Origin of the sequence: Vibrio sp. WZ-1 (assembly GCF_052037695.1) — a bacterium.
Classification (GTDB): Bacteria; Pseudomonadota; Gammaproteobacteria; order Enterobacterales; family Vibrionaceae; genus Vibrio.
Map to the genome: position 1 here is coordinate 1 of NZ_JBQEQR010000064.1, position 115,343 is coordinate 115,343.

Here is a 115,343-nt window from a genome sequence, read left to right on the forward strand (position 1 = left end):
AGAATGACTTGGTTTGAAGGCAAGGCAACAATTTGGAAAGAGCCTGCTATTTCGCTTTGTTTTTTCCTTGCTTACTTTCGGTAAACAGGGAGCCAGTGATAGCGCTCTGAATCCTGCATCTTGAAGTTACTTGAGTATATAGGAAGGGGCTTTCTTGGCTCCTTCCTCTCCTATCTGTCCCGAGTTCCTTTACGGGCATCAAAATAATTCTATTTTAGATCTCCGAGTGAAAATCTAATTGTTTCGACAGAATATTTTCCTGAGATAGATATTAGCTATGTATCATAGTCTTACGTGAGAGTATGAAGATGGGCTTCTGTATGCCTGATAGAAATGTCAGTTGTGAGCGTCGCTTGTTAAATTGTGACACTGCCCATAAAAATGCTCCATCATATTCTTATTTTTTGAGTAACACGCTGATTTAATAGAATATATGAACTAAATTTGATAATGATTTTTGTCAGTTAAAGCGAGATATAGCTATGAAATGGAGCTTTTATCACGTCGTAGGAGCTGTATGCTTTAAACAACATTTGGTGCAAAGCCTTTGGGAAGTTAATTACTTTAATGCAGTTCAGATCTGTCGCAAAGCTGAATCAAAACTGACAGTTAAAGAGTTTTAACTGATTCCAAATAAAAAATGACAAAAAGGTGACAATGTGCAGTTTTCTCCTGTCAATATCTCAGCGTCAACTTGTTGACGTGGTGACTGGTTTTATTGACAGTCCCATGCATGAGTGATCAATATTATAAAATTCGGAAAAGTATTGTGCCAATTATTCAACGCTATCTCACTTTATTCTTACTGATGTTTTTAGTTTCTGCTCAAGCTATGGCTGCGGGGGAAGTTGAAATATCGTTTAGTCCTACATCTGGGGCAGCCTATGAAAATGGGGAAGTGATCAGTTACTCTATTGATGTAAAAAATACGACAGCGAATACTATTAGTAATGTTGCTGTGACGAATAAGATATGGGAAGTCATGTCTGGTTCGAATAAAGCATTTAGCCGCTTAACAATCTCTGATTCTCATACATTGGGCTCGAATCCTGGCACTTATACCAAAAGCAACAGCAACCTTGCTGTGAATGGAGCAAGCCTGCTACCTTTTGGACGTATTAGTTACCAAATTGAAGCCACCGTTGCGGATGATGCCGCTGAGGATATTGTCTTAGGCAATACCGAAGTAAAAGGTACCGTTTCCGGCACAGAAACGACGTTTACCAATACATCAACGATTACTTTTACTCCTGCAGATTACGATTACACGTTAGAAGCTTCTGTTCAGCCGACTCAATACCAAGTGGGGAGTAAGCTAACTTATAAGCTGATTGCGACCAACAGAGGCTCTGTTACTGTTAAAGGCTTAGATATCGAGCAAGCGTTCGAGACGCTGACGGCTCAAAAACAAGATGGCTCAACAGGTGCAGCTTTCAGTAATATTCAAATTAGCGCCACAGCTTCGTCGGGCAGCAAAACGGGGGCCTTCACTACTTCTGGAGATTTGTTGGTTAAAGGGGCGGAGCTTTCTGTTGGTGGTCACGCCATCTACACCATCAAAGCGACCGTCGTTGACGACCTTGTTGGCGACATTGTCACCAAAGCGACATCAACCACTCGAGCTGGTACCGTTAACAGTAGTGAGCTTACAACGCCTCCTGCAGATCCAGATATCGTATTGGCACATACTTTACAGTCGACATCTCCTTACCTAATTAATGGTAAAGTTGATTTCCAAATCAAAGTCACCAACAACGGCGGAGCGATTGCTCACAATTATCATGTAAAACAGAATATTAAAGACTTGGTTAGCCCAAATGGTCTAGCTAATGATCGTACTTCTTCCTATAACAATACGGATGTGGACGGAAATCCTTTTGATTCTTGGGACATCACGGTATCAAACATTGGTGGAAAGTCAGATTCATCCTATTCGGGCAGTACGCAAACGAACGTTGACTTCAATGATATCGTTTCGATTTATCCAGGAGAGTCGATTACCTACCAAGTTAAAGCAACGTTAACCCCTGTAACCATTGGTGCTCTGCAAGGTTTCACTGCGTCAGTGACGGATCAAGCTGACACCCTCGTTAAGAGTTCAAGTATTTCAGACTCGGTAAATGCAGAGAAAGTACTGAGCGTAGCGGATTCCGACATTTCAATTACCAAAACGACCTCGGCGTCAGAATACGTACCAGGAGAAGAGATTGAATACGAAATTACGGTAACCAATGGTTCTTCCAAGTACTTTGCCAATAACCTTTTGGTGCAAGATAACTTGACTTGTGTCGTGACAGAACAAGCGGGTGGTGCTGGTAATGGCCAAGCTTTTGAAAAGTGGAAAGTGGACGTTATTTCAGGCGAGGATTCCATTGGTTCGGACCCTGGTTCGTTTAGTTATGGAATTTGGACGTCAAATCCGTTTTCACTGACGCCGGATATCGCGCCGGGCAAAACGATTAAATATAAGCTAACCGCAAAAACCAGTGATACCAGTATAGGACTTATCTTGGATGACAGCACAAGCTGCGCCAATGATAACGTTACGGAAGAAGGGTCTGGTGTACAAACGCCAGATGATAATTTGCGTGCGAGCAAAGATGTAGATAGTCGTTTCTACTCTTCTGGTCAGGCTCTAACTTACACCATCACAGTAACCAATGATGGTGATGGTTTCGCTAACCAAGTCCAGGTTTTGGATGATCTTAAGTCAGTTAAAACTCAAGATATTCATGGTAGTGAGATTGCTGCGTACACGGGCTGGACCATCACCGGACAGGCTTTCAAAGACGACGGAAGTGCTGCAACCGCAAGTGACACCGGTATTGCTGGTGAGGTGAAGTACCCGGACAACTTAAATGTGATTGCGACGCTTCAGCCTCACTCTTACATCGAATATACCATTGTTGCCGAAACCGATCCGCTCGCAAATGGACATATCTCTAACCAAGTGACTGTGGATGGTTCGGTTTATGCGGACCGTGGCTCTGACCCACGTGACTTTGTGATTCAGTTAAACAAGCGAGTAAAAACAAACACAGACTCAAGCTTCCATGGGGATCAGACGGCTTACTCAAAATTAGACAACGAAGTGACGTACCAAATCAGCCTAAAGAACGCGAAAGAGAATGGCTACGCGACTGACGTTGAAGTAAGAGATCTGTTGTCGACGATTAAAGCTGGTGTCCTTGAGCCAGATGGCATGACGAAACCAGTGTTTAAGTCTTGGCAAATTAGCGCAGAGATTATTTCAGATGACCCTCGCCTAAATGGAAATGCTACATATACCGATGTTGGTACGTTCGCTGACAACACGGACTTAAATACCAAAGTGCAGATCCCACCAAACGTGGAAGTGCTATACACCATCGTGGCTCAAATCGACCGTGATACGCCTGATGAAATCCTCTTCACTCGCTTTGACAACACTGCGGATGTCAAAACGCCTGATTCAGGCATTCAATCTTCGGTGGCAGACACTGTTATTGTGTTCCCACATGATCCAAAAATCGTTGTAGCTAAGACAACCCCAGATGACGATTTTGTTCCAGGACAATGGGTAAACTTTAAAGTGACCATTGTTAATACAGGACCTGGTTATGCAAATGAAGTGAGAGTCACAGATGACATCATTGGCCTCAATGCCTTCTCAGAGTGGAAAATCACATCGAGTACAGACTCTAATAATTCACCATATAAAACAGGTAGTTATGCTGGTGAGAAAACGACTGGATACCCAGATAATGGAAACATCAATAGCCGTATTGATATCGACCCGAAGATCAATGGTGATGAAGGTTACGTTGTCTATGATATCGAAGGTAAAGTGAAAGATGATTATACGGAAGATGAAATCTCGAACACGGCAGAAACCTACGATCCATCGACTAACTTGAATCAATCCTCTTCTGCTGAAATCGGTCATGTATCGGGAGACTCTTTAAACGTTTCGATTCTTAAAACGGCTGATAAAGTTCGCTTTATTCCCGGGGAAGACGTGACTTATGAAATTCGCGTTTTGAATAACGGGGCGACAACCGAACATGGATTGAAAGTGTATGACTATCTGAATGATATCAAGTCGGTTCTAGCGAACGATAAAGACAATCAGTTCCAAGATTATCCTGATCAAAACCCGTTTGAATACTGGCAGTTTAATACTGGTTCAGGCTTTGAGCCTGCCACTAACGAAGACTTCATTTATCCTCCAGGTGGCAAAGGCGCGACAATGAGTTTGGATTCTGGAGAAATTCGAACTTTCCAGATCAGAGCGCGCGTCAAAGATAATGTTGTTGGCTCACTTGATGGAACCACCCTCAACAATAAGATCGAAAACGATGCCTATGTGTATCGCTATATCGACAACAAAGAAGATTCACACGTTTCTCACCACGAAATGGAGCGCGCATACAATGGCGGTGATGTGGTCAGAAAGTTGCTGGTTAACGGTAAAGAATCAAACTTCTACTCACCGGGCGATACTTTAACCTACCAAGTTACCGTTTCTTCACAAACGGGTTATGTGAATGATCATCCAGTTAAAGAAGATATTGATAGTGTTAAGACTCAACTACTTGATGGCAGCAAAGATACGCCATATGCGTCTGGCTATACCGTTGATGTAAGTAAGCAAGATAGCAACGGTGGAGACGGTACCACAGATGGTACGCTGGATGGCATTGTTGCAGATAACCAGAACATCAACACAACGATTGATGTGGCTGGTGGTGATTCGGTGACTTTTGAAGTTGAAGGTGTTGTTCGTGAGGATGCCGTCGGCACGATTACTATCGGTGGTATCACGGTTGTTCCAAATGGCTACCATCTTTCATTTAGTAAAACTGTTGATCAATCCAGTTATGAGCCAGGGAAGCCATTGGTTTACCGATTAACCATTGAAAACGATGGTAAAGGTAACGCCTACAACATCCCAGTGATTGATGAATTATCGGGTATCACGGTTGATCTCGTTGATGGTAAAAATGAAAAAGCCTTTGATTCTGGTTGGATGGTAGCGCCACGTATTGTGAGTGGCAGTGATAAAGCGATCCTCGATTTAGATAGCAGTATCGCGGATAACAAAGACATCAATACCCATGCCTCCATCCCGACAGGTACAAAGATTGAGTATGTAGTTACTGCAACCGTCAATAAAAATGCGGTGGGTAAGATCCTAAACCTATTGACCGTCGACGGTGATACCGTGAGTGCAGAGACTAAGGCATCTGCCGAGAAATACGATTTCTCTAAACACGTCGTAAAACTCTATGACCAAGATGGCACCACCGAATTGACGGGCGGATATACGCCTGGTGGTTACATCGAATACGAAATCTTATTGAAGAACTTAAACAACGTTCACATCAATCAGATGCCAATCAAAGATGAAATCAGCAAAATTCAAACGGATTACTTTGGTGGAGTGAAAGGGCGTGCATTTGACTCATGGACGATTACTCCGAGTGTGGACACGAGTACGATCAGTGATGCGGGTAAAGTCAGTAACAACACGGACATCAATACTAACTTCAACCTTGCGGCAAATGACTTTGTAACCGGCGGTACGTTTGTTAAGTACACCATTAAGGCGAAGATCAGTGAGCAAGCCGTAGGACAGATCCTCAACGTAGCCGTTGTTGATAACAGCCATAACTTGCCATCAGAGCCTGTGAATATGTTGCCAGCGAATATCTCTAAAACGCATAAAGCGTATACGGATACAACGTTTGCTACGCATAAAACCACATACAATCACACAACGAATAGCGAGAAAATCGTTTACCACTTGCGCATAGAGAACAAGGGTAAAGGTCTGGAGTACAATAAGTCTCTCGAAGAGTTTTTCTCGAAAGTCAAAGTTCGTACTGCACAGAATGCGGATGGTGAAGCAGACTCGCAGACGCTACCAGCATTCGATCAATATGGTTGGACTGTGAAGGCAACGACTTCTGGAGAGGCAACCACGCTGATCGATGGGTATGTAGGTGGTGCCAATGCCGATATTGATATCGCCAAGCTGTCTATTGCTCCAGGTGGTTGGATTGACTTTGTTATGGAGTCGCAAATCCGCCAAGACGCACTTGCTCAAATTGTAGTGAAGCCGAAATACAATGGTTCTAACTTCAGTACAGCGACGGTTACTCCAGAAGGCAGCAATCTTACCGTGAGCAAAGAAATTGTGTCTATCGCAGGTAAAGCTTACACATCGGGCGATACTTACAAGCCTAACGATGAGGTTATTTACAAGTTTACTGTTACCAATACAGAGCCAGTTTGGCGTGACCAGACGGTGATCCAAGACATCGTTTCTGGCGTTCGTGTTGAAGTCGTTGGTGGGGCCACGAAGTCGGCATTCTCAGAAACGTCAATTTCCCACGTGTTCACTTCTGTGGGCACTTCGGGAACGCAAGATACCTACATTGAACCTTATGATGCATCCGATAACTTAGACCTTCTAGTCGATATCGCTCCCGAAGAAGTCATTGAATTTACGGTGAAAGGAAAAGTCCGCCCTGATGCATTAGGTGATATTGATGGCAACACAGGAAAAGCAGGCAATCACAGTGATACCACAGATGTGATTCCGCCAGTGGCTCCTGTATTAAGCTTTGAAAAGTCGGTACTGAGTACGACGGCTGATAGCAGCTCTTGTACCTTCCCGTCGACCTCTGGTTCTGGGTGTCATTACAACCCGAATGGTCAAGTGCAATACCAAGTCAGTGTCACTAATATCGGTGAGAGTATTGCAAATGATGCCACAATCGTGGATGAACTGAACACAATAAACACTTCTGATGGTAGGCCTGCATTCCAAGATTACAGCGTTGCCATTATCAGTGCTCCAGATGCGGATAGATTCTCTATCACTGGTGCTTATCAAGGTACAGTACCTCTTAATGCGGTATTTGATTTGATGCCGGGAGATACCGTGGTATTCGAGGTTGACGGTACGGTAGCTGCAGACGCAACAGGCACCATCACTAATATCGCCAAGGTGAATGGTGACGATAGTAATCCCGTTGTTCTCGACCCAGGCACGTCGAGCCTAATCGCACAAAAATCAACCGATACACCGACCTACACGCCAGGTTCAGAAGTTCGTTATCAAATGCGCATTCGCAACCAAACATCGAATAACGAGCAGATCGATATTCGAGATACTATCAGCAGTTACAAAGTAAAAGTGGCTGATGGTTCAGAGCAGATAGCGTTAAAAGACTGGACAGTAAGCGCACGCGTGATTACGGATGGCAACCCATCATATACGGATATTAGCAACCTCAACGCTATTGCTGCGAATAGTGACATTGATGTCACAGTACAAATGGGCGGTAAAGCGGCTGACGATACATACACTGAGATCTTAATTGAGGTTGTAGGGCATGTTCGTGATGATGCAGTCGGCGAGTTTACCAACCAGCTACAAGGTAAGTTGAACTCGGGCTCGAATTATTTCACTTACAACCTAAAAGAGAAGGTGATTGTCCCAGAGCCGGGCAATTTGACAGTAACAAAAGTAACTTCGATCACACCGGCAATTTACCACCCTGGAGACACCATTGGTTATGACATCGAAGTCAAAAATACCGGTGATGGTTATGCTACGGATGTCCTGATCGCTGACCTTTGGAAAAACATTCGTGCTGATAAAGCCGGTTCTACATTACCAGTGCGTGCGTTTGATGCTTGGTCTGCTACCTCAATCAATGTTGTGGGCACTAACCCAAATCTGACGCAGCAAGTTACTGGCTCGGAGATTACTGGCGATAAAGGCGAAGGTTATCAAGTTCGTTATAACATTCACCCTGATCATACGGTTAAATTGCATGTGGAAGGTGTGGTAAAAGCAGATCTTGTTGGTGACATCACTAATGTGGTGGAAGTGAGTGATTCAACTGGTTCCCAAAAAGCCGAAGCAACCTACGTAGCTGCGACGGCAGATCTTTCTGTCGATAAAACGGTTGATAAGAACCAGTATGAATCTGGCGATACACTGACTTATACAATCAAAATTGAGAACACGACTGCGAACTGGGCGAATGACGTTCAAGTTAAAGACCTTGTAAACGACATCACCTCTACCACCATTACTGGTGCAACGGTGAAAGCGTTTGAGTCTGGCACCATCTTCTTTAATGCAGCTTCGCAAACTGGTGATACAAAGTTCCCATCAGCAACAGGGGAGTTCTTGGACGGTAGTTTGGATATTGGTCCAAATGACGTTGTGACTCTGACCGTAGAAGGGGAGCTAGATCCGGAAGTTGTCGGGGATGTCACTAACAAGGTCGAAGTGACCTATAACGGTACAAACAAGACTGCTGACGCGACCAGTACAGCAAAAATCCCAGATTTAACCTTCACAAAAGAACCGATGGTTGAGTTCTATAGCCCGAACCAAGCAGCTGGTTACATCTTGAAGATCGTTAACCAAGATAATAGCTATGCCAATGACATCAACCTGAAAGATGAGATTGGCGCATTGACAGTAACGACCGTAGATGGCTCGACCAATCAAGCCTTCTTGCAATGGGCGGTGCAATACGTAGCGGGCAGTTCATTAACGACGGTGGATGCTAACTCTCTAGTCGTGGATAAGGATATTGATTACAACATCGACCTTGCGCCAAGTGACACCATCACACTGTACGTGATTGGTCTCGTCAATACCGAAGCTACAGGGGATATCGTTAACCAAGCGACCTTGAACCATAACAGCAAAGACGTTACTGCGACTGCAACGCTGAAACCTCGTCCGGGTGATATTGTTCTGGAGAAAGCCACTGATGAACGTTACTACCAACCGGGTGAGTTCTCTACTTTCCGCGTCAAAGTGACCAATAACGGTTCAGGCTTTGCGTCAGATGTAAAAGTGGAAGACCTCATTTCTGCACTGGAAGTGGAGACATCGGGCGGCTCTATGGCGCCAGCATTCAAAGACTGGACAATCGTGACCACCAAGGGTGACCCTCGCACCAATATCGACAAAGTCCCAGGACCAAATGATGATATCTCTACCAATATTGATATCGCTCCAGGTGATACGGTGGAGTTTGCCATTACGGGTACGGTCAATGGCAGTGCGGTTGCGAACATCATAAACACCGCTACTACGGAGTTTGGTGGCGCAACGATTGATGCTACGGCAACTTTAGAAACCTTACCTGAGGAAGTGTGGATAGAGAAAACGGTGGAATCACCTTTCTACATTCCGGGTGAGGAAGCGGTATTCCACGTTCGCGTTTATAACGGTACCGATGGCTTTGATAACGACATCAAACTCGATGATATCCTGTCGGGTATCAGAACGACCAACGTGAATGGTGTCAGTGATCGCGCGTTTGTCAGTTGGACAATTAAAACTATTAGCAAAGACACACGTACGACGATTACGCCAACGCCAGTAGATGATCGAGATATTCGTTCGGTTATCGATATCGCGCCACATGACATCGTTGAATTTACGATTACCGCGAAAACGAATCCGTTGGCAGCAAGTGAAATTACCAACATTGCCACTGCGGATTTGAACGGTACCACGCAGCAATCGAGCGCGACTATTCAACCTCAGTCACAAGGTATTTCTATCGAGAAGACTACGGATAGTGAGTACTACATTCCGGGTAAAGAAGCGACTTTCCGTGTCAAAGTGAAGAACGAAGGTACGGTGCCAGCAACAGACGTTGAGGTGAAAGATGCCATAAGCGATCTTGACGTAGTGCGCCTTGATGGCACCACCGTTAAAGCCTTCGACTCTTGGCGTATTGATGTGAATAAGAGCAATCCAGAAACAGACATCACTAACATTCCGGGAGTGAACGCAGACATTGATTCGATGTTAACGATTGCTGCGAATGATGAAGTTGAGTTTGTGATTACAGGGCTTGTTAATCAATATGCGACGGGTGAGATTGAAAACACCGCAAGTGCGACATTCCGCGGTGATACTCAAGAAGCGAGTGCGATACTGCTATCGATGCCAGAATCCGTCAAGCTTGAGAAAACCGTTGACGAGGAATATTACCGTCCGGGTGAAAATGCGACTTACCATGTCGTACTGAGTAACGAATCTGGCTCATTCACCGAAGAGATTGTACTTAAAGACCTGATCTCTGAATTGAAAGTGAACACGATTTATGACACTGAAGCTACCGCATTCACCAGTTGGAGAATGACAAGTTCATACAGTGATGATCGAACCATCGTGTTGCCAAAAATCCAAGGTGATAACGTTGATATCAATAGTCGTGTAGTTCTTGCTCCAAACGACAAATTGGAAATTGAAATCACAGGCGTCGTGAACGCGGATGCAATGGGGGAAATAACCAACCATGCGTATGCGTACGATAAAACAGAGAGTGATGTGCTTGCTGACGATTTCGTGACGATTAAGCCACAGCCGATCATCCTAGCCGTTACTAAGGTAGCGGATAAAACCGAATACACCAATGACGACGATGAAATCACCTTTACCATGACAGCAACCAACCGTGGTTCTGCTGATGCTGACAACGTTAACTTGTTGGATGAAATCGATAAGTTGATTGGCAGCAACGGAAATGCGTTATTTACCTCGTGGACGGCGACCATCACTGAGCTTAAATCTGGTGCTGTGGTTTCGGTTGACTCAGATAATAACGTCGACTCAAACCACACCATGAAAGCCTACCAAGGTAATGAGTATCAAATTGTGGTGGCTGGCGAGATCAATCAGGGTATTGATGACAACTTCACTAACGTTTTCACTGCGACAGCGCCGACGGGTGAATTCGCGACCGCCAATGTCACTATCAAAGTGAAGAAACAAGCTTACAACGAGGGCATGCTGACCGTAACGAAGGTTGCGAGTAAGTCAGAAGCGAGTGTAGGTGAAGTGGTGGAGTACGAAGTAACCATCACCAATGAAGATAAAGAAAACCCATTCACGGGTGTGCGTTTGGTGGACCGTTACCCAGGTGGCTTTGCTTACATTCCAGACTCTACTGAGATGGTCAATAGTGGACCTGATGGCGTATTTGACACCTCGGATGACATTCAAATTACGGTAGAGCCAACAAAAACTAACCAACTGTTCTTTGATGTTGGTGACATGAATATTTACGGCAAAGGTGACTCGAAAACCGCTGATTCTGTTCGTATTCGTTACCTAATGCGCGTCAGTGTCGGTGCTACCTTTGGCGTCTACACCAACACCGCATGGGCAGAAGCACCACCAGCAGAGAGTTTCTCAGCTCAAAGCGCGACCACAAGTTATGTGGTGAAATCAAACCAAGCTAGCGCCACGGTAGAAGTGATGCCAGATAAGGTATTCGACACAGCTTCGATCATCGGCAAGGTGTTTGAAGATCATAATGGTGACGGTTTCCAAGCTGACGCAACAGCGGACGATATTTACATCGATGTCGATTTAGCCGCAGGTGAGTACATTCCGGGCTCAACTTTCATCACGCAAGATGGGGTTGAAACGCAGCTTAAAGATGTTCAAGTCACCCAACAAGGTCAAGGTGTGCTGATGTCTAGCATCGACAAAGGCTACGAAGTAGATGAGCTATACGGCTTATCACGTAACCGAACGCTTGAGCACAGCAACAAAGTGGTATTCCAATTCAAGACTCGAACTCGTCAAGGCTTCCCATTCAAGGTGACCACAGATAACGGCACATATATCGAGTTCGACAAGCAAGGTAACGCGATTACTAAGCACAAAGGAGACAAGAAGAAAGGTCTTTCGGCAGAGAACATTGATGTAGTGAGAAACCTCTACCGAGATGGTGATGCGTATTTATGGGAAATCATCGTAGAGAACAAAGGACTTTACGAAGACGGTATCCCGGGTGTTCGACTGTTAACGGTCGAAGGCATCATCATCGAAACAGACCAATATGGTCGATACCACGTTCCAGATCAGTGGGTGTTGAATAAGAAAGGTAAGCAGTTCTTGGTCAAAGTGGATACAGACTCGCTACCAACAGGTATGACGGTGATCAGTGAGAACCCGAAAGTACGCCGAATTACACCAAACAAACTGACGAAATTTAACTTCAGCATCAAAAGCAGTGGGGATGATTAACCGTTCGCAGTACAAACGCAGGCTGGGCAAGTCCCAGCCAACCACTCAAGCGGTTAAGCAGGATTATTATGATTAGATTTAGGCAATCAAAACTGACAATGTGTATCGTGGCTGCGTTACCGATGCTTTCGTACGCGAAAGACACCAGCCAATTGGAGAAAATTGACAGTGACTCACTGGGTATTGAAGTTAAAGCTCACGAACAAACAGATAACTCGCGCATCTACCTAGAGCAAGGTGCTATTTGGGTAAGCCGCGACATTATGCGTTTTGACCCAGTGCTCGACCTGAGCATCAGCAGTGATGTGGAAGTGAAAGATGGCAAACCATTGCAAGAGATGAGCTTCGCTATTACGACCAACTTTAGCTACTACGTTGATCATTACCAACTGGAAGTTTTCCGTGGTGGTGACCGTGGTTTGGTTAACCCTCTTGCAGTAGTTGAAGGTCAGCAATTTTCAAATGACTTCAACATCGTTTGGGATGGCTCCACTACTCAAGAGTACCAATTTGAATCGAACACTCAGCTGTTGTTCCGTTTAAAAGCTTTCGATAAAGACGGCAATATGGACGTGACCACGGTTGGTGTGATTGACCTTGTTGAGCCAGATTCTGAAGTCGATATTGATAAGAATGACGGTGAAGAAGAACAAAGCCGAAAACTTGGTAAAGCCCAGTTAATGCGTCATAACATCCCAACCTCTGCAGGCCTGGCAAGATTCATGGGGACGGGATTAAAAGGCGTCGATAAAGTTGTTATTGGTGAAGATGAATTTGATGTAGAAAAAGGCGAGCTATACGCAGAGCAGTATCTGCCAGCAGACGCCTATTTATTCCCAACTCGAGTGGTGTTCGACAACGGTGAAGAGCGTCGTTATCAGCTTTATGTGCGTATTCCTGATGAATATTGGGTACAAGCGGGTCTTGCTGACTTCTACATTGGTAAAAACAAAGTCACCGGTAACTCGGCAGCACTGGCCGTGGATGACCAATACCAAGATGACATTTACAACCAAGGTCGCTTAGCGTATTTCGGCCAAGGTAAGTTTGGCGATAAACTTCGAGTGACCACCCACTTTGATACTAAAGAAAGTGATGTGCGAGACATGTTTAAGCATCCGTTTGCTTCTGATTCATCAAGTGTGTTCGACATTCTAGAAGATGACGATGAGATGTATTACGGCAACTACGGCGACAGCTCAAACATTTACAAAGTGGTGAACACCAAAGGTAAGGTTTATCTCAACGTTGAGTATGATAAATCCAACATCTTGTGGGGCAACTACAACACAGGTATCACTGGTACTGACAACAACGACTACAACCGAAGCCTATATGGTTTCAAAGGCGACTACCGTACACGTTCAACCACCAAGTTTGGTGAAGACCGCCTAAACATCGTCGGCTTTGTGGCAGAATCCGATTCGCTCTTTGCTCACGATGAGTTTCTCGGCACTGGTGGCTCGCTTTACTTCCTCCGTCATGGTGAAGTAGTGCCAGGCAGTGACAAGGTGATGGTGAAAGTTGTTGATCCAGACAGTAGCATCACCATTCAAGAAATGCCGCTGCAATCGGGGCGTGACTATGAAATTGACCCGTATCAAGGCCGAATTATTCTAACCAGGCCACTAAACAACATCATTTCTGACAACTTTGGTTCGGTTATCAACGATCAACCCGCATCGGGTTACAACAACTATCTTGCAGTAGATTACGAATACGTTCCCCAAGGTAGTGATGCAATCGATGCGTTGACGGCTGGTGGCCGAGTGAAGGGGTGGGTAAATGACTACATCGGCGTTGGCGCGAACTACCAAACTGAAGAAAAAGACAATCAAGACTACGAAGCATACGGTACAGACTTAACCTTGCGTGCTTCTGAAGGCACGTATTTGAAAGCTGAATTCGGGCACAGTAAAGGTCGTCAAACCGACTCTAACTACGTTTCTTTCGATGGCGGTTTAACATTTACCCCAATTGGTAGCAATGTCGAGGATCGTGAAGGTGATATCTACCAAGTGAAAGGGGTAATGAACCTTTACGACTTAGCGCCAAATGTATTCTCTGCGGTAGGCAACGATGTTAAAGCTTGGTACAAATCCAAAGATGCAGGCTACAGCTTTGCTAGCCAAGATGACGATTTAGAACAAGAGTCTTACGGTACCGAAATTCGTTTCCAAGCCACTGATCGTGTTGCGGTGAAGACGCGCTTTACGTCGGTTGAAGAGCGAGAATCTAACGGTGACTTGCGAACCGATACTCAACAAGCAGAATTGGAAACGCAAGTTAAAGTCACCAAACACATAAAGATCTCGGCGGCAGGTAAACAAGTTGAAGAGTTAAATAATCAAGATGAAAAAGGCAAGGGTACCTTAGCGGGTCTTCGTGCCGATTATATCTGGGACAGTGACAACAACGTTTACATCAAAGGTCAGAAAACCGTAGGTCAGACCGACGAATATGATGAGAACGACAGCGTTACACTTGGTGGTGAGACCCGTATTCTGGAAGACTTCGTGGTTGGCGCGGAATACACCACCGGTGACCGTGGTGATGCCGCACAGGCGAGCGTGACGTATGACGTAACCGATGATTACAGCACCTACTTAACCTACGTAGACGACACGTACGAAGGTAAAAATAACGTCATTATCGGCCAACGTGCAGATCTGACTTCGACGATTGATTTTTACCAAGAAAACCAGTTTGTCGATGAGAATAACGGCAAAGGCCGTATCGACTCGTTTGGCTTCGGTTACGACATGAACGACGACATCGACATGGGCATTGGCTATCAAAAAGGTGAAATCGAAGACGACCAAAAGATCACAACTGAGCGTCAAGCGGTGAGTGTGAGTACGTCCATCGATATCGATGACGTGCTGTTCAAGAACAAAGTGGAGTACCGTGTCGACAAGACCGATGATTCTGCAGATCCAGACAAGAAACGTGTTGACCAGTGGGTGACCACCAACCGTTACACGCATCACCTAACGGAAGAGTACACCTTATTTGGCAAGTTCAACTACTCACGCTCAGAAAGTAAATCGAGCGATAAAGTGTGGGCTCGTTTTATTGAATCCACTGCAGGTTTAGCATATCGCCCAATCTACAACGACCGTTTGAACGTACTCTCTCGCTACACCTATTTGGTGGACTTCGACCAACTTAACCGTGATGTGGATTACAAAGATGAAGAAAGCCACATCATCGAAATCGAAGGTATCTACTCGTTGGATGCAAACTGGGATTTAGGCGCGAAATACGCTTATAAGGACAAGCATGAAATCTTCACTCGTCAGTCAGGTGAAGACATTCCAGTCGACAGTAAAGTTTCTCTTTATGGTTTGAGTGCCTCTTACCGTGTTATGAAAGATTGGGACGTTACTGGTGAGTACCACTGGAAGACGGACAGCACCTACGACGAGTTAGAGCAGGGTGCATTGGTTTCGGTTAACAAACATTTGAGCGACAACTTCAAAGTCGGCGTGGGTTACAACTTCTCGGGCTTTGATGGCAACCTAGCGAATGATGACGATTACGACGCATCAGGCGTATTCATTAACCTAGTTGGTAAGTTATAAGAGGGCGATATGAAAACGACGATTCGTTTGTTAAGCGGCATGATCGCAGGGGCAATATTGGCAGGTTGTTCGGCGGATGCGTATGTAAGCCAAGAGAACCGAGAAAAGTTTGCTGATGTCAATGTCTCCAAGTTTCTGATCAGTGAATGTTTAGCGCCGCAACGTGAAATCCATATTGCGGTTGCCGAGCATTTCGACTTCGATAAATCCATCATTCGTGAAGCCGATGCGGCAAGCCTAGATGCGTTCATCCGTGATATTCAAGGCTTGAGCGGGCGCATCACTATTGTTGGTCACACTGATTTTAAAGGCTCTGATGAATATAACGAGAAGCTGTCTATGCGCCGCGCTGAATCGGTAGAGGCGTATCTTCAGCAACAACTCAACCCAGAGCAATACGATTGGGAAGTGAAACACTTTGGTGAGTCGCAGCCGCTAGCGTTGGGTAAATCGGATCAAGCTCGCGCCGAAAACCGTCGCGCTTACGTGATGTTTGAAGAGGCGAAGAAATACGAAGAGATGCCTTTCTGTGAGCCGCCAAAACCAGAACGTAAGATCTACATGGCGATGACGCCGCACTTTGATTTCGATAAGTCGGAATTAAAACCGGAAGACCTTTCACAATTAGATGATTTCATCGCAAAACTGCAAGGTTTAGAGGGTAGCATTATGGTGGCTGGTCATACCGACCAAGTGGGCTCGCTCTCTTATAATGAACAACTGGCGGAGCAAAGAGCACAAACCGTGGTGGCGTATCTCAAGACGAAACTCGATCCATCGCAGTTTGTGTGGGAAGTAAAAGCCTTTGGTGAGCTTCAACCTGTGATCAACGAAGAATCTCCAGAAGCGAATGCTTTAAACCGCCGTGCGTTTATCGTCTTTAAAGAGAGTGAACTGAATCAATCGGTTGAATGATTCGATAGACTTGATATCTGATCAACAACAATATAATTGTTGATCAGATAGTAATGAGCTAAACGGACTCTAAAGAAAATGAATGGGTAGCAAAACTTACAGCATTGCGACCCTTCTCTTTTGCACGATATAGTTGCTTGTCAGCAATGGTAAACAGCTCTTCAAAACAGCAACTGTCTAGGCTATAGAAATTCACCGCACCCACAGATAAAGTCAATATTTCTGCGCATTGAGAAAGTGGGTTGCTTAGGTGTAGATCTTCTATTTGTTCTTGGAGCAAAGAGAGCTTTGACATAAGTTGAGCTTCATTGAGGTTTTCACATATGATGAGAAACTCGTCTCCACCATAACGGAAAATATGAGTATCAAACTGTTCAAAAACACTTTTTAGAACACTAGAAACTAGTTTTAATGCTAGATCACCTTTGTGATGTCCATGAAAGTCGTTGTAGCCTTTGTAGTAATCAATATCGATGATCACTAAGGCTAATGCGTGGTTATTAACTTGGGCATTAGAGATAAGTGAAGGCGTCATGGAATCGAGTTGGTATCGATTGTAGAGGCCCGTAAGGGGTTCGGTGCGAGACAACGTTTCCAGCAACAGGTTAGCTTGCTGTAGGTTTTGCCTTTGCTCAAAGTTTTCGAGCGAAATAGCAATAAAGCTCGCGAGCTGTTCAAAAAGATAAACATGGTGTTGCTGGTATTGCTCAGGTTCGTGATGCTGGATAGATAGAACCCCCAAGATACGTTCACCAAGTTTTATGGGCGTTAGGATGACAGAACGAGCTATTTTATCGTTATTGAACACCACCAAATCATGATCTTTTCTATCATCTAGCGGTACGAAACTACTGATCGATTCATCATTCACATTGTTTATGTGCACCGTCTGAGCTTTTCGAACCACATAACTCCCAATATTTTTATCTTGGTCACAGTTAATAACCAGTCGTTCTACTAGCCCATCGCTATCAAAAAAGTATCGATAATCTAGCTCGTGAGTATCTTGGTTGTACAACGCAATTCCGAATTCATCAGTTGGAAATACTAAGCCCACTTTTTGGTAGATAAATGCTAAACCTTTCTCTAAGTCATTAGATGTCGCAATGCTTTGACCTATATCCGTAAGCGTACCGATTTGCTCCTGGATATTCTTCATGACAAGGTGCGCTTGATCTTGGGTAAGATGAGTTATTTGTCCTCGCAACTGTTCGGCGTCATTTTGTTTATTATCGTCTAATTGATTCTCTAGATGCGCGATAAACATGCTTTGAAATTTTGCCAGCTCCTGCCAGTTATGACCATATTGATAGATGGCTATTTGTGCACGACAGTATTTGGAGTAGAAGCCAAAGTTATTCTTTAACTCTTCATCTTGTGCCAACTGATTACAAAGTACTTGAGCTTGTTCAAACTTCAAGTGCTGGACTAGGAAGTCTAGATGTGACGTTAAGTTTTCTTGTTGATTATGTTTATCTTTTACTTGGGCAAACAGCTTATGCGCAGTAATGAAATGTTGCTCGATATTATCGAAGGAAAACTCTTCGCTATGAATTTTTGTTTGGGCAAGATAACCGTGAGAAATAGCTTCAATTCTTTGCTCTTTTATTTCTAATGCAATACTCAATGCTCGCTCAATAGACACCAAGGCTTTGTCAATTTGTTGGAGCTTCCCCAGACCTAGGCCTATATTAAGTTGGCAGATGGCTTGATTAACTTGGTTGCAAACTTTTTCTGAGGCTTGTGCTCCCAACTTTGCCAGGTCGACAGCCTGGTGGTATTTCTCCAACGAAAGATACAAGTCACTAACATTTGTATATAGCAGAGAAAGAGCATTTGTATCTAATAGATGCGTGTGAAGTAGTACTTCTTGGTACAGAGCATAAGCTTCTCTATATTGTTCACGATCAGCGTAGATCGATGCTAATAAAATGTGAGCTTGGAAGCGTAAAGCGTTTTTACGCGCTGGACTAATTTCGATGCATCGTTGATAAAACAAAATTGCCTGCTCTAATTGATCGTTGCGATCACAGGTAAACCCCTTAACAAAGCTATCTGCTTGTTCACACAATTGATAATCATTTTGACAGCATATGATCTCGACGCGGTCCAGAATATAGTCGAGTCCAGATAAGCCAGGATAGTTTTGAATTCGTGTTAGCAACGCAACGATTTGCAAGTAAGCCGGATGGTCCATCTAGTCTCCTTATTATAGTTATACCCAAGCCCTTCGAGGTTACTTGGATATATGTTTGTTATGCGATGGACGCAGTGAAGTTCTATGTGTAATTTTAATATGTCGTTCTGTAAAGTGCGAGGTTGATACAATAAATATTGCTTACAATGGTGCGATTGGTTTGCTATTTGTGATCTAGATAAAAAAACATTTACGGTCTTTACGGTGGTTAATGATTGATTTATAAATTAAAGTTGGTAGCTAAAAACGGAGAGAGCAAGAATGAAGACAGTATTATCTTTTATTACGCATATTAGTTGTATAGCGCTTGGGTTTGCTCTAGGTGTCTATGCATTACCAATACTCATTCAACCAGAATCCCCAGAAATTCCGAAATTGTCTTCAGACATTCAACAATATGTTCTTCAAGGAAGGTTTGATAAAGCTCGAAAGGACAGTGATTTCTTCCATTGGGGAGAAGGCGTGATTACTGTGACAGGAACTCAAGTCTTTTTTGAAGGAGAGCTTGCTCCGGGGCCAGATTACAAACTCTACTTATCACCACAATATGTAGAAACTGAAGCAGACTTTGCTAAATGGAAATCAGAGATGGTAAAACTTGGGGATGTAAAAACGTTCGACCGCTTTATCATCCCTTTAAGTCAGCCGATAGATTCAGATAAATACAACTCTGTGATTGTATGGTGCGAAAGCTTTGGTGAGTTTATTACTTCTGCCAAATTGAGGTCGCTCAACTAGGGCAAAGACGGTTCCTAGAGTATCTTTTCCCTTAGTCCTCCCATTTAACTGCTCCAAACTAGGACAATTGGTTAGGAAATTGATAAGGTTACTTTCTTACAACTGGACCTCTAATCTAAGAGGTTAATTTATCTAGGCCATACAGGGAGCGAGGAATGGAGAAGGTACAGTTAGTCGTCGATTTTCTTCTCACTCACAAACTATTGTTCACGGCAATCATATTGCTGTTTGTTATTTTGCTACGTCGGTTTGTTCTTTCAAGAATACGTGGTGATGATGCTTTTATCACAGAGGAACAACGTAGTTGGATGTCGAGAACCAAGAACGGCACCTTTGCGATCACTCTGATAATTTTGTTTATCCTATGGCAGTCTGAAATTAGTGAATTTGCCCTCAGTGTGACAGCCATAGCTGTTGCTATTGTTGTTGCCTCTAAAGAGATCATTTTATGTTTCACTGGTTCAATTCAACGCGCAAGCTCGCGCTCGTTTCGTATAGGTGACTGGATTGAAGTTGGTAAGCTATGTGGTGAAGTGATTGAACACAATATGATGGCGACGGTGATTCAAGAAATCGATCTACATCATGGGCAATATCACTACACGGGTAAAACCGCTACGCTGCCTAACAGTATGTTTTTCACTTATCCAGTAAAAAACCTCAACTTTATGAAGCGCTACGTCTACCACAACTTTTCAGTAGTGGTAAAAGACTTTGTTAACTTATACCCGATTTTACCGCTACTAACCGATAAAATTGATGAACACTGTAGCTACTTCGCTGACGTTGCGCACCGCTATAATGCGATGATAGAAAAGCATGCAGGTGTCGACTTGCCGGGATCAGAGCCACATGTTCATATCGCCAGCAATATTAATGGTGAGCAAATCGTACATATCATGATTTTCTGCCCTACAGATAAAGCAAACCATCTAGAGCACCTGATTCGTAAAGACTTTATGGAGCTATATGAGCAGCACGTCCCAGTCCCGCTCTCTGGCTAAATGTTGATACGGAATAACAGCAACCCCGCTATAAATGCGGGGTTTCTTTTTATTTGTCGTTACGACAAATAATCTTAATGGATCAAGGCGCATATTATCGCTAAATTACGCACGAGATTCGCTTTACTTATTAAGTCAATAATTACTAATTGATATTTTGATCTTAATCTCACTTTGGCTTTAGGTGGGAGCGATGCTTATCAGCTTAAGTAAATGCGCTTCAATTGGTCGAATCTTATTTTGACTTGTCATTTGGTCCTATCAGTAAAAGAACTCGTTAATGCTAAAAAGTACAAAGATGTGTACGCGATTAATTCAACGTATGTCGGTTATCTCTACCTCTTGGAGTTCCGAATTTAAGTCCTACTTAACGGATTTAGCTTCGATTGCGCTACTGCTTCTCCCTTTGATTTTGTCTAATGCATTGGCGATATTTCTAGGACATGCTTTCCGTCTTAGCGGATGGGGAGAACTGTCTCAACTACTTTTCCATGTCTCCGATATTCTGATAAATCTATATCCTAGTGCTTTTTGTGTTGTTGCTGGCTACTACCTTTCGCATAAAACCAATGTCTCTAGTGCGGTATTCATCATCTATTCGTTGATCATGTTTTACTTGATTTCGCTAGAAAACGGCAGCTTATCAGCAACATATATGTTGCCTAACAACCCATTACTCGCTCTGCTGAGTGCAACGATTACTTATCTATACTGCATTGCTTTTAAGATACGTTTGCTGGAGCCGCAAGCGCTAGATTTTTCGTCTCGTTTGCTCAAGCACGTAGTACATTTCTTCCTATTTGTATTGATTGCGTTAGTTGTGTCCAACTTGACGGCAATCGTTATGTCAATGTTTGGTAGTGCTATTCGTGAGATTGGAGTCGATCCGCTGACGTTACAAGGCGGCCTGATTTATCAAACTGTTTTGGGGCTACTGGGTTCCATTGGCATTAATGGGCACAACCTATTGTTCGCCATTAAGCAGCAGATATTTGCAGCGACTGAAGCGAATATGATTGCTTGGAAAGGTGGAGAGGCGTCACTAAATGTGATTAGCCAAGGTTTCTACGATGCGTTTATGTCTATGGGTGGTTCGGGTAACAGCATTAGCCTACTTATATGTGTATTGATGTTTGCCAGAGAGCGCAATCATCTGATGCTCGCACTAGCTGCAACGCCTTTGGTTATATTTAATATCAACGAAGTGTTGCTATTTGGGTTACCTATTATTTTTAACCCGCTGCTGATCATCCCTTTTGTAACGGTTCCATTGGTGAGCTTTGTCATCACATACTCATGTATAGCCTCTGGCATTGTGCCTCCAGTTGAGAACATCGTAAACTGGATGACGCCTCCTCTGTTCAGCGGTTATATGGCGATGGGAAATCAACTTGAAGGGTCGATTCTGCAGGCGGTTGTCATTCTTGTTGGCGTTTTCATCTATCGGCCATTTTACTTGGCGTATGCAGGAAAGTATTCAGCTCAGTTTCGCGCAAATGCGACGTATACTGGTATTGAACGCTCGATTTTTAAAACGCTGCTAAACAATGTCAGGGATTCCAATAAGACAAGTATCAGTAAATCTACCGCTCAGAAGCGTTTAACAACCATTTTACGTGAAGGCGAACTGGTCATGTTTTACCAGAAACTGCAGTCTACAAAAGATGTGAACGTATTCTCTTATGAAGCGCTACTACGTTATATCGATAAAGATGGGAAGTTGTGTCCACCAACGTTTGTTAGTGATTTTCAAATGCTTAATTCTATGCCATTGCTCGACAAGTTAGTGATAGAGAGAGTACTGGCTGACATGCAGAAAATGTCATTATCAAAAGAACGTCGCATCGCGATTAATATCGCAGTGGCGACTATTGAACAAGAAGAGTTTGTACCACATCTACTCTCTCGCTTAACTCACTATGGAATCGAACCAGAATGGCTAGAAATTGAGATTACTGAAGAAGCGATTTTGAGTAATAAAGTATTCCTAATTAGAACGATGGAAGCGCTGCAGGCAAAAGGTATTAGGATTGCTATGGATGACTTTGGCACCGGTTACGCATCGTTTCCTCATTTGCTGAAGTATCCTTTCGACAAGATTAAACTTGATCGCTCATTATTGTTAGATGCAACTGACCAAAAAGGTCGGGATCTTTATGAGTTAGTAGCCAAGCTTGGACGAATTACCCATTGTGAGGTGGTTGCTGAGGGGGTAGAAACCCAGCAAGAGTACGATTTTGTCAAGGGATGTGGAGTGGACAAGGTCCAAGGTTACTTTTTTGCTCGCCCTGCGCCATTGAAAGATATTCTCCCGGAACAATCTATTTAAAATAAAAGGAAGCGTATTGCTTCCTTTTTGCATTTTGTACTGTTATTTGAACTCAAACTTACCCTGCATGATTGCCCAGTGACCAGGGAAAGAACAGAAGAATGAGTAATCACCTCCCGGAGTCATCTTCTCTGTGCTGAATGTGATAGAAGTGCTTTCGCCACCACCAATCACTTTGGTAAACGCGTAAACACGGTCATCGTTAGGTTTTACGTAGCTGTTCTCAAGACCTGCAGACATGCCTTCTGTACCCACTGCCTGAAGGTTTGCTGTATCAGCTATCACCACGTTATGACCCATTGATTGTGCTGGCATTTTACCAGTGTGGTTCAGCGTCAGTTTTACTTCTTTACACGTTGCTGGAACACTTAACGTTTTGGTCGAAAACTGCATCATATCGTTTGCATCGATAGACACTTCACACTCTGCGCTTGCTTGTGCGCCAAAGCTCATTCCTACTAGTGCAAAGGTTGCTGCTACTAAACGTAAAGACATATAACACTCTCCATATTTTATTTTGGGCTGACTTGGATTCAAACCGATCCAATGCATCTCATTATCATCGAATATTCAATCTGAAACCGTGCTTCAATCCGGATATTGACGTTTTGTTGCAAAGTTATACTTATCGTTTTTATGGTGTGATCATTCATGTGCCGTATTTTCCTCTCTTGATTTCATAAATGTGAAGGGGATCTTTTGGGCCAAGAACTACCAATCTTTTCGGGTATGATGTCAGCTTTTATTGGCGCTTTTTTCGCTAACATGTAACTAAGTATTTCAAGTGTTTTTATCTTGTAACTTATTGATTTTTTGATGCAAAAAAGAGAGTGAAATGCAAATCACTAACTTGATGGTGACAAGAAAATAGATTTGTTTTATCCGGCGCACACTTTCTTAATTTTGAACTAGAGTCCCAGTTTTTTGTTTGCTTACCGATTGCGTACGAAATGTCGTCAAATTGACGCGAAAAGACGCTTTATTTTTGGCACTTTTACACCTGTAAGTTGAGTTGCATTTAGTTACATCTGTCCGCTGCGGCGCGAAAAAAGTCCCACTCTATAATGCCTTTCCTTTTTATTGTTGTTTGTATAAGTCCTTAATTATGAGAAAGAATACGCTAGCGTTCATGCCAAGTGTTTTAGCATTGGCGATCGGCATGGGGTTACCTACTGCACAGGCAGGAGTGATCACAGACGCAACTATCGTCGGCTCAGAAAGCCAGTGGTGGAACACTTACAAAGTGATCCTAACGAACGACGGTTCAAAGCCGGTTGAACTACGTGATGCGAAAGTCACGTTTGATTCAAACCTATCAATGTCGGCACCATCTTGGTCTGCGACTGGCATCAGCTACCCGGGCATGAAGTTCACCAGCGACGTACAAGGCAACGTCTTCAAGAACACGCTCGCGTTGGCTTTTGATAGCGGTAGCTGGGTGAAATCACAACTTCCAGCAGGTGAGCGTATTGAGCTAACTCTGGGTGTGAGCGGCGTATTGGATCTGAATCTGCTTCAAAATACCATTCGTCTCATTGCTGATGACGAAGGTGAAGTAGGTGAACCAGAAATTTCTCTTCAATTAGCTTCGCCAGTGAACGGTGCTGAGTTTGAAGAAGGTCAAGCGGTTGCTATGCTAGCGAACGTTACGGCAACCAACACCAGCGTTAAAGCTGTGACTTTCTTTGTCGACAACGAACAAGTGGCTCGTGTAACACAAGCTCCATTCCAAGCGAGTTGGACTTCTGATGGCGCAGGCACTCACGCGATCAAAGCTGTAGTGGAAGACACCTCAGGTTTAACCCAGCAACAAACGGTCAGCATTTCGGTAAAAGAGAAGCCAGTTGAGCCACCAGTGGTACCTGAAGTACATGAGCTGACGTTTGTTGCACCTACACAAGGTCAAACATTGATGGTGGGTCAGGCAACGACTATTAAAGCGCGTGTTGATGGTGAATTGATCTCTAAATTAGAGTTCTGGGCAAATGACCGCAAGCTAGGTCAACGTAACATCGCTGCAGGTCAAACGACGTATTCTCAATCTTGGACACCAAATGAAGTGGGCAATGCGACACTTAAAGTGGTGGTTCTCGATCAGAACAATCAAATGGTCGAGCAACGCAGAATCGCAGTTGCAGTTGAAGCAGCCCCAAGCTTTGTTAAGCCAGAAGTGAGCTTCTCTTCGCCTTCGAACGGTTCTAAGTTTGAAAAAGGCGAGGCGGTGTCGATTTCTGTTCGTGCTACGGATGCTGATGACGATTTGTCTCGCGTTATCGTGAAAGCAAACAACAAGCAAATCTGTGATTTCAACGCATCAACAACAAACCAGTTCTCTTGTAACTGGACGGCGTCAGAAGTCGGTGCAGTTGAACTAGAAGCGGTCGCGACAGATGCTGAGAACCTAACGGCGACAGCACGTGTGAACATCACAGTTGAAAAAGTAGAAACACCGACACCTCCACCAACAGGTGGACTGTGTGCTGACTTTAATGTGTACCCAGATTGGACTCGTGGTGATCACGCAACAGGCGGCGACATTATGGTTCATAAGAACATTGCTTATTCAGCGGTGTACTGGACGCAATCTGTTCCTGGCAGCGATAGCTCATGGTCATTACATCTAAACTGTGATGGTACTGAGCCGGGTACAGCGCCAGCGCTATCATTGCGCAACCCAATGGACCCAGTGCGTCTAGAAGTGGCAGGTTGGCCAAACACTTTCGTAGTGGCGAGCCCATCCACTCAAGCACCAAGCACGCTCACTATCGCAGCAAGCAGCAGTGATGCGCTCACAGACCTAGAGCAGCTTACACGTTCGTTTGTGTCGGCTATCGAACAAGCAGAGAGCGCGGGTACAGCATCTATCGTGATTCAATCGGATGTTCTGGATCTTGCTACGCAAGACAAAGGTGCATCGTTTGGTGCCGTTGCAGTTAAACAAGCACTGACGAATGCCATTGATATCACGGGTAGCCGTATTGATATTGATGCGATCAACGCACTGAGCGATGACGTCAAAGGCTGGGCACATGCGTACAACTTAATCTTCACAACCCTTGCGCCACAAGCGTCATTCGGTTGGTCACTAAGCATTGGGGAGTTTGCTTACGATACCCACTCTGGTCGTCAGTCTGTATGGGATGAAGCGTCCGTTTTCACGGCCGATTTACTTGATAGCTTCGAGCTTTACAAAGCAGATGCTGCGAACAAAGCTGACTTTGTGGCGTTTACCAAATCAAACGCTACCGCTGCGCTAACTAGTGAGCAGTGGCACCACTCACTTGAGTACGTAAAACAGGTAACAGATTACGTTGAAGCGCCAGCAATGCTAGCGAGCATGCCGACAGAGCAAACCGCAAACTACTTCATGGGTAACACGCAAACCGATCAGCAAATCCGTAAAGCGGCGTACAGCAACGTGTTTGCATTGATGTTTGATCACGACTCTCAAACCCTAACCAGCAAAATTGAGCTTTACCAAACGGCGAAAGTGCCATTGTACTACGTAGGTGAAGAGTTAGAGAAAGGTTCATTGACTCGCATTGAAGCGCTAAACCAAGAGTTAGCAAATGCTGAAAGCGTGATGGATAACGAAGCCTTCCTATACGAAACGCCACAGTCTCAGTGGGTTCCGTCAACGGTTTACAAGTGGAACGACTTCCTCGATGGCTTGAATGCAATGCACAACATTGGTGTAGCGGGCAACAAGTTCTGGTTGATGAACGATGAAGTTGATGACGCAACCAATATTAAATACGCGAAAGTTGCGATTGCTGCGTTCCTTGCGCAAAGTATGCAAGAGACCATCCGCTACAACGCGTGTGATGAAAACAACTGGTCTGAAGTGAAGTACGGCGCGCCAGCAGATTACCCAATGACAGCAAGTTGTGGTCAATTGGGTCAGAAATACGCAGATTACGGTGTAAACCCAGTCTCTGGTTTGGACCATGCGTACTCTTGTCCTCGTGATGACAAAATGGAAGTCAGTGCGTTGACTCATGCGAAATGGTATGGCGCACCAGCTCCAGTCTTTGCAGCACCTGATGCAGTACTTGAAGAGCGCGGTCTATTGGTGAACGGAGCGGCAGGTCGCTGGACAAACAACGGTCACTGTAACGACGTTCCAGAAAGCGTTGATACGTCTAAGCAAGTGTGGGAACGCGACGAGTGTAAGACTTACGTGGGTCAGAAAGCAGGTAAGTTCATTTGGGACGGCAGCAGCCAAGAAAGCGTTGAAGGCTGTGGCTGGTGGGGGCGTGGTGTTATCCAAACTACAGGTCGTCAGAACTTCGGTACACTTAACCACTACCTAGGCCGCTCGCACGTTGATCCATCAACCATTGGTAAGACAATTGATGGCGTAACGGTAGAAGCGCCACCGGCGAACCCACTTTATGCTGAGTTAGACTTCTGTTCTAACCCAGGTCTGATTTGTAGCTCGGAAGAGAACAAAGAGATCAAGTGGATTGCAGGTCTGTTCTACTGGGTAACGTCAGTTCAGGCATACAACGATGAAGGCGGTCAGTACGCGGATTGGAACTACCACAACGAGCTGAAGAAGTACGTAGATAGTGGTCTGCAAGGCTCTCAATTTATCGATGACGTTTCAGGCATCGTTAACCGTGGCTGTCCGGATCTGACGTGTTCGACAGGTGATGTTCACAACGTGAAAGAGCGCCGCGAGAACTTCAAACTGGTGCTACAAAAGCTAGGTCTTGATCCTCGCTAATCAAGCTAAAGCAATATCCATGAAACAAAGCCATCACTGAAAAGTGGTGGCTTTTTGTTTTTCGCATTGGGTTTGGATTTTTACAAATTCGTAATAGTCATTTTCTTTTTCCGCTTATTATCATTTATTTTCAACCCAATATAATGCCCGCCATTCCAAACGTATTTGCTGCGTTTTTGATTTTTATCTTTCGATGGATGGTTTCCGGGAGGGGAGTATGTCGAACTTTGTTGTTGTCGGTGGTGGTGCTGCGGGTCTAGAAATGGTCACGCGCTTAGCGAGCAGTTTTGCAGGCAAATCTGATCATACCGTTACTTTGGTTGAGCCATCTTCTCATCACTTATGGAAACCAAGACTGCATGAGATTGCGGCGGGCACGTTTGATAATGAGCTTGATTCTGTTGCGTTTCGTCTTCATGCTGCTTGTCACGGCTACCAGTATGTTCAAGCTCGAATGTCTGGTTTAAACCGAGCAGAAAAAACCATTACGGTGAGTTCTGAACTGTCGCCTGAACAAACGTTGAAATACGATTACCTCGTGATTGCCGTTGGTGCGATCAGTAACGATTTCAAAATCCCGGGGGTAAGCGATCATTGCTTATTCTTAGATTCCGCTTCTCAAGCAGAAAAAGCGTGGGAACAGATGAAGCAGATGCTGGCAAGCGGTGGTTCGCATCGTGTTTCTATCGTGGGTGCTGGTGCGACCGGCGTTGAGCTGGCGGCCGAATGGGCGAAAGTCAGCAAGCAGTTAAACCGCTATCAAAATGATACTCAACTTTCCATTACGCTCATCGAAGCGGCAGATCGTGTGTTACCTGCAAGTGCTGAGTGCATGTCTGCCAAGGTACTTAAGAAGCTACAAAAGCAGGGCGTTAACGTTCGTTTAAACACAAAAGTTCAGCGTGCAGAAGCAGACCGTATCGTGACGGAAAATGAAATCATTCCTGCCGATCTGCAAATTTGGGCGGCAGGGATTCGATGCCCGGATTGGTTAGCGAACCTTGATGGTCTAGAAAGTAACCGCATTAACCAACTTAAAGTGCTGCCGACGCTGCGAACCACTCTGGATGAAAACGTGTTTGTTATTGGTGATAGTGCCGAATGCCCACAAGAAGATGGAAGCGTCGTGCCGCCACGAGCGCAAGCCGCCAACCAAGCTGCTGCACACCTAGCGAAGCAACTTAAACGCTTGGTGAAAGGCAAAGAGTTAAAACCGTTTGTATTCAAAGATGGTGGGATGGTCGTCGCGCTTGGGCATGACTACGCGGTTGGCGCATTGATGAATGACAAAGTCGTATTGCGTGGACGCTACGTTCGCCGTTTGTACGACACGATCTTTAGGCTGCATCAGCGCGTTATTTTCGGTTGGTTCCGCGTGTCAGCTTTGGTGGTGCTTAAACGGGTAAAAGGTTTATTGAACCCATACTACAAAGGCTCTTGGTCTTAATCCAAGTAGTTATTCTTCGCTTCCATTTTTTCATTTTTATCGAGCGCCAAAGTCATCAGGATTTGTGGCGCTAGGTGTTTTTTATGCGTCATTTGCAACTCTCTTTGCCCGTTCAACTTCTTATTTCTGCCGTACTTGCGTGGAGTGGGGCTCAAGCTGTCCTTCTTCTTGTTGAGCATGGGGTGGCAGACAAATCGCTTTTACTGTCGAGTGATTACTACCAAATTTTAATGTTGGGCAAAACGGTCTATCTCGGCTTACTGAAAATGGTGGTGGGTTTGATGGTGCTGTTTTCTCTTGTCGAAGGCATCACCAATATTGGTTCAACCGTTCGTCTTAAAGCTCTGGGTGGGCGAACACTGCTTTTCTACAGTTTCACCACCTTAATTGCCATTAGTTTAGGACTTGGTGCGTCGTTAGCATTGCCTGCTTGGGAGCCACTTAGCCAAGCTATTTCTGTGGGCAGTGATGTTCGTTTGATTGACGAGCAAGGGGCAGGTGGTGCCGCAATATTGACCAATCTCGTTAAGATGGCGATGGTGAATCCATTTGCTGCACTGGCGAATGGTAACTTACTGGCGATCGTGGTCTTCTCCTTTATGGCAGGCGTTGCGATTTTGCTTTCTGTTCCATCTGGTCATCCGTTGCTAGCGGTGATTTCAGGGCTAAACAAAAGCGTCAACACCATGATTCGAGGCATCGTTAAGCTGTCGCCAATAGCTATTTTCGCGATCGTGTTTGATATCACGCTGACCTCAAGTGGGAATCTGATTCAGCAACTCGCGTTGTTTGCGTTGCTGGTGTTTGTGCTTACGATGGTGCACGGGCTAGTGGTGCTACCGACGATTGCCAAGGTAATGACGGGGATCTCTCCAGTTGCGCTGTTCAAAGCGATTTCGGCACCATTAGCCATGGCGTTCGCAACGTCTTCAAGTGCGGCAGCTCTGCCTCTTGCAAAGCAAAGTGCGGAAGACAATTTGGATGTCTCACCAGAAGTCAGCAGCATGGTATTGCCACTCGGCTCTGTAATGAATATGGATGGCACCGCGCTATTTGAAGGTGTCGCTGCGATTTTCCTAGCACAGTTGTTTGGGGTGGATTTGAGCACTACAGGGTTGGTGATGATCTTCATTATGGCAATGGTTTCTTCCGTTGGTGCGCCAGGCATGCCTTCGGGCTCCATGTCGGGTATGCAGTTAGTACTACTAGCTGCGGGCATTCCATTGGAAGCGATAGCTATTTTATTAGTGATAGAAAGACCGTTGGATACGTTCCGCACCGCAGTCAACGTTGAGGGGGATTTGGTTGCGACATTGGTGATAGACCGTTGGCAGAAGAAGCAAGAGGGTGAAAGCAGTATCTATTACCAGAAACCAGAGCCTTTGGTCAGCTAAACTTCGAGGTAAATACGCACCCTGGTGGGTGCGTATTGGACGAAAAGAAGTGCGGCATTAGTTAAGATGAAAATAAGATCATCTCTTGTGCACTAAACGAAAATTCTCCCTTTCATATAAAGCACGCCATCGCCTGATACCTTCACTTGTTCGCCATGTATATCACAGTGCAAAATCCCTCCGCGCTGAGAAGCCTGATAAGCAACCAGTGATGTTTTGCCCAACTTTTCAGCCCAGAAAGGCACTAGTCCAGCGTGAATCGAGCCAGTCACCGGATCTTCATCGCCGCCATTCGCTGGCCAAAAGTAACGTGATACGAAGTCCTGCTGTTCGCCTTTCGCGGTGACGACCACAGCGTAAGGTGCGAGTGTCTTGAGATGTTCTGAACGGTATTGAACATCAAGTACCTCTTGTTTGCTGTCCACAATCACAAAGTATGCTTGAGGGCTTAGCAGAACATGCTCTACTTTGCAGCTTAAGCCTTCAACCAAAGCCAAAGGAATGTCAGAAACGGCTTTTGGTGGGCGAGAAGGGAAGGTCATCTCGATTTTTCCGTGCACATTCTTCTCTACGGTGAGTGTCCCTACTTCAAGGGTGTGGAATTCAATCGCACCTTCAATGCCCAATTCGTCAAATAGAACTAACGAAGAGGCTAACGTTGCATGCCCACAGAAATCGATTTCGGTAATAGGAGAGAACCAACGAATCTCATATCGGTTTGCGCCAATAGGTTTTAGAAAGGCCGTTTCCGATAAGTTGTTTTCTGTCGCGATATTTTGCATCAACTCTGGCGCAAGCCATTCCTCTAGCGGTACGACAGCGGCGGAGTTGCCTTTGAATTGCGTATCGGTGAAGGCGTCCACCACGTAGATATCCAGTTCCATTTGCGCTTCCTTGTTTGCTTTTAGGCTAATGAGCGTACACCAAATAAGTCGTCGATAAGCACAAATTTGAAAATGTTACGTAAAGTATCACTATTTAGCTTAAAATAGTTTTGATTGATACTTAATGAAAGGTTGCGGTTTCTTTTGGGGCATACACTTATCCCGAACTTAAGAAATAGGAGCATCATCATGAAAGCAATCACTACATCGGTTTTGGCATTAAGCTTATTGGCAGTGGGGTCAGCTCAAGCATTCGAGTTAACCAGTAATGATATTCAAGAAGGCCACCCAATGGCAAAAACGTTTGAGTACAACAGTTGGGGCTGTGATGGTGGTAACCAGTCTCCACAGCTGATGTGGAAAGATGTGCCGGCAGGCACAAAGAGCTTTGCAATTACCGCGTACGATCCGGATGCGCCAACAGGCAGTGGTTTCTGGCACTGGGTTGCGTTTAATATTCCTGCTAATGTGAATGAACTTCCACGCGGTGTGAACATTGAGAAATTGGGTGGTAAAGAGTCTCGTATTGATTACGGTACTGTAGGCTTTGGTGGTGTTTGTCCTCCAAAAGCGGACGGTATGCACCGTTACCAGTTCACAGTATGGGCGTTGCCTACCGATAAGTTAAACCTAGATGAAAATACGCCAGCGGCAGTGGTCGGTTTTACACTAAATAGCATGGCGTTAGACAAAGCAAAACTGACGGCGACGTACACACGCTAAACGTCATTTAGAGAAGAGAGGGAGTCGATGAGTCACCAATATCAAATTACGATATTTCGAGCTGAACAGTTGCAGAAACTACGCAATGTGAGGATTCACTCCCCAAGTATTATTCAGATCATCACCGGGAGTAAGCGCCTTTTCTGGAAGGAGTCGGCGTTAGATCTTTCTCATTCTAAGCTGCTGCTTTGTGAAGCTTCTGCATCGCTAAGTTTTGAGAATTTGCCCCAGAAAGGGAAGTTTCTCTCGAGAATGTTCAGCTTTCATTGTTTGCCGACAGAGGTGATGCTTGAATTGAGCGTAAGCGTTGGAGAGGAGCAAGAAGCGCCAACATTAGAAGCAGATAAAGCATTGGAAGAAACCCTCAATGCGTTGTTTTCGTTTGATCAACAAACTATGAGCAAAGAGACACAAACCTTCTGGGTAATGGGCTTATACCAGCAACTCGCCGAGCGTGGTGTGTTGCATCACTTATTTACGAGTGCGAACACAACATTCAGTCAGAAGCTAAGCCGCTATTTGTCGCATTCTCCAGGTGAAGAGCACTCATTAGAAGGAGTGGCAGAGCGCTTTGCTATGAGTCGCGCAACTATGATTCGTAAGCTCAAGCAAGAGGGGACTCAGTATCGAGAGGTGTTGGCAGAAGTGCGCTTAAATCACGCATTGTATTTAATGCAAAATGGTCACTACAACGTTGCGATGTTGGCTCACCTTTGTGGTTATCAATCTGAGGGGCGTTTTAGTCAACGGTTCAAAGGTAAATTTGGACTAACTCCGAGTGACTATATCAAAACTGTCTTGGTCAGTTAGCGCCCTTCGCGTTACCGATGGGCGCTTCTAAATCATTACAGCCTTTGGTTATCTATAGTATTTCTGCTTCATTTTGAGTGCTACGTTCACTAAAGCAATCAATACAGGTACTTCGATCAGTGGGCCAATGACACCAGCAAAAGCTTGGTCTGAGTTTAGGCCAAACACCGCGATGGAAACCGCAATTGCCAGTTCAAAGTTGTTGCCTGTTGCGGTAAAAGCAATCGACGCATTTTTGTCGTAGTCGATGCCCATTTTTTTACCAACGAAGAAGCTGACAAAGAACATCAATACGAAGTAGATAGCCAGTGGAATTGCTACACGGAATACATCCATTGGCAGTTCAAGAATCATTTCACCTTTCAAGCTGAACATCAGTACGATGGTCGCAAGTAGGGCGATAAGCGTAATTGGTGAAATGCGTGGGATGAACACTTCGTTGTACCATTGTTCACCTTTCGCAGCGACCAGCCATTTACGACTTAGGAAGCCCGCTAGGAATGGGATACCAAGGTAAATCAGAACGCTTTCCGCGATGTCCATCATCGAGATATCTACCACGAAACCTTTGTAACCAAAGACAGGTGGTAAGACAGTGATTAACAACCATGCCATCACACTGTAAGTCACGATTTGGAAAGCACTGTTTAGTGCAACTAGAGCAGCGCCGTATTCTTTGTTACCGCCACCGATATCGTTCCATACAAGCACCATAGCAATACAACGAGCAAGACCGATTAGAATGATACCAACCATGTAACCCGGATGATCACCTAGGAAAGTCAATGCAAGGATGAACATCAAAATAGGGCCGACAATCCAGTTCATGACCAAAGATAGTGTGATCGCTTTTTTATCTTTCGTCACTGTACCTAGCAGGTTGTAGTTCACCTTTGCTAGCGGCGGGTACATCATCAAAATCAAACCAATCGCGAGCGGTACGTTCGTGCTGCCGACTGACATTGACTCGTTCCACTCTGCAACTTGAGGGAATGCTGCGCCAATACCTACACCGATTGCCATTGCGATAAAAATCCACACCGTTAGGTAACGGTCTAAGAAGCTCATTTTGTCGCTGGCACTATTTAAAACTTGAGTAGTCATAGTGTTCTCTTATTCGTTTATCGTCGAAAGGCGATAATTAAAGGTATAGTTTATCTCTGCACGCCTTACCAGCGTGCAAAGGCAATTAATCAAATAACTTGGAAAATCCTAGATTGAACTGATCAAACGCATCGCGTTGAATGCGGTAACACACCTTAGGTGGATTTGGCTCAGCGCTGATAAAGCCTGCTTGCTTAAGAATACGCAAGTGTTCAGAAACAGTAGATTGTGCAAGACCCAGTTCAGAAACTAAATCACTGTTCAAACAACCGCCCATGGTATCGAGCGTGTGCAGGATATGTAGAATGCGCAAACGTGCTGGATGGGATAAAGCTTTCGCTTTTGCTGCTAGAGTTTGTTCTTTCTCTAGCTGTTGTTGCGTTGTTTGAAAAGCAACTTCGCACTTGTCGTTGCATTTATCACTCATTCGCTGGCCTTAATAGTTAATCGTCGAATTGCGATAAAGTGTACGCCTGCTCAGTTTAGGATGCAACTATAGAATCGACACTATGTAAAATCTGAGGGTAGGTATGGATAACTGCTGAATGGATTTACATTATTAGGACAATAAAGTGGAGACAAAAAAATGAAAAAGCAGAACTTAAAGATACAACGAAGTGGGGGTGTAGTATCAGGAGCTAAGTTCTGCTTGGAGTTGTAAGTTATGTTATGACCAATTCAATAACTCTTTCATGTTTAGTAGCGCGATCACTTCCAACTTGTTTTTTGATTGAGTGATACGCTGTTGGAAATAAGCTGCCATTTTAGGCCAGGCTTTTGCAGGTCTTTTATGGATTCGCATGATATTTCCTCCTTCGTGTTGACAGGGTCAGTATGCGAAGAAAAGGGGAGCTGAAAAAGAGAGTAGATTTCTGTGGTTTATTCCTAATAAGCTCGAAAGGGGAGCTAACTCTTCGATTTTTGGCTTTGCGTAGGCAAAAAGGGGAACAAAGTGAACGGAAGTTTTCTTATTTTCTCTTGGATAAGTTGAGTAAAATAAACCTATCTCCACTTTTGAGGGCGCGCAGTGTCTGATCTCAACTTGTTCCGCTACTACCAACGACTGACACCATTAGGTGTTGGTAGTGAAGTCAAAACCACGTTGCAGGAAGTGGCGGATTTGCTGTTCACTTCTCCTCGTCATGCGCGCAGCTTGTTGTCGCAAATGCAGGCGCTCATGTGGTTAAGTTGGCAGCCAAAAGCGGGCCGCAATCAGCGTTCGACATTGCTCCTAAACATAGAGTTAAGCGCGCTAAAAGAGAGCTTAGCTTTGGAGCGCATTAAGCTGGGTAAGTACGAAAAAGCGCTGGCGATTCTCGATGAAGACGAAACTGCATTTGGACGTTTGCTCAAAACCACTTCAGGTGCATCGGTTCAAGAAGGTCGACTCAATATCCAGCTGACTTATAAGCGTATGTTTGAACGTATCGTCCCTCACCAACTTCACCGCAGCAGTGAGCGCTTCTTTCTGCGTCAAATCTATTGTTGTTTGGTATCGAGTGACTACAACGGTGTGGTAAAGCCAGAGTTGGCCCACCATTGGCGCTACGATGAGAAGAACTTTGAGTGGACATTTTACCTTCGCCCCGGTCTAACGTTTCATAATGGGGCGCCGATTGATGCTGATACCGTGGTGAGTCTATTTGCCAAACTGAGTTCATTGGAGTATTACCAGAAAGAGCTGGCTCACGTTACCGACATCACCGCACCAAACCCTCTTAAAGTGGTGTTTACCCTGATCAAGCCAGATTTGAGTTTTGCAGGGCTTATCTCTGGGGTGAAATATGGTATTCAACCCGTTAGCCAAGTTAACGTGGCTAACAACAACTTGGTGATTGGTAGTGGTCCTTTCTCTGTGATTGAACACAGTGCTCATCGATTAAAACTGCAAGCTTTTGACGGCTATTACGCTTGTCGAGTGTTAACCGACATGGTGACGATCTGGATCGTCAATGATGAGAAAATGGAGAACCCATCCCTAGCCGCAAACACTCCACCCAAACAGGTAGAGAAAGCGGACGACGAGCCTGCCGACAGCATGTGCGGGCATTACATGTCGACACAAGATGCAGAGATAGCTCCCGCGAGTCAGCACAGTCGCACCGAGGACGGCTGTTTGTTCACCTTGTTCAATCAACATGCCAAGTATCCTCTGTCTCAAGCGCAGCGTCGTTATATTGCGGAATTGATTCAACCAGAGCGACTTGCTGATGTTATGCGCAAAGAGAAGATCGTGTTTGGCAGTGTGCCCGCATACAACATGTTACCAACGTGGAAGCCAGTATTAAGACCGTTTGGCGAAGAGAGCAAATTGCCCAAACATATCACCATCGCTGGTTACAACTACACAGCATTACGTCGATGTGCTCGCGCGATTGCCAAACTATTAGAGGGGACGGGTAGCAAAGTTGGCATTGTGATGTATTCCTACCGAGAGCTAAGCGAAAAGGCAAAAAACGGCACGCTAGATGAAACCTTGGTGGTGACGAACATTAACTTGGATGACAACCGCCATGCATCGGCATTTACCAATTTTTACAGCAATGCCGTACTGCACCACACTTTGGGTGAGGAGAATGCGACTTGGTTAGATGAGCAACTAGAAAAAGTGCGCGCTTATACTTCGTTAGAAGGCTATCTCAAAGCGCTTGAGCCTATTGCCTCAACACTGGTCAGTGAATACTGGATTGCACCAATGTTCCACCATACTCAGACACTGCGTTTCCAGGGTGTTTTAGAAGACGTCGCTCTCACTAACTGGGGTTGGCCGGATATTCGATCAGTGTGGTCAGCAGATTAATCAAAACCGTCAACCAGAGAGCGTTGTTTTCTTGTGTGACGAATAGAACGTTAGCCGATTAATGGTTAGAGTTTTTATGGACAAGGAAAATTAACTTCGTGAGCAACGTTTGAGCATCCGGGCTGAGCAAGCGAGCGGCAGTTAGGACATCCTCAGCGACCACATGACCAATATCTCGAATATCTAAAGCTACGTCTAGATCTGTCAGTTGCAGTGCACGCAAAATTGCTCTGTACTGGGAGAGCTTCATGTCAGACTCCCCCCTTTCAATGCGTTGATATGTCTTTAAGCTCATTCCTGCTGCTTGAGCCATTTTTTCTCTGGAAACGCCTTGTTCTTTCCTTCTTTGAATAAGAACTTCAACGATTGGGTCAATATGCATAAGCGCTCCATTTGGACAGATTTGACCTAAACGACGCAAATTGTGGACCAAGTTAACTAGCACGTATTTACCCGCAAATGAATTTTTTATAAAAATGCTGTTCTAATAAAAACGTAGATTATTCAGTCAGTTTGCGGCAAATGAAAATACATAACAGAAAATTATCAGACAAATGGCGATTAAAAGATCGCAAAATGCAACGCATTTTAGATGATCTAGTAGATGAGTTAAGAGTGCATTGCAAAGAAAGCAATCTAGATATGGGGTGGTTGGTAAAAGAATCCCAAAAAAGGTTGATGGTGTATAAAGAACTATATATGCATCGAGCACTTATTGATGAGCGTGAAATACAGGACGCTTTTGAAAGGCTTAGTGAGCAGGAAAAGCAAATTGTCGCTTTGGGTGAAGATAATTTGACGGCGGTAATCGACTCACTAAATCGAGAAATATAAAGTTCAAGTTGAGAAGGTTGCTAAAGGCAACCTTCTCAAAGTTATTACTTAATCAAGTGCTGACCCATCACACCATCGCCTTTTTCTAAGCGAGATGAAATATCACCAAATAGATTGGGTAAGTCGGCTTTTATAGTGTAGTTATAACCATCGTTTAACTTGTTAAAGTCCACTGAGTACTGCGTGTAGCTGTCGTCATACTGGTAACGCACGTTCATCACTTTTTGGTCTAGGTTGTATACCAAACCGTAAAGCGTAGCGTAGCCGCGCATTTCTCCGTTGACTGGGCGGTTTGCCGCATCCAATGGGATTTTATAGGTCACGCTGTCGAGTTTAGCAATGCCGTTAGTGTAGCTACTCGGTTCTTTAAGTTGATCCTTCATGTAGCTGTTCCAGATAAAACGCTGAGCAGAGTTGATGTTACCCGGAATTGGGAACTCGCCATTCACGTCACTCTTCGCTTTTGGCTGTGCCTCTTGCCAGTTTTTCAAGTGTTGCGCGTACTCTGGGCTGTTAGTCATCACGTCATATTGTTTGCCATGATGAACTTGCCAAGCGCCGTCGATGTATTCCAACACAGCAGAGTCACCACTTGCGTCTTCTAATGAGTAATGTCCCTTCATTTCGATGCCATTGTGGCTGAACTGTTGGATTTGAATTGAATCTAGATTCTTCAACGCTTCATCAACGGACGCGAAGCTATCAATCAAATAGGCGACAAAGCGCGAGTTTTCGATTTGTTGTTTGCCAGCTTGTGGTGCGCCTGGGTTTTCCTCGTCTAAAAACAATGCATTAGCCGCAAAGCCTTTCTCGTTGAAGCCATCAATAATGCCCACGCCGTAAATACTCACACCGATGGAAGCGTATTTCGATGTCCACGTAAGCGCATCGCCTTTATCGTAGCCACGGTAGGTTTGACCAGCGTGACGTACATCGATGGTTGGCTGGTTGGCTTCCATCCAGTCCATAGTACGAGAAACAAATACCCCGTGCTCTTGAGTCTCCCAAACCAAACGTGAACACGCATTGGCGGCGGTAGAGATGCTGCCGATTGCCATTGCGACAGATGCTGCTAGAAGTACCTTTTTGCTAAAACCTTTCATTGAATTGCCCTCGTAACGTTTCAATATGTGCTCATTATTACCTCTGCTATTCATCATGTAATCTCAGTTTTGTTGCAAATATTGCAACATTCAGAATCGGATTGAATTAAGATAAACGAGTTCATTGTTTGAGGAGCTTCTTATGCCTAGAGCCAGTTTCGACCAACTTACTGCATTTGTTGCTGTCGCTGAGCATGGTTCATTCAGCCAAGCCGCGAGGGTTGTTGGGAAAGACCGAGCGACGCTTCACCATCAAGTCAGCGATCTAGAAATTGATTGGGATGTAACCTTATTTGAACGCAAAGGAAGAACGCCAGTCTTGACGGAAGTAGGGGCGACGTTACTTACTCAAGCCAAGCACATTCTTTACCAAATGCAGTCTTTAGAGCTTTCTTGTGACAGCTACTCTCAAGGAGATATCCCGGAGATAACGATTTGCCATGATATGTCGGTGCCGTGTGATGCCATAGCGGATATCGACCTGTCTCTGCGCAAGCAATATAAGAACACTGCGATTCATTGGTTGCATCGAAGCCGTGATGAAGCGTTAGAGATGCTAATGGCGAAACAAGCGGACTTTGCAGTGGTACTTAACCGAGGACAAGCATTTCCAACCGAAGGAATGTCGTTTATTAACTTGGGCTATCCTAAGTTTACCTTTTACGCCCATAGGCAAAGCCTGATAGCTCAGAAAGCCGTTGTGACTTTGCAAGATCTTGCGTCACATCATCAATACATCGCTGAGAATTTCAGCACGAGTGCACTAGGCAACCAGCAGGTGATGTCGCCCAACATCTCTCGCATCAGCAACATCGATGTATTGATGCGATTATTGAAAAATGAGGGCTTTGCCTTGCTTCCACATCACTTAGTGCAAGCTCACGATGAAAAAGGTGAATTTGTGCCGTTAAACATTGATTTTATGGCGAATGAAGGTCGTGCAGGGTACGTGTTACTTAAACGAGGCAACACGCTAAGCCCTGTGCATCAAAAGCTGGTGGCATTGGTGACCGAGTGGTTTGATAAGCAAGCTTAACACTCGAAAGCTTATCTAGTGGGGCCGTATTAGATTAGTTCAGCCCCAACCTTAATGAAATATCACCATCATCAAGTACGCCATCTTCATGAAACCCAAACGCACGATAAAGCTTACCTGCCTGCTGATTGGTTGGCTTGTACATCGTAAGTAGGGTTTTACCGCCAAGTCGCTTCACCTCTTCAACAAGTAAGCTTAGTACTCGCTTGCCATAGCCTTTGTTCTGATGATCTTTGTCGATCATAAAACGAAATAGCCAGTAAATGGAGTAATCGAGTGGTTCATCTTCATGGCAAAAAGCAAGCAAACCGATCACCGTCTCTCGCTCATAAATCACTTTCAGCCGGTAGTCGGTTTCAAAGCGTGATTGAGCAATCGTAATCGCGTTGGAGGCAAGATTTTCTTCTTGTTCTGGATGCAGATTGAGACGAATACAGTCTAGGTAGTTTTCTTTGGTGAGTTCTCTTAGTGAGATCATAAATACGAGATTCCTTCTTCCTTAAAGCAAAAGAAGTAAAGCTTACTATTCAGTAAGATAGCAAATGAGATAACTAATGGTGGGGCAAAGCTGTGAGGGAGTTCATAGACCGGCGGCGGCAAAGAAGCCGCCAAGCTATTAGTATTTAATTCGAGATGGTGTATACCGCGAGGCTAGCACTTATCGCATGAAGAACCGTTTTGGTTGCAATCTGTCATACGACCTTGCTTGTCGAATGAGAAGCTACAACATTCTTCAAACAGCTTTTTCAATTCTACACGTCCTTTTTGTACGCGTGATTTGAGAGTCGAGTAACTGATGCCTTGTTGTTCTGCTAGCTTCTTCTGACTCATGCCTTCGAGCTCAATAGAAGCGAGCAGTTGCGATTGCTCTTCTGGTAGCGCCTGCACAAACGGCGCAATGCACTTCGAGAGTTCTTGTTTAAGGCTCGCTTCTTGTTCTTCAAACCAAAGATCGTCAGCGACGAGATCATTATCACGCTGATTTCGCGCACGTTTACGGTAGAAATCGATGATGGCGTTATTGGCGATTTGGAATAGCCATGATTTCACGCTTGATACGTCGCGAATGTCCCCAAGATTCTGATACGTCTTGAGTAAGATCTCTTGTTTTAAGTCGTCTATGTCGTCTTCATTACTGACTTTAGAGCGTAAGAAAGCATGAATAGCGTGTTCGTATTCGCTCCAAATCGATTCAAGGTTAGCAGTTTTCATTGATGCAACACTCGTCGCGTAGGAAGCCAATCACCGTATCTAAGCATTCATACTCAGCGACACAATACAAAGTGCGACCTTCACGGCGCTGACTGATTAAGCCTGCTGAGGCAAGGCTCGAGATGTGATGAGAAAGGGTAGAGGCTGGAATGCCGAGTTTATCTTGTACGCCACCAACTGCGATACCTTCGTAGCCCGCTTTAACCACCTCTTTATAGATACATAAACGAGTAGGGTGTCCTAGCTCTTTGAGCGCTTTTGCTACAGCTTCGAGTTCCATACTGACCTCTTGGAATGACAGATGATAAATACATTTCGATGATAGTGAAAGTGTGGATGAATAGCAAACAAGAAAATTTCAATAGTTAATTTGTTGATAAATAAGAATTAAAATTATATTTCGATATTTATCGAAATATAATGGTTGACGCATTGTTTTTTAATTCTATAATTCGAGAAAAATAGAAATGAAGAGTTCAGCTTCATTAGGAAATTTACAGTTACTGATGTGACATCAGTAGGAGAATCAATATGAATCCAGAAATCATGACTATGGCTAAGGAAGCGCTTGATATGTTTGCGTTTCTAGCAACCGAACTTATCATCCTATTCCTAGCGATTAGCTACATTGTGGGTGTGTTGCAAGATTTTCTAACGCCAGAAAAAATTCAATCGATCCTGAGCTCGAAAAAGGGTAAAGGCTACTTCATTGCTGCGCTATTAGGTTCGATTACGCCTTTCTGTTCGTGTTCGACGATTCCTTTCTTGAAAGGTCTATTGCGTGCAAGAGCAGGTTTCGGACCTATGATGGTGTTCTTATTTGCAAGTCCACTGCTTAACCCAGTGATCATTGGCTTGTTTGTGGTGACCTTTGGTTGGAAAGTCGCGGTATTCTACTTTGCTATCGCAATGACGGTGTCTGTGGTTGCGGGCTATGTACTAGAAAAGCTGGGCTTTGAACGTTACGTAAAACCAGAAGCGTACGAAGCAGCAGGCACCTCTTCATGTGGTACATCTTGCGGTGATTCAAGCAAGAAAAAAGAACAAGCGAAACCAGTATCAAGCTGCACTACCAGTGCCTGTGGCGAATCTGCACCAGTTGCAGCAAAAACATCTTGTTGTGGTGATAGCGAACCAAAAGCAGAGCCTAAAGTGGAAGTGTCTTGCTGTTCATCAGACGGTACTGCAACAGCAACAATCGTGGAAGAAAAAGAACCTAGCCGCTGGGTACGTATTTGGCACTCAACTTGGAAAGACTTTAAACAAGTGTTCCCTTACCTGATGATGGGTATTGCGATTGGTTCATTCATTTACGGCTTCATCCCAACGGATCTTATTGCGGAGTACGCAGGTGAAGCGAAGTGGTACGCGATTCCAGTAGCAGCAATTATTGGTATTCCATTGTACATCCGTGCAGAGGCCGTAATTCCACTAAGCGCAGCACTAGTACAAAAAGGTATGGCACTGGGTTCAGTAATGGCTCTTATCATTGGTAGCGCAGGTGCAAGTCTTACAGAAGTGATTTTGTTGAAATCAATCTTTAAGAACCAAATGATTGCAGCCTTCCTATTCGTTATCTTAACGATGGCAATGGGCGCAGGTTACCTATACACCTTCATCTTTGCTTAATGTAATTAAGTAAACTGAAAAACAAAAATCCCCAAGTTTCGGCTTGGGGGTTTTTATTCTGAAAGACTTAAAGCTTATCGCTCGCCAAGCACTTCAAATTCATCGTAAGTGAGGCGAGATAGGCCATCTTCTTGAATTTCCCACAACTCTTTGTGCACGACACCAAACGCCTTGTTCATCGTCCAATCTGACGTAAGAATGTAGCCATTTTCGCTGTCTTTTTCCCACTTAGTGTTGGTGTAGTCCACGCTGTTAAAACCTTGGTCCATGATGTTTTGCCAGAATGCTTGGATCGCTCCACGTCCCTCAAAGGTGCCAAATGGTTTTGCAATCATAACCGCATCTTCAGCGTATTGTGCTGCACAGCCCGCAGCATCTTGATTGTTGAAAGCGATTTGCCATGCTGAAATGCCTGCTTGAGCGCGTTCTAAAACTGATTGAGTCATCCTGAATATCCTTTAATTGGTGTTTGTTTATGTAGCAATCATAGGGTTAGAATTGAGATAGAAAAACAAAGTAATAAGAATTGAATGTTCTGTAAAAAAGAACAATAAGGAAGGCGATGAATAAGCTGCGTTTAATGTCTCTATTCGTTCATATTGTTGAATGTGGGTCGATCTCCAAAGCTGCAGAAAAGTTGGAGCTTTCTAAGTCGGTATTGAGCTCTGCATTGAAGCAGCTAGAGCAAGAGCTAGATACGTGTTTGCTCAAACGCACAACGAGAAAGCAAGCATTAACCTCCGCTGGTGAACGTTTTTATCAGCAGTGTGCGCAAATGACAAAGCAAGCTGAAGCGGCATGGTTAGAAGCGGCAGAGTTGAAGCAAGTGCCTACGGGAAAACTAACCGTCACTGCGCCACATGCATTAATGCGTCCGATAGTGCTCCCTGCTTTAACGAGCGTTTTTTCTGATTACCCAGATGTGCATTTAAATCTAGTCAGTGATGATAAGCATGTGGATATTGTTCAGCAGGATATCGACCTCGCGGTGCGCGTAGGGGCATCTGGTGATTCGAACATAAAACAGCGTAAAGTGGGGCAGTTTTGTGATGTATTATGTCGGGCTAAAGAGACTCATGCTGACATTGAAGCCACTTCCTATATCGCTCAACACTGGCAGGTGGAGCCCATTGTTCATGCCTTTTCTTTGGATGAGAAAGAGCACCAAGTTCAATACTTAGTAAAGCATCGTGCAAATACTGTGTTTGATGTAGAGAGCCTTTTAGAAATGGGATTAGGTTTTGGGATCTTGCCTGACTTTATGTTGGCCTCGAACTCGCTTCTTGAACCTGTACCTCAAGCTAAAGCGTCAAAGGTGAATCCGATTTATGTGTTGCACCCATATCAAGCTCACGTGCCGATGGCGGTAACATTAGCGATAAAAGCAATTGAAGAGCGTATCGAAGAAGTGATTTCATGTAGAAACTAAGGGGCAGAGCGGAACAATAGGAGGAGTCCGAAATTAAAGTTGCTGCATTTTTATTCAGGATCAATCTTCATCATTATTTCACCCCGCGTTCAAACTCCCTCGTCTACACTGTTTGATGAGTTGGCAGTTGGCACACCAAGGAGGCAGCCATGATTGCAGTTCATCGAGAGTATTGTTTATCGAATAGCCCAGATTTACACGCCCATATTGAAGTCAATCCTGTAGGCAAATTGGAAGTAGAAATTGTCGAGCTTCAAGAGCACCATAGCACCGAATTTGATGACCTTTCTTTTGAAAGCAGTGGTGCTCAAACACGCATTTGTGGGAAGGAAGACACAGTTCCATGGCAGTTTACTCTTGCCAAAACCGATGCATTGGAGCTTTCTCATCTTGTGGATGAAGCAAATGAGGAATACGAGATGCTCATGAGTGATCTTATGTAGTTTCCCATTTTCTTGGGTGATAAAAAACCTCCCAGAGGGAGGTTTCAGAGTTTATTTAGGCACTTCTTTGCAAGGTTGCAGCTCTTGGACGTTGTCTTCGTTGAAGTCGTCGGCGTATCCCTTCGGTGGCGGTGTCCAACCGCGTTCTGAACGGGACAGTTTATCGTGACGATCTTTCTGCATCTCTTCAGCCATCCTCTCCTCAAGGTGAATAAACAGTTGACGGAAGTTGTTATCGTAACGTTCGCCCTCAGAGTCATCGGCCCACGCTTCGTAAAGCATGTCTGATTTACGATCCTCTACCCGCTTGTACGTTGTTTTTTGCTGCTCAACATAAAATGGGTGAATTCCAAGAGATTTCATTACGTGTCCACCCATCTCTAATGCAGAGTGGTACGTCTCGGATTCGATAATATCGGCTCCGGCTTGGCGGAGCAGGTAGCCATGGCCACGGTCAAACGCACGAGCGATTACTTTCACTTTTGGATAGGTGTGCTTAACGTATTTGACCAGTTCGACACTGGCTTCTTGGTTATCAATGGCAACCACAAGTGCGGCAGCGTGTTCGATTCCTGCAGTGTGTAACATGTCTGGGCGCATGGCATCACCAAAGTAAGCACGTGTACCTATTTGACGCATGTTATCTACTTGACTGGCTTGGTGATCTAGCACAACCGTCTGAACGCCATTAGACACCAATAGGCGATTGACGATCTGACCAAATCGGCCAATACCTGCGATGATGACCGTACCTTGTTCTTCAATCGTGTCGCTTTCGCGCTCGTTAGATTCACTCTCAAAGCGAGGAAGAATGACTTTGTCGAACAGGATGAATAATCCTGGCGTCAAGAACATTGAGATCGCAACAACCAATGCCAGTGTTTGTGAAAGCTCGAATGGAATCACGTGGTTTTGCACTGAGAAGCTCAGAAGTACAAAGCCAAATTCCCCCGCTTGCGCTAAGCTCAACGTAAACAACCATCGGTTGCTGCCTTTGATGCGGAAAATGAAAGCAAGAATAAACAGAATCGCCGCTTTCAGGATCATCACACCTAGCGTAAGAGCGATGATCAAACCAAAATCGCTGAACAGTACTGAGAAGTCGATGCCTGCGCCAACCGTTATAAAGAACAGACCCAGCAGCAAACCTTTGAATGGTTCAATGTTTGACTCCAATTCATGGCGGAATTCACTGTTCGCTAATACTACGCCTGCTAAGAAAGTACCTAGAGCAGGAGATAAACCCACTAGGCTCATCAAAGCAGCAATGCCGATCACCAGCATCAGTGCCGTTGCGGTAAAGATTTCACGCAGGCCAGAGCTTGCTACGTAGCGAAACAGTGGACGACTTAAGAAATGTCCGCCAACAACGACAATAGCAATAGAAGCCGTAATCACTATGCCGTAAGCCCAGCCAGGAAGTCCAGCAACCAAGCTGAGTTCTTCATGATGTTCTGCGGCTGCTTGAGCTGCCGATTGTGCTTGTTCTACCAACTCTGGCAGTGCCAACAGTGGAATAAACGCCAGCATTGGAATAACTGCGATATCTTGGAAAAGCAGTACCGAGAACGCGTTTTGACCACCTTCGGTTTTGGTTAATCCTTTTTCACTAAAGGTTTGCAGAACAATCGCAGTGGATGAAAGGGCAAAGATCAGACCGATAGCCAGTGCAATGGTCCATGGCTGACCAAAGTAAATTGCGATTGCCATAATTAGCGCAGTAGTACCACCAACTTGGAGGCCACCTAAGCCCATTAAGCGGTTACGCATCGCCCAAAGCATTTTTGGCTCAAGCTCTAAACCAACAAGAAATAACATCATCACGACGCCAAACTCGGCGAAGTGTTGAATAGTCGTGGTCTCTTCACCGACTAATCCAATGATTGGCCCAATAACCACACCAGCGATCAGGTACCCCAGTACCGAACCTAAACCTAAACGCTTTGCTAGAGGGACGGCTATAACGGCGGCAATAAGATAAACGAAGGCTTGTAAGAATATCCCTGTCATGACGCTTCCTTAATCAGTTGTGGGAGTGCGCTGTTGAGTTTGATGAGTGAAGCGGCAGCTTTGAGATCCAGCGTATCATTGACTAACGCACTAAGTAGCGTTTTGTAACGCTCTATATGCTGAACAATTCGGTTTTCTTCTTGCGCGGTACGAGAACCAAACAGCGCCAATGGTGCAATGTAATGCATCCCGGTGAGCGCAGACATCTGCTCGATAGGAGCAAGCAATTCTCGAATAGTGAAATGGTTGTAACCTTCTGCTTTATACGCTTCTTCTTTACCGCCTGCAGAGAGCACACAGAGTAGTGTTTTTCCTTGTAGTTCAGTTCCTTCCGAGCCATAAGCAAAACCGTACTCTAACACCAAATCTTGCCACTCTTTTAAGATGGCGGGTGTCGAGTACCAATACAAAGGAAACTGAAAAATCACCACATCGTGATCACGCAAACGCTGCTGTTCGCGGTCTATGTTGATATTGAAGTGCGGGTATTCAGCGTAGAGATCTACGCAAGTGACGCCTTCAACAGTGTTCGCAGCTTTAAAAAGAGGAGCGTTAACTTCTGAGCGATGCTGGGAAGGATGCGCAAAGAGAATGAGGACTTTTTTGTTTATCATAGGAACCCTTGCTATGCGTCTAAACTATTTTTGGTATAGGAATGAAAGACTTTTGATTGCTGTAACAAACTGTAACTTATAAATGAGGCCCTATCTACATTGGTGATTGAACAAACGGTAGGTAAGCTCATTATCAATACAGTCTAAATAATCAGCGCTATGTATAGGGGAATGTTATTGTTTAGGAGAGTGAGATTAGAGCATTAGCTTTCTTTGTTATTTTTCCGTCATGAAGACGTATCGATCGCAAATAATTGGTGTTTGCTGGTTGGAAAGTCGTCAAATCTGTTCGTATGCTGAATAATAACCCTAAGTTATCAACGATGTGAATTTATGGCAAAAGACCTCTTCTCCAACCTCGACCTCAATTTGCTAAGGACGTTTATCATTCTCCATCAAGAACGAAATATGCGCCGTGCGTCTGAGCGTTTATTTGTTTCCCAACCTGCTGTGAGTAAAGCACTACAGAGACTGCGGGATCATTTTGACGATGAGCTATTTGTTAAAACTCATCACGGTTTGAGAGCGACTGAATATGCTAACGAATTAGCTGAAAGCCTTGCACCGTTACTCGATGAAATATCCATTACACTCAATGGCTCTAAAGATTTTAATCCATTGGAGATGAATGGGACGATTAAGCTCGCCTTAGCACCATTTATCCTTAGCTCGTATGCAAGCGAAATCTTCCAAGCAATCAGACAAGCGGCACCTAACGTTCAAGTACATTTGCTTAACTGGTCTCGCTCTACCATGGATGAGATCATTAAGGACGAAGTACTCCTTGGTGTAAATTATGAAATCAACCATGCCCCCAAAGAGCTCTTGACGAAAGAGATCGTTAAAGATGCATTTTGTGCTTACGTTCGAAAAGACCATCCTCTGAAAGGTAACTGCCTGAGAGTTTCTGATTGCCAACATCTTGAGTTTGCGACGGTTATCGCTGCCGACTGGAACTCCAATATTTCTTTTTCAGAAAAAATTATGAAGATCAAAGGGGTAGAGCCTAAAATCGCGTTTCGTTCAGAGCTGCCGTCAGCAATTATTGATGTGGTAGCGAATTCAGATATGGTGTTTCCAGCATCAAAAACCGTGAATGTCGATAAGCTGTATAAACTCCGTAGGCTTGATATTGAGCTGGAAGGCATGGTGGTCGAGCCATCATTACTTGCTTATTACCATCATAAGAATCGACGCAATGAAATGGTGCATTGGTTGAGGAACCTAGTGACGAACATTATTGTCGGGCATCTTGACCTTGCAACCGAACAATAATAACCATCAGTTATCAAGCTAACTACCATTGTTTATTAATAACCCGCCGTTAAGTGCAGGTTTCTTTTAAGCGATTAGAGACAAAAAACGCTGTTCAATATACTTCTCTTCATCGGGCAGGGAGTCCACTGAATCTGCAAGAGGCAGCCCTGAATTTCGACAAATTAAGAGAGTAAATCATGAAAGTTAAATTACTAAGTGCCGTTATCGCAGCATCTTTTCTAGCCGGCTGTTCATCATCAGGTTCTTCGGACTCCCCAAGTGAGCCAGCAGGTGTTGCTTCTGTTCAAACCTTTGAAGGTGAGCATTTCGATGGTATGGCAATTCAAGGTGACAACGGCGAGTACAACACAGTAGCTATTCGCGGTGTAGAAGGTAATACCATATTTAATGTTGGCGGTGAGCTTTACTTTACAGATGGTGATGTTGTGAAAGACGCTTCAGGTAATGTGGTTGGTAATATAGAAGTACGCAACAATGAATTGGTGTTTGTGAATGACAAAGGCTTCGTCCACTTGAGCGTAGAAGATGGTCGATTAGTTGTGGATGAAGTGAAGCTAAATCCTGTACATCCAATTGAACCAGTGCCAGAACATCCAATTGCCGGTGTTCCATCAAATCCAATCGAGCCAGTACCTGAGCATCCAATAGAAGGTGGACCAGTAAACCCGATTGAACCAGTGCCAGAGCATCCGATTGCTGGTGGACCAGTAAATCCGATTGAGCCAGTGTCAGAGCATCCGATTGCTGGTGGACCAGTAAATCCGATTGAACCAGTGCCAGAGCATCCAATTGTAGGCGGACCGGTAAATCCGATTGAAGGAAATCCAGAGAACCCAATTGAAGGTCCTGTAAATCTTCCTGAAAATGGCCTAACAAAAGAGCAACGCGCAGAGTTGAAACAAAAAGTACAGTCTCTGTCACAAGAGCAGCGTCAGCAAATAAAAAGAGCGATTCGTGACCGCGCCGAGCGTTCGTAAGCCTATCGCATAAGGGTAATTAGCAAGGAGCTGCTTGATTCAAGTGGCTCCTTTTTTATTTCATATCTTTTTTAATAGGTTGTCCCAATGAGTAAACCGTTGACATTGCTTTGCGTGCTCTTTGCTGTCCCTTGTTTTTCCGCTGACCATAGGATGCCAGAGTTTGGATTGGATGTTTCCAATACAGATGATGAATGGATTGTCACGGCCAGCGGTTATTTACAAGCTACCGAAGAGTGGAATATCTCAGCTGAAATTGACTCCACAGGCTACCTAGAACTGGGAACTGGCTACGGTGTCATGCTCGGACAGTTCTATACCGAGGCTTTTGTGAGTTATGGACGTGCCGATTTATTTGATGTGTATGACGCTGGTGTATTTACAGGAACGGCTTTAGGTGACGATTGGATGGTTTTCGCCAATAGTTCTCATGAATGGAGAAAAAACGTTCTCGGTAAGTCATTCCCTGCATTCGAAAATACCACAAGAGAATGGAAAAATACGATTGGAGCAAGTTATACGCCAATTGATTTTATCAGTTTTGGCTATGCTTATAACTACGATAAAAAGTTGACAGAAGGAGGTCATCGCACAAACCACGAAGTGAGAGTCACGCTAAAACCGAAATGGGTAGAGCCGTATGTGAAGTACACATTTGGTGAACATAGAGTCTCGTCGGGGTCGACTAAGGTCAGTGAAGAAAACAGCGTTGAGCTAGGGATTAACTTTAACTTTTAAGGTGAAGGTATGAACATACAATCAACCATTATTGAATATGCAGTGGCGATAATAGGGTTACTTTTGACAGGAATAACCCTCTAAGCAGGGTGCTCAGAGGGTTAACACATTAACGATTGATGTTGTAGCGAGCCATCGCGGCTTCTTCAGTCGTTACGACTGTTTTACCAATCGGAGCAAGAGAGATAACCGCAAGTTTTAGGTGTTGAAGTGCAAACGGAATACCGATAATCGTCACGAAGCATGCCACTGCAGAAAGCACATGACCGATTGCTAACCAGATACCTGCAAACACGAACCAAATTACGTTACCAATGACGCCTAGCGGGCTGGTACCGATGTCCATTTCATTGGTTAATTCGTCTCTTGAAACGGCTTCTTTACCGAATGGGAAGAACGAGAAGTTACCCATTACAAAACATGCACGTCCCCATGGAATACCGATGATGCTGATGAATGCCAATAGTCCGAAGAACCACCATAGCAAACCCATGAATACGCCACCGAATACAAACCAGATGATGTTGCCGAGAGTTCTCATTTAAAAACCTTTTTGATTTATAGCTTTCGTTAAGTATGTCACACAAATCTTAACAGAAGATGAATGGGCTCATTCTATCTTAAATAAGCAATCATTGATGAGAATACCAAGTCCATTGAGGGAAAGCAGACGAATTGTTGATGGGGAAAGAGAAAAGGCTCTCGACGGTAAGCGTTGAGAGCCTCTCAGATTATGCGGTAGCCAAGTTCAAGCGCGGCACAGGCTTGTCATTGATAGGTAGGTGAATCAGCGCCGCGATAAACGCTAACACAACCGTTGACCACCAGATTGGATCGTATGAACCGTAGTAATCATAAATACGACCACCAACCCAAGCGCCTAAGAAGCTGCCCACTTGATGGGTGAAGAACACTAATCCGTACAAGGTAGAAAGGTAACGAGCACCAAAGATCTGACGAACTAAGCCAGAAGTCAGTGGTACGGTGCCTAACCAACAAAAGCCGATCGCACCACCAAAGATAGCAGCGGTGTGCTCGGTGACAGGTAGCGTAACAAAAGCACCAATCACCACTGTGCGCATCAAATACAGCGCAGACATAACATAACGTTTGTTAAAGCGATCTGCCATTACCCCCCAGAAGTACGAACCGAAGATATTGAAAATGCCGACATACGCTAGCGCCATCGCTGCCGTTGATGCGGGTAAATCTTTGTCGGCTAAGTAACTCGGCAGGTGAGTCGCAATGAACATTACGTGAAAGCCACAGACAAAGAAGCCAGCGTGGATTAGCCAATAGCCTTTGTGAGAGAAAGCTTCTGCTAATGCTTCTTTTAGAGTTTGTGTGTCTTCTTGCGCATTTGCAGTGTTACTCATTTGTGGCTTCGCCGTTTTCATGAACAACGCAAACATCACCATAAAACTACACAGCACAGCAAACGCTTGAAGAGCACCTTGCCAGCCAAAATCACTCAGTAGCGCTTGGGCTCCAGGGATCATGGCGAACATACCGAATGATCCTGCTGCTGTCGTCAAACCAAATGCTTTTGCTGCGTGTTGTGCTGGAACAACTTTCGCCACAGCACCGAGAACGATCACATAGCTAGTCGCGCTTAAGCCAAAACCGACCAAAACGCCAAGTGATAGATACATCATGGTTGGCTCAACAGCGATGGAAGTCAGGTATAGACCTAAAGCGTAAGAAATGGCACCTAAAATAATGATACGCTTTGCACCCCAACGGTCTGAAGCCATACCAACAAACGGCTGAAATACGCCAAACAACAAGTTTTGCAATGCAATAGCAAAGCTGAAGAACTCGCGACCAGTATGGAAGTAGTCAGAAATTGGCATCATGAAAATGCCGAATGATTGTCTGATCCCTAGACAAATAATCAAAATCCCTATTCCAAGCCAAACAAGAATTGGAAATCGGAAAATACTCATAGTTTGCTCTTATTAATGATGGTGATGATGAGAATGATCATGATGCGCGCCGTCACCTGTGGTTTGGTGACAGCCACTATTAATGGCTTGCTCTGCCAATATCTCCAACAACCTAGGAGAGTTATGGACGATGATTAAAGACAGTCCTAACATGACGGACATTCTCAGCATCTGAGCGAAAATGGATTGAGAAAAAAGCATGCATTGTGCGCTCAAGTAGAAAAATGAGCGCGAAGTGTAGAGATAAGTCTTAAATGACACAAATGATAAAAAGTGAAGTAATGTATGCGTTTCATGCATGCGTCTGACTGTTAAACAGGTCAACATAAAAAGCGGCTGGTTTTATTATTAACCGTGAATCACTTGTTCAATATGCTGACAAATCGCTTCTGCAAGCTGGTGGCTAGCAATATTGCGCTGGATAACCTCGGGAGCGATTTTTCCTGACTGAATGACTTCAAACCAATCCAATAACATGGCGTGGAAACCTTTACTGGTCAGCATTGGCGTCCAATCTTTTAAGCTCAATTTCTGCTCCTGATTGTCTTGCCACAGTTTCCCTTCAACAAACGAATCAAACTCCATCGCTTTGTTTGAATAGCACGCTTGGACACGCTCTGTGGTGATACCAAAATGGCGGTTCATTGATGCATGTAGTAGCGTCTCATCGTGTTGCCATTGAATATCGAGACGAGCCAATTGGTCTCCATCCATTTGGTGAGTGATGTAAGCGTCCTTCAGATCTACTTTGGCAGTGATGTTCACACTATCGAGAGGGTGGATAAAGTCATCGAAAATGAAGGTACGAATATCCCCCGGCAATTGATGACGGTTTTTCTCCCAACGTAGTGATTTTAAGCCCGATAGTTCGCCTTGCTGTACGCCCTGCATATGCTGGTTGTAAAGCGGAATGTGACGGCGATTGAAACCAACATACAGAGGCTGTTTCACGCGCTCAGCAATACCGTAGAGTTTCTCTACTTCAGCAGCGCTATCTGCCAAAGGCTTGTCGACAAAAGTAGGGATACCTTGTTCCAAAAAGAAAGCGGCAATTTGAGGGTGAACGCTAGTAGCAGCGTGAATCATGACCGCATCTACGCCCATGCCAACCAGTTGCTGATAGTCTTGGCAGGTTTCTGTGATTCGATACTGTTGAGCAAGTGCGTTGAGTGCGTTTGCATTGCGGGTACAAAATACCAGCTCAACATTTGGAATTTGAGTGATAACAGGAAGGTAAGCTTTTTGAGCAATGTCGCCCAAGCCAATGATGCCAATTTTCATTTGGTTCTTCTTCGTTTGTTAGCGGGCTAAACATTATATACCCAAGTGACCCCAAAATATGGGACTCAGAATGAGTCACTGATTCAAGTTTGAGGAATACGATGCCGTGGAATAGGGGGCTGTTTCCAAGGTGTTTTTGCGGGACCAAACAGATCTAGGTTACTTAGGTATAGCTGAACCCGCTAAGAATTCTCGGTGTAAGGTGTCACAAAAAAGCCTGACTCATTGAATGGGTCAGGCTTTTACTGTCTTATCTTGAATTAAGAGTCTCGACAGGTTTTAAAAATATCTAATTTACCATCGTACGCATTGGTTTTGATATCCATAATGCCTAAAAGTGAGTGGAAGACATTATCGTGTGAGTGCGTTGCAGTTTGCTGCGCTTCTTGTTGCAAGCAATCGCTATTGATGTGTTTGGCTTGCTTAAAGCCTGGAGACATCCAAAGTACCATAGGTACGCGCTTTTGGAAGTCAGGCGCCAAGCCATAAGGCATACCATGTAAGAACAAACCATTTTCACCCAAAGATTCGCCATGGTCCGAGACATAAATCATCGCCGTATTGTATTTGTCTTCAAGTGACTTTAACTTGGCGATAGTTTGAGACAGCACGAAGTCTGTGTAGCGAATAGTGTTGTCATAGGTGTTAACGATCTGATCAACACTACAGTTTTCGATATCTGCACGTGGGCAATCAGGTTGGAAAAATGCTTTATCTTTAGGGTAGCGCTGGAAGTAGGTTGGTCCGTGACTACCAATAAGATGCATTGCGACCACTCGGTTACCTTTCATACCTGAGATCTGATCATCTAAGTTGTTCAGCAAGGCCATATCATAGCAAGTGCTGCCATTGCACAATTTGTTTTTCTGGCTTCTGTCTACTTCTATTTTTGTGATGTTGTGGGCAACACTTTTGTCGCCACCATCATTTTCTTTCCACAGTAAATCGATACCTGCACGTTGCATAATATCCAAAGCATTGTCTTGGTTATCTGCACGGCTACGGTCAAAGTCGCTTCGGGTCAGTTGAGAGAACATACAAGGGACAGATACCGCCGTTGCAGTACCACATGAGGCAACGTCTTTGAATGACACAACATCCAACTTGCTGGTATATGGGTTAGTTTCGCGATCATAACCATTTAACTGATAGTTTTGTGTGCGAGCGGTTTCACCAACAACAAAGACAAGTAAGGTAGGCTTGGTTTCTGCCTGTTGTAGAGCTGTTGGTGATTGCTTGGCATCAAGTCCAATTTCTCGGTAGGGCTCAGGAGTAGTAAGGTATTTCGCTTTTACGTAGCTTGAAATACTATAGACGTATTGGGTCGGGATGATGACTTTTTTCAAATAGCTGTTGTTTCGACCTACCGAAGCATAGTCTTGATAGTAGAGCCCCGCGATAGCTGCAATAACTGCCAGAGAGGCTAACATCGATACGACTTTAGTTAAAACGAAGCGGAGCCACTGCCCACTAAGAGGTTGTAGCTTAACTTTGAATACCAAAATTGCTGGAATTACGCCCATCAACAAAGTCCAGATAACTGAATACGCACTCAGGTATGAGCTCGCTTCACTGGTGTCCGTTTCAACGATGTTCGTGATCATGTCGGTGTCAAATAACGTACCGTAGTTATAACTTGCATAGCTAACCATGCTAGAGACAACCAAAAGTACGTTGAAAAATGGTTTGCTCAGCCAAGGCCAGCTGAACAAATTAAACAAAAAGTTTAATGCGGCGAAGAAGAAAATTGGAATAGTAATGATGAAGCCGATTTTGACCTCATCCAAACCAGAGAGAATGTGTGTAAGTTCCTTGTAAATGGGAATGTTCACTACAAGAGCAAAGTACAATGCGAGAAATAACGTAAAGGTAACGTAAGAGATACCTTTGTATGGAAATGTAATTTTCTTCATAATTTTATGGTACTAATCTGGTACTACAGCAAGATCGAAGCCCAAACAAAAAGAGCAAGAAAAAGCGCAACAAAGACTGCTGCGGAGCCAATGTCTTTGGCTCGACCACTAAGTTCATGCCAATCATCGCTGACACGATCGACTACCGCTTCTATGGCGGAGTTTATGAGTTCGACAATCACAACCAGTAATAGGCTGCAAATCATCATGATGCGTTCTAAGTTCGTCACGGGAAGCAAAAGTGTGCAGAGAGACAGAACTAGTGTTAACACGAGTTCTTGTCTGAAAGCGGCTTCGTGAATCCACGCGGCTTTCAATCCTTGAAGTGAATAACCGGTTGCGTCCACGACCCGGCGTATACCTGTTTTACCTGGTTTCAAATTATTGCCTATTATTGCGTTCACAAAGAGGGGGGAGGAGAAGCTTCCCTCGAATAAAAGGCATCAAATTGCAATTTAGAAAATAAATGATTGAGCGTGAAATATTTGTGAAATTTACAACTTCAATCTAGCGTTGAGTGCAATTGATGCGTGTTTATAAATTAAGATTCTAGGTCGTAAACGGTGTAGCCTTTATTGGCAAGGCACTTGCGAAGTACTAGAGATTGGGTTTTTGTTGAGTCATTTGCTCCGCCCAGTGCACCCGCACCTGCGCCAACAGCCCCACCTGCTGCTGCGCCTACGACAGCGCCACCCACTCCGTCTTCAAGTACGCCAGCGACAGCACCGATCAGTGCACCCGTGACGGCACCATTTTGAGCTTCTGCCTTTGCAGCTTCACTTTTGTCTACTTTTTCTGCGTAGCTTTGGCAGTATTTAAAATCTTGTTCATATTGGGCTTGATCGACATTAGTCATATCAACAACAGGTTGCTGGTTGTATGCACAAGCAACAAGGTTTGATGAAAGAGCGATTAGAAGAAGTGGTCTATACATTTTAGTGAACCATTATTACGATGAATTAATGGAGTAAATGTACACTGTTTTATTTTTTTGCTCTGTCTTGTGATTGTATTGAAGTGTCGTCTTTTGTAATGAAGATCGAAGGTTTGCGGATTAGTCTATTTTGGAAAGCAAATCGTGAAACACGCACCGCCCAGTGGACTTTGAGAGACGGAGACTTCTCCTTGCTGCAATTCGATGATCTGCTTTACGATCGCAAGGCCGAGCCCGAAGCCACTGGTGCTTTTATTACGTGATTTATCGGCACTATAAAAAGCATCGAACAAATGAGGCCAATCTTTTTCTTCTATCCCGCAACCGTCATCATGGATTTGTATACAATGATGTTCTGATGTCTCGATCAGGTTCAATACGATGAGACTATTGGCATAACGCATAGCGTTTCGAAGTAGGTTATCTAATGCGCGAGATAGAAGTTTTGGATCGGCTGAGATCACGGTGTCTTGGGTATCTGTATCATCGATTTCAATAGATATGTTTGTGTCCCGCTGCCACTTTGGCAATCGGGATTGAAGAAAGCTAACCAGTGTTATGGGGGAGGTTTGAATTTCTGCGTTAGGTCTCTCCATCTTGGCGTAGTACAGGAGTTCTTCGACCATGTCTTCCATGTCATCAATATCTTCAACGATGCTATTGACGTATTTTTTTTGTTCTTCAGTGAGAGAGGCGTCGGCAAGTAAGTCAGCTTGCCATTGAAGTCGAAATATCGGAGTACGAAGTTCGTGTGCGACGGCATTGGTGAGCATTTTATTACTGGTGATCAGTCGAGATACTTTCTCTGCCATGTCGTTAAAGCTTTGGTTAAGCGTTCCCACTGACTTGGCACTTGATGTGTCAGCGCGAGCATTGAAATCTCCGGATGCGAACTCTACGGTGACTTTTTCTAATGCGCGGACACGGCGGTTTAAAAACCAAATGAGAAGAACACAGTACAGCGCAAAGCCACCAAGAAAGAACAACCAAACGATATTGTCGTCAAAATTAATTGCTTGGATAATGGGGCTGTTAGGGTTTTCACTGAATTTAAATACGGGAGAGCCAGGTTCAAATCGAAACCACAAGTCTCGTTCATCATCGAATGCGGTATTGATTGATGGGTTGTGATCAAACGCTTGCTGAATTTCTTGAGGAAGGTGAGTCTTTTCTTCCGCAATCAATAACATATGGCTTGATTTAGCAAACTTTTCCAATTGCTGTACCGTGTAGGCTTCTCCCTTTTCTTGATACACAGGGTAAATAAACTCATGGAAAGCTTGCGCTTGATGTTCTTCGAGCAAGTAATCGTAATCAGTACTGAGTTGATAAACGATGACTTCATACCCAACTAAACTTGCGAAGAATAGAACAATGAGGCCGATTAAGCTCTCCAAGTAAATTCGTTTCATTACGCATTCCACGCGTCAGGCATGAAAAGGTATCCTTTTCCACGAACGGTAATAATTTTTTGTGGTGGGGTAGTACTGTCACCAAGTTTTTTCCGTAGAGTTACGATGCGGTTGTCGATTGTACGATCAGTTCCATCGTACTCGATGCCACGAAGTGTTTTAGTGAGCCACTCGCGAGAAAGGGTTTGTTCAGGACGGGTTGCGAGTACCCAAAGAAGATCAAATTCACCATCGGTAAGTGCTATTGGCTCTTTGTTAAGGGCACATGCCTTGCGTAAGCGATTCAAGCACAATACGCCGACTTCAACGCTGATATCGGATTCGATTCCGGAAAGCTCTTTCCTACGTAACAACATTCGAATACGAGCAAGCAGTACACGAGGTTTGATTGGTTTTGTGACGAAATCATCAGCCCCAATTTCTAATGCGGCAACGTGGTCAAAGTCATCATCGCTTGCTGTAAGCATTAAGATCTTACCTTTGTAGCAATCGCGAACTTGTCGACAAACGCTCAAACCATCTTGTCCAGGAAGCATTAGGTCAAGTAGCACCAGATCGGGTTGGCCCTCGATAATAGCCTCAGGCGCATCTGTACCATTATCTATACCGCTCACTTCAAACCCTTGCTGGCTGAAGTACTCACTTAGCATTGTCTGTAGCTTTGGATCATCTTCGACGATGATGAGAGATGGCTTTGAATCTTGTGTGTTCATAGTTGTGATGCTGTAGGTATGAGTTATTTCTGAAACTTAAACAAATTTGCGGATTATTTCAATAAACAGAATTCGTTATGCTCTATTTATAAACCATACTGATTGGATTTACGGAAAAGACACAATCGATTAGTAATACGCTCCCGAAGGGCCCTATTTTCTAATAGTAGTGGTCTTGGTTCAAATGCTTCGTTAACAATTTTCGATGGAGAACCACTAGGTATTCAAATTGTTGCCTTGCCTTCAAACCAAGTCATTCTCGCTGAACTAAGCACCTCAAGGTTAATTACAAGTATATCGCTTAAAACCTATTAACTTACAAACGCTTACACCTTAATCAAACCATTATGGAATAATGAACGTCATTGGTTTTCCCGACAGGATGAAGAGGAGTATGTCATGGGCAATAGAGGCTTTACCTTACTTGAGTTGGTAGTGGTCGTCGTCGTTTTAGCTCTTGTATCAATTGCCACGACACCTCGTATTTTGGGCTTATTCAGTGATAGCAGAGTTGCGAAGCTGAGAGAAATTGAAGCCATCATGAAAACAGGCTCTGATATTGTCTTCACCAAAGCTGTTGTGGAAGGAGTGCAAGGGCAGTGTTACACCTACATTGATGATATTTATACTTGCAATGGTTATCCGACAGCTCACAAAGATAACATTTTGCGTAGCTTTACAATCGATGAAGGGCAGGTTTATATCACTAATAAAGGCAGCGATGCTGGTGGGCGGGAAGCATTTATCGGCTTCACCCAAGATAAAGTGTGGTATAAGAAATGTTATGTTTATTATAAAGATGCGGTTTCTGGCGGTAGTGTGACGATTGATTCTTTTACCGAAGAGTGCTGATTACCAAAGATAAAAAGCGACGTTGAAGTCGCCTTTTTCCTATTGAACCGTATTGAAACCTTAGTATTTAAGGCTGTTGCTTAGTGGGTGCTAACGCAATTTCACGGATACAAACATTTTGTGGTTGTTGGTAAGCAAATACAACTGCACGAGCAATGTCATCAGCAGCAAGAACGCCACCCATGTCTTCTTTCCACGCACCGTAGCCATCTTTGATTTCTTGTGATGTGGTGTGAGACAGCAGCTCAGTTTCTACCGCGCCTGGTGCAATCGTAGTAACACGAACGTTTGATGCTGCAACTTCTTCACGAACGTTTTCAGAAATAGCGTGAACCGCAAACTTAGTACCACAATACGCCGCGTGATCTGGGAAAGTTTTCTTACCTGCGATCGAGCTGATGTTAATGATAGTACCGCTGTTACGCGATTTCATTGGTGCTAACACTGACTGCATGCCGTTTAGCAGACCCAAAACGTTAACATCAAACATGCGTTTCCATTCCGATGCATCTTGAGTATCGATTTGACCAAGTAGCATCACACCTGCGTTGTTTACTAGCGCATCTGCTGGGCCAAACTGTTCTTCTGCTTTAGCGATCGCTGCTTCAAATGAAGCTTTGTCTGTTACGTCAACTTTTTCACATAGTGTGTTTGGCAGGTTTAGCGCTTCCAAACGTTCCACACGACGAGCAAGAAGAAGAAGTGGATGGCCCTCATCACTTAGACGGCGTGCAATCGCTTCACCAATACCAGAACTTGCACCTGTGATTACAATCAGTTTTTTCATCTTTTGTTTCCTCAGTATTTTTGTTTGAGAGCAGCTTTTGTTTGAGAGCATCTGTCTCGCTGCGATGTGGTTATATTAAGGAAATGACTTTTGTTGATATATATTACTTTAGGTAAAACACTGTTGTTATATGGCAACAATTGATGGTAAGCTAATGAAAATTAAGCACTAAAAAAGGCGCATCTAATGCGCCTTAGTTTTTCGACAATGTTACTGCTTATGCTGGTTGCTGTTGGGTACAGACGACGCTGTTATCGCTACCAAAGCCATTAGGTACGTAAGCGTCTGCTTGTGGGTCATTATCCCACTCAGCTTCGTTGAATAGGTAACGGAACTGGATGTTTTGTTCCTTCGGCAAGCGCGTTTTAAATTTAAATTGTCCACTTTTTTTCACAAGCTTCATTGGTTCTGGTTGCCAGTTGTTAAAATCGCCTGCAATTTGAATCGATTCCCACTGGTTTTTGTCTAGCTCGAAAGTGACTTCGACTTCATCTTTAGTTTTAAAAAATCTCTTTTTAAGCATTAATCTTTCCTTGTTTGTACAAAAACTGATCTAACTATTACTCGTGTTTCATAGTGATTTCAAGCTTTATTCGAATTGCAGTCGGTATAGATTGTCGGAATTCTCTGGTTTGTGAAGGAGTTAGTCTGCTTCTCCCTTGTACGAATAGGTGGATTCTGTATTATGAACACTCGCCATATGTTGAAGAAGTTATATGCTGAGTTTCAATCGTACATTTTTCACGATAATGTTTTGTCTATTAGCTATGTTGCTAACGGGCATAGCGTCAAGTGTGCGTGCGGCAACTGCGTTGACTGAAGAGAGCTTAAGTCACGATCGAGCCATTGAGCTTCATCAACAGCTGGGTGTTGATTCTATTGAGTCTCACCCTAATGATCTTTTGGCATCGAAAGGGCACCAACCACATACGAGCTGTAGTTCTTCTTGTATCGTAAAAATCCCAACTAACGTATTGCAAGATGATGTCATCTTGTTACCACATAGCCTTGCACTGATCGCTAAATCACCCACACCAAAAGTGGTAACAGTGGTTTATAAGCCTTATCGGCCTCCAATAGTTTGATTCCCATTCATCCGAACCAGCTTTGCTGGAATTATTACTCGTAAATTAATGAATAAGGCACTCGTGTGCCAAAAGGAATCAAACATGAAAAAGCTATTTGCGCTATGCAGCACCCTATTACTGGCATTCACAGCCCATGCAGCTCAATTTGAAGAAGGTAAGCACTACAAAGTGCTAGATGTTGAAAAAGCAACGAAACCAACGGTGACGGAGTTTTTTTCATTTTATTGTCCACACTGTTACAAATTTGAGGCTGTGATCGACAATTTAAAACCAGCACTACCAAAAGACGCAAGTTTCGAAAAAGTTCACGTGGCATTTATGGGCAGTGATATGGCCATTCCAATGGCTAAGTCTTACGCCACGATGGTGTCACTAGGCGTAGAGAAAACAATGGTTCCTGCGATGTTTGCTCAAATTCATCAAGAGCGCAAAGCACCTAAGGATGAAGCAGAGTTGAAGCAGATCTTTGTGGATAATGGTGTCGATGCTAAAAAGTTCGATGCGGCTTACAACAGCTTCGCAGTTAACTCAATGCAGAAAGGTTTCGATAAGCAGTTCAAGCAAAGTACGCTAACTGGCGTTCCTGGTGTACTTGTAAACAATAAATACATTGTGCTGCCAAATGAGATCCGCAGTTACGATGAGTACAACGACTTAGTAATGTATCTATTGACTCTATAATTGACGAGACAAAAAAGGCGACCTCAATGGTCGCCTTACTTTTAACGGACTGCACTCGCACAAACCGTTGTTGGAACGCTAGTCATAAATATGGCATGTGGATAGAACAAGCTTGCTGCCGTTACGACAGCACTACATGGTTGAGTAACCGTTGTTTTTACGACGTTTGTCAGTACTTTGCTCGTTACGCCTACGGTATTTACCGCGGCCTGCTGTGCTTGATAGGAAACACAACCAGAAGTCATATTGATGAGAGCTGCACCAAATAGAAACTTACGGAAAAACATATTCATTTCCTTTGTGAATGCTTTTAAAATACTTATATGTGCATCCGTTCATAATTAAAACGAAACGGTGTTCAAAATTACGTACGCTTCACGAAATGAGCTCTGTTTTATATAATGTGCTTGTTTTTGTGATCTGGTAGGTGGACAGACCAGCTTATACTATCAATACCAGCCCATGCATGAGCACAACCCCAGTTGTAAGCTTGCCTCTCATCATTTGATAACCCTTTGGCTCTGCTTCTTTTTCTACTTTTCGAATGAGTTTTTCTGCATACCAAACCGCGATGTAGCCAGCTGCTAGCAGTAGGGTTGCAATGACATAATGCTTGTTACCTTGCAGCAATGCTCCCCAAGCAAGCAGCACAAATAAATTACTGAGTACCAAGGCATTGCGGCTCAAGCGATGATAGAAATGGTCAATAGCATTGCCCCAGAGCACGCCAGAAAGAAAGCTCAAAATTACTGCACTGTAAGCAATAAAAAACTGCTCCCCAGATAAGTTGAATAGGGTCCTTTCTGTGAGGATGAGAACCAAGCTAAACAGAAATGGTAGCAGTCCTAAATACCCTAACTGCAGCATTGTCGTACGTGTGGTCGCCATGGCAGCCTTCCCTAAAGTTGTTGTTCAATTATGTTAATAAGCGTAGTACTTGTTGGGGACGTTGAGCTTGGAAAGGTCGCGACGACTTTGCCTTCTTTGTTGATTAAGAACTTATAGAAGTTCCATTTCGGTGTAACTCCCGCTTGGGTGCTAATTTCAGAAAATACAGGGTTTGCGTCTTCACCAAGGACAGAAGTTCGAGCCATCATCGGGAAGGAGACACCATAGTCGAGGTAGCAAATTTTTGCGGTTTTCTCTTCACTACCATGGTCTTGGCGAAAGTCATTACTTGGAAAACCTACAACAGCAAAGCTTTTGTCTTTGTAGGTTTGATGCAGTTGTTCTAACTGTTCGTATTGTGGAGTGAAACCACATTGGCTTGCGGTATTCACGACTAGCAGAGTTTTTCCTTTAAAGGCCTCACATAGATCTATTTCTTCCGTTGAATTGAGAAGCCTTTGCTTGCCTTGCAAGATGTCTGGGCAACTCGATGCAAAAGCGAGAGAGCTGGTGGAGAGTAGTGTCGCGATAAGTGCGCTGCGAGTGATTCCTTTCATGATGTTGATTCCTTTTGTTTTTACTAAGTATAACTACTAGAAAAGGAACCAAATCGATCAAAAAAGCCGCTGAGTTCAGCGGCTTTTGGCTAGAGCAAATGTGCGTTGATTACGCTAGCTTCAAGTCAAATTGATTACGGTAAGCAACCATATCTTCGATAGTGAGTACTGGCATGTTGTGTAAACGACCAAACGCGACGATCTCTGGTGTTTTTGCCATAGTGCCATCTGGATTTGTCACCTCGCATAACACGCCAGCAGGCTGTAGACCCGCCATTTGCATCAGATCGATAGTGCCTTCTGTGTGACCACGGCGCGTCATTACGCCACCTGGGCGAGCACGCAGTGGGAAGACGTGACCAGGACGAGCCAAGTCGTCTGGTTTTGCATTTGGGTTAGCAGCTGTTTTGATGGTCGTTACGCGGTCAGCGGCAGAGACGCCAGTCGTTACGCCTTGCTTAGCTTCAATAGAAACCGTGAAAGCGGTTTGGTTTGCGCTGTTGTTGTTCACAACCATTGGTGGCAGTTCCAGTTTGTCTGCTTGAGCATCGGTTAGGCACAAACAAACAATACCGCTGCATTCGCGGATCATTAGCGCCATTTGCTTGTTAGTCAGGTGCTCTACGGAATAAATGATGTCGCCTTCGTTTTCACGATCTTCATCGTCAAGAAGAAGTACGCCACGGCCTTCTTTAAGTGCGATAAGTGCGTTTTCAACGCGAGTAATTGGGTCGCCAAATTCGGCAAGTAGTGATGACTGATTCATGGTTAACTCCTAAATATCACCAGAATCAGGGCGGTATGAGAGATCGTTGCGTTTAATTGCGCAATGAGTTATCTGCCTGAGAATGGCATAAACCCGCGCAGTAGAAAACGCGATCTAAAAAGAAGCGCATCAGAGTCGATCAACAAAAAACGTTGAGGGAACACGCTGATGTATTCTTATTCTCTTTCATCCGGACTATAACCGTCGGCTCTGGCATCTCACCAGATCTGCTGACCTCGACGAATCGAGCGCTCGCGGGCTCACTCAAAAGAGTATACCGCCGGTGGGGAATTTCGCCCCGCCCTGAGAACATTGAATCCAACCTATAAGGTCAGAAGTAAAACTCCAACGCTCAATGGAGCTGTCGGAGTAGAGATAGTACTGTGAACGACTTGGCTTGAAAAGTAGATTGCAACTACTTGATGGAAAAGTGCGCTATCGGCTAAAACGATCAGTTTTAATGAAGTGGTCAATCTGCGCTGGTACATAGGTGTTGTAGATAAGGCTAGTATGAGTTTGTTTGGTCTCAATATGATCTTGCATGCCTTCCAAACGCGTTTCATCAACAGTAACCGTACCGTCAGACATCGTATTGTCTTTGTGCATCAAGATAGGTCTCGCGCCAATTGCCATCGTGCCGGCAATGCTGCCGAGTTTTTGTGGGAAAGTCCAAATATCATCATGCTTATTCAAACCATGATATGGCGAGTTACCAAGTATTGCACCCAAGCCAAGATCTTGAATGCGAGTAACAATGGACGCCCCTTTGAGCGGAGAGCCAATTGCCACCACGTGAGAGACAAGATTGGTAGATGGCCTTCTGTTTGCGAGGTAACGTTTAATCATTAAACCGCCCAAGCTGTGGCCAACCAATACATTAGTTGTATCCGGGCTCAGTCCGTTATCTATCGAATCAAACAGGGTTTCTTCATTTATAGAGACTGTGTTGTAGCTCAGCACTTGGGTTTCATAACCCAGTTTTCGCAACTTTTGGCTAAGAGGCTGCATGACCAGCCCATGCATATAAAGACCATGTAAGATGATGACTTTCATAATACCTCCTAGATTTATGATGTTGTTTTTATCCTACTAAATTCGGCACTGAACTACTGTCAGCGAATTAGCAATTCTTGCACTTCTTTTTGTAACAAATGGCGATCTAGTGTTGATGGTTGCAATAATTCGCCAATATGGACTTCGATGCGAGACCAGAAGCGACTAGGGCGTTTCGTTAATGCATGTCCGTCTTTATGACTAAAGAAAGAGCCCCATAAGCCTTTTAACGCCATCGGAATCACAGGTACAGGGGTACGCTTCAAAATCTTCTCGACCCCAGGTCTGAATTCACCCAGCTCACCATTTGAGGTCAAACGACCCTCCGGGAAGATACAAACCACTTCATCATTATTAAGCGCTTGTTCAATCTGCTCGAAAGCCTTTTTGTAAGTCTCCGAACATTTGCGTGGTGAACAGATTGGGATAACGCCAGCATGACGAAACACGTATTTAAGAACAGGCAACTCACTGATTGATTTATCCATGACGAATCGTACTGGACGGGTTGATGTGCCCATTAAAATCAGAGCGTCTACATAGCTTACATGGTTTGCCACAATCAGCGCTGCACCTTCGTCAGGAATATGCTGGCGACCTTTTACGGAAACTCGGTACAGGCAGTGGCTTAGCAAGTAACTAATAAAGCGCTGGGTAAACTCCGGAACTTGGCGATAAACGTAGACAGCCACCATAAAGTTACCTACCGCCAAAATGGCAAACAATTCAACGATAGAGAAATCCAAAACACTTAAAACCAGTATCGAAACAGCGGCAGAAGCGACCATAAACAGTGCGTTCATGATGTTGTTTGCCGCAATAGATTGAGCGCATTCGCCTTCTTCTGAGCGTGATTGGATAAATGCATAAAGGGGAACAATAAACACACCTCCGCTCACACCAACCAAGAACAAGTCGATCATTACTCGAATATGTGAAGACTGAGCAATAAAGCTTTGTACATCGTAATACTGACTTGGGAAAGATTCGATAGCAGGCACAGCCCAGAGTAGGTCAGCACTAAAAATCGTTAAGCCCAAGATACCAAATGGAAGAATACCCAGCTCAACTTGGTTAAATGATAACTTCTCACATAACCATGAACCCGTTGCCACACCAACAGAAAACAAAGCCAGCAATAGAGACACTACGGTGCTGTCGGCAAATAAATGTTCACGAGCAAAGTTAGGGAATTGAGTTAGGTAGGTCGCGCCCATAAACCAGAACCAACTGATGGCTAAAATCGACATCCAAATACCGCGTTGTTTTTGCGCCAGTTTAAGGGTTTTCTTTAAACCACTGATAGGCTCGAATTTAACTTTGCTACTTTTCTTACTTGGTAGAGAAGGAATGTTTGCGCTGCTTAGAAAACCAAGAAGAGATAATACAATCACAATACATGACGCGATAAACGTGCCGCTCGGTACAGCTAGCAACAGACCTGCGCTCAATGTACCAATAAGGATAGAAAGGAACGTGCCCATCTCAACCCAAGCGTTGCCTTTTACCAGTTCTTCAGATTTTAGTGCTTGAGGAAGTAGAGCGTATTTCACAGGGCCGAAGTAAGCTGATTGAGTTCCAGTCATGAAGAGTAGAGCGAGCATTAGAATAGCACTCTGCGTCATGATAGCCGTCGCTGCGCAACTCATGATCACTAATTCAATAAGTTTTAACCGGCGGATCAATTTTGCTTTGTCCATGTTGTCGGCAATCGCACCTGCGTGGGCAGAAAACAGAAAGAATGGAAGGATAAATAAGCCAGCCGCAAGGTTAACGAAAAGGTCTACCGACATTGGTAGTGCGTCAATTTGGCTGTAAGTCACCATCAGCAAAAGAACGTTTTTGTAGATGTTATCGTTCAGTGCGCCCAAACACTGTGTAACGAAATAAGGGAAGAATCGTTTAGTTAGAAACATGCTGGCTCCATAAGTGCAAAATTGCGTTGAGATGGGAACACTTTAAAGGTTGAGTTTTAGGAAACCAGCATGACGGGAAGAGTTACGCTATGAGAAACCAAAAGTAACACTTGATGCTACTTTTAGTTTCATAAAATGGTGAAGGTGCGCGGTTTAGTGCTTTTAGGTGTTACGAGAATAAAATTAGTGTCGAAACCAAACACTGAGCATTCTCAGGGTGACAAACAGAATAAAGCTAGACAGCCCACACAAGTAGGGGCTGAATGGGTCTTACTAAGATGGAGAGAGCTTTGAGTTTATCGAGCATCGGGTGTTCTCTATTTGCGTTCCCAAGGATTAAATAGTGGGAATGTCCAACGACGCATCGCAATCACCAAAGAAGTGCCGTGTTTCTCGTGCATGTCCAATGAATCGTCGCTTTGGCAGGTTTGGTAAAACTCATCAATGACCTTTTGTAGCTTCTGCTGCATTTTCTTATTGGTTGGCAAACTCATCAAACCCGTAGCCATTACCAGTTTTTCATCCTCAGCAGAAAAATAGCTTTGAAAGAAAGCATCTTGTACTTGTTGTTGGAAGAAGCGCTGGATAGGACCGCCAGTGTGCCAACGAAAAGTTGGAGAGATACGCAGACGAATCCTGTTGCCAGGTAGTAGGTCAATGATATTGAGGCGGTCGAGTTGGGCGAGTTTTTGAATCAGTTCCAATTCATCAAAGGTGTATTGTTCGGTGATTTGCTCGAAGCGATAGCCATTGACTACGCATACCGCAACTAGCAATAACCCTTTATCATCGACCAGTTGCTTTTCTTGCTCTAATGTCAGCGATTCCAAGCCTTTGTTGTGTGCAGCTGCCAGTTTAAACAGCTCAGCCATCTCTAGACCTATTAGCTGACAGATACGTTCTAAGCGGTCGAGGCTGATTTGACTGCCTTCGGCCAATAATCGCTTCACCGAGCCCTCACTTAACTCCAAATGTTGCGCAATATCGACATAGTGCAAGCCAGATAGCTTGAGCTGGCGTTTGAGTTCTTTAATCAGGTCGTGACTTTCTGACATGTTAACCTTCCACCTCTTGGCGTAGCTGTTCTAGGTAAGACTGCATAAATGCTTTACGCTTCAAACCCTCTTTATAAGCGGATTTGGTGTTCATCGTTTCGACAATTTTAAACAATTTGGTTTGGAAGTGATCGATGGTAAACCGTTTATCTTCTAGTTCTCGACGCTCTGCAAACATGTCCTGTTCGTTATATAAGGCAGCGTCAAATAGGGTGCTGACCTGAATGCAACGGGTTACCCCAATTGCCCCCAGTGCGTCTAAGCGATCAGCATCTTGGACGACCTGCGCTTCCAATGTGTTGGGTGTAATGTTGGCACTAAAGCTGTGAGATTCTATCGCGTGAGCAATGGCATCATGATATTGAGCGGGGTAGTCGATACTTTCGAGAAACGAAATGGCTTTGGTCGCTGCTATGGTCGAACTTTGCTTGCGATTTGGGTGATCTTTTGGGTAGGTAAAGCAATCATGCAGATATGCCGCTGGCAATACGATGGCTAAGTTTGCACCTTCTTGCTCTGCGAGTTGTCGAGCGGCTTTGACTACGCGGCGGACGTGACTGAGATCATGGGCAGCATCGGTTTGCATCTCTTGCTGCATAAACTCTAAGAATTGAGGCTCAAAGTGGCTTAGTTCTGATTTGTTGAGTTGAAGCATAAATAATGGCTAATAAATAAAGGCTTAGACAGAGTATGCCTAAGCCTTTATTAAATTACCAAATGAGACGTTGTTATTGCGATGTTCCGATCGAAGTGTTGCCGTTTATTGAGTACGAGTGAAACGGAATGTCTGTACTCTTTGTTCTGCACCGTCGATGTAGGCGTAACTATCAATTGTCCAGACGTTTGGTCCTGCGAAACCGAGTTCTACTCGCACGTCACCGGTAGGAATACCTTGGTAAATAACGTCATTAATATTCATTGGGTAGAAGTTGTAGCGATTGCTTTGAGCTTGCGGCTCTCTAGCAAATCCAACGGATACATTTTTAGCTTGATTGGTTAGCGTTAGTTGGTAGCCAGCTTGTGAGTCAAAACTAAAAGCTGCGTTTAAGTCTACACCTTGTGAGTTGGTCACTTTAACATTCGCTTCTGTTGTTTTTGCTAGAGAGCCGTGTGCTTGCAAACCTTCTAAACCTTTAAAATCGCGGTTGTGGTTTTGGATATTTACGCTCCAATCACCAACAAAGTTGTCGATCTCTTGCCATTGTTGAGGTGCATTGGTTGCCGCTGTGCTCTGACCGCTATTGATGCCACCAATCGCGTCGTTCCGGCTGTCGTGGCGGATGTTCTCACGGTTGTTCTGAATATCAGCACTTGCACCTGCTACTCCTCCAGTTACGCCACCGGCAATTGCTCCTTTTAGTGCTAAATCAGCATCACCAGTTAGTGCTCCCATGGTCAGGCCTAAAAGTGCACCGCCAGCTGCGCCCTGTTTTGTTAATGCATTTGGATCGTCTTCTCCCGGAGTCACGCATCCTGCAAGTAGGGGAAGAGATAGAGCCGCGACCAAAGTAGTTTTGTTGAAAATGTTCATGTGTTTGCTCCGAGATGTTTGGTTCGAAGCTATTATTGAACACTGTTTGATTGCGCGTCTACTTATCTCGCTGATAACCTCTGGTTATTAGGGTCTGTTGATCTTTTGAGCTGATTTTTGCAGAACTTTGTGGGAAATTTCTACAAGGCAGAGGCTTTGAAGTGTAGCTAGCCTACATGAGAAGCCGATAACGAAGTAGAAATGAACCACAAAGGCTGCCCGAAGGGTTCGGCTAGGCGCCCCCGGCTAGAATCGTTTTATGCTTTGTTAAGAAGCATTTACTTAGAATGACTAAGCTACATACTTCTTGCCGCGCCTAAAACGATTCTATCTCGAACAAAATTTAACCGCGAAAGGTCAACAGACCCTAATAAATAATGCGAGTCGAATTTTCTTATTGAGGCTTTTGGTCTTATATCAAATGGCCTCTTAGTCTTTGGAGTCACTGCCTTTTAAAACGGTCGTTACAATGCATCTTAACTAGGTTGGTATTGTCCCATTTTTGAAAATGTATACCTTTATATTTTATGATCTACATCAAACTTTGTATCGGCATGCGGAGATAGGATGCGGCCGAACAAAAATTATAAAATTGGGGCCTGAAAGTGCAGGATCTTTATGAACTAGAGCGTAAGTTGGTGGAATACGGCGCAGATATGAAAGGCTTAAAGGTTGTGCCCGCAATCATTGATGAAGATGGCAAGGTTGTTTATATAGGAAATACGCCCTCGTTGCTAAGGAACGTCATTAGTTGCCGTAGACAGCTAACGCAACGCATGAAGAAATAAATCCAATCGTAGTAAATAAAGGTTCATTTTAGCTCGTGATAACGCTCAACAACTGCGTATTTTCTAAGTTATATTTGAGCACTTACTTGTTGCGATTGGTATAAAAAAGGGTCTGATTTAAGTCAGACCCTTTTTTGTATTTTAAGCAAAGTGATTAGCGCTTGTAAGTCACTTGCTCTCTTTCATCAAGCTGAATATGTGTGATTGCTGGTTGTGTTTCAGCAATCACTTTACCGTGACGAACAGAGTAGCGAACAGGTACTTGGCGACGCACTGCATCAAAACCATTTTCCGCAGGAAGGATAAGTAAGCTACCTGGTTTACCTGCTTCAATGCCGTGTTTGTCTTGAATATTCAGCGTGCGCGCTGAATTTGTGCTGATCAGATCAAGTGAGTTGTTGATTTGGTCGTAACCCATCACCTGACACACATGTAGACCCATATGCAGTACTTGCAGCATGTTTGCTGTGCCGAGCGGGTACCAAGGGTCGAAGACGTCATCGTGGCCAAAACATACGTTGATGTTGGCATTCAGCATTTCTTTAACACGAGTCACACCACGACGTTTCGGGTAATCATCAAAGCGGCCTTGAAGGTGGATGTTCACTAAAGGGTTTGCAACAAAGTTGATGCCAGACATACGCAGCAAACGGAATAGGCGCGAAGCGTAAGCACCATTGTATGAGCCCATCGCCGTTGTATGGCTTGCTGTTACCTTGTGACCCATGTTGAATTTGTGCGCCAGTGCTGCAAGCGTTTCAACAAAGCGTGACTGCTCATCATCGATCTCATCACAGTGCACGTCGATCAAACGGTCGTATTTTTGTGCCAATTCGAAAACGTAGTGCAGAGACTCAATGCCATACTCACGAGTAAACTCAAAGTGAGGAATCGCGCCAATAACGTCTGCCCCCAACTGAACCGCTTCTTCCAGCAGTTCTTTACCGTTCGGGTAAGACAGAATGCCTTCTTGTGGAAACGCAACGATTTGAATGTCGATCCACTCTTTCATTTCTTCACGAACTTCTGCCATTGCTTTTAGGGCAATTAGAGTAGGGTCAGAAACGTCAACGTGGGTACGAACGTGTTGCACGCCGTTTGCAATTTGCCATTTCAGAGTTTGCTTAGCGCGCGATTTGACGTCTTCAATCGACAACGTCTCTTTGCGTTCCGCCCAACGCTCGATACCTTCGAAAAGCGTACCGGAGATGTTCCAGCTTGGCTCACCGGCGGTTTGCGTGGTGTCTAGGTGAATGTGCGGCTCACAGAAAGGCGCGACAGCCATGCCGCCCTCCGCATCAAGAACGTCACCGGTGTAATTTAGTTCTACATTATTGTCTTCAATACGCTTGAATTGACCATCCTCAATCAAAATTTGCTGGAGACCTTCCTGTCCCTTTAGCGTTGCGTTCTTGATCAATAGTGTTGTCATGATGGTTCCTTACGCTGGCTGCTGTGCCAGTGTCTTTTTATTAAGAATAGGATTTAGAATCAGGTAGCTGATTGTGCCGCCTAGTACCGCGTTCACAGGTACCACACCCGGAAGGAAGTGACCAGCTGCAACACCAATCGCTACGGCGATAATGCCAGCCCAGTTAACCGTTTGGAACTCAGCTGCTGCGAAATTTTTGTAACGTTTACGGTTTATGAAGAAATCCGCGATGATCACGCCGCCAATTGGTGGAATTGCAAGTGATAGGAAAGTTAGCCAGCCCACAAAGTTATTGTACAGCCATAGTGCGCACAATGTACCGACTAAACCGTTCGCCATTGAGATGTATTTGCTTGGCAAGCCTGTGATGTTTGAGAAACCTAGGCCTGACGCGTAAAGCGCGTTGTCGTTGGTCGTCCAGATGTTCAAGCCAAGCACAATGATAGCTGGAATAAGTAGGCCTTGTGCAATCATTACCTCTGAAATGTCTGATTGGCCTGTAACCGCTGCACCGGCTGCGCCAAAGATGAACATCAGTGAGTTACCGATAAAGAATGCCACCATAGTCACCATCACCGCGCCTTTTGGCTTTTTACCAAATCGAACGAAGTCAGCGGTCAGGGTACCTGCACTCACAAATGAACCCACTACCATTGCCAATGCAACTGAAAAGTCTAGTGGTTCTGCTGGTTGTACTTTTTGAAGTTCTGCTACGCCACCAATGCTATTTACTGCTTCCACTACCGAGTAGCCACCGAGTAGGGCAATCGCTGGTACTGCAATCGCTGATAGCACCATCAAAGCAGAGATGCCGAAGTAAACCGTTGCAGTCATTAGCAGGCCAGAGATGATGATAAGCGTATTTGTATCAATGCCTGTTGCTTTGTTCACTGGAATCGCAAACATCGCCACGCCAACACCAAACCAACCAACTTGTGTGCCGCCGAGAAGAGCGGAAGGAAGCCAAGAGCCTTTAGAGCCAAAAGAGAAACGAGCAAGGAGGTGAGTAGAGAGACCAGTAGAAGCGCCGATGTAACCGAGGAAGGAAGTGTAAATACCGAGGATTAGGTTACCAACGAGAACAGCGAGGAAGAAATCGTCAAAAGAAAGTCCAGTACCGAGCGAACCGCCCGTCCACATACTTGCGGAGAAAAATGTGAGTCCCAACATAACCATGGTTAATGAAGCAACGCCCTTTCTGGCACTGTTAGGAACTGGTCCTAGACTGTAGTTATTGTCTGCAGCCATTTTTACCTCCGCAAAAAATTAAATCGAATTTTAGAGCCCAACTTTTGGGTAAACGGCGCGTATTATCGTGATGTAAATCTCATAGTCAATGAGTTTTTTGTTACTTAAGCGTTTACCATGAACTTTGTATCCATATATTCCTTTTAAAACATTTGCTTATATTTTTTTGAAGAAGCAAAAATCTTTAGAGGTTGGTCGGATATTGTGCGTGTAATGTGTAATGAAATCGGTGTCATGAGTTGTATTGTAATATTTCATCATATTTCTGTTGTTTGTTTATAAAATGATGAAATGATTAATTTGCATGATGATTAGCAAACGTTTTCCTTTGGCCGGCGGGAATGGTTGTTCGTAATTTGAACTCAAATACAATTGTTTGCTCTATTTTTTGTAGTCTTTGTGTGCTTTTTTGTGTGAGGTGTTTATTTATTATGGATAACTTTTGGTTTTTATACGTGTAATCGATTGTAAAAATGAAAAAGTTGTTTTAAGAGAATGGAAAGGTAAATAGGGGAAGTTGGAAAGGGCTAGATAAAAAAAGAGCCAACCGCAAATGCTGCGATTGGCTTATATACTTGTGAACAAAAATCGAGTTCACTAACAACGTCAGTTGGCTAGGTGACCCTCGGCTTAAGAAGGGTCACTTTAGATAATGCAGCATGCGTGCCAACTTTTAAATGACTTAAAAACCCCAGTTTCTGTGAGTTTAGTTGCCTAATGTGAATTGTTCTTTGCAAATTGCATTTGCGTATTGCAACTTTTGTCTAATATGCTACTGATTGTTTTGTTATAATAACCAATTAATCACTTAAAGCATCACTAAACTTGCTGTGCCTAAGAAGGCAAAAAAGCCAACAACATCCGTCACCGTGGTCAGAATAACTGAGCCAGCCAATGCAGGGTCGAGCTTTAATTTATCTAGTACGATGGGTATTAGTACCCCAAATAGGGCAGCCGTAATGATGTTAACAATAATGGCTAATGCAATCGTGCCTCCCAGTACCGTAGACTGGAACCATAAGCCAGCTAAACCACCGATGATGAGCGCCCAAAGTAAACCGTTGAGTGAGCCGATACCCAATTCATTTTTCAATAATGCCAAACGGTTACCTGGTGTGATCTGATTCAACGCCATGGCACGAACCATCAAGGTCAAGGTTTGGCTGCCAGCGATACCACCCATTGAGGCAACAATCGGCATTAGAACCGCAAGGGCAACCACCTGCGAAATCACATGTTCAAATAGCCCAATTGTCACGGACGCTAAAATGGCGGTGAGCAGGTTGATCCCTAACCAGACGCCGCGTTTTTGTGAACTTTTTAGAACAGGGGCGAACAAGTCATCGCCTTCGTCCATACCGGTACCCGCCATCAAACGGGCTTCGTAGATTTCACGCTGTGTACTTAATGCAAATTGCCAATCCACTTCACCGATTAAGGTTTGGTCTGCATCAGTCACGGGTAGCGCTGGAAGTGCACTGTGCTCAAGAGCTTCTACCGCTTCTGGAAGCTCCATTTTGCTATCTAGCACTGTGACGGTTTCAAGAGCTAAGGTGCTTAGGCGTACATCTGGGTCACTACGCAATATTTCATAATAGTTTACCGCGCCACGAAACTGTTTCTTGCGGTTGATAAGATACACTTGTTGAGGTGTATCGTAGCTGTAGCGCTCCATTAAGCGCCTTGCTTTGCCTACGGTAATATTGAAAGGTAGCGTGATGATCTTACGCTCAGCCCAACGACCGAGTTGTTCGTCTTCGTATTCATTCGCTTGGTCATAAAGTTCAAGCTCATCTTTTTCAATTAGCTCTAGTGCTTCATTGATGAACTCTTCTGGCAGAGAGTCTGCCCATTCGATCAAGGATAAGTTATCTAGCTTGGCTAATGTGAGCTTTAGCTCGATTTCCGAAAGTGCTTGGATGATGGAAAGGCGTACATCTGCACGCATTTCAGTTAGCACATCAATATGCAATTCAAGAGGCAATGCGCGCCACAAGCGTACACGTTCATCGATAGGGAAGGCTTCAAGGATCAGCGCAACCGCACCGGGCTCGAGACCACATTCGATAGAATCATTCAAAGCGGTGACTTGATCCGCTTCGTCTGCTTGGACAATTTGTTCGATTAGAGTGGAGAGGTCTTGAAACTTACTCACCGAGCACCCCGACAGTCAGATTATTCTTATAGGCAGCTGATCAAGGTACTCGAAAATCGCAGAAAAACAATAGCCTATTCGTCAACAATCTGTAGGTAAGGGGTGACCAATTGGCGAATGTTCACTTTTGCACCAATGCGAGCTGCCAGTAAGTACATCCCGCCAATTTTTCGGTGCAGGAATAGGGCATCAGCTGGTGGCGTGTGCCAGTAGTCTTGCTCCATACTTAAGATGGTGCCAGCTTCTCGAAGTTTCTGCGCTAAGCCACTGGCCTTGAAGTCATAAGGTTCATCAATCAGCATTGGCTCACATGCCATTTTTACCAAATCAAGGATCGCTTGTCGTTGAGTGGGCATGATACTTGTGCTGAAGAAGCCAATTTGTTCCAGTGCATCGTTCAAGCCTTGCTCGTCGTCGTTGATAACCGAAGCAAAAGCTTGGCGATAACCAGTACTGAATCGTTCGCTGTACTCGCGTGTCGCGCCGAAATCCAGTAAGCCGATTTGACGGGTGTTCTCGATATACAAATAGTTGGCAAAGTTGGGATCGGTTTGCACCATTTTGAATTCGAACAACTCTCGGAACAACAATTCGAGCAGACTGTGCGTGACGAAATCACGCGTACTTTGATCATAATGTTCGATTTGCTCAATCGGACTGCCATCAATGAATTCCATCGCGAGAACGGAGTCTGAGCAGCTTTCAGTATGGATCTTTGGTACAACAAAGTTAGGGAGATCTTTCAAAGCGTCATGATAGCGAATAGCAAATTGCGCTTCGCGCGCGTAATCAGCTTCGTCATGCAGTTGTTTCTTTGCTTCTTCTAACAACCCTTTGTAGTCGACAGATTCGGGAATCAATCCAACCACCTTGAGCAGTGTACCGACATTGTCGACGTCACTATCGATACTCTTCCGGATGCCTGGATACTGCACTTTGACCGCTAAGTTGTCGCCCGCATCACTATAAGCTTGGTGTACCTGTCCGATCGACGCGCTGGCAATAGGTTTAAAGTTAAATGAGAGAAATTCGGCTTTCCAATTGGTACCTAGCGAACTTTCCATCACACCGTTGAGCTGTTTGGCTGGCATTGGATCAGCGTTAGAGCGAAGCCGGGAAAGAATGTTTGCCAGTTCAGGCTCCAGTACATCGCCAGCATCCATCGAGAGCATTTGTCCGAGCTTCATCGCTGCGCCGCGTAGGTGTGCGAGTTGGTCTGTTAGACGGGTAATGTTCTGTGGTGTTAGCAGAAGATCCTTCGCTTTAGGTTTGTTACCTTTGGCGATTTGCTTAGTGCCTTCTGCAATCACACTACCCGCGACTCGGGTAGCGAGAGACGCAAATTTGCTCAATCTTGAGATACGATGGGTAGGTAGGCTTCTTTCCTTTGCCGACATGAACTTTCTTCCTGAAATAACTAACTCTTTGTTATACGGGAAAAGTGCGTGCTTGGATACAAATGAAAAGAAAACCGCCAGCGTAACTGGCGGTTTATGAGTTTAGATAGAGTAGAAGAAGTACAACTGAGACTTCATTCGGATGATAATGCCACGAATCACATCCAAGAAAGCTAGGAAGCCAATTGGTTTCTCGCCGCTGACCCATGCTAAGCCAACCGAACCGACAGGGATATCGTAGCCTTCTGGCTCATCAATTTTTAGACGAACAAAGTGGTGTTTGTTCTGTAAGTTCTTGCCTGTTGTGACACGCACAGAATCATCCAACCCCAGTAGATTACCTTGTGATTCACCTGTTGCTTCCACAATGCCTTCTACCGTTGCAGAGAAGATCTTGCCCGGGTAGACCGAAGAGGCGAACTCAGCTGGCTGACCAGGTTTAACGTTTCGAATTGCTTGATGGTTAACTCGCATCAGAACGTACTTCTCATTGGTGTACATATTGATACGTGGCATCATCGAAACACGCTGGCCTTCACGCAAGATGAAGTTGGTCACAAAGCCATCTGTAGGTGCGTGAACCCTGGTACTGTTCAAATCCCATTGTGCCTTAGCAATTTGTTCTTCTGCTTGGCGTAAGTCAGCTTGTTTGGTCTCAACCGCGAGCTCTGCTTTATGAATCGCCAGTTTTGCTCGTGAGATATCGACTTGCTTCTTTTTAATTTGAGATTCAAGAGTCAACACGTTGTGACGTGCCATATCAACCGCACTTGATTGTTTATCGATATCACTTTCCGTAATGGTGTTCTTTACCACTCGGTTTTGCTCAACATAACGATCCAACATCTTTTTCTGCAATTTGAAGTCGACTTTAGCCGCTTCCAATTGGCTCTTTGATGTTTCTAAATCTTGTAGCAATGCTTGATGATTTGCTTCTTCAATCTCGATATCACCTTGTGCTGTTGCCAGTGCTACTCGAGCTGAATCTGCCGACACATTTGCTTGATTCAATGCGATCTCATATTGCGTTGGGTCGAGTTCGTAAATGAGCTGACCTTTTTCAATTTGTTGATTCGGCTTGATATAAATATGGTCAACTTTGCCTTTCACATTGGTTGAATCCGGACGCAACTGGATGTGTGGTGACTGCACCACTGAGCCACCAGATAGATCCATCGGCGTGAAGTTGATGAGGCCTACCCAGACGAACATTAACCAACCCAAGCCGCCTAGGTAAGCGAACGATTTGGTTGCTTTATTCCAAGGCATGCCGACTAAACGGAGCAGATAGATGAAGAGTGCCCATACCGCTAAACCTTCTAACATTATGCCTCCTCTTGCGACTGTGTTTCTGTTTGCGGTTTACTTTTCCATGTATCACGCAGATTGATGATGGCTTTTTCCATATCAACGAATGCAAAGATTACCGCTAGCACCCATACCCAGTGCCAGACAAACCCTATCCAGGTGAGGGCAGTGATAAGCCCTATCTGATGGTGGTCTTTGCTGTGTGCCTTATTGATTGGCAGTTCATGGATTTTCCAAAAGCCGTAACACGCACCAGCAACGGTTGCGATTAAAACGACGGCAGCAACAACATGCAAAGCTGTGTCTGCGCCTGTTCCGACAAATGGGACACTCAGTAAACTCATTAAACACTCCTCTATCAAACTGTTGGCGTATTGTGTTCTGGAATTGAAAATGGTGAAGCTTTGTGACAAATTCAATCACTAGAGGATTAATTTTGATGTGATTGGTTATGAAAACAGTTCGATTTATTCGTGCGATGGGCATTTTAAATATGCATAACCTCGCGTTATCTAAGTACAATTTGACATCTGATGACCTAGGCATTCCCGCTTCGGTGTTTCATAACCCGATGACTTTGATCCCCCTTACCGCGGTTTCTGAGTGGTATCGACGTATCGAGCAGTTGAGCGGAGACCCTGACGTCATTTTGAAGGTGAGTAAAGGAATTGACTTGCAGAAGCTTGGACCCGTTGGGCGATGGTTGTTTTCTGGTAACGACCTAGCCAGTACAATTCGGCGTGTGAATTATGGCGTGAGTAACCTTCAGTCTGGGGCTTTCTTTGCTGGGGCACAGTCAGGGAATATCATTAAATGGACTTATCACAACCCTTTCATTGATACGACAATTAAAGTTCATGACAGCATTCGAAGTGCGGTGTTCATGATAAAGATATTGCGCGAATTCTTGGGGAAAGATTACCGACCACTTCGTGTGATGATTTCTGGTTCACGCAAAACTCACGATTTGTACCGAGAGTACTTCGGATGTGAAGTGGAATGGAGCCAGCCGAAAACGGAAGTTTGGATTCATAGTGATGACCGTTTAGCTTCTCGTCAAGTCAGTCATCGTGAGGAGAACCGTTTAGCGATGAATTTCTCGGATTTAGACGATCTATTGAACATGCCTGATCCTGAGGATGAACTCAAAGTGATTTATGAAGTCGTCAACTACAGCAGCCACTATGGATTACCCACATTAGAGAGAGTCTCTGCGCTGCTAGGTTTATCAGAGCAGCAATTTCAACGTCGTCTACACAGGTTAGGCCTAAATTATTCTACAGTCTCTGGGTATGTATTGAGCAATATTGCAGCCGGGTTATTAAGTTCAAGAGTGGGCGTTGAAGATATTGCGGCACGGTTGGGGTACACCAATGTGGCGAGCTTTAATCGCATGTTCAAAAAACATCGTGGCCTAACACCTAAACAATATGTGGCGCGACTACAAAAGTAGTCTTTGTACTCAAGTTAACAAAGAGTTGAATAACACAAAGCCCTCAAAATGAGGGCTTTATCGTATTGGCGGCAAGATTGACCTTATTCTTGTGGGCGCCAGCTAAGTGCACTAGCAATGGCACCAATCGCTACCACGTCCGTTTGTTTGTCATCAAGTTCCGGCAACATTTGTACTGCAATTGTTCCGTTGGTTTGTACCGCGGCGATTTCTTGCGTGCCTTGCTTGAAGCTATAACCCAATGGGATATCGATCGCCATCATAGAATCTGGGCTAGTGTGAATCGTCTCTACGTTGAAGTGTGTATTACCCAAACGAACGATACCGGTTTCTTTTTTCTCTAAGCTGATGTCAATCAAGGCTGATTTTGCTTCCATGGCAAACTCGCCAACTTTTACGCCATCTTGAGTGATTTGACAGGTGTAAGGATCGTTGCCACCAAAATCGACACCCATGTAGTTGACAGACATTCCACCACCGGTACAGTTCAACAACCAAGTCTCGCCATTATCAACTCGTGTAACTTCAGCGCCCATTGCACCTTCTTTGAAAGAGACGCGATTAAACCAGCTAGAGTTTGATGCGCTGCGTGAGTACTTACCTTTGTATTTTCCTGCAAAGTCAAAGTGACCGTCTGCACCAAATCCCCAAAAATCACCATCCGTTTTAACTAGCATTTCTGGTTGTGCTTTCACCGCATCGGTGCGATCCATGACGGCAAGACCACCACATCCGACAAGAAAAAGGGGAGCAAGTAGAGTTAGTTTCTTCATGTTTTTTGTCATCTATAGTTTGGTTACATCTAGCGTTTGGTCAGTAAATTTAATGGTGTGGATGTCGTATAGCTCATCAGTACCTGTGGCAGGGCACTCAACAGACACACTTTTCGCCTTAATTACGATACATTCCGCCAGTTTTTGTGGAACGATGTAAGTGTTGACGCCACCTTCTCCGTAAATAGTGTTGTTGTTGCTATTACCTTCAAACGTGTTGTCTTGGTTATTCCCGACAATGTTTATCGCTTGATCTCCGACGATCTTCACTTTTGTTAGCCATTGAGATTTGTAGGTGTAGGCCTCTATCGGACCGTTTTTGTTCGGAGCCATACGAAAAGTAGGAACCGAGTTAGGAGAAGTATGTTCTGTGTAAAGTTTTACGCCGTCAGAATCGATGTGTGCTGTGTACTGTAAGTATTCGTGGAACAGTCCGTTAATCCAATCAAGTGCTTGCGGATCTTGCGTCTGCATTTGTTCTCGCGTTAACGCTTGATAGCCATCTAGGCCATGTCCGTTTGCTTTTGCGACACCCATGTAGGCTTCAAAAGCGGCGGCAAAATATTCGTGAGAGTATGACGGACCAGTTTGCTTAACGAGCTCCGAGTCAACGTCGTCAGATCCCCAATCTTCCCAGTCACTTTGAGTCGGGTGCCAAACTGTTGGTTTACCTGTTTGGATATCGTTATAAATGCTCAAAGCATGTGCTTGAATGGCATTTTGCAGCGACGAAGTCGGCGCGTTAGGTGCAATACCTTGCGCTTGGACCAGATGTAGAATTTCTTCAAAAGCGGCGTCTCGGTCGGCATGCTCACCCAGATTGGCGCAGTAATCGGCAAAGTTGCTCATGTAATGGCAGTCACCTTCAACCGTCAATTCACGGTACATCAGAGATTGACTGTTCATCAGCCATTTAGGTGTCTCCTTGCTGCTCATTAGCGTAGATGCAATAGATTCGACAAGAGTATCCATGTCGTCCTCATTGAGTATCATCATGTGTGCAACAAAGTTGTCTAAAGAGCTGGTATCAAAAGATTGTGATAGGCCTGAATCCGTTACTGCGTCGTCCAGTTTGTTTTGACGGATCAGTTCACTGACGAAGATTTTAGTCAGCATTTCATTATTCTGATCATCATCTTTGGTTAGCATCAACGTCGCGTTACGCTCTGCTAGTGTCTTAGCGATGCCAGATTTGTCGACGCCGTGTTTTGAGCCTGGTTGATTAGTAAGTAAATGTTGAATGATTTTTGCTGCACGAAAGATTTTCTCATTACCTTTGCCGTCATCCATCGCAATAATGTGAAAAGTATCGCCATTGCCTGATTGCGAAAGAGAGAGCTTTAAATAATGAGTGAACCCGGCGTCAGACGCTACTTTTAGCTCTGGTGGAAACTCAGACGATACAATGGATGGAATGGTTACCGTGTTTAATGCTGGCTCTGTCGGAGATGTAGTCGTTGTTACTGTACTTGAATCGTTGCCACCGCACGCGGTCAAGCTTACCGCGCAGAACAAGGCTAAAGGGGTTAGTGGAGCAAATTTCATCTTTCTATATTCATTGGCTGAGGAGTTGCCAAGAAATGTATGAGGAATGAGAATTTCTGTCTACATACGCAAATAAAGTCATAACTGTTAGAAATGTTTTGTTGTAAGGTTTTTGATTCGATTAGAATGAAATTCTGTCAGTCTAATATTTTGTGTTTTATTGATTTTGAAACTTATGATGCTGTGATTTATTTTAATTATAGTTGCTTATTCTTGGCTTGAGTTATCTAAGATTGGGTTGCTTTTATAAATGTACGTTTTGTAAGTGTTTGTAAGCTATTTTTGTAGGAAAAAGTGTAATGGGAGTGGGTTGCACCCTACAAATCGCACGATATACTCCCTCTGTTTTATAGATGGAGTGAATAAATCATGGCTGGCAATAAAATTTTGCTTGTAGAGGATGACTATGAGATCGCTCGACTGACTAAGATGTACCTGGAAGCTGAAGGCTACCTTGTTACAGTTGTGGATGATGGTCTAAGCGCTTTAGACAGCATTAAGGCACTCAAACCTGATTTAGTGTTACTCGATCTGATGTTGCCCGGTAAAGATGGGGCGATGATTTGCCAAGAAGCTCGAGATTTCTATCACGGTGTTATCATTGTTCTGACTGCGACAGATGACGAAATGAGTGAGGTGAGCTTACTTAAATTTGGAGCGGATGACTACTTAACCAAACCCATCAAAGGTAATGTTTTACTCGCTCGCATTGAAGCTGTTTTACGTCGTTATCGCCGGCAAGTAGATATGGTTGAAGAAGTGGAGTTAAGCCGTTATGGAATCGATTTGTGTACCCGCCGCTCTAAGGCATTTTACTTAGAAAAAGATATTGATCTAACCGACTCTGAACTTGAAATTCTCGAATTGTTAATGATTAATGTAGATAAACCAGTTTCGCGTGAATCTTGTTGTCGATTAGCAAGGGGAATTGAGTATTGCATTACTGATCGTTCGATAGATATGCGTATCTCATCATTAAGAAAAAAGTTTTCCAAAGCGCACATTCATACCGCCACTATTAAAACGGTTCGAAACCGTGGCTATATGCTAACGGGCAAGTAAGCGTATGTTTTCTACTTTCACTCGTCTTTATATCACTATTATCACAGGTTTAACTGTGACCGTGTCACTTTTTATTTTCTTGGGTGACGAATATATGCGTAAGACGGAAGTAGAGATATTTCTTAACGATGGTGCGTATTTTGCCAATCAGTATGTTGCTCAGAAAGGTACTGAAAACTCTCTCTATAAAGAACTTACTCAAACTGGTCAGCAAGACTTCTATATATTCAAACTAGCACTACTGGACAACTGGGATGAAACCCCACCTTGTGATGATTGCAAGCAGATATACCGATTGCAGTCCATTCCTGTTTACCTTATTGACGACAGTTTATACGGGGCGGTGTTCCCTCTACCTAATAGTACTCAAAGCTTATTGTTTAAAGAGAAGAGAGATTTCTTTCGGCCAGATATTGATTGGCATGAAGACTCAGAGCTTATTTTTGTTTTGAGCCTTGTTATCGTCGTTTTCTTTAGTCTAGGGGTGATGATTTACATACCCGTAAGAACGATTGAAGGCCAAATAATACGGTTATCGAAAGCACACACAGAGTTTGGTTCAGGAGAGTTGCAGTGCCGAGTTGATCTTAAAGCCTATTCAGACTCTTTGGGCAGTTTGGCGCTAGGCTTTAATGATATGGCGGAAGACATTGAGAGCAGAGTCAAGCAGAGTCACATACTGACACAAGCGATTCCCCATGAAGTGCGCACTCCATTAAGTCGGATTCAGCTCGCAACCGATATTGCTCGATTGAGTAAACCAGAGCAACAAGAGCAGTTGTTCAATGATATAGAGCGTTACGTTGAATCAATCAATGAGCTTACACAAGACATAGTAAAGCTATCTCGATTGAGTTCGCAACAAAGGGAGGAGCATCCTACGACCTCACTTAGTCTGCTTCACTGGACTCGTGAACGACTGGCTTATCATGGTTTAAATCAAGTGGTGATTGAAAGCTGTGTTGAATGCAATAGCGAGCAAGTACGTTTTCAGCAGACCTTGGGTAACTTAGTTCTTGATAATTTGATTCAAAATGCCGCCCGATATGGCAAAAAGGACGTTTATCTAGCGATTCACCGCGTTAAAGACCATTGGGTGATCGATATCGAAGACGACGGTCCCGGCATCCCGATTGAAAAGCATTCCGAAGTGTTTTTGCCTTTCTCCCGACTAGATAAAAGCCGGAATGCGGATAAAAAAGGGTTCGGATTGGGCCTCGCTATCGCGACGAGTGCGGCGAGGCAGTTGGAGTGGGAACTGTCGGTTGGAGAAAGCCACCTAGGCGGAGCCCGTTTTACAGTGCTTATTCCTGCCAACGATCAGGATAAGCGCAGCTATAGTCAGGCGTAGCAAGACCTTCATATAAACCATCACACGCCTCAAGTGGGCCGACAATCGTTCGAAAAGGTAATACACCTGCCCAAACGGGGAGATCCATGTCTTGCTCATCATCATTGACTCCAAAATGGCTGATTTTCACTGATGCTTCAGTGAGTGGAATACGTAACAACATGGTCGCTTTGAGTTCTTTTTCATTGCTCAAGCGTATATTTTGCGTTCTTCCTGGCGCGATTTGCTCGATAAAGTGATTCAGCAGTTTGTCTTTCTGTTGGTTATCTTCCACCACTTCAAACTGCCCGAAGACCACGGCACTGCGATAATGTGCGCTATGATGAAACGCACTTCGAGCCAGGACCCAACCATCAAACAAAGTAAAGGTTAGACATGTTTGCACTCCTTGTTTAAGTGAGCGCAATAATCGACTGTTGTTGGCTCCATGGATGTACACGTAATCATCTACGCGCCATGCCAGCATGGGGATGACCACAGGGCCAGACTCGTTTGTTATCGCAATATGAGCGATCAGGCTTTCATCTATGATGGCGTGCAGTTTATCGACATCTGAGACTGCTTTGTGTGCGCCTTTTTTAATCTCAGTTCGATTGGTGTTGGATAACATTTTCTCTCCTTAAGCTCTCACGATAATGAGCGCTTGCTTCTCTATCTCTGATTGCAATGTATCGATTAACTGGTAGCTTAAAGAGAGCCAGTTTTAACTTATGTATGGATCCAGTTTTGTCTTTAATTGTTATTGGTGATTTGAACTTAAATGAGCATGATGGCACTCGCCAGCAAGCTCTATTCTTTGCTATTCGAGAAAAAATCGTGAAAGGATTGTGGATAGAGGGCGGAAAGTTGCCCTCAACACGCAAGCTTGCGCAGGAACTCGATATCAGTCGGAACACCGTGATTGCAGCGTATGAACAGTTGGTCGCTGAAGGGTACTTGAGCAGTCAAAAAGGTTCCGGCTTTTATGTGGCGGTGGAGTTGCCAGAGCAGTATTTACCAGAACCCGCATCACCTGAAGAAGGGGTGGATCCTAAGGCTGGCTTCGATATAAACCGAGCGTTTGCTCCAGGTGTTCCTGATTTAGATGTGTTTCCAATGGCGCAGTGGCAGAAACTGATTGCGCGCCACTCATCCCGCACCTGTTTACTCGGTAATCAAGATATTCAAGGCAGTTGGAGATTGCGTTGCGCTTTATCTAGCTACCTCGCTTCCAGCCGCTCAGTCAACTGTTCGCCAGAGCGGATCATCATTACATCTGGAGCGCAGCAAGCGTTGGCTATTGCCACTATGAGCGTACTAAAACAAGGCGATACGGTGCTGATGGAACAACCGGGATATGCACAAATGCGTAAATTGATCCATTTCCAGCAATATCATTTTGAGCCACTGTACGTGCAAGAGAAGGTAGGCTTTGATGTGGAAATGGTGACATCGAGTCAAGTGGATGCTTTGTATATCACGCCAAGTAACCAATACCCAATGGGAACGACGCTCAACATAGAACAACGAAGTAAGATCATTAACTGGGCCGTACAGAGAGCGCATTGGATAATCGAAGACGACTATGACAGTGAATTCCAGTTTGCGCATCGGCCATACACTAGTTTGCAGGGGTTAGCGGCTCAAATGGGTAGAGATGATCGCGTCTTATATGTTGGCTCGTTTAGTAAAGTCATGTTCAACGGCTTGCGCCTAGGTTATCTCGTCGTTCCTGAATCTTTAGTCGATGATTGTCTTGTGGTTAAAGATGCGTTAAGCGGTGATTCTCCTACACATACGCAAGAAGCGTTGGCCGATTTCATCACGGAAGGAGGGTTACTTCGTCATATTCGCAAGATGCGTCGACTATACAAAAGTAAACATGAACGGATATGCTCGGCGATTGAAAAGTATTTTGGCAATAAAGTGAGTGTTATCAGTCAAGCGGCGGGTCTCCACATTACGTTGAAGTGGCGATATGGCATTGATGAACATCAATGGACACAGCGTGCTGAAGCGAAAGGTATTGTGCTGCGTCCGTTGAGTTATTACGAACATCCCAAATTTAAAACCCGTGATTGGAATGGGGTGGTTTTAGGCTACGGCAATGTTGCGCTAGAGAATATTGATACTTTGATGCAGCAGTTGGCGTTGATGTTTGAGTTGAAGGACTTATGAAAGTAAAAGCCTCGATGGATCAGCTTGATCATCAACCCCCGCACTCCTAATCGTTTGTCATTGTTTTGTGCTAACTCTAGCAAGAATAGATAAGGGGTAAACTTTTGAGTTTACCCGTGCCTGAATTGACTTTAAAATAAACTCCGAAGTTTACTTCTGCGCTTGTGCGTAAAGTTCAATAGTGACTACTCAATAGTGGGTCACGCTCTTGGAGTAAAGAAAATATGGTCGCAACTAAATTTGGCCAAAACACACTTAAACTGAGTGCTATTTCAGCACTGCTCATCTCTTCCTTAAGCATTACCGGTTGTTCTGATGAAAATGAGGTATCAGACGTCGCACCACTAATCAAACCTGCACTTATTGAAGTCGTTACAACCCAATCAGCAACGGAGCTCAGCTTTAATGGCATCGTGCGTGCTGCAGATAGCGCAGATCTCGCTTTCCGAGTAAGTGGAAAACTGACCAATATTTTCGTTAAGGAAGGAGATGAAGTAAGCAAGGGGCAACTGCTTGCTTCCTTAGATGATCGAGATGCAAAAAACGCATTGGTGTCAGCGCAACTAGAGTTTGAGAATGTGTCTCGTGAGTACGAGCGAGCTCAAGCTGTATTTAAGAAAAGCCAAGCAATTTCAAAGGCTGACCTAGATACCATCACGACACGCTATAACCTTGCTCGTACACGCGTGGAGGATGCAAAACGTCACCTAGAATACACCCAAATCTTTGCTCCTTTTGATGGTGTGGTTGGTCGCAAGTTGGTTGACAATTACATTCAGGTCCAAGCAAATGCACCGATCCTGATTGTTCATAATATTAATGATCTTGAAGTGGTCATCCATATTCCACATAAAGTGATGCTCTCAGGCAAAGAGGAGACCAGAGCGATTGCTGAAATCTCCGCCATTCCTGGGCAATCTTTCCCATTAAAGCTACGCACGGTTGCGACGGTTGCTGATCCTGTTTCTCAGGCGTATCCGGTCGTGTTAGGTTTTGAACACTTAAATGGTTTTCATGTATTGCCGGGAATGGCAGTGAAGGTACTGCCCGTCTCCACTTCAGGCAATACTCAGAATCAACAAATTACCTTACCACTGACGTCTATTGTTCCTGACAACCAAGGCAAGCAGTTTGTCTGGGTAGTTGGCAGTGATAACAAAGCACAGAAGCGTTATGTGGCGATTGGTGCACTCAATAAAGACCGCATTATTGTCACCGAGCACCTTTCACCAGGTGAGCAAGTGATCATTGCAGGGGTATCAAGTGTGAAAGAGGGTATGGAAGTTCGCCCTTACACGGATGATCGCGTTGGAGCACAATGATGGACATTGCACGTTATACCATAGCCAAGCGAACGAGTGTTTGGGTGCTTATTGCTCTAATACTGTTAGGTGGTTACATCAGCTACTTCAAACTAGGTCGTTTTGAAGACCCTGAGTTTGTTATTCGTCAGGCGGTGATTGCGACACCTTACTCAGGAGCGACAGCGCAGGAGGTCTCTGACGAAGTGACCGATGTTATCGAAGGCGCCGTTCAGGCTTTGCAAGAAGTCAAAGAAGTGAAATCTGTCTCGATGCAAGGAATGTCAGAGGTCACGGTCGAGATTAAACTCGAGTTTGCAGGCAGCGCCGCTGAACTACAACAAGTATGGGATAAACTTCGTCGTAAAGTGACCGATGCACAGCGACAGCTTCCACCGGGGGCAGGGCCGTCGATTGTGAATGATGACTTTGCGGATGTGTATGCATTGTTCTTTGCTGTTACAGGTGAAGGCTTCAGTGATAAGCAATTGCAAGATTATGTCGATAGCTTGCGCCGTGAAATCGTACTCGTACCGGGTGTGGCGAAAACAGCGACACTGGCACAGCAACAAGAAACCATCTTTGTTGAAATCTCAAGTGAGCGCTTAGCCGAGTTTGGCGTATCAGCTGAGAAAGTGTTTCAAGTTCTGCAAAATCAAAACTTAGTCACAGTGGCTGGTAGCATCGAAACTAACGCGATGCGCATTCCTGTGATCCCAAGTTCCAATATTGATTCTGTTGCCGACCTTAAAAATCTACAAGTAGGGCTAGGTAACAACAATACTGTGCTTCGTTTAGGCGACATTGCGGACATCACTCGCGGTTACAAAACGCCGGCAACCATGCTAATGCGTTTCAACGGTGAGCGAGCCGTGGGCTTTGGTATCTCCAACGTTTCGGGCGGTAACGTTGTGGATATGGGAGACGCGGTAAAAGCCCGTTTGGCCGAACTGGAAAGTCAGCGCCCATTGGGTATGGAACTGAATGTTATCTCGATGCAATCAGATTCTGTTCGCGCATCGGTAGCGAACTTTATCGACAACTTGATCGCTGCGGTTGGTATTGTATTCGTCGTGCTTCTGCTGTTTATGGGGGTACGTTCGGGTGTGATTATCGGTTTTGTGCTTCTACTAACGGTGGCTGGCACACTGTGCATCATGCTCATAGAAGATATTGCGATGCAGCGTATCTCTCTTGGTGCGTTGATCATTGCTTTGGGTATGCTGGTGGATAACGCCATTGTCGTGACCGATGGCATCTTGGTGCGTTTTCAACAAGATCCAAACGCCGATCGCAACACTGTAGTGTCTGAAGTCGTTGATGTAACCAAGTGGCCCTTATTAGGGGGAACCGTCGTTGGTATCTGTGCATTCAGTGCGATTGGTTTATCGCCTTCGGACATGGGGGAATACGCTGGCTCGCTGTTTTGGGTGATCCTTTACTCAATGCTATTAAGTTGGGTATTTGCAGTCACAGTGACGCCAATGCTGTGCCATGATTTCCTCAAAGTAAAAGCAGCAAATGCAGATAAGAAACCAAGCCGCATCGTGGCTAGCTACAAAGCACTGCTCGCATGGGTATTGAAATACCGTATCATCAGCTGTGCACTGTTGCTGGGAATGATGACAGCAGCGATTTGGGGCGTGAAGTTTGTGCCACCTGGCTTCATGCCAGAATCTCAGCGCCCGCAATTTGTTGTGGACGTTTACTTGCCGCAAGGATCTGATATCAAGCGTACCGAGGCAGTGGTTGCCAGCATTGAGCAAGATGTGAAAGCCAAAGAGGGAATTACCAACATCACCAGTTTTGTTGGTGGTGGCGGCTTACGTTTTATGCTCACCTATGCGCCAGAAGCTCGTAACCCAAGTTACGGCCAACTGCTGATTGATATTGATGATTACACGAAGATTGCTCCGTTATTGGGTGAGCTACAAAGTGAGTTAGAAGCCAAATACCCAGATGCGTCCATCAAAGTGTGGAAGTTCATGCTTGGTCGCGGAGGTGGTAAGAAGATTGAAGCCGGTTTCAAAGGCCCAGATAGCGCGGTGTTGCGTCAACTGGCAGAGCAAGCGAAAGCTATCATGCTGGCGGACAGTAACTTAATAGCGGTTCAGGATGATTGGCGTCAACAAGTTCCTGTGCTTCGCCCTGTCTATTCTGCAGAAGAAGCCCAGCGATACGGGCTGACTACGATGGAGATTAACCAAGCTATCGCGCAAACCTTAACGGGTCGGAATGTAGGTGTATATCGAGAGGGAGATGATTTGATCCCAATCGTTGTCCGCGCGCCGGAAAGTGAGCGAAGCCACCAACGCGCGATTGAAAATACAGAAGTTTTCAGTCCGACAGTGGGTGCTTATATTCCAGTAAGTCAACTCGTGAACTCTGTTGATGTGGTATACCAAGACGCCATCTTGCGTCGAATTGATCGCATGCCGACGATTCTGGTGCAAGCGGATCCAGCGCCGGGTGTATTGACGGCAGACGCATTCAAGCAAGTACGTTCTCAAATTGAAGCCATGGAGCTGCCAGCAGGGTACGAGTTGAAATGGTATGGGGAATATAAAGCGTCGAAAGATGCCAATGAAGGGCTTGTAATCTCAGCGCCATACGGGTTTGCTGCGATGATTCTTTCGGTGATTTTTATGTTTAACGCGCTGCGTCAGCCACTGGTGATTTGGCTAACGGCACCGCTAGCGGTTGTCGGTGTCACCGTGGGGCTTATCATCTTCCAAACACCGTTCGAGTTTATGGCCATTCTCGGCTTCTTAAGCTTGATTGGTATGATGGTGAAAAACGCGATTGTATTGGTTGACCAAGCGGATGTTGAAATTCGTGAAGGTAAAACGCCATATACCGCGATCATTGATGCAGCACTAAGCCGTGCCCGTCCGGTTCTACTGGGCGCATTCACGACTATTTTGGGTGTAGCCCCGTTGCTGATTGATCCATTCTTTAAGAGTATGGCGGTGACCATTATGTTTGGTCTACTGTTTGCCACGATTCTTACTTTGGTCGTCATTCCGCTGTTTTACGCCATTTTCTTCCGCGTAGAGGTGGAAACAACGTAATCAACACCCTTAACTTAAAATGGAGCCTTGTGGCTCCATTTTTTGTTTTTTTGCTAGCAGTTTGACTGGTTAGTGAAGCGTTATACTCGATGCACCAAGCTTCCAAATAAAAGTGTGTTAATGACCGTTGAGTCGGCCAAGGTCCCTTAAACACATTTTTAGTTGTAAATCCCAGCACGTCCATAGGCTAATGGAGACTGAATAACCTATAACAACCGTTAAAGGGAACATAGCCTCTCCAAAAAGAGTAATCACGCTAGAGCACTTTTGATGGATTTTCCTAGGACTAGGAATAGTGGAGCTCCTATATTGTCACTTAACTCTCTGTTTGTTTTCATAAATACAGAGCTTTTTCTGCAACCCTTCCCCGATAAGGCGTGTTGCTAGCAACGCGAGTTTCTCTGTTTATTGATTCTATAATGTGAGTAATTGTACAGGCATATATTTCTGGAATGTATGTCTCAATACGTATATTTGACGTATTGCGTATGGTATGAGGGTGTCTGTAATATCCCGAGCACTCGAATGAGAGTGAAAAAATATCCAAAAAAGTGTTTTCATAACGGTAGCTTAACTGAAAACGATGCTGCATTTAGGTTGTGGCTAACCGTCGTTCACAAACGGCCTTTTGGATAGGTTCTTAATTCTTACAACACTCAGTAATATAAAATGAAAAAGCTCATACTCGCATCTATGATCGCGACAGCTCTAACGGGTTGTGGTGGTGGCTCCGATGATCCATCGGCTCAGTTCGATAAACCTGTTATCAATGAAATACCTAAATTAGAAGCTCAAGTTCAAAACCCAGATAGTGATGTATTTACGTATTCCATTGATGCGTTCTCTGTAAGTGGTGAAGACCTAGTGTTTGGTCTGGAAGAAAATGAACACACATGGATTACGATCAACCCTAGAACGGGTGTGATTTCTGTTGACTTAAATTACGCAGTTACGGGTACATATACATTTGTAGTTACCGCAAGTGACAGTAATGCTGTACAGAAGCAAACAGTGACGTTGGAAATTGCCACGTTTGAGGTCGATCCGAATAATCCTGAACCTGTCGTTTCGGATATCCCAACAATCAATGCACGTACGAATGTTGTCTCTACGTTCCAAATTGAAGCCATGGATAACGAGCCAATGTCGTTTTCGCTTGAGGGCACCGAATCAAATCCGCTACCTGAGTTTGTTTCTATTGATCACAAAACAGGCTTAATCACAGTTGATGCACATAGCGGCTCTCAAGACACTTATGAGTTTATTGCTAAAGTTTCTGATGGGAATAAAGCAGTCGAAAAAACGGTGACCTTAGTGGTTTCGTTTTATGCAGATCCTGAAAATCCAGATTTTCAAAATACAGTACCCTCGGTGAAAGCCATTGATCCTATTATTGTGAAAACGGGTAAAACCGCATCATCTCAAATTTATGCCAATGATGCAGATGGTGATTTTCTTTCTTACGTTTTAGCGTCGGACGCTCCGGAATGGGTCTCAGTGGACCAAGATGGCGTGATCATTGCAAAACCTAGTGATGAGCATGTTGGTAACTACAGTTTCAACGCGATTATCAGTGATGGCTTTGTTGATGTGAATCGCTCGGTTTCGGTTTTAGTTACAAGCTCTACACCACCAGTAACAAACACGCCACCAAGCGTCGCTTATTTTGACGACGTTCATGCAAAGCCAAATAAAGAAACGATCGTTCGAGTGAATGCTGCAGATGCCGAGGGAGATGAACTATCGTATTCCTTATCTCAAAACCCGGATTGGGTTTCGATTAATGCTGCGGGGGTCATTTCTGTAACACCGACCACAAGCGAACAGGGTAAGCACACTTTTACAGTGACCGTTTCTGATGGTACTTATAACGTAGAACGGGAAATTTCAGTACGCGTATTTGTGTCTCCAGACCATGTCGATCAAGCGGTTGTTTCTGAAGACCATAATCTTGCGACAGAAGCGCAACTGCTTGAGCGTGCAAAAGAGATCATTCTTGAAAAAGCGGTGGAGAAAGAAGCTTTATTAACTCGACTGTTCACAGGTGTTGATAGTATCGATTGGATCCCATCACACGATTCACAAATTATCACAAGTTTCTCATCGATTAATGACTCAACGGTAATCTTGCAATCGAACTCAAACCAAAGTGGTGGAGAGTCGAATGCGACACTTGCTGTAGCAGGCACCAAACCTAACGGTCAAAACTATGTGATTTTCGGCGGCAATCCGTTCGGCGTTCATGGTTCTGGCGATATTGATATTTACCTTAAGAATGTGATTAATTGGCTAATAGGTGAAAGCAAAATCACTCTGAATGTCATAGCGGTCAACCAACCAAACAGCGGTTATTTCTATCACCATAACAATACGAAAACGTGGCTAGAAAATAATTACCCTGAAAATCACACACTCAACGATTACCGTACTTGTGAGTATGAAAATATCAAAGCGTGCGCGATGGAAAGTCGTCCTGATTTCGTGATCCTTGGTTCTGATGATAGTGCTGGCCGTGGATACGAAGGCATCAAAGCTTCAATGGAGTACCTAGAACAACAAAAAATTCCATTTATTTTGGTATCCCATTTGCGCCATGCATCCGCTTTAATTAGTCCTATTCTGATTGAATCTGGTGTCACAACAGACACTAACTATTGGTCTAAAGTTACCTTGTCTGGAGCAAATAAAGATAATATCTCCGCACTCACTGATCAGCGCCTTGATGTTGTCCAAGACTTTATTAACGATGAGTATGACATGAGCGCAGTTGATGCTTGTGGCTCTAACTATATTGTTTGTGACACTGCACCGTTCTGGTCTGCATTTAGAACCAGCGCCGATGCGCTACGTAACGATATTTTATTTTTCGATAAGTTCAACATTGACCCATTCAGTGTTGACGGCTCAGAGCTCGCGAAAACCATTTTGCTGCTTGCTGATAAATATCGTTCCGAGATCGATTATCCGATTTCATTTAGTGAGCCGGAAGAGTGGTACCATGCGATGTTCGCAGACTGGATGGTATCTTACTCACGACCGGATAACCTCGCACAGTCAGACCTAGGTGAATACATTCACAAGGGCGATCCTGTGAAAGGCGATCTTGCGCATTACGAATACCCAGAAACCACCACGAAAACCAAAAACATCAGTGTGCCTTATGCAAACCAATGGACTGGAACAGGTTGGTATGCATTACCATCTCAACCTGTAACGTTAACGCGCAGTGGTGTGGATACTCATGATGTCTTTGTTAAGTTGTACTACGCTCGTCCTAATACCAACCGAGCATTTGAAACGAATTCATATAATCGACCATTGGAATTAACCACTCAGCGTTTAACGATTCCACCACAAGGTTCTGTGACATTCTCGACGCCTTATGGTGCGCCTATTTACTTGCACATTAATGGTGATGGTGAAAGTGAACTCACAACCAACATCACGGCGAGCGGGATCACTGAACATCCATTTATTGATGACTTCACAAGCGAAGAGCAGATTGCTCAATTTGAACAGTTAGTCAACACGACCGATCTTCCTCATGTCGATTTGAAATCTCCGTCGTATGAGCAGCATGCACGAAAAGACAAGTTAGGTGAAGGCGATGTGCGTCAGTTACTAACGATGCTTCGTGATGAGCACATTAATGGAATCTACTCATTGGCAGGTTTTAAAGTACAAGGCCAAAGTTTAGATCAGTCCACTGACAAAGATGCGATGGCGATTTGTAAGACGAAAATGGGAGTAGAGGATTGTACCGACGAAACGCTGCATGTTCGTAAGATTATCCAACATGCAAACTATGACCGCCACGCGCAATGTGGTGTAGGTTGCTCAGGAAACCCATGGGATTCTGCTTACAATATTAGCCCTAGAGGTTGGTTAGATGGGCACGAACTTGGTCATAACCTGCAAACTGGTCGTTTGCGTGTAGGTTATGCAACAGAAGAAAATCGAAACCTGTGGAATCAATACAGTGATCGTGCGGGTGAGAACTCAAACAATATTTTCCCTTATTATGTGATGTGGAATGGACATGCGGTTGTTGACGGCGAAACAACGCCTTTAAATGACGGCCACATGAACGGTAAAGAAACGTTCTTTGCCCTTCAATCTGATTATTCAAACGTGACGGACGCTGATGGTAACCGTGTGGTTTATACCCCTACTTGCGGCACTTTAGATGCGGGGAAAACGTCACGCCATGAAGCAATTTGGTCTAATGGTGGCTATGCGGCAATCAATGGCATTCGCATGTCTTTCTATACTCAGATGGCACTGCAAATGCACGGGAAATCACTCGCTGACGATTCAGTGTTAGAAAGTGGATGGGGTATTTACCCAATGCTTTACTTACACGAGCGTATTTACGGCAAATATGCAAAAGATGAAACAACGTGGAACGCAAACCGCGAACGTTTAGGCTTTGCCATGTTTGATTGGAGCAATTCACACGGAACCATGAATGGTATTCAAGGTAACGATTTTATGTTGGTGTCGCTGTCGTATTTGACGGGCATGGACTGGAATTCCTACTTTGAAATGTATGGTCTACGCAACTCTGATACCGCCAAAGCACAAGCGAGCGCTCACGGTGTGAAAGGCGCGGTTCCGGTAGGCATGTATGTTCACGAACAAGATTTACCGCCTGGGAATATGTCAGCAGGAATGACATGGTTGCCACTAGGTGGTGCAGACACAGTTTGGACGCGTGACGATAGCTCGCCAGCTAACTGCCAGTAATTACCCTATAAAAACATAAGCCTCGTATTAGCGAGGCTTTTTTTATTTTGTCACATAGGTGCTCCCACGATTTATTCGACGCACAGACTTGCTGCGTCAAAGAATGAAGTATGAATCATTCTTTGACCTAACAAACGTTGGTATTTGGAGGTTTCGATCTCCTTCAGTTGTTTGAATGACGTCTAACTTGGTCTGGTCACCCAATGAGTCTGCTTTGACGCTTTTTTCGCCATTGTTTCCATGGCAATGAAAGGACAGCAAAAATAGTAATGGCGTACAACATTGACCAGCCTAGGCAGATAAATACTGCGGTACATAAGAGTAGCGAAACTCCTGCGAGAAGTTTGCTTGCTCCTTGCAGTAATTTATAAGCAGCGAGCATGGCAAGTAGGTAAACCAAAACAAAAATTCCGTTGGCAAGCTTGAGGAAAAACTCCAGATCCAATCCTGAGAGTGAGCCGATAACACAAGAAGCAAGTAAGATAGCACCGACGATAATTGTGGCATTAGCAGGCACACCACGAACCGATACGCGGGCAATCGCACTTGTTGGCTTGTACTCCCTTGCCTGTGCCCACACCATGCGAGCTAGGCTTTGGGTGTAGAGGTTGATGCTAGCAAAACATGCTGAGAAACCTATTAGACTAATTAGCCATTTGGCATGGTCACCAAATAGATGCGCACTTAACCAAGGGATAGAAGCGCTGTCGAACTCGGTACTGCCATACGCGCCAAACTTTAGGATCACTACTGAGCATGCCCAGTAGGTTACACCAGCGACAAAGCAGCCAACGATAATAGCAATAGGGAAGTCTCGTTGTGGGTTCTTAAATTCTTCTCCCATGTGTGCAAAGGCTTCTATGCCGACAAAGCACCAGAACATGACCCCAAGAGCTGCGGCAATCGACCAAGTCGAATCCATGGTGATAGCTGGCATCGTAAGATCGACATAGCCAACATCGCCTTTCCATAAAAACGCGCCAACCAAAGCAAAAATACTCAATGCAATAACGGTTTGCAGACGTCCTGATGATTTAGTACCAAGCAAACTAACGAAAACTAAGAGAGCGACCGTGAGAACTTGTGCGAAAAGGTGGTTGCTGATTGCCTCTGGTAACAGTTGTTGTAAAAAGCCCGCGGCCAGAGCAACCGCGGCAGGGACACCAACAGGAATCACGCTGACAAATAACCATGCAACGCTGCTTTCTAATTTGGGGTTAAAGGCTTTACGGACAAAAAAGGCAGTGCCTCCAGCATTAGGGTAGCGCTTACCGAGTTGTGCAAAAGTAAGCGCAATTGGGCAGATAGCCACGAACAATACAATCCAAGCCCACAGAGAAAAGTGTCCTGCGATGCCAGCTGCAATTGCCGGAATCATAAATAGGCCTGTTCCCATTAAAGTGGTGGAGAGCTGACCAATGCCTGATATCAGCGTAATGTCTTTGTTGAGTTGTTCCATTCCTGCCCCTGAGCTTCCATATGCCGTGAGTGTCAAGCATAGCTAATTTCTGCATAACAATATGATGTTGTCGACCGTCAAAATGACGGTTGTTGTGCTGATAACCTTCAAATTGTCGGTTTTCAACAAGTGGTAATTGAGTAGAATGGAAAAATTAAGGAAAGCTTGGTGAGTTTATGGACAAATTTGATCATCAAATCATAGAACTATTGCGTCAAAATGCTCGTCTCTCAATTACTGAAATCGCGGAGCATGTCAGTTTGTCACGCTCGGCAGTCACGGCCCGTATAAAAAAGTTAGAAGCCGATAAAGTCATCCTTGGTTATCACGCTGATATAGCAACATCTAACGAGTCGACGATTTGTGCTTACATGGCGCTAAAGTTTGATACTTCAGCGTCCACCCACCATTGTGATGCGTACTCCAATGAGTTGTACAAAATCGATGGGGTAAAGTGGTGCCATGCTATCAGTGGCGAGACCGATATGATGCTGTTTGTTGAAGTGCCTAATATCGCTCGTCTGAATGAGATTCGAGATCATATTCAACGTTACCCAGAACTTCGTAATGTCATGACACATACCGTGTTGACTGAGTTCTTTAATACCACAGGGAGCAAGTTCGTAAAATGACAGAGAAAGACATCGTCCTCAACTTCTGGAAAGCGATGGAGGGTAATGATTTCTTTGCGGCGGCGGAGTGCCTTACGCCAGATTGTGAAGTGATTTGGCCGTTAACCAAAGAAGTAATTCGAGGCAGAAAGAACTTTGCCGAGCTCAATTCTGCATACCCCGCAGAAGGTGAGTGGACCTTCACCATTGAACGTATTGTGGCGGATGGCGAGCAAGTGGTTACCGATGTGGTGGTGAGTGATGGTGTTCGAACCGATCGAGCAATTACCTTCCACACTGTGCGTGAGGGGCTGATTTGCAAGCAAGTCGAATACTGGCCAGAAGAGTACGCTGCAGCACAGTGGCGTTCAAAGTGGGTCGAGCATGCTGAATAATATCAACCTAAATTTATTACGTTCTTTGCATGTTTTACTCGAAGAGTGCCATGTAAGTCGAACGGCTGAGCGGTTACACATTACGCAGTCGGCTGTTAGTCGCCAGCTGGCTCAGCTACGTGATCTATGTGGCGATCCTCTATTAGTGCGTCAAGGTAACCAGCTGATTCCAACACCCAGAGCACTAGTGTTGAAAGAAAAGTTAGATGCGTTACTTGCGGAATTTGACCACCTTCTTGATGACAAACCTTTCGAACCTTCGGATTGGAAAGGAGAGTTAGTCTTTGCATCGAGTGATTATGTTGCCCAATACGTGTTGCCAGACATTGCTTCACACTTGAGTGGTTTTGCGCCTCAGTTAGACATGGCTTACCGACTATGGCAGCCGGACTTTCTTGATAAGCTCCATGAGAGCGGTATTCACATCGCCTCTTCAATGTACCCGGAAAAACCGCAAGGAGTATCGAGCGTGAAGATCGGTGAGGATTCGTCAGTCTGTTTGATGAAAGCCTCTCATCCGTTAGCAAAGCAAGAGCATATCAGCGTTGAAGATTTAATTTCATATTCTCATATCAAAGTGACTGGTGGTGGTGATAAAGATTCCTACACCGATTTGGCGTTAAGAGAGTTAGGTCATACGCGCCACGTTACGTTCAAAGTGCCTTTCTTTTCTGCTGCCATCAATCGTTTGGTTTCAAGTGAACATTTAATGGTGGTTCCAGAGCATATTGCGGTTAACCTCGCGAAGCATTGGGATTTAGCCCATAAATCGCTGCCTCTCGAAACCCCTATTCATCAATATTGGTTAATGTGGCATCCGAAATACGATACGGATCCAGCGCATAAATGGGTTCGAGAAGAGATTCGTTCAGTGATGCAAATTTCAGAGTATTCCATTCGCTAATAAGTGCATTGTTATGCTATGACTTGGAATCATGGCTAGTATGAAAAACTTTGATTTCTACTTATACCTATTCCGTTGATAGATTAGCGTCAAAGAGGGGAGATTCTTATGACACTAACAGTTTGGTTATCACTTTTTACCGTGTGTTTATTAGGGGCGATGTCACCAGGCCCAAGTTTAGCCATTGTTGCTAAACACTCGTTGGCGGGTGGTCGTGTTAATGGTTTCGCAACGGCTTGGGCGCACGCATTTGGTATTGGGATTTACGCGTTCATCACTTTAATTGGTTTAGCGGTAGTACTTCAGCAGAGCCCATTGCTGTTCAAGACCATTAGCCTTGCTGGTGCGGCTTACTTGGCATATTTAGGGTTCAATGCATTGCGCTCAAAAGGTGGCGTAGCAGCAAAGTTGGAGTCTGGCGAAGAGACAACGGTCATTCAATCTGCGCGAGAAGGCTTTTTGATTTCGATTTTAAGCCCGAAAATTGCTTTGTTCTTTATCGCACTATTTAGCCAATTTGTGGCACTAGGAAATGATCTCAGTAATCAAATGATCATCGTGGCGACGCCATTTGTTGTCGATGGTTTGTGGTACACCTTTATCACGTTGGTACTGTCCAACTCACGCGTCGTTGATCGTATTCGTTCAAAAGCAGTACTCATTGACCGACTGTCTGGCATCGTTTTAATGCTCTTGGCAGTGCGAGTGGTAGTGACGATTTAATCAAGCTGAGAACACGACGAACAGAAGGAAGAAAGGTTACCGAAATGGTAGCCTTTTTTGCGTACGGCAAACAAAAAAACATCCTAACTCTAAACGAGATAGGATGTCAGCAAGGAAGGTTACTCAGGAACATAGGGGGAATGTGGAACCTTCATAAGCGTTAACGACGAACTTCTTCAAACTCGCCTTCAAGCGCGTCGGATTTGCCCGTATTGAACTCATACTCTTCATGTATTTCTTGCTGCATTTGTTTCACGCGCTTTTCAATACGTTTGCCAGTAATCAGTGCTGCGATGGTCAATGGAATCGCCATGATTAGGCTAAATACCAAAGTAAAAAAGCCAGTAATCAGTGCTAGTGCAGTAACGATAATTCGATTCATAATCATGACCTCTCTTTCAATCTATGGGTTCATATTAATAATCTGAACATGAACGAAACATGAACATACCCAAATAACCTCAAAATTCTAGTTTCAGCAAGATTGTCTTGGTTCGTAGACGCGGCGACGATTTGAAGTTCTAGTGATTCTAAATCGAGAATCGTCAACAAAGTATTCGAGCCAAGACAACTTGCCCTAGGGAGCGTGTTACTAACGCCATTTCTTTGATAAATCCCTCGGCAATAGTGAACTATTACGCAAGCGATTTATCTTTGAACTAGCGCTAGTAACAACGCTCTGAATTCTGAATATTGAGGTCATTTGGGTATCTAACGTTCAATTTCGCATCGATTTGTCTGAGGAATGTCAAACCGCTCAAAAAAGAAAAAACGCCCGAACTAAGCGGGCGTATAAAACGGGGGATAACTGTTATTATTGTTTTAGAACAAATGAGGTGATAGATCGCTACACATTGTGGTTAACGTCGTGGAGCGTAGTTGACCTTATTGAGGGAAAGTCTGGTAACGAACACCCATCATTTGTTCCATACAGTGCACGACTTGGCAGCTGTAACCGAATTCGTTGTCGTACCATATGTACAGTACGCAACGCTTGTCTTGTGCGATAGTTGCTTGACCATCAACTACGCCAGCATGACGAGAACCTACCAAATCACTAGACACAACTTCCGTAGAATCGGTGTAATCGATTTGAGCGGATAGCTCTGAATTGAGCGCCATACCTCGCAAGTACTCATTCAGGGAATCACGGTCGACGTCTTCACCAAGGTTCAAATTAGCAACTGCCATTGAAACGTTAGGTGTTGGGACACGAATCGCATTACCCGTTAGCTTACCTGCTAGCTCTGGTAGGGCTTTTGCTACTGCTTTCGCGGCACCTGTTGAGGTCAGAACCATGTTTAGAGAAGCACTACGACCACGACGATCTCCCGAATGGAAGTTGTCGATTAGGTTTTGATCGTTGGTGTAGGAGTGAACGGTTTCAATATGACCTGAAAGCACACCATATTTGTCATTTAGCGCTTTGAGTACTGGCGTAATAGCGTTAGTTGTACAACTTGCTGCGGAGATAATGGTGTCAGTTTCTTGAATGACAGATTCGTTTACACCAAATACGATGTTCTTAATATCACCTTTGCCTGGTGCCGTTAGAAGTACTTTTTCTGCACCTTTGGACGCTAAGTGTTGGCTTAGGCCTTCAGCATCACGCCAAACACCAGTGTTATCAACCACAAGTGCATTATGAATACCGTAAGCAGAGTAGTCGACATCACTTGGTTGGTTAGCGTAAATGATTTGGATGTAGTTACCGTTAACAATCAGAGCTTTACGCTCTTCATCTACCACAATGCTACCGTTGAATTGGCCATGAACCGAGTCACGTCTTAGCAGACTTGCGCGTTTCTCCAGATCGCCTTTTTTGCCACCTCGAACGACGATCGCACGTAAGCGCAGTGGGTAGCCAGGGCCACTTTTCTCGATTAAAAGTCGGGTTAGTAGACGACCAATTCGCCCAAAACCATAGAGCACAACATCACGAGCTTCGAGGGAGGAATCTGCATCACGTGCGCCACTTAGGGCTGTTTGAAGAAAATCTTCAAGTGCTGATGCATCATCATGATCTTGCCAGTACATATTGGCTAATTGACCAATATCAACACGACATGACGAAATGCTCATTTCGCAAAGTGCTTGGACGATAGGCATGGTTTGTTCTAAGGAGAGAGGGGAGCCTGTATAGCGGCGGGCAATTCGGTGAGTTTTGAGAATGTCGATAGTGGTTGCATTGATCAGTGTTTTACCAAACAGGACAACTTCAATGCCTTTTTGACGATATAGCTTACCAATAAGAGGGGAGATGGATTCGGCAATCGTTTGGCTTGTTTGCCAGTCTTGGAGATATTTCTCTGGACTCATTGTTGTTTCGGACCTTTCACGTTTTGGGGCTGACTTTACTCTCTCCTGTTACCTCTCCGGTAAAGTGTGAGAGTTTGTTATGTAATGTGGTTGTAATAATTTTGTGTGCGAATTGTACGGTGTGACCTCTTATTCTGCTAGGAAAAATAATATGAGATAAATCACCGCATTCTTAGGTATTTACTGTTAAATGTAGGGTGATTTGTATAGCAATTAGTGATATTGACTTTAGTAAAGTTAGATACTTAATTCGCGATGATAACGCTCTAAGTCTTATTTATTCTGATGGATGCAATTTCTAGTTTCAGTAAAAAGGAGATGCGAATCTGTTTGTAAACAAAAATAGTAATCATAAGTCGGGCTTAACAAAGAAATTCCTAGAGAGTCTTAAGTACAAGTCGCTCAGGGCATCAAGTAGGAAAATAGGTTTTCAAAAATTTGTGTTAAGTCACACAAATCTGCACCACACCAGATTTCTTGAGAGAGAGTGGGCTTTTAGGTGTTTCAAAACAAAGAATTTACTCTAGATTGACCCGACCAAAACGACGACAGTATGAAACTGGACTAGTATTTTAGAACGTCAGTTTTTTTCGGTTCTCAAAGCCAAGTGATAACGAAATTATCAATAAAGAGTCGTTTAGCTTTACTTACAATGATGCCCATCGTGGTTATCACATGGTTCGCATTGCTCCAGTTTTCACATACGACACAGCAGGTGGAAAGACTGAACCTAACAGTCAACAATATTCATACGTTAAAGACTATCTCGGATGCAGCCAACTTTGTATATCGCTCTGTGCGAGAGCGACAACATCAAAAAACAGATGTGCTTTCCGTTGAGTTGGAGCTACATCAGCAAGAAGTTCAGCAGTTTTATAACCAGTTTGCTCGTAACCCAAATACACGTGATTTTGCTTTAGAGTGGAAAGAAGAAGCGCTCCATGTGTTTTCATCTCCACTGGATGAAGTTGTTGAATCGGGTGATATTGCCTATCAAATGATGGCATTAATGCTCAAGTCGGTGAATCGGGAATACCACCAATTAGAAAGCGATGATTCTCAATGGACTCAAGACATCATAGCCCATTTGGCTGAGCTGTCTTTCTGGACGCAAAAAGAAGCATGGCTAACCTATACCCTTGCAATCAGCGGTTACACACAACCGAACAGGGACACTCTTATCAAGGTGGTCGATAAACAGCAAGAAAGCCTAGATAGCTTTTTGCTTTTAGGGGCGGATAGCCAGCAAGTTTTCAAGTTACTCGATTTTTTCCAATCAACTCGCTACCGACAGAATGTACAGAGTCGTTCTCAGTTGATTGACGGTAAAATGTCTCAAGTCGAACTTCAGTTCTATCTTGTGGATTTAGATTATCGGCTACAACGGCTACTTCTGTTGATCAAAGGTTTTTCCATTCAAGCGGAAGAGCGTTTGATGTCTGCAGTAGACTATGAAAAAAGAGAGCTTGTTATCATCAATGTTACTGTCTTGCTGGTGGTGACCTTACTATGCTTTTTGGGAGGAACAACTTGGTTTCGCGTCCATTCAAAGCTGGGCGCAATACTTCATGCTCTTCGTGGGAGGGGTGAAAGAGGCAGCAGTGCAAAAATCACGGTAGACGGTAATGATGAGTTTACCGAGTTTGCACGGCAGTTGAATAGCATCATTGAAGAGCAAAGTTTGAAAACAGATGAGCTGGTTAAAACTCGCGAGTCAGCTATTGCAGCGAATCGAGCGAAATCTGTTTTTCTTGCCAATATGTCCCATGAAATCAGAACCCCACTTAATGGCATTATTGGGATGACAGAGATCCTTTCGCACAGTGAGTTAGACAGTCACCAGCAAGAGATCTTAGAAAACATTGATACTTCATCGCACTCATTACTGATTTTGCTCAATGATATTTTAGACCTCTCAAAAATTGAATCCGGTAACCTCAATCTTTCGCTTACAGAAGCAGATATACGAGAGGTAATCTACCAATCGTTGATTCTGTTCCATTCAAAAGCGACCAGCAAGAGTATTGAACTTCACGTTAATCTTGATGAAAGTATTCCTGCTTTGGTGAAAGCAGACGATCATCGAATTAAACAAATCATTACTAATTTGCTTAGTAATGCCATCAAGTTTACGGATGATGGGTATATCTCTGTAGACGTTGGATATCAGCGAAAGAGTGCTTCGAAAGGGGCGTTACACTTTAAAGTTACTGATACCGGCATTGGTATTGATGAGAGCCAGCTGAGTAATATATTTAAACCTTTCACCCAAGAAGATGACAGTATTACTCGTCAATTCGGAGGGACTGGGTTAGGCCTTGCCATATGCCGTCAACTTGTTTCCATGATGGGAGGGGAACTCAAAGCTCAGTCACCTAAGGGATACGGCAGTAGTTTTGAGTTTTCTATTGAGGTTGAAATCGTAAGCCGTCAGCTTTGGCGATCTCAGGTTGTAAAGCGTGGTCTACTCATCTCTGATAACTATCGCTATTCACCTCAACTTGAACGTGAATGTCGATTAGCGGGAATCGTACTAACGGGGGTTGATGATGCAAAAGATGCTTGTGGTCTGAAAGGTGAGTTTGACGTTGTTTTTTATTGTTATAGCCTACACCAAAACATCAATAAAGATCTTGAGCAGTTGGCGCATCGCTATCCTCTCGAAAAAGTCATCGTTTGTCAGCATCATCTATTTACTACTCATATTAATTTAGAGCGGGTTCATGCCTTGCTCACTCAACCGTTTTTAGGCAAGCGTTTCCAAGCTGCAATCACTGAACTGGCTGAGCACCAATTGAGGAAATCTCAATCTCTCGTTGATATAGCAGTAAACGCGCAGCCTTTGGAACCGTTTGCTGGTGGTAAACACAAACGAATCCTTATAGCAGAAGATAACTTGATGAATCAGAAAATTGCCAGTTTCTTCCTAGAAAAGGCGGGGTATGACTATCTCATAACGAGTAATGGGCAAGAAGCATTGGATGCGATCACTCAAGGGGGAGAGTTTGACGCGATATTGATGGATTGCATGATGCCAGTGATGGATGGGTTGACAGCAACGGAAGAGATTCGCCGTTGGGAAGATAAAACGAAAAAACACAAAACAACAATCATTGCGCTTACTGCGAGTGTCTTGGAAGAGGACATACAAAAGTGTTTTTCAGCTGGAATGGACGCTTACTTACCGAAACCCTATAAGTCTCATCAGTTATTTGAGTTGTTTAAAGAGCTAAAGCTTGCTTAAATCGCCCCTGAAAGCTGGACTCTTTGTGGCTTTAAGAACGATAGAGAAAAGGAAGTAACATGTTCAAACTTGCTGTGATCGGGACAAACTGGATCTCTCAACAATTTGTTGAAGCGGCGATTCAGACCAAAGAATTTTGCCTACAAGCGGTTTATTCACGTGATGTCGTGAAAGCGCGTGAATTTGGCGCACCTTACAATGCTGTATCCTACTACGATAGCCTTGATGCATTAGGGGCAGACCCAGACGTTGATGCAGTGTATATCGCCAGCCCTAACTCGCTGCATGCACCACAGGCTGTTAAAATGCTTGAATCTGGCAAGCACGTCATTTGTGAAAAGCCGTTGGCGTCAAATGCTCTTCTGGCCCAAGCCATGTTTAAAGTGGCGGAAGAGAATAATGTCGTATTGTTTGAAGCTTTCATGTCGCCCTACACGCCCAACTTCCAAGTGCTGAAAGACAACTTGTCGACGATTGCTCCTCTTCGTCATGCAACCATCAGTTATTGTCAGTATTCCTCTCGCTATCAGAAATATTTAAACGGTGAGAATCCAAATACCTTTAACCCAGAGTTTTCCAATGGTTCTATCATGGACATCGGTTACTACTGCGTAGGCTCTGCCATTGAGCTATTTGGTGAGCCTAAAAGCATACAAGCAAGCGCTCATCTTTTGCCTTCTGGTGTTGATGGCTGTGGTAGCGTGACTCTGGCTTACGATGGCTTCAATGTGAATTTATTGCATTCAAAGGTGAGCGATTCATTAATCCCAAGTGAGTTCCAAGGCGAGCAGGGTAGCGTACTGGTGGACATGATTGCCACAGGACGCTGTGTTGAACGTATTTTGCGAGGGCAGGACAAAGAAGTGCTGACGTTACCTCAAGAAGAGAACCACATGTTCTATGAAGCGCAGGCGTTTGCCAAACAACTTAAAATCGGCGTGATTGATGAGCAAATGAAGCAGCGTTCATTGACCGTCGCAAAAGTTTTAACCGAAGTAAGAAGACAAACTGGCGTGATTTTCCCTGCAGACAGGGCGCCTTTACTCAGCTAATTTGATCTCTAAACTTGAGAAACGACAAAGCCCTCACAACGAGGGCTTTATTAAATGTGGCTTTCTTAAGCCGTTGCTCGGGCAGGTGCCAGCTTGTGAATCGTTTTTCGATACGTTAAATAAGCTGCGATGCCTGCCATGAGGTTACCTAAGCAAGCGCCAATCAGCAGCCCTTTGATACCGCCCATTTGTGCACCAATCCATAGACACGGTAGGAAGAACAAAAAAAGGCGTAATGCTGAAATAGTTAACGCGGTATATGACTTACCTAAAGCGTTACAAATTGACACCATCAACATACACACCCCAAGTGACCCCAAACTGATAGGGACAATCATTAAGTGCATCTCAAGTACGCTAGTCACTTTCGCATCGCTGGTCATCAGGAGTGCAAGTGGATCAGCAGCAATAAAAGTGATCACTGCAATCAAGAACTGAAAACCTAAGATGAATTTAACGGCAATAGAAACCAGCGCACGAATATCGGTGTAGTTTTTCGCTCCCAATAAGCGTCCGATCATAGGGGGCATCGACATGGTCAGCGCCAATACCGATACAATGGCAAAAAACTCATAGCGCGAGCCCAACGCCCAAGAGGCAACAGCAGCTGTACCAAAGCTAGCAAGCAGCTTAGTGGCTAACATAGAGGACAGAGGTGGCAGTAATTGGCTGATCATCGCTGGCCCCATAATGTTGCCAATCGATGTCACGCTCTTGAGTACATTTAAGTCTTGCCATTGGAATGTGGCCCAGTGGTTTTTCTGCACGCGAGGTGCGACAACCAAGATGCCAAAGCTGAAAGCGATAATGGTCGCAATCGCAGCCCCATTTATGCCCAAATCAAAAGTGAAGATAAACAATGGATCGAGCACTAAGTTTATGCCGCTGGTGACCATCATCATGGTGCCGGGCAGCATAGTGTTACCGTTCGCACGGCAGATGCTGTAATAGAAATACAGCACTGCACCTACCCAAGAGCTTAGTAGCCACCACGGCCAATAGCTGTCGATGATTGGCATGACACTTTCTGGCGCACTAAGCAAAGTAAGAATAGGATAGCGCAGAGACCAAATAAGCAGACCAAAGATGGCTACGCCAACGGATCCGATCATTAGCACCAAGCCGCCCAATTGTTTCGCGTATCGGGCATCGTTCGCGCCCAATGCTTTGGATATCACTGCGGTTGTGGCGATACCTAAACCAACTTGAATACCGATAACCACCATTTGTAAAGGTAGAGTAAAGCCTTGAGCTGCTAGTGGTAGTACGCCCAACTGACCAATGAAGGCACTATCGACAAGCTGGAAGCTCATCAACGACAACACACCAAACAGCATTGGCCATGTCATAGTAAATAGCTGCTTTGCTAAGGTTGGTTGTGTGTTAGAAGAATTAGAAGGCATAGGAGTGTTGCGTGTTTTTGGAACAAAAATTGTTTTTATTGTACACACTGTGCAACAAAGAGACAAAAAGAAACCCCGAGCAAGTTATCCCTGCTCGGGGTTGAAATACTGAACTAGTTGCGCTTATTTTTTGCCGCTAGTTTGCTTGTCTTCTTCAGTCAGTTCGCGAATACGACGGCTGATGTCACGACGAGCTTTAGAGATCTCTGCGCTCTTGATGATGTGATCGTCAACGCGGTCTTCGTAGTCTGCTTTCATGTTTTTAATGATTGCAACGATTTCATCGTGAGTCATTTCTGGTTTGATGTAGTCTAGAAGGTTTTCTAGTAGATCTACACGTTTACGGTTGTCACGGACTTTCTTTTCGTTATCAAGCAGCTCACGTTTTAGTTTGTTTTTACGACGAGCTTGGTTCACGATTTCAAATACGCTACTCATGGTTCCCTTTCCTAATTTGTGAATATCTGATTCGATTAAAGCACAACATCCCGTGGCATAACAGTCTTAAGATCAAACGCAACGTTGAGTTGAGCATTTATTCATCAATTCAGGTGCGGCTTTAACAAACACAGCGAAAAAGCACGATTGTTGTTCAGTTGAGTAGTGAGATGCGTTGTCATAGCGAAGTTCTGGTTATATTATCTGTGTTAATTACTACAGAAAATGAAGCTCGAAATGAACTCTGGGAATATTGCGGAGCCGGTTGAAAGCCAAGATCCTGAAACAAAGGATGAATCTTTGGCCGAAAAACTAAAAGCGGCGTACGTAGACGCAAGAACACAACTCGAAATCACCGAAGTCGAACTTAATCGGTCGAAAATAATGGTGGTGGATGAGAATGGAAAAATGACCAAAGTGTCGATTTTATCAGAGCATTGAGACCTAACCCGATTCGCAAAGGGTGTCAGGTCCATGCACTATGCTTTAGCCTGATACCCAAATTCAAATGCAAAAATAATAAGGAAATGCATTATGAAAGTTGAGCTAACGGCAATTGAAGCAAGAGTAATTGGTTGCTTAATCGAAAAAGAAGTCACGACCCCCGATCAATACCCCCTAAGCCTTAACGCACTGACCAACGCATGTAACCAAAAAAGCAACCGTGAACCAGTGATGTCGCTATCTGAAGCTGATGTACTAGATGCGGTAGATGCATTAATTGAGCGCCGACAAGTCAGTGATGAAAGTAGCTTCAATAGCCGAGTAAGCAAATATCAACATCGATTCTGTAACACTGAATTCGGCGACTTAAAGCTTACAGAACAAGAAAAGGGCATCGTATGTTGTATGCTGCTTCGTGGTGCACAAACACCAGGTGAAATCCGCACACGCACTAACCGTTTAGCGACATTCAACGATGTTAAAGAAGTTGAAAACGTGCTTGAACATCTTGCAAGTGAAGAAAAGGGGCCGCTCGTTGTTAAATTGCCTCGCGAAGCTGGTAAGCGAGAATCACGTTACATGCACCTATTCTGTGGTGAAGTGGATGTCAGTGAACTGGCAGTGGCAAGTGCCGCACCATCTTCTGCGGGTTCTGAACGTATCACCCAATTAGAGCAAGAAGTGGCAGAGCTTCGTGAAGAACTTGCAACTCTGAAAGAACAGGTCGAATCACTGCTTTCATGAGTGATACTGCCGATAAAAACTGGAGCGTCTATTTAATACGTAATAACCGTAATGCGCTATATTGCGGTGTTACTAATAATATTGAGCGTCGTTTCAACCAGCATCAAAGCGGCAAAGGAGCCAAAGCTTTAAAAGGGAAAGGGCCTTTGGTGTTGGAATGGTCAAAAAGCTTTGAGTCAAAAATACACGCCATGAAAGTCGAATATTTCATAAAGCAGTTACCTAAAAACAAGAAAGAAAAAATCGTCATAGGGAACGCGACTCTCAGTTGTGATGACTTCGGTGTGCATTATCTTACTTAGCTAACAAAACCGCCTTACTACGGCGGTTTTTTTCTTGTTTGTAGGTACCAATTCATTGGACTCTAGCTCATAATAGAAACCAAATTCCTCACAAAATTTTATCAAATATAAGTATGGAATTTGTCTTGCGTTATATGGATACAGCGTACTTTCGAAATGGAATGCTTGGCTAGGTACTAAGAATTAAGCCCCACAATGATGGCGGCAAAATAACAAGAGCATAGAATGAAAAAAGCGCTTATATTTTCGCTATTCTCCTTAATTGGTGTTTCTTCAAACGCCTACTCAACCCAGGTACTAGATGGGTACTGGGCGTATCAGGAGTATTTAGAACAATTCCCAAATCAGCGAGCACTCACTGAAAAGTTGGGTGACGCTGTTAGAAATTATCCGGTTCCGTTAAGAACAAAGCAGCCCCATCCACTCAAGATCTCCGTTGTGTACCCGGGGCAACAAGTATCGGATTACTGGGTGAGAAATATTGAAGCTTTTGAGAAAAGGCTAGATAAGCTGAAGATCAGTTATCAAATCAATCAGGTCTTTACACGTCCAAATGCTGATATCAAGCAGCAAAGTGTGTCATTAATGGAAGCGCTTAAAAGTAAATCTGATTATTTGATTTTTACTCTCGATACTACTCGTCATCGTAAATTTATTGAGCATGTTCTAGACTCATCGGAAACTAAACTCATTTTGCAAAACATCACCACACCAGTAAGAGAGTGGGATAAAAGACAGCCGTTTCTCTATGTTGGTTTTGATCATGCCGAAGGAAGCCGTGCATTAGCGCAGGAGTTCGGGAAGCGATTCAAGAAAGAGAGCAAATTTAGTGTTTTGTATTTCTCTGAGGGATACATTAGTGACGTTCGAGGGGACACTTTTATCGAGCATGTTACCCGTGAAAATGGTTTTGCTCTAGAGTCGGCTTTCTATACAAAAGCAACCAAAGTATCTGGGTATCAAGCGGCCAAAATCAGTCTAGAAAAGTACCCAGATATTGATTTTATGTATGCCTGCTCAACCGATGTCGCACTTGGAGCCGCCGAAGCGTTAGATGATCTTGGGCGTGACGATATCATGATCAATGGTTGGGGCGGAGGTTCAGCCGAGCTTAATGCAATACAAGGTGGTCAACTTGATTTCACTGTTATGCGGATGAATGATGATACAGGAATTGCAATGGCTGAAGCGATAAAGTGGGATTTAGAAGGGCAATCTGTCCCTACCGTATTTTCTGGTGATTTTGAGGTAGTGACCAAGTCAGATAAACCGGAACGAATTGAACAACTCAAGAAACGCGCATTTAGATATTCAGATAATTGATGTCAGCTCAGTTAAATTCAACCAAGCGTCGCTCTTTGGCGACGCTGATCACCCGCATTATCGTCGTCGTTTTGGCGCCGATTATCTTTGGAATCTTTGTCCAGAGTTACTACTTCTCCAAACAAATTATTTGGCAGGAAGTTGATCGTAACAAACAGCAAACTTCCTCTTTAATCCATAATATTTTTGATAACCATTTTGCAGCGATTCAAATCCATCACGATAGCAATTCCAAAAGTGAAGTTGTTCGAGACTTCTACTTGGACAGAGACGCTGAAAGACTCAATTATTTCTTTTTAGGTATTGATCAAAGTGACCCTTCACACACGCCGGAGTTTCGATTTCTCACTGATCATCACGGTATTATTTGGGATGATGGTAATGCTCATTTTTATGGGGTAAATGAAGTCATCTTAGCGGGAATGGCGAAGAAGATATCTTTCAGTAGTAATTGGTACTATTTAAATGTCCGCACTTTGATGGGGCAGAGACATATGCTGCTAAGACGTGTACCAGTAATCGATACGTCAACTGGTGAAGTCTTAGGCTACTCATTTATTTCGATTGTTCTAGATAATAACTTTTCTTTGATGGAAAAACTGAAAAGTGAGAGCAATGTAGATAACGTACTTCTGATTGCAAACAATGAATTGCTCGCAAACTCTTTCGATGATGGAGAAAGCTACTCGGATAAAGATATTATTGCACGTCGTGATTCAACAAAAAGACTAGATAAGCTACTGGTTATTGAAACGCCGATAATGGTCAATGCTTCAATGACTGAGCTATGTTTATTGACGGTTCAAGACAACCAGGGTGTTGTATCTCTTCAAATTCAGCATCTCCTAGCAATGTTAGCCTCTATTATTGGCTTATTGATGATCGCATTGATGGCAAAAGAGTGGATGGAAAGCAAGGTTGCAGCGGCCCTTAACACTTTAATGTCCTATACAAAATCAGCCAGTGACGAAGACCGATTTGAGCGATTTGTTGGTTCAGATATTGAAGAGTTCAACCATATTGGTTCGACCTTGGAAAGCACGTTTGAAGAGCTGGATTCACAGAAGCAGTCTTTTCGCGACCTGTTCAACTTTGCATTGTCTCCAATTATGGTTTGGTCTGAGAGTGCAGTACTAATTCAAATGAACCCTGCAGCAAAGCGTGAGCTTATTATTGGTCAAAGTGATTCTGGCCAAGAGGCGATACACCCAGTATTCCAAAAATTTAAAGAAAAATTGACGCCACATTTAAGGATGTCCGCGCAAGGAGCCACGTTAACAGGGGTCAATGTACCCATCGATGGCAAGGTATTTCGTTGGAATTTATCACCGATTCGCGTTGATGGTGGGATAAGTGGAATCATCGTTCAGGGGCAAGATATTACGACACTGATTGAAGCTGAGAAGCAGAGTAACTTAGCGCGTCGAGAGGCAGAAAAATCAGCCCAAGTAAGAGCGGATTTTTTGGCGAAAATGAGCCATGAGATCCGCACTCCAATCAATGGTATCTTAGGTGTGGCTCAATTACTTAAAGATTCCGTTGAACATGATGAACAACGTAAACAAGTCGATGTCTTGTGTCACAGCGGAGAGCATCTACTCGCGGTATTGAACGACATTCTAGATTTCTCCAAGATCGAACAAGGCAAATTTAACATTCAAAAACATCAGTTTTTGTTTGCCGACACCATGCGCACCATCGCTAATATCTATGGCCCTATCTGTCGAAAAAAAGGTGTTGAACTGATTATCGATAATGAGATTGAAGAAAACACTGAGATATTTACGGACCAAGTTCGTCTTAATCAAGTACTCTTTAATCTTATTAGTAATGCGGTGAAATTTACCCCTATAGGCACCATCAGAATCTTCTCTTCACTTGAGCAATTCCATGGCCACGATAGCAGTGTGCTCGTGATAAAAGTTGAAGACACAGGGATCGGGATTGATTCAAACAAACTAGACCAAATGTTTGAGCCGTTTATTCAAGAAGAGGCAACAACAACACGTGAATATGGCGGTAGTGGGTTAGGTTTAACCATTGTTAAAAACTTGGTTGAAATGCTTGAGGGTGATATTCAAGTTAGAAGTGAGAAAGGTAAAGGAACACTCTTTGTCATTACCATCCCGGTGCAAGACCGACTGCGACAAGTCGAGGAGCTTACCCAAGCCCTGAAACTTCCAGCAGAGAAACTGTTTAGTGATGCGTTAAGGGTGTTGCTGGTGGAAGATAACCATACTAATGCCTTTATTCTTCAGGCTTTTTGCAAGAAATATCAGATGCAAGTTGATTGGGCAAAAGATGGTATCGAGGCGATTGAGAAGGTCAAACAGCATCGCTATGACTTGATTTTGATGGATAATCAATTACCACACTTAGGCGGTATTGAAACAACCAAAACCATTCGAGACGTTCTTAACATTGCAACGCCAATTTATGCCTGTACCGCTGATACAATGAAAGAAACAAGCGAAGCGTTTATGGCCGCTGGCGCAAACTATGTTTTGCTTAAGCCAATTAAAGAAAAGGCATTGCATGCTGCATTTATGGACTTTAAGAATCGATTTATTGAGGTAGGGTCTTAGGATTATATAGTCTGTCTTTACAAGTTACCTGATGCAAATGAATACTCTAGAAGCTGAACTTTAAGCTCATTACTCAGTGGTACTTCTGAAGTGAACTTAATACCAACCATCCAGCCTTTGTTCAGCTTTTTGATATTAGCGATAGAGCAAGGGTGGTCTGCTTCAAGGTATTCATCAAGTGGTGATGAAATAGATACCTTATCGCCCACCTCAAATTCAGGCTCAACAAGGCTAGTAAAACCACAACCTGAAATTGAGAAATCGACAAGTGTTCCTTCATATACATCATTTTCATGATTCAGTGTGCATGCTAACTCAATTTTGTAGCGCTCATGTTCTCTAACTGGCTTTGATACAAAGGATGATGGAACCCTTAAGAACAGAAGAGGTGAAGGCCTCTGCTGAACAAACAACGTGGTCGTCTTGAAAGCAATAACATGTCCCAAATCGGTTTTTGAAATGCCTCGGATTACGACATCAATGTTGTCGAGCTTTCGTAAGGCTTGCTCTTCAATAAGTCTAATTGGCACATCCAATAGTAAAAATGCACCTTCTTTTAAGCCGATGAAGGTTGCTGGGTAGGTGTACTTCTCAATTGGTCCAAACTCTAATGTAATGGAGAGTTTGACTCCACTTATGAGGAACTTGGGCAGTTCCTCTCTAGGATGCGTAGATGGCATAATAATAGTAGTTTTGTCATTGATAAATAAAGATTACTTAAAGCTTGGTTCTTTTCAAGCGCAACACTATCAGTGATGCGCTTTGTATCGTGGTCAAATCTCATTTTGTGCAAGATATCACGGATGGTTGGCTTACTAAGGCGCTCGTTTTGATCTTGAAAATTGCGGTGGTCGATAAGTGTCTTGATGGTGTTTTTTCATCAAGACATTGCTCGCGACAATACTACCGATAGTGACAAATGCTAATGCACTTATGGTCACTATATCAGGCTTTTCTGATAGCAAAGGTATGGCAAGTAGAGTGGCTAAAGCTGGAGTTAGTGAACCTAAAGCAGCGCTAGCTTCCGCCCCAATTTTTTTAACGGCATAGAGAAAAGTGAATGAAGCGACGAGTCCGGCACCGATGCCCTGCAACATCAGTTGCCACATTACGTCGCGCCAAGGCCATAGTGTCATAGGGGTTTTCATCAAGTAACTTTCTAGCCACCCGCAGGTGATTGCCAAGCTTAATAGAACGAGAGAAGAAATAGAGACAAATCCAGCGCAGGCATAAGCGTTAAGGTTACTGACTCTAGCGCTAATTGTAAAAACGGCCCACATAAGGCTACCTAGCAAGAACAGGGTATGGCCCTTGAGTTGCTGCCAGTTGTACTCATCGCCAATGTTAGACATCAAAAAAAGTATCACTCCGAATAAAACTGCGCAGAGCCCTAGAACGCGATGATTGGATAATGGTTGCTTATAAAACAATACGGCTATTGCAGAGACAAACAGTGGTAGGGTGCCTGGAATTAATGCGCTTCCATGTGCAACCGGCGCAAAGTGCATTCCCGTTCCCGCGATTATTAGATAAGGCAGCCCACTACCAATGATAAGACCGGCTTTATACCGCTTTGGAACAGCTTTGAGCGAAGGCAAGTATTTCACAACGAATGGCATGAGTATTACGCTAGGAATGATGAACCTAGTGATAGCGATATCTGCAGGTTCAAGCTTTGAATGTACACCAAATTTCAAAGAGATGAAAAAACTGGCCCAAACTAGAAGCGTTGCAAACATTGCACAATAACCAAGCAACATAATAAAAACCCATCAATGTAAATGAATTGTAATTATTACGTGTATTGAGAGATGAATGGTGGCAAACTTTAGCGTGTTTTAAGTCTTGATTAGCAACTGTCGTTAATAATTGGTAGATACTTAGTTAAAATCATCAAGGAGGGTGCGTTGGATAGGATCGACAAAAAGCTATTATCATTGGTACAGCAAGACGCGCGGCTAACAACTGGTGAGCTAGCTGATATGGTTGGGCTTTCGGCATCACCTTGTGCAAGGCGACTAAAGCGTCTCGAACAACAAGGGTATATTAGCGGCTATTATGCGATGCTTGAGCGAGAGAAAGTGGGTATTGCGATGACCGTTTTTGTGGAGATCAGTTTAAATAACCATCAAGCAAACTCGATAGATGAATTTGAGGTGGCGATACTTTCAATGCAAGAGGTAATATCCTGTCATGTGGTATCCGGTGC

Annotated in this window: 93 protein-coding genes and 1 riboswitch (1 of these 94 running past the window's edge); of the genes, 43 read left to right on the forward strand and 50 right to left on the reverse strand. The window is 44.2% G+C overall.

Annotated elements, in window-relative coordinates; translation table 11 throughout:
- The first annotated feature begins 982 nt into the window (after positions 1–982).
- From ACTS60_RS07365 to ACTS60_RS07375, 3 genes are all read left to right on the forward strand, one after another.
- Positions 983–12,067, forward strand: a complete 11,085-nt coding sequence (locus ACTS60_RS07365; RefSeq protein ID WP_440887809.1) for a hypothetical protein — start codon at positions 983–985, stop codon at positions 12,065–12,067.
- A 68-nt stretch (positions 12,068–12,135) separates the two neighbouring features.
- Positions 12,136–15,651 carry a hypothetical protein gene (locus ACTS60_RS07370; RefSeq protein ID WP_440887712.1) on the forward strand — a complete coding sequence of 1,172 codons (3,516 nt, stop codon included), beginning with the start codon at positions 12,136–12,138 and terminating at the stop codon, positions 15,649–15,651.
- Positions 15,652–15,660: 9 nt separating this feature from the next.
- A complete protein-coding gene (locus ACTS60_RS07375; protein ID WP_440887713.1) occupies positions 15,661–16,566 on the forward strand; it encodes an OmpA family protein in 906 nt (301 codons plus the stop codon).
- 58 nt (positions 16,567–16,624) lie between these two features.
- Here ACTS60_RS07375 and ACTS60_RS07380 read toward each other — a convergent pair whose 3' ends face one another.
- Positions 16,625–18,763, reverse strand: coding sequence for a diguanylate cyclase (locus tag ACTS60_RS07380; RefSeq protein WP_440887714.1), 2,139 nt, complete (start codon positions 18,761–18,763; stop codon positions 16,625–16,627).
- A 261-nt stretch (positions 18,764–19,024) separates the two neighbouring features.
- On the opposite strand from ACTS60_RS07380, the gene ACTS60_RS07385 reads away from it, so the two are divergent.
- From ACTS60_RS07385 to ACTS60_RS07395, 3 genes are all read left to right on the forward strand, one after another.
- Complete coding sequence (locus ACTS60_RS07385; protein WP_440887715.1) at positions 19,025–19,501, forward strand: DM13 domain-containing protein; 477 nt, start codon at positions 19,025–19,027, stop codon at positions 19,499–19,501.
- Positions 19,502–19,656: 155 nt separating this feature from the next.
- Positions 19,657–20,505: a mechanosensitive ion channel family protein gene (locus ACTS60_RS07390; RefSeq protein WP_440887716.1), complete on the forward strand. Its 849-nt coding sequence runs from the start codon at positions 19,657–19,659 to the stop codon at positions 20,503–20,505.
- A gap of 298 nt (positions 20,506–20,803) precedes the next feature.
- Positions 20,804–22,834, forward strand: coding sequence for an EAL domain-containing protein (locus tag ACTS60_RS07395; RefSeq protein ID WP_440887810.1), 2,031 nt, complete (start codon positions 20,804–20,806; stop codon positions 22,832–22,834).
- A gap of 42 nt (positions 22,835–22,876) precedes the next feature.
- Here the strand turns inward: ACTS60_RS07395 and azu are convergent, their stop codons facing one another.
- The gene (azu, locus tag ACTS60_RS07400) at positions 22,877–23,329 is read right to left on the reverse strand and encodes an azurin (RefSeq protein WP_440887717.1); all 453 of its coding nucleotides are present in this window, start codon (positions 23,327–23,329) and stop codon (positions 22,877–22,879) included.
- A 610-nt stretch (positions 23,330–23,939) separates the two neighbouring features.
- Between azu and ACTS60_RS07405 the strand changes: the two genes are divergently transcribed.
- From ACTS60_RS07405 to ACTS60_RS07415, 3 genes are all read left to right on the forward strand, one after another.
- On the forward strand, positions 23,940–27,563 hold the full coding sequence (locus tag ACTS60_RS07405; protein WP_440887718.1) for an Ig-like domain-containing protein: 3,624 nt from the start codon (positions 23,940–23,942) through the stop codon (positions 27,561–27,563).
- 217 nt (positions 27,564–27,780) lie between these two features.
- Complete coding sequence (locus tag ACTS60_RS07410; protein WP_407833779.1) at positions 27,781–29,010, forward strand: NAD(P)/FAD-dependent oxidoreductase; 1,230 nt, start codon at positions 27,781–27,783, stop codon at positions 29,008–29,010.
- An 83-nt stretch (positions 29,011–29,093) separates the two neighbouring features.
- The gene (locus ACTS60_RS07415) at positions 29,094–30,404 is read left to right on the forward strand and encodes a dicarboxylate/amino acid:cation symporter (RefSeq protein WP_440887719.1); all 1,311 of its coding nucleotides are present in this window, start codon (positions 29,094–29,096) and stop codon (positions 30,402–30,404) included.
- Between the two features lie 92 nt (positions 30,405–30,496).
- Here ACTS60_RS07415 and ACTS60_RS07420 read toward each other — a convergent pair whose 3' ends face one another.
- Positions 30,497–31,288 (reverse strand): PhzF family phenazine biosynthesis protein, encoded by a 792-nt coding sequence (locus tag ACTS60_RS07420; protein ID WP_440887720.1) that lies wholly within the window; start codon positions 31,286–31,288, stop codon positions 30,497–30,499.
- A gap of 189 nt (positions 31,289–31,477) precedes the next feature.
- Here ACTS60_RS07420 and ACTS60_RS07425 point away from each other — a divergent pair, with 189 nt between their 5' ends.
- Both ACTS60_RS07425 and ACTS60_RS07430 read left to right on the forward strand, forming a co-directional pair.
- A complete protein-coding gene (locus ACTS60_RS07425; protein WP_010451124.1) occupies positions 31,478–32,011 on the forward strand; it encodes a YbhB/YbcL family Raf kinase inhibitor-like protein in 534 nt (177 codons plus the stop codon).
- A gap of 27 nt (positions 32,012–32,038) precedes the next feature.
- Positions 32,039–32,821, forward strand: coding sequence for a helix-turn-helix transcriptional regulator (locus ACTS60_RS07430; RefSeq protein ID WP_282066329.1), 783 nt, complete (start codon positions 32,039–32,041; stop codon positions 32,819–32,821).
- A gap of 48 nt (positions 32,822–32,869) precedes the next feature.
- Here ACTS60_RS07430 and arsB read toward each other — a convergent pair whose 3' ends face one another.
- The 3 genes from arsB to ACTS60_RS07445 form a co-directional block, all read right to left on the reverse strand.
- Positions 32,870–33,925 carry an ACR3 family arsenite efflux transporter gene (arsB, locus tag ACTS60_RS07435; RefSeq protein ID WP_440887721.1) on the reverse strand — a complete coding sequence of 352 codons (1,056 nt, stop codon included), beginning with the start codon at positions 33,923–33,925 and terminating at the stop codon, positions 32,870–32,872.
- A gap of 85 nt (positions 33,926–34,010) precedes the next feature.
- Positions 34,011–34,352 (reverse strand): ArsR/SmtB family transcription factor, encoded by a 342-nt coding sequence (locus tag ACTS60_RS07440; protein ID WP_440887722.1) that lies wholly within the window; start codon positions 34,350–34,352, stop codon positions 34,011–34,013.
- Positions 34,353–34,592: 240 nt separating this feature from the next.
- Positions 34,593–34,727 (reverse strand): hypothetical protein, encoded by a 135-nt coding sequence (locus ACTS60_RS07445; protein ID WP_440887723.1) that lies wholly within the window; start codon positions 34,725–34,727, stop codon positions 34,593–34,595.
- Between the two features lie 225 nt (positions 34,728–34,952).
- Here ACTS60_RS07445 and ACTS60_RS07450 point away from each other — a divergent pair, with 225 nt between their 5' ends.
- Positions 34,953–36,725: an SgrR family transcriptional regulator gene (locus ACTS60_RS07450; protein WP_440887724.1), complete on the forward strand. Its 1,773-nt coding sequence runs from the start codon at positions 34,953–34,955 to the stop codon at positions 36,723–36,725.
- A 58-nt stretch (positions 36,726–36,783) separates the two neighbouring features.
- On the opposite strand, the gene ACTS60_RS07455 is transcribed toward ACTS60_RS07450, so the two are convergent.
- The gene (locus ACTS60_RS07455) at positions 36,784–37,107 is read right to left on the reverse strand and encodes a helix-turn-helix domain-containing protein (protein WP_440887725.1); all 324 of its coding nucleotides are present in this window, start codon (positions 37,105–37,107) and stop codon (positions 36,784–36,786) included.
- A gap of 194 nt (positions 37,108–37,301) precedes the next feature.
- Here ACTS60_RS07455 and ACTS60_RS07460 point away from each other — a divergent pair, with 194 nt between their 5' ends.
- Positions 37,302–37,559 (forward strand): hypothetical protein, encoded by a 258-nt coding sequence (locus ACTS60_RS07460; protein WP_010451142.1) that lies wholly within the window; start codon positions 37,302–37,304, stop codon positions 37,557–37,559.
- Between the two features lie 44 nt (positions 37,560–37,603).
- On the opposite strand, the gene ACTS60_RS07465 is transcribed toward ACTS60_RS07460, so the two are convergent.
- Positions 37,604–38,662 (reverse strand): linear amide C-N hydrolase, encoded by a 1,059-nt coding sequence (locus tag ACTS60_RS07465; protein WP_440887726.1) that lies wholly within the window; start codon positions 38,660–38,662, stop codon positions 37,604–37,606.
- Positions 38,663–38,804: 142 nt separating this feature from the next.
- On the opposite strand from ACTS60_RS07465, the gene ACTS60_RS07470 reads away from it, so the two are divergent.
- Positions 38,805–39,698, forward strand: a complete 894-nt coding sequence (locus ACTS60_RS07470) for a LysR family transcriptional regulator (RefSeq protein ID WP_010451145.1) — start codon at positions 38,805–38,807, stop codon at positions 39,696–39,698.
- A 34-nt stretch (positions 39,699–39,732) separates the two neighbouring features.
- On the opposite strand, the gene ACTS60_RS07475 is transcribed toward ACTS60_RS07470, so the two are convergent.
- From ACTS60_RS07475 to ACTS60_RS07485, 3 genes are all read right to left on the reverse strand, one after another.
- Positions 39,733–40,176: a GNAT family N-acetyltransferase gene (locus ACTS60_RS07475; protein ID WP_440887727.1), complete on the reverse strand. Its 444-nt coding sequence runs from the start codon at positions 40,174–40,176 to the stop codon at positions 39,733–39,735.
- A 173-nt stretch (positions 40,177–40,349) separates the two neighbouring features.
- A complete protein-coding gene (gene sigZ, locus ACTS60_RS07480) occupies positions 40,350–40,910 on the reverse strand; it encodes an RNA polymerase sigma factor SigZ (protein WP_440887728.1) in 561 nt (186 codons plus the stop codon).
- Positions 40,897–41,190, reverse strand: a complete 294-nt coding sequence (locus ACTS60_RS07485; RefSeq protein ID WP_005433559.1) for an ArsR/SmtB family transcription factor — start codon at positions 41,188–41,190, stop codon at positions 40,897–40,899. Before ACTS60_RS07485 ends, sigZ begins: the two co-directional genes overlap by 14 nt.
- A 251-nt stretch (positions 41,191–41,441) precedes the next feature.
- Here ACTS60_RS07485 and ACTS60_RS07490 point away from each other — a divergent pair, with 251 nt between their 5' ends.
- Positions 41,442–42,539 carry a permease gene (locus ACTS60_RS07490; protein WP_440887729.1) on the forward strand — a complete coding sequence of 366 codons (1,098 nt, stop codon included), beginning with the start codon at positions 41,442–41,444 and terminating at the stop codon, positions 42,537–42,539.
- Positions 42,540–42,613: 74 nt separating this feature from the next.
- On the opposite strand, the gene ACTS60_RS07495 is transcribed toward ACTS60_RS07490, so the two are convergent.
- Positions 42,614–42,985, reverse strand: coding sequence for a YybH family protein (locus ACTS60_RS07495; RefSeq protein ID WP_088879360.1), 372 nt, complete (start codon positions 42,983–42,985; stop codon positions 42,614–42,616).
- Between the two features lie 116 nt (positions 42,986–43,101).
- On the opposite strand from ACTS60_RS07495, the gene ACTS60_RS07500 reads away from it, so the two are divergent.
- Positions 43,102–43,968, forward strand: coding sequence for a LysR family transcriptional regulator (locus ACTS60_RS07500; RefSeq protein ID WP_440887730.1), 867 nt, complete (start codon positions 43,102–43,104; stop codon positions 43,966–43,968).
- A gap of 149 nt (positions 43,969–44,117) precedes the next feature.
- The gene (locus tag ACTS60_RS07505) at positions 44,118–44,411 is read left to right on the forward strand and encodes a hypothetical protein (RefSeq protein ID WP_010451159.1); all 294 of its coding nucleotides are present in this window, start codon (positions 44,118–44,120) and stop codon (positions 44,409–44,411) included.
- A gap of 51 nt (positions 44,412–44,462) precedes the next feature.
- Here ACTS60_RS07505 and ACTS60_RS07510 read toward each other — a convergent pair whose 3' ends face one another.
- Both ACTS60_RS07510 and ACTS60_RS07515 read right to left on the reverse strand, forming a co-directional pair.
- Entirely contained in the window at positions 44,463–46,421 is a 1,959-nt protein-coding gene (locus tag ACTS60_RS07510) for a monovalent cation:proton antiporter-2 (CPA2) family protein (protein WP_010451161.1), read from the reverse strand.
- The gene (locus ACTS60_RS07515; protein ID WP_440887731.1) at positions 46,418–47,035 is read right to left on the reverse strand and encodes an NAD(P)H-dependent oxidoreductase; all 618 of its coding nucleotides are present in this window, start codon (positions 47,033–47,035) and stop codon (positions 46,418–46,420) included. The genes ACTS60_RS07510 and ACTS60_RS07515 overlap by 4 nt, the downstream gene beginning before the upstream one ends.
- 333 nt (positions 47,036–47,368) lie before the next feature.
- On the opposite strand from ACTS60_RS07515, the gene ACTS60_RS07520 reads away from it, so the two are divergent.
- From ACTS60_RS07520 to ACTS60_RS07530, 3 genes are all read left to right on the forward strand, one after another.
- Positions 47,369–48,310, forward strand: coding sequence for a LysR family transcriptional regulator (locus ACTS60_RS07520; RefSeq protein ID WP_440887732.1), 942 nt, complete (start codon positions 47,369–47,371; stop codon positions 48,308–48,310).
- A gap of 179 nt (positions 48,311–48,489) precedes the next feature.
- On the forward strand, positions 48,490–49,290 hold the full coding sequence (locus tag ACTS60_RS07525) for a zona pellucida protein alpha (RefSeq protein ID WP_440887733.1): 801 nt from the start codon (positions 48,490–48,492) through the stop codon (positions 49,288–49,290).
- An 87-nt stretch (positions 49,291–49,377) separates the two neighbouring features.
- Positions 49,378–50,028, forward strand: a complete 651-nt coding sequence (locus tag ACTS60_RS07530) for a hypothetical protein (protein WP_440887734.1) — start codon at positions 49,378–49,380, stop codon at positions 50,026–50,028.
- A gap of 109 nt (positions 50,029–50,137) precedes the next feature.
- Here ACTS60_RS07530 and ACTS60_RS07535 read toward each other — a convergent pair whose 3' ends face one another.
- The 9 genes from ACTS60_RS07535 to ACTS60_RS07575 form a co-directional block, all read right to left on the reverse strand.
- Positions 50,138–50,569 (reverse strand): YccF domain-containing protein, encoded by a 432-nt coding sequence (locus ACTS60_RS07535; RefSeq protein WP_005433505.1) that lies wholly within the window; start codon positions 50,567–50,569, stop codon positions 50,138–50,140.
- 190 nt (positions 50,570–50,759) lie between these two features.
- Positions 50,760–51,974 (reverse strand): MFS transporter, encoded by a 1,215-nt coding sequence (locus ACTS60_RS07540; RefSeq protein ID WP_440887735.1) that lies wholly within the window; start codon positions 51,972–51,974, stop codon positions 50,760–50,762.
- Positions 51,975–51,986: 12 nt separating this feature from the next.
- Positions 51,987–52,136 carry a hypothetical protein gene (locus ACTS60_RS07545; RefSeq protein ID WP_167381297.1) on the reverse strand — a complete coding sequence of 50 codons (150 nt, stop codon included), beginning with the start codon at positions 52,134–52,136 and terminating at the stop codon, positions 51,987–51,989.
- Positions 52,137–52,322: 186 nt separating this feature from the next.
- A complete protein-coding gene (locus ACTS60_RS07550; protein ID WP_440887736.1) occupies positions 52,323–53,255 on the reverse strand; it encodes a Gfo/Idh/MocA family protein in 933 nt (310 codons plus the stop codon).
- A 260-nt stretch (positions 53,256–53,515) separates the two neighbouring features.
- The gene (locus tag ACTS60_RS07555; protein ID WP_440887737.1) at positions 53,516–55,168 is read right to left on the reverse strand and encodes a phosphoethanolamine transferase; all 1,653 of its coding nucleotides are present in this window, start codon (positions 55,166–55,168) and stop codon (positions 53,516–53,518) included.
- Between the two features lie 23 nt (positions 55,169–55,191).
- Positions 55,192–55,548, reverse strand: a complete 357-nt coding sequence (locus ACTS60_RS07560; RefSeq protein WP_440887738.1) for a diacylglycerol kinase — start codon at positions 55,546–55,548, stop codon at positions 55,192–55,194.
- A gap of 161 nt (positions 55,549–55,709) precedes the next feature.
- Positions 55,710–56,102, reverse strand: a complete 393-nt coding sequence (locus ACTS60_RS07565) for a glycine zipper family protein (RefSeq protein ID WP_440887739.1) — start codon at positions 56,100–56,102, stop codon at positions 55,710–55,712.
- A 125-nt stretch (positions 56,103–56,227) separates the two neighbouring features.
- Entirely contained in the window at positions 56,228–57,514 is a 1,287-nt protein-coding gene (locus tag ACTS60_RS07570) for an ATP-binding protein (RefSeq protein ID WP_440887740.1), read from the reverse strand.
- The gene (locus tag ACTS60_RS07575; RefSeq protein WP_440887741.1) at positions 57,514–58,227 is read right to left on the reverse strand and encodes a response regulator; all 714 of its coding nucleotides are present in this window, start codon (positions 58,225–58,227) and stop codon (positions 57,514–57,516) included. The genes ACTS60_RS07570 and ACTS60_RS07575 overlap by 1 nt, the downstream gene beginning before the upstream one ends.
- Before the next feature lie 399 nt (positions 58,228–58,626).
- On the opposite strand from ACTS60_RS07575, the gene ACTS60_RS07580 reads away from it, so the two are divergent.
- Positions 58,627–59,079, forward strand: coding sequence for a prepilin-type N-terminal cleavage/methylation domain-containing protein (locus ACTS60_RS07580; protein ID WP_440887742.1), 453 nt, complete (start codon positions 58,627–58,629; stop codon positions 59,077–59,079).
- A gap of 67 nt (positions 59,080–59,146) precedes the next feature.
- Here ACTS60_RS07580 and ACTS60_RS07585 read toward each other — a convergent pair whose 3' ends face one another.
- Together ACTS60_RS07585 and ACTS60_RS07590 are read right to left on the reverse strand one after the other, a co-directional pair.
- The gene (locus tag ACTS60_RS07585; protein ID WP_440887743.1) at positions 59,147–59,866 is read right to left on the reverse strand and encodes an SDR family oxidoreductase; all 720 of its coding nucleotides are present in this window, start codon (positions 59,864–59,866) and stop codon (positions 59,147–59,149) included.
- 217 nt (positions 59,867–60,083) lie between these two features.
- The gene (locus tag ACTS60_RS07590; RefSeq protein ID WP_440887744.1) at positions 60,084–60,389 is read right to left on the reverse strand and encodes an isoamylase early set domain-containing protein; all 306 of its coding nucleotides are present in this window, start codon (positions 60,387–60,389) and stop codon (positions 60,084–60,086) included.
- Positions 60,390–60,582: 193 nt separating this feature from the next.
- Here ACTS60_RS07590 and ACTS60_RS07595 point away from each other — a divergent pair, with 193 nt between their 5' ends.
- Both ACTS60_RS07595 and ACTS60_RS07600 read left to right on the forward strand, forming a co-directional pair.
- Positions 60,583–60,951 carry a hypothetical protein gene (locus tag ACTS60_RS07595; RefSeq protein WP_440887745.1) on the forward strand — a complete coding sequence of 123 codons (369 nt, stop codon included), beginning with the start codon at positions 60,583–60,585 and terminating at the stop codon, positions 60,949–60,951.
- 84 nt (positions 60,952–61,035) lie between these two features.
- The gene (locus ACTS60_RS07600) at positions 61,036–61,635 is read left to right on the forward strand and encodes a thiol:disulfide interchange protein DsbA/DsbL (RefSeq protein WP_440887746.1); all 600 of its coding nucleotides are present in this window, start codon (positions 61,036–61,038) and stop codon (positions 61,633–61,635) included.
- Between the two features lie 41 nt (positions 61,636–61,676).
- Here the strand turns inward: ACTS60_RS07600 and ACTS60_RS07605 are convergent, their stop codons facing one another.
- The 9 genes from ACTS60_RS07605 to ACTS60_RS07645 all read right to left on the reverse strand — a co-directional run bounded on the left by ACTS60_RS07605 (position 61,677) and on the right by ACTS60_RS07645 (position 69,401).
- Entirely contained in the window at positions 61,677–61,922 is a 246-nt protein-coding gene (locus ACTS60_RS07605; protein WP_440887747.1) for a hypothetical protein, read from the reverse strand.
- A gap of 154 nt (positions 61,923–62,076) precedes the next feature.
- Complete coding sequence (locus ACTS60_RS07610) at positions 62,077–62,523, reverse strand: DUF3429 domain-containing protein (RefSeq protein ID WP_440887748.1); 447 nt, start codon at positions 62,521–62,523, stop codon at positions 62,077–62,079.
- Positions 62,524–62,534: 11 nt separating this feature from the next.
- Positions 62,535–63,080 carry a glutathione peroxidase gene (locus ACTS60_RS07615; protein ID WP_440887749.1) on the reverse strand — a complete coding sequence of 182 codons (546 nt, stop codon included), beginning with the start codon at positions 63,078–63,080 and terminating at the stop codon, positions 62,535–62,537.
- A 109-nt stretch (positions 63,081–63,189) separates the two neighbouring features.
- Positions 63,190–63,846 carry a 3,4-dihydroxy-2-butanone-4-phosphate synthase gene (gene ribB, locus ACTS60_RS07620; protein ID WP_440887750.1) on the reverse strand — a complete coding sequence of 219 codons (657 nt, stop codon included), beginning with the start codon at positions 63,844–63,846 and terminating at the stop codon, positions 63,190–63,192.
- 174 nt (positions 63,847–64,020) lie between these two features.
- Positions 64,021–64,161, reverse strand: a riboswitch (FMN riboswitch).
- 120 nt (positions 64,162–64,281) lie between these two features.
- Positions 64,282–64,899, reverse strand: a complete 618-nt coding sequence (locus ACTS60_RS07625) for a triacylglycerol lipase (protein WP_440887751.1) — start codon at positions 64,897–64,899, stop codon at positions 64,282–64,284.
- A 59-nt stretch (positions 64,900–64,958) separates the two neighbouring features.
- Complete coding sequence (locus ACTS60_RS07630; RefSeq protein WP_440887752.1) at positions 64,959–66,815, reverse strand: MFS transporter; 1,857 nt, start codon at positions 66,813–66,815, stop codon at positions 64,959–64,961.
- A gap of 317 nt (positions 66,816–67,132) precedes the next feature.
- Entirely contained in the window at positions 67,133–67,870 is a 738-nt protein-coding gene (locus tag ACTS60_RS07635) for a helix-turn-helix domain-containing protein (RefSeq protein WP_440887753.1), read from the reverse strand.
- Position 67,871: 1 nt separating this feature from the next.
- Positions 67,872–68,525 carry an HD domain-containing protein gene (locus ACTS60_RS07640; protein ID WP_440887754.1) on the reverse strand — a complete coding sequence of 218 codons (654 nt, stop codon included), beginning with the start codon at positions 68,523–68,525 and terminating at the stop codon, positions 67,872–67,874.
- A gap of 105 nt (positions 68,526–68,630) precedes the next feature.
- Positions 68,631–69,401: a hypothetical protein gene (locus tag ACTS60_RS07645; protein WP_440887755.1), complete on the reverse strand. Its 771-nt coding sequence runs from the start codon at positions 69,399–69,401 to the stop codon at positions 68,631–68,633.
- Positions 69,402–70,006: 605 nt separating this feature from the next.
- On the opposite strand from ACTS60_RS07645, the gene ACTS60_RS07650 reads away from it, so the two are divergent.
- Positions 70,007–70,189, forward strand: a complete 183-nt coding sequence (locus tag ACTS60_RS07650; protein ID WP_440887756.1) for a hypothetical protein — start codon at positions 70,007–70,009, stop codon at positions 70,187–70,189.
- 154 nt (positions 70,190–70,343) lie between these two features.
- Here the strand turns inward: ACTS60_RS07650 and ACTS60_RS07655 are convergent, their stop codons facing one another.
- From ACTS60_RS07655 to ACTS60_RS07680, 6 genes are all read right to left on the reverse strand, one after another.
- The gene (locus ACTS60_RS07655; RefSeq protein WP_440887757.1) at positions 70,344–71,621 is read right to left on the reverse strand and encodes a cytosine deaminase; all 1,278 of its coding nucleotides are present in this window, start codon (positions 71,619–71,621) and stop codon (positions 70,344–70,346) included.
- A gap of 9 nt (positions 71,622–71,630) precedes the next feature.
- Complete coding sequence (codB, locus tag ACTS60_RS07660) at positions 71,631–72,869, reverse strand: cytosine permease (protein WP_440887758.1); 1,239 nt, start codon at positions 72,867–72,869, stop codon at positions 71,631–71,633.
- 808 nt (positions 72,870–73,677) lie between these two features.
- Positions 73,678–75,024 carry a magnesium transporter gene (locus ACTS60_RS07665; protein WP_440887759.1) on the reverse strand — a complete coding sequence of 449 codons (1,347 nt, stop codon included), beginning with the start codon at positions 75,022–75,024 and terminating at the stop codon, positions 73,678–73,680.
- 74 nt (positions 75,025–75,098) lie between these two features.
- Complete coding sequence (locus tag ACTS60_RS07670) at positions 75,099–76,421, reverse strand: ABC1 kinase family protein (RefSeq protein WP_440887760.1); 1,323 nt, start codon at positions 76,419–76,421, stop codon at positions 75,099–75,101.
- A 102-nt stretch (positions 76,422–76,523) separates the two neighbouring features.
- On the reverse strand, positions 76,524–77,747 hold the full coding sequence (locus ACTS60_RS07675; RefSeq protein WP_440887761.1) for an HlyD family secretion protein: 1,224 nt from the start codon (positions 77,745–77,747) through the stop codon (positions 76,524–76,526).
- A complete protein-coding gene (locus ACTS60_RS07680) occupies positions 77,747–78,073 on the reverse strand; it encodes an MFS transporter (RefSeq protein WP_440887762.1) in 327 nt (108 codons plus the stop codon). Before ACTS60_RS07680 ends, ACTS60_RS07675 begins: the two co-directional genes overlap by 1 nt.
- A gap of 107 nt (positions 78,074–78,180) precedes the next feature.
- Between ACTS60_RS07680 and ACTS60_RS07685 the strand changes: the two genes are divergently transcribed.
- Complete coding sequence (locus tag ACTS60_RS07685) at positions 78,181–79,182, forward strand: AraC family transcriptional regulator ligand-binding domain-containing protein (RefSeq protein ID WP_440887763.1); 1,002 nt, start codon at positions 78,181–78,183, stop codon at positions 79,180–79,182.
- A gap of 83 nt (positions 79,183–79,265) precedes the next feature.
- On the opposite strand, the gene ACTS60_RS07690 is transcribed toward ACTS60_RS07685, so the two are convergent.
- Together ACTS60_RS07690 and ACTS60_RS07695 are read right to left on the reverse strand one after the other, a co-directional pair.
- The gene (locus ACTS60_RS07690) at positions 79,266–79,955 is read right to left on the reverse strand and encodes a hypothetical protein (protein ID WP_440887764.1); all 690 of its coding nucleotides are present in this window, start codon (positions 79,953–79,955) and stop codon (positions 79,266–79,268) included.
- A 12-nt stretch (positions 79,956–79,967) separates the two neighbouring features.
- On the reverse strand, positions 79,968–81,500 hold the full coding sequence (locus ACTS60_RS07695) for a hypothetical protein (protein ID WP_440887765.1): 1,533 nt from the start codon (positions 81,498–81,500) through the stop codon (positions 79,968–79,970).
- 369 nt (positions 81,501–81,869) lie between these two features.
- On the opposite strand from ACTS60_RS07695, the gene ACTS60_RS07700 reads away from it, so the two are divergent.
- On the forward strand, positions 81,870–82,562 hold the full coding sequence (locus ACTS60_RS07700; RefSeq protein ID WP_440887766.1) for a response regulator transcription factor: 693 nt from the start codon (positions 81,870–81,872) through the stop codon (positions 82,560–82,562).
- Between the two features lie 4 nt (positions 82,563–82,566).
- Entirely contained in the window at positions 82,567–83,913 is a 1,347-nt protein-coding gene (locus ACTS60_RS07705; RefSeq protein ID WP_440887767.1) for an ATP-binding protein, read from the forward strand.
- On the opposite strand, the gene ACTS60_RS07710 is transcribed toward ACTS60_RS07705, so the two are convergent.
- On the reverse strand, positions 83,867–84,523 hold the full coding sequence (locus tag ACTS60_RS07710) for a pyridoxamine 5'-phosphate oxidase family protein (RefSeq protein ID WP_440887768.1): 657 nt from the start codon (positions 84,521–84,523) through the stop codon (positions 83,867–83,869). The genes ACTS60_RS07705 and ACTS60_RS07710 overlap by 47 nt on opposite strands.
- Positions 84,524–84,627: 104 nt before the next feature.
- Here ACTS60_RS07710 and pdxR point away from each other — a divergent pair, with 104 nt between their 5' ends.
- The 4 genes from pdxR (at position 84,628) to ACTS60_RS07730 (ending at position 95,188) form a co-directional block, all read left to right on the forward strand.
- Positions 84,628–86,070 (forward strand): MocR-like pyridoxine biosynthesis transcription factor PdxR, encoded by a 1,443-nt coding sequence (gene pdxR / locus ACTS60_RS07715; protein ID WP_440887769.1) that lies wholly within the window; start codon positions 84,628–84,630, stop codon positions 86,068–86,070.
- A gap of 224 nt (positions 86,071–86,294) precedes the next feature.
- Positions 86,295–87,392, forward strand: coding sequence for an efflux RND transporter periplasmic adaptor subunit (locus ACTS60_RS07720; protein WP_440887770.1), 1,098 nt, complete (start codon positions 86,295–86,297; stop codon positions 87,390–87,392).
- Positions 87,392–90,442 (forward strand): efflux RND transporter permease subunit, encoded by a 3,051-nt coding sequence (locus ACTS60_RS07725; protein WP_440887771.1) that lies wholly within the window; start codon positions 87,392–87,394, stop codon positions 90,440–90,442. Before ACTS60_RS07720 ends, ACTS60_RS07725 begins: the two co-directional genes overlap by 1 nt.
- A 669-nt stretch (positions 90,443–91,111) precedes the next feature.
- Positions 91,112–95,188, forward strand: a complete 4,077-nt coding sequence (locus tag ACTS60_RS07730) for an ImpA family metalloprotease (protein WP_440887772.1) — start codon at positions 91,112–91,114, stop codon at positions 95,186–95,188.
- 196 nt (positions 95,189–95,384) lie between these two features.
- Here ACTS60_RS07730 and yjeH read toward each other — a convergent pair whose 3' ends face one another.
- Positions 95,385–96,647: an L-methionine/branched-chain amino acid transporter gene (gene yjeH / locus ACTS60_RS07735; protein WP_440887773.1), complete on the reverse strand. Its 1,263-nt coding sequence runs from the start codon at positions 96,645–96,647 to the stop codon at positions 95,385–95,387.
- A gap of 176 nt (positions 96,648–96,823) precedes the next feature.
- Between yjeH and ACTS60_RS07740 the strand changes: the two genes are divergently transcribed.
- The 4 genes from ACTS60_RS07740 to ACTS60_RS07755 all read left to right on the forward strand — a co-directional run bounded on the left by ACTS60_RS07740 (position 96,824) and on the right by ACTS60_RS07755 (position 99,280).
- Positions 96,824–97,279 (forward strand): Lrp/AsnC family transcriptional regulator, encoded by a 456-nt coding sequence (locus ACTS60_RS07740; protein WP_440887774.1) that lies wholly within the window; start codon positions 96,824–96,826, stop codon positions 97,277–97,279.
- Positions 97,276–97,653: a nuclear transport factor 2 family protein gene (locus tag ACTS60_RS07745; protein WP_171307095.1), complete on the forward strand. Its 378-nt coding sequence runs from the start codon at positions 97,276–97,278 to the stop codon at positions 97,651–97,653. Before ACTS60_RS07740 ends, ACTS60_RS07745 begins: the two co-directional genes overlap by 4 nt.
- On the forward strand, positions 97,643–98,557 hold the full coding sequence (locus tag ACTS60_RS07750) for a LysR family transcriptional regulator (RefSeq protein ID WP_440887775.1): 915 nt from the start codon (positions 97,643–97,645) through the stop codon (positions 98,555–98,557). Before ACTS60_RS07745 ends, ACTS60_RS07750 begins: the two co-directional genes overlap by 11 nt.
- Before the next feature lie 108 nt (positions 98,558–98,665).
- On the forward strand, positions 98,666–99,280 hold the full coding sequence (locus tag ACTS60_RS07755) for a LysE family translocator (RefSeq protein WP_010451264.1): 615 nt from the start codon (positions 98,666–98,668) through the stop codon (positions 99,278–99,280).
- A 160-nt stretch (positions 99,281–99,440) separates the two neighbouring features.
- Here the strand turns inward: ACTS60_RS07755 and ACTS60_RS07760 are convergent, their stop codons facing one another.
- Together ACTS60_RS07760 and ACTS60_RS07765 are read right to left on the reverse strand one after the other, a co-directional pair.
- Positions 99,441–99,662 carry a hypothetical protein gene (locus tag ACTS60_RS07760; RefSeq protein ID WP_440887811.1) on the reverse strand — a complete coding sequence of 74 codons (222 nt, stop codon included), beginning with the start codon at positions 99,660–99,662 and terminating at the stop codon, positions 99,441–99,443.
- A gap of 503 nt (positions 99,663–100,165) precedes the next feature.
- Positions 100,166–101,599 (reverse strand): glyceraldehyde-3-phosphate dehydrogenase, encoded by a 1,434-nt coding sequence (locus tag ACTS60_RS07765; RefSeq protein WP_440887776.1) that lies wholly within the window; start codon positions 101,597–101,599, stop codon positions 100,166–100,168.
- A 610-nt stretch (positions 101,600–102,209) separates the two neighbouring features.
- Between ACTS60_RS07765 and ACTS60_RS07770 the strand changes: the two genes are divergently transcribed.
- Both ACTS60_RS07770 and ACTS60_RS07775 read left to right on the forward strand, forming a co-directional pair.
- Positions 102,210–104,843 (forward strand): ATP-binding protein, encoded by a 2,634-nt coding sequence (locus ACTS60_RS07770; RefSeq protein ID WP_440887812.1) that lies wholly within the window; start codon positions 102,210–102,212, stop codon positions 104,841–104,843.
- 59 nt (positions 104,844–104,902) lie between these two features.
- Entirely contained in the window at positions 104,903–105,895 is a 993-nt protein-coding gene (locus ACTS60_RS07775) for a Gfo/Idh/MocA family protein (protein WP_440887777.1), read from the forward strand.
- A 65-nt stretch (positions 105,896–105,960) separates the two neighbouring features.
- On the opposite strand, the gene ACTS60_RS07780 is transcribed toward ACTS60_RS07775, so the two are convergent.
- Together ACTS60_RS07780 and ACTS60_RS07785 are read right to left on the reverse strand one after the other, a co-directional pair.
- On the reverse strand, positions 105,961–107,298 hold the full coding sequence (locus ACTS60_RS07780) for an MATE family efflux transporter (protein ID WP_440887778.1): 1,338 nt from the start codon (positions 107,296–107,298) through the stop codon (positions 105,961–105,963).
- Between the two features lie 123 nt (positions 107,299–107,421).
- Positions 107,422–107,736, reverse strand: a complete 315-nt coding sequence (locus tag ACTS60_RS07785) for a DUF496 family protein (protein WP_005373603.1) — start codon at positions 107,734–107,736, stop codon at positions 107,422–107,424.
- 237 nt (positions 107,737–107,973) lie between these two features.
- On the opposite strand from ACTS60_RS07785, the gene ACTS60_RS07790 reads away from it, so the two are divergent.
- From ACTS60_RS07790 to luxQ, 5 genes are all read left to right on the forward strand, one after another.
- The gene (locus ACTS60_RS07790) at positions 107,974–108,177 is read left to right on the forward strand and encodes a hypothetical protein (protein ID WP_440887779.1); all 204 of its coding nucleotides are present in this window, start codon (positions 107,974–107,976) and stop codon (positions 108,175–108,177) included.
- A gap of 93 nt (positions 108,178–108,270) precedes the next feature.
- Positions 108,271–108,924: a YceH family protein gene (locus tag ACTS60_RS07795; RefSeq protein ID WP_440887780.1), complete on the forward strand. Its 654-nt coding sequence runs from the start codon at positions 108,271–108,273 to the stop codon at positions 108,922–108,924.
- A complete protein-coding gene (locus ACTS60_RS07800; protein ID WP_440887781.1) occupies positions 108,921–109,226 on the forward strand; it encodes a GIY-YIG nuclease family protein in 306 nt (101 codons plus the stop codon). Before ACTS60_RS07795 ends, ACTS60_RS07800 begins: the two co-directional genes overlap by 4 nt.
- 225 nt (positions 109,227–109,451) lie before the next feature.
- Positions 109,452–110,549 (forward strand): autoinducer 2-binding periplasmic protein LuxP, encoded by a 1,098-nt coding sequence (locus ACTS60_RS07805; RefSeq protein WP_440887782.1) that lies wholly within the window; start codon positions 109,452–109,454, stop codon positions 110,547–110,549.
- A complete protein-coding gene (gene luxQ / locus ACTS60_RS07810) occupies positions 110,549–113,134 on the forward strand; it encodes a quorum-sensing autoinducer 2 sensor kinase/phosphatase LuxQ (RefSeq protein WP_440887783.1) in 2,586 nt (861 codons plus the stop codon). Before ACTS60_RS07805 ends, luxQ begins: the two co-directional genes overlap by 1 nt.
- Before the next feature lie 17 nt (positions 113,135–113,151).
- On the opposite strand, the gene ACTS60_RS07815 is transcribed toward luxQ, so the two are convergent.
- Complete coding sequence (locus ACTS60_RS07815; protein WP_440887784.1) at positions 113,152–113,814, reverse strand: PilZ domain-containing protein; 663 nt, start codon at positions 113,812–113,814, stop codon at positions 113,152–113,154.
- Positions 113,815–113,949: 135 nt separating this feature from the next.
- A complete protein-coding gene (locus ACTS60_RS07820) occupies positions 113,950–114,894 on the reverse strand; it encodes a DMT family transporter (RefSeq protein WP_440887785.1) in 945 nt (314 codons plus the stop codon).
- A 147-nt stretch (positions 114,895–115,041) separates the two neighbouring features.
- On the opposite strand from ACTS60_RS07820, the gene ACTS60_RS07825 reads away from it, so the two are divergent.
- On the forward strand, positions 115,042–115,343 hold the 5' portion of the coding sequence (locus ACTS60_RS07825; protein WP_440887786.1) for an Lrp/AsnC family transcriptional regulator. Its footprint extends 154 nt past the window's final position; the window shows 302 of its 456 coding nt (coding positions 1–302); its start codon is at positions 115,042–115,044; the stop codon falls past the right edge of the window.

Bases quoted from the DNA above. Each gene is read 5' to 3' on its own strand.
- ACTS60_RS07395 (WP_440887810.1), top strand. From the start codon at position 20,804: ATGTGTACGCGATTAATTCAACGTATGTCGGTTATCTCTACCTCTTGG.
- ACTS60_RS07815 (WP_440887784.1), bottom strand. From the start codon at position 113,814: ATGCCATCTACGCATCCTAGAGAGGAACTGCCCAAGTTCCTCATAAGT.
- ACTS60_RS07445 (WP_440887723.1), bottom strand. From the start codon at position 34,727: ATGCGAATCCATAAAAGACCTGCAAAAGCCTGGCCTAAAATGGCAGCT.
- ACTS60_RS07455 (WP_440887725.1), bottom strand. From the start codon at position 37,107: ATGCATATTGACCCAATCGTTGAAGTTCTTATTCAAAGAAGGAAAGAA.
- ACTS60_RS07640 (WP_440887754.1), bottom strand. From the start codon at position 68,525: ATGCTTCAACTCAACAAATCAGAACTAAGCCACTTTGAGCCTCAATTC.
- ACTS60_RS07425 (WP_010451124.1), top strand. From the start codon at position 31,478: ATGAAAGCAATCACTACATCGGTTTTGGCATTAAGCTTATTGGCAGTG.
- ACTS60_RS07485 (WP_005433559.1), bottom strand. From the start codon at position 41,190: ATGGAACTCGAAGCTGTAGCAAAAGCGCTCAAAGAGCTAGGACACCCT.
- ACTS60_RS07410 (WP_407833779.1), top strand. From the start codon at position 27,781: ATGTCGAACTTTGTTGTTGTCGGTGGTGGTGCTGCGGGTCTAGAAATG.
- ACTS60_RS07370 (WP_440887712.1), top strand. From the start codon at position 12,136: ATGATTAGATTTAGGCAATCAAAACTGACAATGTGTATCGTGGCTGCG.
- ACTS60_RS07535 (WP_005433505.1), bottom strand. From the start codon at position 50,569: ATGAGAACTCTCGGCAACATCATCTGGTTTGTATTCGGTGGCGTATTC.
- sigZ (WP_440887728.1), bottom strand. From the start codon at position 40,910: ATGAAAACTGCTAACCTTGAATCGATTTGGAGCGAATACGAACACGCT.
- ACTS60_RS07555 (WP_440887737.1), bottom strand. From the start codon at position 55,168: ATGAAGAAAATTACATTTCCATACAAAGGTATCTCTTACGTTACCTTT.
- ACTS60_RS07580 (WP_440887742.1), top strand. From the start codon at position 58,627: ATGGGCAATAGAGGCTTTACCTTACTTGAGTTGGTAGTGGTCGTCGTC.
- ACTS60_RS07680 (WP_440887762.1), bottom strand. From the start codon at position 78,073: ATGAGTTTACTGAGTGTCCCATTTGTCGGAACAGGCGCAGACACAGCT.
- arsB (WP_440887721.1), bottom strand. From the start codon at position 33,925: ATGACTACTCAAGTTTTAAATAGTGCCAGCGACAAAATGAGCTTCTTA.
- ACTS60_RS07645 (WP_440887755.1), bottom strand. From the start codon at position 69,401: ATGAACATTTTCAACAAAACTACTTTGGTCGCGGCTCTATCTCTTCCC.
- ACTS60_RS07685 (WP_440887763.1), top strand. From the start codon at position 78,181: ATGAAAACAGTTCGATTTATTCGTGCGATGGGCATTTTAAATATGCAT.
- ACTS60_RS07655 (WP_440887757.1), bottom strand. From the start codon at position 71,621: ATGACAACACTATTGATCAAGAACGCAACGCTAAAGGGACAGGAAGGT.
- ACTS60_RS07800 (WP_440887781.1), top strand. From the start codon at position 108,921: ATGAGTGATACTGCCGATAAAAACTGGAGCGTCTATTTAATACGTAAT.
- ACTS60_RS07500 (WP_440887730.1), top strand. From the start codon at position 43,102: ATGAATAAGCTGCGTTTAATGTCTCTATTCGTTCATATTGTTGAATGT.
- ACTS60_RS07575 (WP_440887741.1), bottom strand. From the start codon at position 58,227: ATGAACACACAAGATTCAAAGCCATCTCTCATCATCGTCGAAGATGAT.
- ACTS60_RS07740 (WP_440887774.1), top strand. From the start codon at position 96,824: ATGGACAAATTTGATCATCAAATCATAGAACTATTGCGTCAAAATGCT.
- ACTS60_RS07675 (WP_440887761.1), bottom strand. From the start codon at position 77,747: ATGTTAGAAGGTTTAGCGGTATGGGCACTCTTCATCTATCTGCTCCGT.
- ACTS60_RS07420 (WP_440887720.1), bottom strand. From the start codon at position 31,288: ATGGAACTGGATATCTACGTGGTGGACGCCTTCACCGATACGCAATTC.
- ACTS60_RS07625 (WP_440887751.1), bottom strand. From the start codon at position 64,899: ATGAAAGTCATCATCTTACATGGTCTTTATATGCATGGGCTGGTCATG.
- pdxR (WP_440887769.1), top strand. From the start codon at position 84,628: ATGGATCCAGTTTTGTCTTTAATTGTTATTGGTGATTTGAACTTAAAT.
- ACTS60_RS07490 (WP_440887729.1), top strand. From the start codon at position 41,442: ATGAATCCAGAAATCATGACTATGGCTAAGGAAGCGCTTGATATGTTT.
- ACTS60_RS07605 (WP_440887747.1), bottom strand. From the start codon at position 61,922: ATGTTTTTCCGTAAGTTTCTATTTGGTGCAGCTCTCATCAATATGACT.
- ACTS60_RS07525 (WP_440887733.1), top strand. From the start codon at position 48,490: ATGAAAGTTAAATTACTAAGTGCCGTTATCGCAGCATCTTTTCTAGCC.
- ACTS60_RS07780 (WP_440887778.1), bottom strand. From the start codon at position 107,298: ATGCCTTCTAATTCTTCTAACACACAACCAACCTTAGCAAAGCAGCTA.
- ACTS60_RS07505 (WP_010451159.1), top strand. From the start codon at position 44,118: ATGATTGCAGTTCATCGAGAGTATTGTTTATCGAATAGCCCAGATTTA.
- ACTS60_RS07750 (WP_440887775.1), top strand. From the start codon at position 97,643: ATGCTGAATAATATCAACCTAAATTTATTACGTTCTTTGCATGTTTTA.
- ACTS60_RS07430 (WP_282066329.1), top strand. From the start codon at position 32,039: ATGAGTCACCAATATCAAATTACGATATTTCGAGCTGAACAGTTGCAG.
- ACTS60_RS07630 (WP_440887752.1), bottom strand. From the start codon at position 66,815: ATGTTTCTAACTAAACGATTCTTCCCTTATTTCGTTACACAGTGTTTG.
- ACTS60_RS07520 (WP_440887732.1), top strand. From the start codon at position 47,369: ATGGCAAAAGACCTCTTCTCCAACCTCGACCTCAATTTGCTAAGGACG.
- ACTS60_RS07700 (WP_440887766.1), top strand. From the start codon at position 81,870: ATGGCTGGCAATAAAATTTTGCTTGTAGAGGATGACTATGAGATCGCT.
- ACTS60_RS07495 (WP_088879360.1), bottom strand. From the start codon at position 42,985: ATGACTCAATCAGTTTTAGAACGCGCTCAAGCAGGCATTTCAGCATGG.
- ACTS60_RS07695 (WP_440887765.1), bottom strand. From the start codon at position 81,500: ATGAAATTTGCTCCACTAACCCCTTTAGCCTTGTTCTGCGCGGTAAGC.
- ACTS60_RS07510 (WP_010451161.1), bottom strand. From the start codon at position 46,421: ATGACAGGGATATTCTTACAAGCCTTCGTTTATCTTATTGCCGCCGTT.
- ACTS60_RS07760 (WP_440887811.1), bottom strand. From the start codon at position 99,662: ATGAATCGAATTATCGTTACTGCACTAGCACTGATTACTGGCTTTTTT.
- ACTS60_RS07755 (WP_010451264.1), top strand. From the start codon at position 98,666: ATGACACTAACAGTTTGGTTATCACTTTTTACCGTGTGTTTATTAGGG.
- ACTS60_RS07590 (WP_440887744.1), bottom strand. From the start codon at position 60,389: ATGCTTAAAAAGAGATTTTTTAAAACTAAAGATGAAGTCGAAGTCACT.
- ACTS60_RS07585 (WP_440887743.1), bottom strand. From the start codon at position 59,866: ATGAAAAAACTGATTGTAATCACAGGTGCAAGTTCTGGTATTGGTGAA.
- ACTS60_RS07690 (WP_440887764.1), bottom strand. From the start codon at position 79,955: ATGAAGAAACTAACTCTACTTGCTCCCCTTTTTCTTGTCGGATGTGGT.
- ACTS60_RS07390 (WP_440887716.1), top strand. From the start codon at position 19,657: ATGGAGAAGGTACAGTTAGTCGTCGATTTTCTTCTCACTCACAAACTA.
- ACTS60_RS07470 (WP_010451145.1), top strand. From the start codon at position 38,805: ATGCCTAGAGCCAGTTTCGACCAACTTACTGCATTTGTTGCTGTCGCT.
- ACTS60_RS07405 (WP_440887718.1), top strand. From the start codon at position 23,940: ATGAGAAAGAATACGCTAGCGTTCATGCCAAGTGTTTTAGCATTGGCG.
- ACTS60_RS07720 (WP_440887770.1), top strand. From the start codon at position 86,295: ATGGTCGCAACTAAATTTGGCCAAAACACACTTAAACTGAGTGCTATT.
- ACTS60_RS07565 (WP_440887739.1), bottom strand. From the start codon at position 56,102: ATGTATAGACCACTTCTTCTAATCGCTCTTTCATCAAACCTTGTTGCT.
- codB (WP_440887758.1), bottom strand. From the start codon at position 72,869: ATGGCTGCAGACAATAACTACAGTCTAGGACCAGTTCCTAACAGTGCC.
- ACTS60_RS07635 (WP_440887753.1), bottom strand. From the start codon at position 67,870: ATGTCAGAAAGTCACGACCTGATTAAAGAACTCAAACGCCAGCTCAAG.
- ACTS60_RS07545 (WP_167381297.1), bottom strand. From the start codon at position 52,136: ATGTCCGTCATGTTAGGACTGTCTTTAATCATCGTCCATAACTCTCCT.
- ACTS60_RS07440 (WP_440887722.1), bottom strand. From the start codon at position 34,352: ATGAGTGATAAATGCAACGACAAGTGCGAAGTTGCTTTTCAAACAACG.
- ACTS60_RS07730 (WP_440887772.1), top strand. From the start codon at position 91,112: ATGAAAAAGCTCATACTCGCATCTATGATCGCGACAGCTCTAACGGGT.
- ACTS60_RS07790 (WP_440887779.1), top strand. From the start codon at position 107,974: ATGAACTCTGGGAATATTGCGGAGCCGGTTGAAAGCCAAGATCCTGAA.
- ACTS60_RS07550 (WP_440887736.1), bottom strand. From the start codon at position 53,255: ATGAAAATTGGCATCATTGGCTTGGGCGACATTGCTCAAAAAGCTTAC.
- ACTS60_RS07595 (WP_440887745.1), top strand. From the start codon at position 60,583: ATGCTGAGTTTCAATCGTACATTTTTCACGATAATGTTTTGTCTATTA.
- ACTS60_RS07670 (WP_440887760.1), bottom strand. From the start codon at position 76,421: ATGTCGGCAAAGGAAAGAAGCCTACCTACCCATCGTATCTCAAGATTG.
- ACTS60_RS07515 (WP_440887731.1), bottom strand. From the start codon at position 47,035: ATGATAAACAAAAAAGTCCTCATTCTCTTTGCGCATCCTTCCCAGCAT.
- ACTS60_RS07615 (WP_440887749.1), bottom strand. From the start codon at position 63,080: ATGAAAGGAATCACTCGCAGCGCACTTATCGCGACACTACTCTCCACC.
- ribB (WP_440887750.1), bottom strand. From the start codon at position 63,846: ATGAATCAGTCATCACTACTTGCCGAATTTGGCGACCCAATTACTCGC.
- ACTS60_RS07415 (WP_440887719.1), top strand. From the start codon at position 29,094: ATGCGTCATTTGCAACTCTCTTTGCCCGTTCAACTTCTTATTTCTGCC.
- ACTS60_RS07530 (WP_440887734.1), top strand. From the start codon at position 49,378: ATGAGTAAACCGTTGACATTGCTTTGCGTGCTCTTTGCTGTCCCTTGT.
- ACTS60_RS07795 (WP_440887780.1), top strand. From the start codon at position 108,271: ATGAAAGTTGAGCTAACGGCAATTGAAGCAAGAGTAATTGGTTGCTTA.
- ACTS60_RS07375 (WP_440887713.1), top strand. From the start codon at position 15,661: ATGAAAACGACGATTCGTTTGTTAAGCGGCATGATCGCAGGGGCAATA.
- ACTS60_RS07745 (WP_171307095.1), top strand. From the start codon at position 97,276: ATGACAGAGAAAGACATCGTCCTCAACTTCTGGAAAGCGATGGAGGGT.
- ACTS60_RS07785 (WP_005373603.1), bottom strand. From the start codon at position 107,736: ATGAGTAGCGTATTTGAAATCGTGAACCAAGCTCGTCGTAAAAACAAA.
- ACTS60_RS07705 (WP_440887767.1), top strand. From the start codon at position 82,567: ATGTTTTCTACTTTCACTCGTCTTTATATCACTATTATCACAGGTTTA.
- ACTS60_RS07765 (WP_440887776.1), bottom strand. From the start codon at position 101,599: ATGAGTCCAGAGAAATATCTCCAAGACTGGCAAACAAGCCAAACGATT.
- ACTS60_RS07725 (WP_440887771.1), top strand. From the start codon at position 87,392: ATGGACATTGCACGTTATACCATAGCCAAGCGAACGAGTGTTTGGGTG.
- luxQ (WP_440887783.1), top strand. From the start codon at position 110,549: ATGTCAGCTCAGTTAAATTCAACCAAGCGTCGCTCTTTGGCGACGCTG.
- ACTS60_RS07600 (WP_440887746.1), top strand. From the start codon at position 61,036: ATGAAAAAGCTATTTGCGCTATGCAGCACCCTATTACTGGCATTCACA.
- ACTS60_RS07540 (WP_440887735.1), bottom strand. From the start codon at position 51,974: ATGAGTATTTTCCGATTTCCAATTCTTGTTTGGCTTGGAATAGGGATT.
- ACTS60_RS07820 (WP_440887785.1), bottom strand. From the start codon at position 114,894: ATGTTGCTTGGTTATTGTGCAATGTTTGCAACGCTTCTAGTTTGGGCC.
- ACTS60_RS07380 (WP_440887714.1), bottom strand. From the start codon at position 18,763: ATGGACCATCCGGCTTACTTGCAAATCGTTGCGTTGCTAACACGAATT.
- ACTS60_RS07465 (WP_440887726.1), bottom strand. From the start codon at position 38,662: ATGAAAGGTTTTAGCAAAAAGGTACTTCTAGCAGCATCTGTCGCAATG.
- ACTS60_RS07460 (WP_010451142.1), top strand. From the start codon at position 37,302: ATGCAACGCATTTTAGATGATCTAGTAGATGAGTTAAGAGTGCATTGC.
- ACTS60_RS07385 (WP_440887715.1), top strand. From the start codon at position 19,025: ATGAAGACAGTATTATCTTTTATTACGCATATTAGTTGTATAGCGCTT.
- ACTS60_RS07610 (WP_440887748.1), bottom strand. From the start codon at position 62,523: ATGGCGACCACACGTACGACAATGCTGCAGTTAGGGTATTTAGGACTG.
- ACTS60_RS07475 (WP_440887727.1), bottom strand. From the start codon at position 40,176: ATGATCTCACTAAGAGAACTCACCAAAGAAAACTACCTAGACTGTATT.
- ACTS60_RS07365 (WP_440887809.1), top strand. From the start codon at position 983: ATGTCTGGTTCGAATAAAGCATTTAGCCGCTTAACAATCTCTGATTCT.
- ACTS60_RS07775 (WP_440887777.1), top strand. From the start codon at position 104,903: ATGTTCAAACTTGCTGTGATCGGGACAAACTGGATCTCTCAACAATTT.
- ACTS60_RS07805 (WP_440887782.1), top strand. From the start codon at position 109,452: ATGAAAAAAGCGCTTATATTTTCGCTATTCTCCTTAATTGGTGTTTCT.
- ACTS60_RS07570 (WP_440887740.1), bottom strand. From the start codon at position 57,514: ATGAAACGAATTTACTTGGAGAGCTTAATCGGCCTCATTGTTCTATTC.
- ACTS60_RS07710 (WP_440887768.1), bottom strand. From the start codon at position 84,523: ATGTTATCCAACACCAATCGAACTGAGATTAAAAAAGGCGCACACAAA.
- azu (WP_440887717.1), bottom strand. From the start codon at position 23,329: ATGTCTTTACGTTTAGTAGCAGCAACCTTTGCACTAGTAGGAATGAGC.
- yjeH (WP_440887773.1), bottom strand. From the start codon at position 96,647: ATGGAACAACTCAACAAAGACATTACGCTGATATCAGGCATTGGTCAG.